The organism is Nonomuraea longicatena, assembly GCF_039525605.1.
GTDB lineage: Bacteria > Actinomycetota > Actinomycetes > Streptosporangiales > Streptosporangiaceae > Nonomuraea > Nonomuraea longicatena.
In genome coordinates this window covers 224,721-323,632 of record NZ_BAAAHQ010000023.1, presented here as the reverse complement: position 1 = coordinate 323,632, position 98,912 = coordinate 224,721, and the positions used below count along the sequence as shown (strand labels likewise).

General features: G+C 72.4%; 89 protein-coding genes, 1 tRNA gene and 4 pseudogenes (1 of these 94 only partly in view). 44 read left to right on the top strand and 50 right to left on the bottom strand.

Features of this window, described 5'->3' with window-relative positions; translation table 11 throughout:
• Together ABD120_RS22680 and ABD120_RS22675 are read right to left on the bottom strand one after the other, a co-directional pair.
• Positions 1 to 282: pseudogene (locus tag ABD120_RS22680) on the bottom strand (sensor histidine kinase); the annotation flags it as partial.
• Between the two features lie 52 nt (positions 283 to 334).
• Positions 335 to 1,144 (bottom strand): hypothetical protein, encoded by an 810-nt coding sequence (locus tag ABD120_RS22675; protein WP_343951985.1) that lies wholly within the window; start codon positions 1,142 to 1,144, stop codon positions 335 to 337.
• 227 nt (positions 1,145 to 1,371) lie between these two features.
• On the opposite strand from ABD120_RS22675, the gene ABD120_RS22670 reads away from it, so the two are divergent.
• Positions 1,372 to 2,010 (top strand): GNAT family N-acetyltransferase, encoded by a 639-nt coding sequence (locus ABD120_RS22670; RefSeq protein WP_343951984.1) that lies wholly within the window; start codon positions 1,372 to 1,374, stop codon positions 2,008 to 2,010.
• A 102-nt stretch (positions 2,011 to 2,112) separates the two neighbouring features.
• Here the strand turns inward: ABD120_RS22670 and ABD120_RS22665 are convergent, their stop codons facing one another.
• Positions 2,113 to 3,294 carry a cytochrome P450 gene (locus ABD120_RS22665; protein ID WP_343951982.1) on the bottom strand — a complete coding sequence of 394 codons (1,182 nt, stop codon included), beginning with the start codon at positions 3,292 to 3,294 and terminating at the stop codon, positions 2,113 to 2,115.
• Between the two features lie 256 nt (positions 3,295 to 3,550).
• Here ABD120_RS22665 and ABD120_RS22660 point away from each other — a divergent pair, with 256 nt between their 5' ends.
• The 3 genes from ABD120_RS22660 (at position 3,551) to ABD120_RS22650 (ending at position 7,587) form a co-directional block, all read left to right on the top strand.
• Positions 3,551 to 4,975 carry a hypothetical protein gene (locus ABD120_RS22660; RefSeq protein WP_343951981.1) on the top strand — a complete coding sequence of 475 codons (1,425 nt, stop codon included), beginning with the start codon at positions 3,551 to 3,553 and terminating at the stop codon, positions 4,973 to 4,975.
• Positions 4,972 to 6,114: an ARPP-2 domain-containing protein gene (locus tag ABD120_RS22655; protein ID WP_343951980.1), complete on the top strand. Its 1,143-nt coding sequence runs from the start codon at positions 4,972 to 4,974 to the stop codon at positions 6,112 to 6,114. The genes ABD120_RS22660 and ABD120_RS22655 overlap by 4 nt, the downstream gene beginning before the upstream one ends.
• A 171-nt stretch (positions 6,115 to 6,285) precedes the next feature.
• Positions 6,286 to 7,587: a DUF5050 domain-containing protein gene (locus tag ABD120_RS22650; RefSeq protein ID WP_343951979.1), complete on the top strand. Its 1,302-nt coding sequence runs from the start codon at positions 6,286 to 6,288 to the stop codon at positions 7,585 to 7,587.
• Between the two features lie 49 nt (positions 7,588 to 7,636).
• Here ABD120_RS22650 and ABD120_RS22645 read toward each other — a convergent pair whose 3' ends face one another.
• Positions 7,637 to 7,957, bottom strand: coding sequence for a rhodanese-like domain-containing protein (locus tag ABD120_RS22645; protein ID WP_343951978.1), 321 nt, complete (start codon positions 7,955 to 7,957; stop codon positions 7,637 to 7,639).
• Between the two features lie 35 nt (positions 7,958 to 7,992).
• Here ABD120_RS22645 and ABD120_RS22640 point away from each other — a divergent pair, with 35 nt between their 5' ends.
• On the top strand, positions 7,993 to 8,643 hold the full coding sequence (locus ABD120_RS22640; protein WP_343951977.1) for a TetR/AcrR family transcriptional regulator: 651 nt from the start codon (positions 7,993 to 7,995) through the stop codon (positions 8,641 to 8,643).
• Here the strand turns inward: ABD120_RS22640 and ABD120_RS22635 are convergent.
• Together ABD120_RS22635 and ABD120_RS22630 are read right to left on the bottom strand one after the other, a co-directional pair.
• The gene (locus tag ABD120_RS22635) at positions 8,595 to 10,412 is read right to left on the bottom strand and encodes a tetratricopeptide repeat protein (RefSeq protein ID WP_343951976.1); all 1,818 of its coding nucleotides are present in this window, start codon (positions 10,410 to 10,412) and stop codon (positions 8,595 to 8,597) included. The genes ABD120_RS22640 and ABD120_RS22635 overlap by 49 nt on opposite strands.
• Positions 10,413 to 10,515: 103 nt before the next feature.
• Positions 10,516 to 10,662 (bottom strand): annotated as a pseudogene (locus ABD120_RS22630) (AraC family transcriptional regulator); the annotation flags it as partial.
• Positions 10,663 to 10,729: 67 nt separating this feature from the next.
• On the opposite strand from ABD120_RS22630, the gene ABD120_RS22625 reads away from it, so the two are divergent.
• The gene (locus tag ABD120_RS22625; protein WP_343951974.1) at positions 10,730 to 11,614 is read left to right on the top strand and encodes an MBL fold metallo-hydrolase; all 885 of its coding nucleotides are present in this window, start codon (positions 10,730 to 10,732) and stop codon (positions 11,612 to 11,614) included.
• Here the strand turns inward: ABD120_RS22625 and ABD120_RS22620 are convergent.
• Together ABD120_RS22620 and ABD120_RS22615 are read right to left on the bottom strand one after the other, a co-directional pair.
• The gene (locus tag ABD120_RS22620) at positions 11,595 to 16,478 is read right to left on the bottom strand and encodes a DUF4132 domain-containing protein (RefSeq protein WP_343951973.1); all 4,884 of its coding nucleotides are present in this window, start codon (positions 16,476 to 16,478) and stop codon (positions 11,595 to 11,597) included. The genes ABD120_RS22625 and ABD120_RS22620 overlap by 20 nt on opposite strands.
• Positions 16,479 to 16,523: 45 nt before the next feature.
• Positions 16,524 to 18,005, bottom strand: coding sequence for an alpha/beta hydrolase (locus tag ABD120_RS22615; RefSeq protein WP_343951972.1), 1,482 nt, complete (start codon positions 18,003 to 18,005; stop codon positions 16,524 to 16,526).
• A gap of 132 nt (positions 18,006 to 18,137) precedes the next feature.
• On the opposite strand from ABD120_RS22615, the gene ABD120_RS22610 reads away from it, so the two are divergent.
• Both ABD120_RS22610 and bla read left to right on the top strand, forming a co-directional pair.
• Entirely contained in the window at positions 18,138 to 19,091 is a 954-nt protein-coding gene (locus tag ABD120_RS22610; protein ID WP_343951971.1) for an amidohydrolase family protein, read from the top strand.
• 134 nt (positions 19,092 to 19,225) lie between these two features.
• On the top strand, positions 19,226 to 20,119 hold the full coding sequence (bla, locus tag ABD120_RS22605; RefSeq protein ID WP_343951970.1) for a class A beta-lactamase: 894 nt from the start codon (positions 19,226 to 19,228) through the stop codon (positions 20,117 to 20,119).
• Here the strand turns inward: bla and ABD120_RS22600 are convergent.
• The 5 genes from ABD120_RS22600 to ABD120_RS22580 all read right to left on the bottom strand — a co-directional run bounded on the left by ABD120_RS22600 (position 20,116) and on the right by ABD120_RS22580 (position 24,895).
• Positions 20,116 to 20,877, bottom strand: coding sequence for a class I SAM-dependent methyltransferase (locus ABD120_RS22600; RefSeq protein ID WP_343951969.1), 762 nt, complete (start codon positions 20,875 to 20,877; stop codon positions 20,116 to 20,118). The two genes, bla and ABD120_RS22600, sit on opposite strands and share 4 nt — an antisense overlap.
• 88 nt (positions 20,878 to 20,965) lie before the next feature.
• Positions 20,966 to 22,243 (bottom strand): 6-phospho-beta-glucosidase, encoded by a 1,278-nt coding sequence (locus ABD120_RS22595; RefSeq protein WP_343951968.1) that lies wholly within the window; start codon positions 22,241 to 22,243, stop codon positions 20,966 to 20,968.
• Positions 22,240 to 23,283 (bottom strand): zinc-dependent alcohol dehydrogenase, encoded by a 1,044-nt coding sequence (locus ABD120_RS22590; RefSeq protein ID WP_343951967.1) that lies wholly within the window; start codon positions 23,281 to 23,283, stop codon positions 22,240 to 22,242. Before ABD120_RS22590 ends, ABD120_RS22595 begins: the two co-directional genes overlap by 4 nt.
• Positions 23,280 to 24,278, bottom strand: coding sequence for a Gfo/Idh/MocA family protein (locus tag ABD120_RS22585; protein ID WP_343951966.1), 999 nt, complete (start codon positions 24,276 to 24,278; stop codon positions 23,280 to 23,282). Before ABD120_RS22585 ends, ABD120_RS22590 begins: the two co-directional genes overlap by 4 nt.
• The gene (locus ABD120_RS22580; RefSeq protein ID WP_343951965.1) at positions 24,275 to 24,895 is read right to left on the bottom strand and encodes a polysaccharide deacetylase family protein; all 621 of its coding nucleotides are present in this window, start codon (positions 24,893 to 24,895) and stop codon (positions 24,275 to 24,277) included. Before ABD120_RS22580 ends, ABD120_RS22585 begins: the two co-directional genes overlap by 4 nt.
• A 147-nt stretch (positions 24,896 to 25,042) precedes the next feature.
• Here ABD120_RS22580 and ABD120_RS22575 point away from each other — a divergent pair, with 147 nt between their 5' ends.
• The 5 genes from ABD120_RS22575 to ABD120_RS22555 are packed head-to-tail and all read left to right on the top strand — an operon-like array spanning position 25,043 to position 30,082.
• Positions 25,043 to 25,786 (top strand): GntR family transcriptional regulator, encoded by a 744-nt coding sequence (locus ABD120_RS22575; RefSeq protein ID WP_343951964.1) that lies wholly within the window; start codon positions 25,043 to 25,045, stop codon positions 25,784 to 25,786.
• A gap of 31 nt (positions 25,787 to 25,817) precedes the next feature.
• On the top strand, positions 25,818 to 27,182 hold the full coding sequence (locus tag ABD120_RS22570) for an ABC transporter substrate-binding protein (protein WP_343951963.1): 1,365 nt from the start codon (positions 25,818 to 25,820) through the stop codon (positions 27,180 to 27,182).
• Positions 27,154 to 28,098 (top strand): carbohydrate ABC transporter permease, encoded by a 945-nt coding sequence (locus tag ABD120_RS22565; protein ID WP_343951962.1) that lies wholly within the window; start codon positions 27,154 to 27,156, stop codon positions 28,096 to 28,098. Before ABD120_RS22570 ends, ABD120_RS22565 begins: the two co-directional genes overlap by 29 nt.
• Before the next feature lie 5 nt (positions 28,099 to 28,103).
• The gene (locus ABD120_RS22560; protein WP_343951961.1) at positions 28,104 to 29,135 is read left to right on the top strand and encodes a carbohydrate ABC transporter permease; all 1,032 of its coding nucleotides are present in this window, start codon (positions 28,104 to 28,106) and stop codon (positions 29,133 to 29,135) included.
• The gene (locus ABD120_RS22555) at positions 29,132 to 30,082 is read left to right on the top strand and encodes an N-acetylglucosamine kinase (protein ID WP_343951960.1); all 951 of its coding nucleotides are present in this window, start codon (positions 29,132 to 29,134) and stop codon (positions 30,080 to 30,082) included. Before ABD120_RS22560 ends, ABD120_RS22555 begins: the two co-directional genes overlap by 4 nt.
• Before the next feature lie 3 nt (positions 30,083 to 30,085).
• Here ABD120_RS22555 and ABD120_RS22550 read toward each other — a convergent pair whose 3' ends face one another.
• Complete coding sequence (locus tag ABD120_RS22550) at positions 30,086 to 31,051, bottom strand: aldo/keto reductase (protein ID WP_343951959.1); 966 nt, start codon at positions 31,049 to 31,051, stop codon at positions 30,086 to 30,088.
• Positions 31,052 to 31,306: 255 nt separating this feature from the next.
• Here ABD120_RS22550 and ABD120_RS22545 point away from each other — a divergent pair, with 255 nt between their 5' ends.
• Positions 31,307 to 34,525: a S8 family peptidase gene (locus ABD120_RS22545; RefSeq protein ID WP_343951958.1), complete on the top strand. Its 3,219-nt coding sequence runs from the start codon at positions 31,307 to 31,309 to the stop codon at positions 34,523 to 34,525.
• A gap of 127 nt (positions 34,526 to 34,652) precedes the next feature.
• On the opposite strand, the gene ABD120_RS22540 is transcribed toward ABD120_RS22545, so the two are convergent.
• Positions 34,653 to 35,648 carry a metallophosphoesterase gene (locus ABD120_RS22540; protein ID WP_343951957.1) on the bottom strand — a complete coding sequence of 332 codons (996 nt, stop codon included), beginning with the start codon at positions 35,646 to 35,648 and terminating at the stop codon, positions 34,653 to 34,655.
• A gap of 81 nt (positions 35,649 to 35,729) precedes the next feature.
• Between ABD120_RS22540 and ABD120_RS22535 the strand changes: the two are divergent.
• The 4 genes and pseudogenes from ABD120_RS22535 to ABD120_RS22520 all read left to right on the top strand — a co-directional run.
• Positions 35,730 to 35,864, top strand: a pseudogene (locus ABD120_RS22535) (serine hydrolase); the annotation flags it as partial.
• Between the two features lie 76 nt (positions 35,865 to 35,940).
• Positions 35,941 to 36,129 carry a hypothetical protein gene (locus tag ABD120_RS22530; RefSeq protein ID WP_343952195.1) on the top strand — a complete coding sequence of 63 codons (189 nt, stop codon included), beginning with the start codon at positions 35,941 to 35,943 and terminating at the stop codon, positions 36,127 to 36,129.
• A gap of 116 nt (positions 36,130 to 36,245) precedes the next feature.
• Positions 36,246 to 38,129, top strand: a complete 1,884-nt coding sequence (locus tag ABD120_RS22525) for an RNA ligase family protein (RefSeq protein WP_343951956.1) — start codon at positions 36,246 to 36,248, stop codon at positions 38,127 to 38,129.
• Positions 38,129 to 40,918, top strand: coding sequence for an RNA repair domain-containing protein (locus ABD120_RS22520; RefSeq protein ID WP_343951955.1), 2,790 nt, complete (start codon positions 38,129 to 38,131; stop codon positions 40,916 to 40,918). The genes ABD120_RS22525 and ABD120_RS22520 overlap by 1 nt, the downstream gene beginning before the upstream one ends.
• 22 nt (positions 40,919 to 40,940) lie before the next feature.
• Here ABD120_RS22520 and ABD120_RS22515 read toward each other — a convergent pair whose 3' ends face one another.
• Together ABD120_RS22515 and ABD120_RS22510 are read right to left on the bottom strand one after the other, a co-directional pair.
• On the bottom strand, positions 40,941 to 41,600 hold the full coding sequence (locus tag ABD120_RS22515; RefSeq protein WP_343951954.1) for a response regulator transcription factor: 660 nt from the start codon (positions 41,598 to 41,600) through the stop codon (positions 40,941 to 40,943).
• Positions 41,591 to 42,766, bottom strand: a complete 1,176-nt coding sequence (locus ABD120_RS22510) for a sensor histidine kinase (RefSeq protein WP_343951953.1) — start codon at positions 42,764 to 42,766, stop codon at positions 41,591 to 41,593. Before ABD120_RS22510 ends, ABD120_RS22515 begins: the two co-directional genes overlap by 10 nt.
• 130 nt (positions 42,767 to 42,896) lie before the next feature.
• Between ABD120_RS22510 and ABD120_RS22505 the strand changes: the two genes are divergently transcribed.
• The 3 genes from ABD120_RS22505 (at position 42,897) to ABD120_RS22495 (ending at position 46,846) form a co-directional block, all read left to right on the top strand.
• A complete protein-coding gene (locus tag ABD120_RS22505; protein ID WP_343951952.1) occupies positions 42,897 to 43,865 on the top strand; it encodes an ABC transporter ATP-binding protein in 969 nt (322 codons plus the stop codon).
• Complete coding sequence (locus tag ABD120_RS22500; RefSeq protein ID WP_343951951.1) at positions 43,862 to 46,111, top strand: alpha/beta fold hydrolase; 2,250 nt, start codon at positions 43,862 to 43,864, stop codon at positions 46,109 to 46,111. The genes ABD120_RS22505 and ABD120_RS22500 overlap by 4 nt, the downstream gene beginning before the upstream one ends.
• Before the next feature lie 240 nt (positions 46,112 to 46,351).
• On the top strand, positions 46,352 to 46,846 hold the full coding sequence (locus tag ABD120_RS22495) for a beta-class carbonic anhydrase (protein ID WP_343951950.1): 495 nt from the start codon (positions 46,352 to 46,354) through the stop codon (positions 46,844 to 46,846).
• A gap of 85 nt (positions 46,847 to 46,931) precedes the next feature.
• Here the strand turns inward: ABD120_RS22495 and ABD120_RS22490 are convergent, their stop codons facing one another.
• From ABD120_RS22490 to ABD120_RS22465, 6 genes are all read right to left on the bottom strand, one after another.
• A complete protein-coding gene (locus tag ABD120_RS22490) occupies positions 46,932 to 47,744 on the bottom strand; it encodes a hypothetical protein (protein WP_343951949.1) in 813 nt (270 codons plus the stop codon).
• A gap of 254 nt (positions 47,745 to 47,998) precedes the next feature.
• Entirely contained in the window at positions 47,999 to 48,883 is an 885-nt protein-coding gene (locus ABD120_RS22485; RefSeq protein WP_343951948.1) for an endonuclease/exonuclease/phosphatase family protein, read from the bottom strand.
• Between the two features lie 31 nt (positions 48,884 to 48,914).
• Positions 48,915 to 49,511: a DinB family protein gene (locus ABD120_RS22480; protein WP_343951947.1), complete on the bottom strand. Its 597-nt coding sequence runs from the start codon at positions 49,509 to 49,511 to the stop codon at positions 48,915 to 48,917.
• Positions 49,512 to 49,543: 32 nt separating this feature from the next.
• Entirely contained in the window at positions 49,544 to 50,044 is a 501-nt protein-coding gene (locus tag ABD120_RS22475; protein WP_343951946.1) for a MarR family winged helix-turn-helix transcriptional regulator, read from the bottom strand.
• 11 nt (positions 50,045 to 50,055) lie between these two features.
• Complete coding sequence (locus ABD120_RS22470) at positions 50,056 to 50,631, bottom strand: amidohydrolase family protein (RefSeq protein WP_343951945.1); 576 nt, start codon at positions 50,629 to 50,631, stop codon at positions 50,056 to 50,058.
• A gap of 95 nt (positions 50,632 to 50,726) precedes the next feature.
• A complete protein-coding gene (locus ABD120_RS22465) occupies positions 50,727 to 51,311 on the bottom strand; it encodes a CGNR zinc finger domain-containing protein (RefSeq protein ID WP_343951944.1) in 585 nt (194 codons plus the stop codon).
• A 155-nt stretch (positions 51,312 to 51,466) separates the two neighbouring features.
• Between ABD120_RS22465 and ABD120_RS22460 the strand changes: the two genes are divergently transcribed.
• Positions 51,467 to 51,982, top strand: coding sequence for an MFS transporter (locus ABD120_RS22460; RefSeq protein WP_343951943.1), 516 nt, complete (start codon positions 51,467 to 51,469; stop codon positions 51,980 to 51,982).
• 44 nt (positions 51,983 to 52,026) lie between these two features.
• The gene (locus ABD120_RS22455; protein ID WP_343951942.1) at positions 52,027 to 52,614 is read left to right on the top strand and encodes a GNAT family N-acetyltransferase; all 588 of its coding nucleotides are present in this window, start codon (positions 52,027 to 52,029) and stop codon (positions 52,612 to 52,614) included.
• A 21-nt stretch (positions 52,615 to 52,635) separates the two neighbouring features.
• Here the strand turns inward: ABD120_RS22455 and ABD120_RS22450 are convergent, their stop codons facing one another.
• From ABD120_RS22450 to selA, 5 genes are all read right to left on the bottom strand, one after another.
• Positions 52,636 to 53,103, bottom strand: coding sequence for an MmpS family transport accessory protein (locus ABD120_RS22450; protein WP_343951941.1), 468 nt, complete (start codon positions 53,101 to 53,103; stop codon positions 52,636 to 52,638).
• 57 nt (positions 53,104 to 53,160) lie between these two features.
• Positions 53,161 to 53,688 carry a hypothetical protein gene (locus tag ABD120_RS22445; RefSeq protein WP_343951940.1) on the bottom strand — a complete coding sequence of 176 codons (528 nt, stop codon included), beginning with the start codon at positions 53,686 to 53,688 and terminating at the stop codon, positions 53,161 to 53,163.
• Between the two features lie 46 nt (positions 53,689 to 53,734).
• Positions 53,735 to 54,436, bottom strand: coding sequence for a hypothetical protein (locus ABD120_RS22440; RefSeq protein ID WP_343951939.1), 702 nt, complete (start codon positions 54,434 to 54,436; stop codon positions 53,735 to 53,737).
• Positions 54,437 to 54,659: 223 nt separating this feature from the next.
• Complete coding sequence (locus tag ABD120_RS22435; RefSeq protein WP_343951938.1) at positions 54,660 to 56,387, bottom strand: SelB domain-containing protein; 1,728 nt, start codon at positions 56,385 to 56,387, stop codon at positions 54,660 to 54,662.
• Positions 56,378 to 57,664: an L-seryl-tRNA(Sec) selenium transferase gene (selA, locus tag ABD120_RS22430; protein ID WP_343951936.1), complete on the bottom strand. Its 1,287-nt coding sequence runs from the start codon at positions 57,662 to 57,664 to the stop codon at positions 56,378 to 56,380. Before selA ends, ABD120_RS22435 begins: the two co-directional genes overlap by 10 nt.
• A gap of 30 nt (positions 57,665 to 57,694) precedes the next feature.
• Between selA and selD the strand changes: the two genes are divergently transcribed.
• The 8 genes from selD (at position 57,695) to ABD120_RS22390 (ending at position 66,526) form a co-directional block, all read left to right on the top strand.
• Positions 57,695 to 58,681, top strand: a complete 987-nt coding sequence (gene selD, locus ABD120_RS22425; protein ID WP_425564016.1) for a selenide, water dikinase SelD — start codon at positions 57,695 to 57,697, stop codon at positions 58,679 to 58,681.
• A 10-nt stretch (positions 58,682 to 58,691) separates the two neighbouring features.
• Positions 58,692 to 58,787, top strand: a tRNA-Sec gene (locus ABD120_RS22420).
• A gap of 486 nt (positions 58,788 to 59,273) precedes the next feature.
• Positions 59,274 to 60,218 (top strand): cucumopine synthase-related protein, encoded by a 945-nt coding sequence (locus ABD120_RS22415; protein WP_343951934.1) that lies wholly within the window; start codon positions 59,274 to 59,276, stop codon positions 60,216 to 60,218.
• Positions 60,215 to 61,309: an NAD(P)/FAD-dependent oxidoreductase gene (locus tag ABD120_RS22410; RefSeq protein WP_343951933.1), complete on the top strand. Its 1,095-nt coding sequence runs from the start codon at positions 60,215 to 60,217 to the stop codon at positions 61,307 to 61,309. Before ABD120_RS22415 ends, ABD120_RS22410 begins: the two co-directional genes overlap by 4 nt.
• Entirely contained in the window at positions 61,306 to 62,712 is a 1,407-nt protein-coding gene (locus ABD120_RS22405; protein WP_343951932.1) for a class I adenylate-forming enzyme family protein, read from the top strand. Before ABD120_RS22410 ends, ABD120_RS22405 begins: the two co-directional genes overlap by 4 nt.
• 105 nt (positions 62,713 to 62,817) lie before the next feature.
• On the top strand, positions 62,818 to 63,372 hold the full coding sequence (locus tag ABD120_RS22400; protein WP_343951931.1) for a putative immunity protein: 555 nt from the start codon (positions 62,818 to 62,820) through the stop codon (positions 63,370 to 63,372).
• A 342-nt stretch (positions 63,373 to 63,714) separates the two neighbouring features.
• Positions 63,715 to 64,656, top strand: a complete 942-nt coding sequence (locus ABD120_RS22395; protein WP_343951930.1) for a hypothetical protein — start codon at positions 63,715 to 63,717, stop codon at positions 64,654 to 64,656.
• 340 nt (positions 64,657 to 64,996) lie between these two features.
• On the top strand, positions 64,997 to 66,526 hold the full coding sequence (locus ABD120_RS22390; protein WP_343951929.1) for a S9 family peptidase: 1,530 nt from the start codon (positions 64,997 to 64,999) through the stop codon (positions 66,524 to 66,526).
• A gap of 110 nt (positions 66,527 to 66,636) precedes the next feature.
• Here ABD120_RS22390 and ABD120_RS22385 read toward each other — a convergent pair whose 3' ends face one another.
• The 3 genes from ABD120_RS22385 to ABD120_RS22375 are packed head-to-tail and all read right to left on the bottom strand — an operon-like array spanning position 66,637 to position 68,913.
• On the bottom strand, positions 66,637 to 67,866 hold the full coding sequence (locus ABD120_RS22385) for an MAB_1171c family putative transporter (protein ID WP_343951928.1): 1,230 nt from the start codon (positions 67,864 to 67,866) through the stop codon (positions 66,637 to 66,639).
• Positions 67,863 to 68,405 (bottom strand): hypothetical protein, encoded by a 543-nt coding sequence (locus tag ABD120_RS22380; protein WP_343951927.1) that lies wholly within the window; start codon positions 68,403 to 68,405, stop codon positions 67,863 to 67,865. The genes ABD120_RS22385 and ABD120_RS22380 overlap by 4 nt, the downstream gene beginning before the upstream one ends.
• A 49-nt stretch (positions 68,406 to 68,454) precedes the next feature.
• Entirely contained in the window at positions 68,455 to 68,913 is a 459-nt protein-coding gene (locus ABD120_RS22375; protein ID WP_343951925.1) for a helix-turn-helix domain-containing protein, read from the bottom strand.
• A 181-nt stretch (positions 68,914 to 69,094) separates the two neighbouring features.
• Here ABD120_RS22375 and ABD120_RS22370 point away from each other — a divergent pair, with 181 nt between their 5' ends.
• On the top strand, positions 69,095 to 69,502 hold the full coding sequence (locus ABD120_RS22370) for a hypothetical protein (protein WP_343951923.1): 408 nt from the start codon (positions 69,095 to 69,097) through the stop codon (positions 69,500 to 69,502).
• 75 nt (positions 69,503 to 69,577) lie between these two features.
• Here the strand turns inward: ABD120_RS22370 and ABD120_RS22365 are convergent, their stop codons facing one another.
• From ABD120_RS22365 to ABD120_RS22350, 4 genes and pseudogenes are all read right to left on the bottom strand, one after another.
• Positions 69,578 to 70,384 carry an ABC transporter ATP-binding protein gene (locus ABD120_RS22365; RefSeq protein WP_343951922.1) on the bottom strand — a complete coding sequence of 269 codons (807 nt, stop codon included), beginning with the start codon at positions 70,382 to 70,384 and terminating at the stop codon, positions 69,578 to 69,580.
• A complete protein-coding gene (locus ABD120_RS22360) occupies positions 70,381 to 71,340 on the bottom strand; it encodes an iron chelate uptake ABC transporter family permease subunit (RefSeq protein WP_343951921.1) in 960 nt (319 codons plus the stop codon). Before ABD120_RS22360 ends, ABD120_RS22365 begins: the two co-directional genes overlap by 4 nt.
• 205 nt (positions 71,341 to 71,545) lie before the next feature.
• Positions 71,546 to 72,295, bottom strand: a pseudogene (locus ABD120_RS39860) (FecCD family ABC transporter permease); the annotation flags it as partial.
• A 56-nt stretch (positions 72,296 to 72,351) separates the two neighbouring features.
• Positions 72,352 to 73,332, bottom strand: coding sequence for an ABC transporter substrate-binding protein (locus tag ABD120_RS22350; protein ID WP_343951919.1), 981 nt, complete (start codon positions 73,330 to 73,332; stop codon positions 72,352 to 72,354).
• Between the two features lie 135 nt (positions 73,333 to 73,467).
• Here ABD120_RS22350 and ABD120_RS22345 point away from each other — a divergent pair, with 135 nt between their 5' ends.
• From ABD120_RS22345 to ABD120_RS22330, 4 genes are all read left to right on the top strand, one after another.
• Positions 73,468 to 75,138, top strand: a complete 1,671-nt coding sequence (locus ABD120_RS22345) for an ABC transporter ATP-binding protein/permease (RefSeq protein WP_343951918.1) — start codon at positions 73,468 to 73,470, stop codon at positions 75,136 to 75,138.
• Entirely contained in the window at positions 75,135 to 76,826 is a 1,692-nt protein-coding gene (locus tag ABD120_RS22340) for an ABC transporter ATP-binding protein (RefSeq protein WP_343951917.1), read from the top strand. The genes ABD120_RS22345 and ABD120_RS22340 overlap by 4 nt, the downstream gene beginning before the upstream one ends.
• An 87-nt stretch (positions 76,827 to 76,913) precedes the next feature.
• Positions 76,914 to 77,201, top strand: a complete 288-nt coding sequence (locus ABD120_RS22335; RefSeq protein ID WP_343951916.1) for a DUF4287 domain-containing protein — start codon at positions 76,914 to 76,916, stop codon at positions 77,199 to 77,201.
• 152 nt (positions 77,202 to 77,353) lie between these two features.
• Positions 77,354 to 77,971 carry a lytic polysaccharide monooxygenase auxiliary activity family 9 protein gene (locus ABD120_RS22330; protein WP_343951915.1) on the top strand — a complete coding sequence of 206 codons (618 nt, stop codon included), beginning with the start codon at positions 77,354 to 77,356 and terminating at the stop codon, positions 77,969 to 77,971.
• 57 nt (positions 77,972 to 78,028) lie between these two features.
• On the opposite strand, the gene ABD120_RS22325 is transcribed toward ABD120_RS22330, so the two are convergent.
• The gene (locus ABD120_RS22325) at positions 78,029 to 78,262 is read right to left on the bottom strand and encodes a hypothetical protein (protein ID WP_343951914.1); all 234 of its coding nucleotides are present in this window, start codon (positions 78,260 to 78,262) and stop codon (positions 78,029 to 78,031) included.
• Positions 78,263 to 78,276: 14 nt separating this feature from the next.
• Between ABD120_RS22325 and ABD120_RS22320 the strand changes: the two genes are divergently transcribed.
• Together ABD120_RS22320 and ABD120_RS22315 are read left to right on the top strand one after the other, a co-directional pair.
• Entirely contained in the window at positions 78,277 to 78,603 is a 327-nt protein-coding gene (locus ABD120_RS22320; protein ID WP_343951913.1) for an MDR/zinc-dependent alcohol dehydrogenase-like family protein, read from the top strand.
• Between the two features lie 41 nt (positions 78,604 to 78,644).
• A complete protein-coding gene (locus ABD120_RS22315) occupies positions 78,645 to 79,526 on the top strand; it encodes a hypothetical protein (protein ID WP_343951912.1) in 882 nt (293 codons plus the stop codon).
• A 304-nt stretch (positions 79,527 to 79,830) separates the two neighbouring features.
• Here the strand turns inward: ABD120_RS22315 and ABD120_RS22310 are convergent, their stop codons facing one another.
• From ABD120_RS22310 to ABD120_RS22285, 6 genes are all read right to left on the bottom strand, one after another.
• Positions 79,831 to 80,478, bottom strand: a complete 648-nt coding sequence (locus ABD120_RS22310) for a fasciclin domain-containing protein (protein WP_343952189.1) — start codon at positions 80,476 to 80,478, stop codon at positions 79,831 to 79,833.
• 133 nt (positions 80,479 to 80,611) lie between these two features.
• A complete protein-coding gene (locus ABD120_RS22305) occupies positions 80,612 to 81,223 on the bottom strand; it encodes a fasciclin domain-containing protein (RefSeq protein ID WP_343951911.1) in 612 nt (203 codons plus the stop codon).
• 44 nt (positions 81,224 to 81,267) lie between these two features.
• The gene (locus ABD120_RS22300) at positions 81,268 to 82,848 is read right to left on the bottom strand and encodes a molybdopterin-dependent oxidoreductase (protein ID WP_343951910.1); all 1,581 of its coding nucleotides are present in this window, start codon (positions 82,846 to 82,848) and stop codon (positions 81,268 to 81,270) included.
• 125 nt (positions 82,849 to 82,973) lie between these two features.
• Complete coding sequence (locus tag ABD120_RS22295) at positions 82,974 to 83,750, bottom strand: anti-sigma factor (RefSeq protein WP_343951909.1); 777 nt, start codon at positions 83,748 to 83,750, stop codon at positions 82,974 to 82,976.
• Positions 83,747 to 84,343, bottom strand: a complete 597-nt coding sequence (gene sigK, locus ABD120_RS22290) for an ECF RNA polymerase sigma factor SigK (protein ID WP_343951908.1) — start codon at positions 84,341 to 84,343, stop codon at positions 83,747 to 83,749. Before sigK ends, ABD120_RS22295 begins: the two co-directional genes overlap by 4 nt.
• A 311-nt stretch (positions 84,344 to 84,654) precedes the next feature.
• A complete protein-coding gene (locus ABD120_RS22285; RefSeq protein ID WP_343951907.1) occupies positions 84,655 to 85,293 on the bottom strand; it encodes a CatB-related O-acetyltransferase in 639 nt (212 codons plus the stop codon).
• 53 nt (positions 85,294 to 85,346) lie between these two features.
• On the opposite strand from ABD120_RS22285, the gene ABD120_RS22280 reads away from it, so the two are divergent.
• On the top strand, positions 85,347 to 85,991 hold the full coding sequence (locus ABD120_RS22280; protein WP_343951905.1) for a TetR/AcrR family transcriptional regulator: 645 nt from the start codon (positions 85,347 to 85,349) through the stop codon (positions 85,989 to 85,991).
• 25 nt (positions 85,992 to 86,016) lie between these two features.
• Here ABD120_RS22280 and ABD120_RS22275 read toward each other — a convergent pair whose 3' ends face one another.
• Positions 86,017 to 86,820, bottom strand: a complete 804-nt coding sequence (locus ABD120_RS22275; RefSeq protein WP_343951903.1) for an endonuclease/exonuclease/phosphatase family protein — start codon at positions 86,818 to 86,820, stop codon at positions 86,017 to 86,019.
• Between the two features lie 65 nt (positions 86,821 to 86,885).
• Between ABD120_RS22275 and ABD120_RS22270 the strand changes: the two genes are divergently transcribed.
• Positions 86,886 to 88,061, top strand: coding sequence for an alpha/beta hydrolase (locus tag ABD120_RS22270; RefSeq protein WP_343951902.1), 1,176 nt, complete (start codon positions 86,886 to 86,888; stop codon positions 88,059 to 88,061).
• 11 nt (positions 88,062 to 88,072) lie between these two features.
• On the opposite strand, the gene ABD120_RS22265 is transcribed toward ABD120_RS22270, so the two are convergent.
• The 3 genes from ABD120_RS22265 to ABD120_RS22255 form a co-directional block, all read right to left on the bottom strand.
• Positions 88,073 to 88,951 (bottom strand): alpha/beta hydrolase, encoded by an 879-nt coding sequence (locus tag ABD120_RS22265; RefSeq protein ID WP_343951901.1) that lies wholly within the window; start codon positions 88,949 to 88,951, stop codon positions 88,073 to 88,075.
• 142 nt (positions 88,952 to 89,093) lie between these two features.
• Positions 89,094 to 89,747: a response regulator gene (locus tag ABD120_RS22260; RefSeq protein ID WP_343951900.1), complete on the bottom strand. Its 654-nt coding sequence runs from the start codon at positions 89,745 to 89,747 to the stop codon at positions 89,094 to 89,096.
• Positions 89,744 to 90,895: a sensor histidine kinase gene (locus ABD120_RS22255; protein ID WP_343951899.1), complete on the bottom strand. Its 1,152-nt coding sequence runs from the start codon at positions 90,893 to 90,895 to the stop codon at positions 89,744 to 89,746. The genes ABD120_RS22260 and ABD120_RS22255 overlap by 4 nt, the downstream gene beginning before the upstream one ends.
• Positions 90,896 to 91,005: 110 nt before the next feature.
• Between ABD120_RS22255 and ABD120_RS22250 the strand changes: the two genes are divergently transcribed.
• Both ABD120_RS22250 and ABD120_RS22245 read left to right on the top strand, forming a co-directional pair.
• A complete protein-coding gene (locus ABD120_RS22250) occupies positions 91,006 to 91,218 on the top strand; it encodes a DUF5957 family protein (protein ID WP_343951898.1) in 213 nt (70 codons plus the stop codon).
• Positions 91,219 to 91,226: 8 nt separating this feature from the next.
• A complete protein-coding gene (locus ABD120_RS22245; RefSeq protein WP_343951897.1) occupies positions 91,227 to 92,714 on the top strand; it encodes a multicopper oxidase family protein in 1,488 nt (495 codons plus the stop codon).
• Between the two features lie 5 nt (positions 92,715 to 92,719).
• Here the strand turns inward: ABD120_RS22245 and ABD120_RS22240 are convergent, their stop codons facing one another.
• Together ABD120_RS22240 and bioB are read right to left on the bottom strand one after the other, a co-directional pair.
• The gene (locus tag ABD120_RS22240) at positions 92,720 to 94,006 is read right to left on the bottom strand and encodes an adenosylmethionine--8-amino-7-oxononanoate transaminase (protein WP_343951896.1); all 1,287 of its coding nucleotides are present in this window, start codon (positions 94,004 to 94,006) and stop codon (positions 92,720 to 92,722) included.
• Positions 93,999 to 95,060 (bottom strand): biotin synthase BioB, encoded by a 1,062-nt coding sequence (gene bioB, locus ABD120_RS22235; protein ID WP_343951895.1) that lies wholly within the window; start codon positions 95,058 to 95,060, stop codon positions 93,999 to 94,001. The genes ABD120_RS22240 and bioB overlap by 8 nt, the downstream gene beginning before the upstream one ends.
• 252 nt (positions 95,061 to 95,312) lie before the next feature.
• Here bioB and ABD120_RS22230 point away from each other — a divergent pair, with 252 nt between their 5' ends.
• Positions 95,313 to 95,801 (top strand): GNAT family N-acetyltransferase, encoded by a 489-nt coding sequence (locus ABD120_RS22230; protein ID WP_343951894.1) that lies wholly within the window; start codon positions 95,313 to 95,315, stop codon positions 95,799 to 95,801.
• A gap of 161 nt (positions 95,802 to 95,962) precedes the next feature.
• Here the strand turns inward: ABD120_RS22230 and ABD120_RS22225 are convergent, their stop codons facing one another.
• Together ABD120_RS22225 and ABD120_RS22220 are read right to left on the bottom strand one after the other, a co-directional pair.
• The gene (locus ABD120_RS22225; protein ID WP_343951893.1) at positions 95,963 to 97,525 is read right to left on the bottom strand and encodes an MFS transporter; all 1,563 of its coding nucleotides are present in this window, start codon (positions 97,523 to 97,525) and stop codon (positions 95,963 to 95,965) included.
• A gap of 13 nt (positions 97,526 to 97,538) precedes the next feature.
• The gene (locus ABD120_RS22220) at positions 97,539 to 98,510 is read right to left on the bottom strand and encodes a zinc-binding dehydrogenase (protein WP_343951892.1); all 972 of its coding nucleotides are present in this window, start codon (positions 98,508 to 98,510) and stop codon (positions 97,539 to 97,541) included.
• Between the two features lie 84 nt (positions 98,511 to 98,594).
• Between ABD120_RS22220 and ABD120_RS22215 the strand changes: the two genes are divergently transcribed.
• Positions 98,595 to 98,912, top strand: the beginning of a protein-coding gene (locus ABD120_RS22215) for a TetR/AcrR family transcriptional regulator (RefSeq protein WP_343951891.1). Its footprint extends 357 nt past the window's final position; the window shows 318 of its 675 coding nt (coding positions 1-318); the start codon lies at positions 98,595 to 98,597; its stop codon lies beyond the right edge, outside the window.

The window sequence follows — 98,912 nt, the reverse complement described above, 5'->3', positions numbered from 1 at the left end:
CCCGAGCGCGGCGGCCGGGCCCGGTTCGGCGGGCAGATGGACGAGCGTGGTGACCAGGACGGCCAGCGCCACCACGATCAGCGCCGCCACGGCGGCCCACAGCCGGTCGCGGCGGCGGATCAGGGCGAGCACACCCACCAGCGCGCCCACGGCGGCGCCGAACGGCCAGTACCGCGCACCCCAGCTCGTGGCGATCTCGTGCGCCTGGAAGGCGACGGCCGCCGCGAGCACGCCGCCGAGCCCGGCCTGGCCTGCGGTCCTCAGTCGATCGGCTGCGCGCACGGCGTCCACGCTAGAAGGGCGGCCCACTGCTGCGTATCGACCGAAAGTACTGTTACAGCCGGTTGATCACATCGTCCGCCACCTGCTGGGCCGATCGGCCGTCGGTGTCGATGCGCAGGTCGCCCGTACCGGTGCGATCCAGGGCCGCGGCCTCCTGCGCCGCCCGGTCGGCCACGCGGCGCAGGCCGTCCGGGTCCAGCCCCTTGATCGCGTCGCCCGGGATCGTCGGCCCGCCGCCTCTCCCGCGCTCGGCGACGCGCTCGCGCAGGGTCTCGGGGGAGGCGTGCAGGCGGCACACCGTCGGCGTGAGGTCGGTGAGCGCGTCGGTGTAGCGGCCGATGGTCTCGCCGGTGTCCGCCTCGCCGGAGACGACCAACCGCCGGGCTCCGGCCGCGCGGAACCCGGCCCACACGGCCGCGAGGTTGGCCGCCTTCAGGCGCCGGTCGGCGGCGGGCAGCGCCGCGATCTGCCTCAGGTCGAGGTACGCGGTCCGCGTCCCCGTTCCGTACAGGTGCCGGAAGACCTGGTAGCCGACGGTCGACTTCCCGACGGCCGTGGCGCCGGTGAACCACAGCAGGGGCAGCTTCTCCTCCGGCACCGGCGGTGCGGTGACGGCGCTCGCCCGGTGGCCGTCCGGACCGGTGGCGAGGCGCAGCCGCCGCCTGATCAGGCGGGCGACCTCGGCGACCGTCAGGCCGTCGGTGTCCACGTACGCCTCGGGGAAGCCACCCCGATCGAGGGCCTCGCCCTCGGCCACCGCATCCTCGACCAGGTCCGGCAGCCAGCCGCGCGCCAGGAACCGCCGCCGGAGCCCGTCGCCCGCGACCCGCAGGCGGCACAGGGAGAACTCGGCGTCCGGCATCAGGCCGGTGTAGTACGCGACCTCCTCCGGAGTCGGCGTCGACGAACGCCGCTTCGACTCCGTCGCGGCCGAGCTGGGTGTACACCTCCCAGCCCACGGTGGACTTCCCCACCCCCGAAGGTCCCGACAGCCAGAGCACGGGCAGGCGATCAGCGGTCATTCGCGCAACCCTAGCGGCCGGATAACGGAGTGCGGTCACGGCCTCAGAGATGCGACGATCGTCCGGTATGCGACACTGGCCACTTCTCGACCTGCGGCTCGTCACTCCTCGGCTGGAACTGCGGCCAGCCACACTCGACGACCTCGACCGCCTCGCCGACCGGAGCCTGGAAGGGGTGCACGCACCCGGCGACATGCCGTTCGGGTTCCCGTGGACGGCGGCGCCCGCCGCCGACCTGCCGCGTAACACGATCCGGTTCCACCTCGGGGCGCTCGCCGCCTGGCGGCCGGATGAATGGCACGCCCCGTTCGCCGTCGTCCACGAGGGCGAGACCGTCGGTGTCCAGTCGCTGCGGGCGAGCGAGTTCGCGACCACCCGCGAGGTCGGCACCGGCTCCTGGCTCGGGCTGGCCTGGCAGGGGAAGGGGATCGGCACCGAGATGCGCGCCGCGGTCCTGCACCTGGCCTTCCGCGGACTGGGCGCCGAGACGGCCACCTCCTCCGCGTTCGTCGACAACCCGGCGTCGCTGGCCGTCTCCCGCAAGCTCGGCTACCGGCCCGACGGCCTCGACGTCTGCGCGATCCAGGGGCGCCGCCGGGTCAACCAGCGCCTGCGGCTCATGCGGGCGGAGTTCGCCTGCCCGGTCGCGGTCGAGGTTCACGGGCTGGAGGCGTGTCTGGCGGACTTCGGGGCCGGGCCAGGCTGAGGCCCTGCCTCGGAGGAGGGCGCCCGGTCGGCCTGCCCTCGGCACCGTGCGCGGCGGCCGGACCGGGCATCGGGTACGGGGCGCCGAGAGGTCGCCGGGTGCCTACCAGGTCACCGGGAGGCGGCGGACGCCGTAGATGTCCATACCGTCGCGCATCGGGACCTCTAGCGGCGCCACGTCCAGCCGTAGTCCGGGGAAGCGGGCGAACAGTGCGGGGAAGGCGGCGCGCATCTCGACGCGGGCCAGTTGCTGACCGAGGCACTGGTGGATGCCGTGTCCGAACGAGACGTGGCCGGCGGCCTCCCGGCGCAGGTCGAGGACGTCGGGGTCCGGGTACTTGGCTGGATCCCGATTGGCGACGTGCATGCCGAGCGTGACGCTCTCCCCCGCCCTGATCAGCTCTCCGCCCAGTTCGACGTCCTCCAGCGCGGATCTGACGCCGAGGGGGACGATGCTGAGGAAGCGCATCAGCTCCTCCACCGCGCCCGGTGCCAGGCCCGGGTCCTCGCGCAGGAGGGAGAGCTGGGCGGGGTGCTCCAGCAGGACGAAGGTGCCGAGCCCGATCATGTTCGTGGTGGTGTCGAGTCCGGCGCCGAGCAGGAAGGCGCCGAGCGCGGCGAGCTCGTCGTCGGACAGTTCCGTGGTGGTGAGGTCGCTCAGCAGGTCGTCGGTCGGGTCCTTGCGCTTGGCGGTCACCAGGGCGGCGATGTACTCCCCGAGCGCGGCGTAGGCGGCGTAGTGCTCCTCCGGGGTGGCCTCCACGGCGCTGAGCCGGGCCGCATTGGACTGGAACTCGGCGCGGTCGGCGTACGGCACGCCGAGCAGTTCGCAGATCGCGGTCGCGGGCACCGGGCGGGCGAAGTGCTCGATCAGGTCGAGGCCGGGGCCGTGTGCCCGCATCGCGTCCAGGTGCTCCTCGGTGATCTCCTGGACGCGGGCGGTCAGCTGGGCCATGCGGCGCACGGTGAACTTGCCGGCGAGCAGTTTGCGGTAGCGGGTGTGGTCGGGGGCGTCCAGGCCGGTCATGTCGCCGAGCGGCGCGGGCGGTAGCGGTCCGACGTCGGCGGTCGGCAGGTGCATCAGTTCGTAGCGGGAGCTGAACCGGGGGTCGGCGAAGACCGTGCGGACCAGCGAATGGCTCAGCGCCAGCCAGCCGAGGTGGCCGTCGGGGAACGTGAGGCGCCACAGCGGGCCGCGTTCGCGCAGTGCGACGAGCTCGGCCGGAGGGTCCCACGGACGGTCTGCGGGCCGGGCGAGCGGCAGTCCGGCAAGGGGCTCGGACATGAGCGGTCTCCTTTGGCTGGAACGACGTTCACTTGATGCGCACACTGTACCCATAGCGATTATTGTGCGCAATATGCATACAGCGTGCGCGACAGGCGGGCTCGTGAAAACACGAGGAAAGCGATGATCTGCCGGTGTTAGCCTTCCGAGACCGGCCGCGGGACTCCGGCGCGACTTCCGGAACCGCCTTGCAACGCGATATTTCGCCGTTCGCGCCCCCATTCCCCGGCCGGTCCTCACCACCACGGAGGCTCCGATGGGAGAGACCCGCGCGGACCTGGTCGCGGCCGAGGACGTCCTGCTGTTCGTCAACGCGGCGATCACCTCCACGGGCCAGCGCGAGTTCCACTCGGTCGCGGACGAGCAGGACTTCTCCCTCGACTTCCTGCACAGCTACCTGCTGGGCAACTACCGCGAGCTCTACGCGTCCGCGCTCGCCCTGGACGTCAACGACCACAACGCCGCCCTCATCGCCCGCAACCTGCTGGCCACCTCGGCACAGGCCGCCCCTGACCGGCGCAGTCTCGAAGGGCGGCTGATCGCCAGGCGGCTGGCCGCGCTGCCGCCGCCCCGGGCGTACCGGCTGTTTCGCGAGCTGCGCCGGACCAGGGTGAACAACCGGCGCACCAGAGCGATCATGCGCGACTGGCTGGCCGCTCGCCCCGACCTCGCCTTCGACGCGGTGAAGTACCGCGACGGCGTCAAGTCCGCCGTCCGCCACGCTCATCTGAAGCCGGAGGGAGAACTGGGGACGTTCCTGTTCGCCCCGTTCCGTCCGGCCGGGTACCGCACCCCGATCCTGGAGAAGTGGCGGCAGGCGCACTACACGCAGGCCGCGATCTTCGAGCTGCCCTACACGGTGGCCGAGGGGTTCGCGGCCAGGCGGGGCCTGTCACGCGCCGACTTCCTGGAGCGGATCGCGCCCCGGCTCACCCAGCTGGAACGGCTGCGCCTGCAAGAATCGGCGCGCGGCCTGAAGACGGTGTCCGTGCGGACAGAGCTGTCGGCCATGCCGCTGACCAGGCTGGCCTCGTACGTGCTGGCCCTGTCCCTGGACGACCGGGCGGCCCGCCGTGCCGAGCTGACCGAGGCGCTGCGCGCGGCCGCCCGCAGAGCCGCGGGCGAGCAGGCCGGGAGCTGGGGCCGGGTGACCGCCGTCCTCGACGACAGCTTCTCCTCCTACGGCTCCGGCCAGAAGCGCCGCCGCCCCCTGGCCGTCGCGCTGGCCTGCCACTTCCTGCTGGAGGCGCTGGCCGGGACGTACACGCCGACGTGGGTGTCCGGCCGCACGGACGCGCTGCTGACCTACCCGTTCGGCGCGACGCCACTGGGCGAGCGTGTCCTCGACGCCCTCGGCACCCGGCCCGAGCGCCTGGTCGTCGTCTCCGACGGGTGGGACAACTCGCCCCCTGGGCTGGCGGGCGAGGTCCTGCGGGTCTGGCAGACCCGGCTCGACCCGGACCGCACATGCGCCGTCGTGCACCTCAACCCGGTGTACGACGCCGCCGGCTTCGACGTGCGGCGACTGGCGCCCACGGTGCCGACCGCCGGGATCAGGGACGCGGAGAACCTGGTCGCCCTGGTGGAGCTGGCCCGGTTCGCCGAGGGCCGCAGCGGCTTCGCCGAACTGCGCGCCCATCTGGCCCGCCGCGTCGAGACGTTCCTCGGGGAGGGACGATGAGGCGCCTCGACCTCACCGGGCTGACGACCCGGCCCGCGCAGGTGTGGGGCGGTATCCGCCTGGTGCCGCTGGTACGGGAGCGGCCCGTCGAAGACCTCCGGCTGGCGGCCGAGCTCTACACCGCCGACCTCGGCGTCGTGCGGGTGAACGCGCGTACCGCCTACGTCTCCTACATCCCACACGGCTTCGTGGCCGACTGGACCAACGACGGCTCGCCCGCCGCCGCGTACGGAACCCACCTGCGTGGCACGGCCGGACCGCACGCGGCACCCGCCCGGGTGCAAATGTCGTCGCATCGCCGCCTGGCCCGCCGCGTCGACCGGAACCGGCTGCGCTTCCTGCCGCTGCACCTGGCGCTGGAGGGCTATCTGGCGCTGCACTTCGGCGGACCGGAGATCGCATGGGCGGAGTGGTCACGCCGCGCGATCGACCGGGGGCTGTCCCCGCGCGCCGAGCAAGCGTACACCGGCACGGCCGTCGAAGGACTGCAGGACGCCCTTCGGATCTTCGAGATCCACGACGGACAGTGCGGCGTGCTCGTCTACGCCTCCGACACACTGGCCGCCGCGTTCGCGGTACCGCACCCCGACGACTACCGCACCCTGCATCCCACCCTCCTCCACGACCTGTACGGCGAGCTGATCTACCACCACGCGAATTACGGCGGCCCGGTGCCCGACTTCCTGGCCCGCATCGCGGACGCGGCGGTGCACTCGCTGGCCGATCTGCGCGAGCAGGCCCGCAGCCAGCAGGAGGAGTGGGCGACCTTCCACGACACGGCCATGGCGGACGGGCTGCTGTCGGCCGACTACACCTTCGAGCACGTCCACCGGCTCGGCGACTACCGGCTGTCGCGGTTTCTTCCGCCGTTCGACCGGCGACGGGACAACCACATCGGCGAGGTCATCACCGGCCCGGACGGCCGGCTCGCCTACCTCAAGACGTTCCGCCTGTCGGACAAGCAGGTCAGGCGCGGCCGCCTCCTGACCGAACTGGCCGCCCATGACTGGAACCTGGCCCGCGCCGCCGCCGCGCTGGGTCTCACGGAGGCCGCCCTCGGCCTGCGTATCGAGGCCGCCGGATTCGGGCACCTGCTGCGCCAGGACGTCCTGGACCGCTACCGCGCCCGGCGGCGCTGACCGCCATCCCGACAGACGTCAAGGGGCGGCGGCTGTCCGGAGGTGGCCATGGTGCGGGCATTGCCGGTGGGGCGTGCGGGGCGCACGCTGTCGTGGGTGGTTGTGGCACGTTCCCGAGATCACGGCCGAACCGCCCACCGGTCCACTGCGAACGGGAAAGGTACCGCGTACATGATCATCGTCCGACGACGTACGAGGAATCACGGCCACCTGTTACGCCGGCCGGTCGGGGCCGCCGCGACGCTGGCCCTGGCCGCCGCCGGCCTGGTCGCGCTGTCCGCCCCGGCGCAGGCCGCCTTCCCCGGCGGCAACGGCCGGATCTACTTCGTCGACCAGTCCACGGACCCCGACAAGGAGATCTACTCGATCAACCCGGACGGCACCGGCCTGACCAAGCTCACCGACAACGCCGACGCCGACAGCAACGCCGCCGTCAACGCCGCCAACACCCGGATCGCCTTCACCCGCTTCTCCGACTCGGCGGTGCAGGTGTGGACGATGAACGTGGACGGCAGCGCCCAGACCAGGCTCACCGACGGCCCGAGCGTCAGGGACGCGGCCATCGACTGGTCCCCCGACGGCACCAAGATCGTCTACACGGCGGGCAACGGCAGGCTCACCGTCGTGGCGGCCGACGGCTCCGGGTCCACCGAGTTCGGGGTCGGCGGCAGCACCCCCGCCTGGTCCCCGGACGGCACGAAGATCGCCTACTCCTCTGCGGGCAACATCTCCACGGTCAACGCCGACGGCACCAACGAGACCCAGTTGACCTCCTTCACCGGAAGCGACCGGGGCAACAAGCCCGACTGGTCGCCCGACGGCAGCCGGATCGTCTTCGGGTTCTCCGGCGCCACGCAGCAGATCCACGTCATGAACGCCGACGGCAGCGGCCAGGCCAATCTGTCGGGCGACTCGACCTCCAGCGGCGCCCCCTACTGGTCGCCGGACGGCACGAAGATCGCCTACACCTCGGACGGCGACCCGTTCACGATGAACGCCGACGGCAGCGGCAAGAGCGCGCTCGCCGTCGTCAGCGGTTTCCAGTTCACCACCGACTGGGCGCCCGTACCGGGACAGGTGCCGACCTCAGCCGACCTCGACGTCGACCTGGCCGCCGTGCCGCAACTCGGCCTGCTGGTGCCCGCGCTGCGCTACACGGTCACCGCGCGCAACGCCGGACCCGGTGCCGTCGTCACCGCCAAGGTGACCGCGACGCTGCCGAACGGCAGGACGGCGACGAACCTGTCCCCCGGCTGCACGACCAGCCCCGGCGTCGTCACCTGCACCTACTCGGGCATCGCCAAGGGCCAGAGCGCGAGTTCGACGTTCCGGCTCCCGATCGGCCTGCTCAACCTGGGCGGTGTCACCGTGACGGCCACCCGCACGGCATCGGCCCCCGCCGACCCGAACCCGGCCAACGACAGCGGCTCGGCCACCTGCACCGTCATCTCGATCGTGCTGGCCGTCTGCTGACGCCGTACCGGTACGGCTCCCCCCCTGCCACGGGGAGCCGTGCCGTCCCTCACTCGGTGGGCAGCCCGGCGGCGACCCAGTCCTCGATGCCCTCCCGGTACTTCCTGACGCGGGTGTAGCCCAGGGCGGTGAGGCGGTCGGCCACCTGCCCGCTGTTCGGGCAGGCCGGGCCGGTGCAGTAGGTGACGATGAGGGCCTCGCGGTCGGGCAGGACGGCGGCGGCCCTGGCGTCGACATCGCCGGGTACCAGCTCCAGCGCGCCGGGCAGGTGCTGCTGCGCGTAGTTCTGCCCGCCGAGGGTGTCGACGACGGTCACGGTACCCGCCTCGACGGCCGTCAGCAGTTCTTCTCTGGTGATGAGCGCGGTCATGGCACTGCCTTTCAGTATCGGACTATAGTCCGGTTGTGGCTCAAGACCGTACCGGACCGCAGTCCGCTTCCGCGATCCCGCTGGAACTGCTCCGCACCCCGCCCCCCAAGGAACGGGCGGACGCGGCGCGCAACCGCGCGGCCGTACTGGAGGCCGCCGCGCGACTGTTCGCGGAGAGGGGCGTCGAAGCGGTCTCCATGGACGAGGTGGCCGCCGCCGCGGGCGTCGGCAAGGGCACGGTCTTCCGCCGCTTCGGCGACAAGTCCGGGCTCGCCGCGGCACTGCTCGACGCCCGCGAGCACGTGCTGCAGGAAGCGATCCTGCACGGCCCCCCGCCCCTCGGTCCCGGCGCCCCGCCGGGCGAACGCCTGGCCGCCTTCCTCGGCGCCTACCTCGACTACCTGCTCGAACAGCTCCCGCTCATCCGCACCTCCGAGACCGCCGCCCCCGGGGCGCGCTATCGCATCGGCGCCTACCGGTTCTGGCACCGGCACGTGACAATCCTGCTCGGCGAGCAGGAGCCGGATCCCGGGTACGCCGCCCACGCCCTGCTGGCCGGGTTGTCGGCGGAACACGTGTCCGCGCTCCTGCCGGAACTCGGCGAGGCGCGTCTGCGGGCCGGTCTGCTCCGGGCGGCTCAGAGGCGTTCCAGCAGCTCCGCCGCCTGCTCGGAGAAGCCCGGGTAGCCGGTGCCGGCCGCCCGCCGCAGGTGCTCGGCCGCCCGCTCGCGGTCGCCGTCGGCCGCCGCGTACTCGCCGAGCCGGTAGCTGCCCTCGGCCACCAGCTCCGGGTCCTCGGTGAGCGGCAGCATGCGTTCGTACCAGGCACGGGCTCCCTCACGGGAGCCCTGCCAGTAGTGGAGCTCCCCCAGGTGCCCCATGATCAGCGCACGGTTGCGACCCTGTTCGCCGCCCAGATCGAGACCCTCCTGGAGCGCGTCGCAGGCCGCCGGGTAGTCGCCGTCGCCGCCGCGTGCTTTCAGCGCGTCCCCCAGAAGCAGTGCCGCGTGCGTCCGGAACTCGCGCTCGGCCCCCGCTTCGGCCAGCCGCCGGGCGGTACGGGCCGCCTCGACTGCGCCATCGTGATCCTGCAATCGCCGCAGCAGCAGGCCGAGCTTGAGCGCGGACCGCATGGCGGTGTCGTCGTTCCCGAGTTCGACGGCGCGCTGGTACGCCTCGGCCGCGCGAGCCCGGTCCCCGTACCCGCCGACGAGCACTTCGGCCTTGCGCCCGCAGAGGCGGGCGGCCACGTGCGGGTCGGGCTCACGGGCGATCAGCCCGTCGAACAGCGCGACCTTCGCCGTCTCGGTGTACAGACCGGCCAGCAACTCCTCCAGCCCCACCGACGCCGCATCCGGTTCCTCCGCCGGGGCGACGGCGGGTCCGGGGCGGTAGATGTGGAAGGCGCCGCCGTACCCGAGTCCGCCGGTGGTCACCGACGCGGCGAACAGGCTGCCGTCCGGCGACCAGCTCGTCGGCCCCACGTAGGCGCCGCCCGACCGGCACCGCATCAGGAGCGCGCCGTCGGCGACGCGCCGCAGTTCGAGCCACTGCTCGTCACCGAATCCCGGCCCGGTGCGGCGGCCCAGTGCGACCGAGTGGCGCCGGTCCGGGTGGATCGCCCGCCGGTTCCCCCCGGACACGGTCGCCGAGGGGTTCGGCCGGTACTCCTGCGGCGGGATCTCGACCTCCTCGCCGGTGTCGACGTCGTAGGCGGCGGTCGGCAGCTCCGTGTCCTCGTTCGGCCGCATGGTGAGCAGATGGGTGCCCGGTACCCACATGACGTCCTGGCCCCACAGCGGGCTGTCCGCGACATGGGCGTGCACGCTCCAGTCGCCGGTACGGAACACGGTCAGCGCGCACGCCTGGCTGGTGACGGCGAGGTAGCGCCCGTCGTCGGAGAAGGCCAGGTCGGACGGTGTGCCGGAGTCGTCGTCGCGATCCGGGAACGGCTTCAACGTCAGGGCCGGGGCGCGCAGGTCGAGCACGGTGGGCGCCTCGTCCTCCGACACCTGGTCGGCGAACCGGTCCATCGACGCGGTCGCCCAGGTACGGCCCGGCCGCAGCCCTTCCAGCCAGCGGGCGTGCGTCACCTCGACGTCGTAATCGGCCTGGACCAGCAGGTCCTCGTCCTTCCACCCGCCGCCGCGCAGGTAGTAGAAGTCGTGCTGGCCGTCCCACCGCTCGACCGGGTGGTTGCGGGTCTCGACGCGTTCGACGCGCCGGACGTAGCGGTGCGCCTCGGCCTTCAACCAGGCGTCGTCACGCACCTGGCCGAGGGTGATCAGCATCATCGGGGAGAATTCCGAGATCTCGCCGTCGTGGGCGTTCTCCCACAGGAGCGACAGGAAGTATCCCGGATCCTCGGGCAGCGGAGCGTGGGACTCGTCGACGACGTCGTAGTAGACGACGAAGACACGAAAGCGCACGCGCAGTTCGCCGGGGTCGACGTCCAAGACGCGGATGCCATACATATCTGTGGACATGGGGCCTTCCGGGGTGGGGTTCGTTCCGAGTCGCCCATGATCACAGAGGCGTCCGACAGATTCACGCCCCCGGCTACGGGAGTTCGGCCCGGTACCGTCCCGGGGTCACGCCGAACTCCCTCTTGAAGGCGTGGGAGAGGGCGTACGGGGTGCCGTACCCGACCAGCGCGGCGAACCGGCGGGCCAGCGTGGGCCGCGAGACGCCCGCCACGGCGGCCAGCCGCTCGTTTTCTCATGAACTTCACATGCATTGAGCGGCTCATCCGGCCACAACTAGGTTCAACGGCATGATCACTGAATTCACGCTGGGCGACGTCGAGGTCGTCAGGATCGTCGAGTACAGCGGCCCCTTCATCCCGGCCCGTGCGCTCGTCCCCGAGTCGGACCCCGAGGTGTGGCGGGACAACGCCCAATGGCTGGCGCCCGACCACTGGGACCCGGACAGCGACCTCGTGACGGCAGCGGTGCAGACCTGGGTGCTGCGCGGCGGCGGGCGAACCGTCGTGGTCGACCCCGGGGTGGGCAACGGGCGTGAGCGGCCCGGACTGCCCCACTTCGACCACTGGCAGGGCGACTTCCCCAGCCTGCTGGCACAGGCCCGCGTCGCCGTGGAGGACGTGGACATAGTCGTCAACACCCACGTCCACGCCGACCACGTCGGCTGGAACACCCGCGACGCGGACGGGACGTGGGTGCCGACGTTCCCGAACGCCGAATACCTCATCCCGGCCGCCGACGACCACTACTTCGGCCCCGACAACGACTACGGGAAAGGGCAGGCCGAGGTCGACCGGTTCGTCTACGAGGACAGCATCGCGCCGATCCACCGGGCCGGGCAGGCCGTGCTGTGGGAGGGCGGCCACCGCGTCGGCGAGGGGCTGACGCTGGAGCCCGCGCCCGGCCACACCCCCGGCTCCGCCGTCCTGCGGGTCGTCTCCGGCGCCGACCGGGCGGTCTTCGTCGGCGACCTGCTGCACAGCCCCGGGCAGATCCTCCAGCCGTCCCGCAGCAGTTGCTTCTGCCTGGATCCGGCGCAGGCCGCGGCCAGCCGCCGCCGGGTCCTGTCGCGGGCGGCGGCTGAGGGGGAACTGGTCGTCCCCGCGCACTTCGCGGGCGCGGGGACGATGAAGGTGCGCCCGCAGGGCGACGGGTTCACCCCGCTCGGAAGGTGAGCCCCTCCAGCGGCTCGGACGAGCGGAGGAAGCGCAGGTCCGCCGTGACCAGGGCGGCGTCGGTGGCGCCGCCTCGGCGGAGGGCCGAGGCCAGCGCGTCCAGATCGGACCAGCGGGACGGGCGGAGGTGGACGCGGTAGCCGTCTCCTGCGGGTTCCAGGGTGAGGGCGTCGCCGATGGCGAGCCTGCTCTCCGGGAGGTGGGTCGCGGTCGCTCCGGCCGCTCGTTCCAGGGCGCCGACCGAGGTCACCCCGGTGGCGATGGGCATGGTCGCGTCCGGGCTGATGACATGTTCATGCAGGTCACGTAGGCGGTCGGCAGCGGTGGTGCGGGCGGGGTGATCCTCGGGCAGGCGGTCGGCCAGCAGCCGCGCAGCGCGGGCGATGTGACCCAGCGGCGGCATGGACGCACGCTCGCCGAGCAGGGCGATCAGCGCCTTCATCGCGTCCTCGGCGCCGGTGGCGAGGGTGGCCCATTGCTCGCTGGTGAGCGGAGTGAGCCTCGGGTGGCGTTCCGTCCAATACGCGACCGCCCGGTCCAGGTCGGGGCCCGTACGCCAGAGGTCGGCGGGGTCGTCGGGCATGAGCAGTTCGACGACTTCGACGGCCTCGTCGGCGGTGGTCAGCGCCTCCAGGGAGAGCGCGGCGGTGCGTAGTTCGCTCTCGGTCAGGCCGAGTTCGCGGGCGCGGGCGGCGTCGCCGTCGCGGAAGGCGGCCACACGGCCCCGTGCCCAGCCGTCCGGCCAGGACATCGTGCGGGCGGAGGTGGACAGCAGGATCAGGCACTGGGCCGATGACAGGCCGGTGGCCTCGGTGAACGCCCGTACGGTCGCCTCCCGGTCCACCTGCGGCGGGCCGTTGTCCGCGATCAGGGCGAGCGCCCGCCGGAGCCGTTCCTGGTCGCCCCAGCCTCGGCAGGTGCGCAGTTCGACGACGCGGTTGCGGGTGAACAGGAGCGGGTCGGGGCCGCCAGGGGTGTGGAGGAGCGCCGTGGCCGCGTACCAGTAGTGCACGTGCTCGTAGTCGGCGACGGCGGCGACCATGATGGGGCCGTAACCCGAGTGGATCTCCCCGAGCTCGTCCCCCATGCGCAGCCGGGCGACATGCCAGGTGCCGTCGGTGCGGAGGAGTTCGGGGACGGCGGCCAGCTTCAGAAGTCGCGCGCGCCCGCCGCCGCCCCACGCGGCCTCCAGGACGGCGGCGCCAAGGCGGCCCAGCGTGTTCTCGACCCCCTTGACGGCGGTGGCGTCGAACGTCGCGATCTTCCTTTCGAATGGCAGATCAACTGCGGCGCGGGCGAAGTGGACGATCCTCTCGTAGGCGGACTCAGGCCCCGGATCATCCGGCTCGGGGATCTTCTCGGTGTGAACGGCGATCGCCGAGGAGGCGGGCGCCGGGCGCAGGTGGGGCGGCGGGGTGAGCTCCAGGCGCTCCAGCAGGGCGAACGCGCGCTCGCGACATTCGACGGCCGTCCACACCAGGGCCATGACACCCTTCCGGAGCGACTCGTCGGTGATCTCCGGCAGGAGTGGGCGCAGCCGTCCCGCCAGTTCGTCTCGGGCGGCGTCCTTCGCCTTGTAGTCGCTCTCGGGGTCCAGCACCCGCATGAGGTCGGCGGCGAGCGCGGCGTCCGCGACGTCGATCAGGGCCTGTGCCTTCCTCTCGTCGACGGCACGCAGCGCCCTGGAGCCTTCGGGGTCGCGCGGCCGCATCGCCGACCATCGGCCGGGCGGCGCGACCAGGCGGGTCCCGGCCGCGTAGCGGTGGAACTCGACCGTGCCGATGTTCGCGGCACCGTCGTGTTCGGGCACTCTGCCCCAGCCTCGGACATAGCGGCCGATGGTCCGCCCGGCCGGGTCCCGCAGCTCGATGATTCGGCCCTGAGCACGCCACACGGTGGCCTCGGCGCCGCCGGGGAAGGCGACCCGTTCGCCGTCGGCCGGTACGACGCGGATGGCGGCGGGGTGCGCACTGCCGTGCGGGCAGTGCGGGCCGCCGTGGTCGAGTACGGTCACCCGGCCGTTCACGACGATCAGGCAGCGGTCGTAGAGGTCGCGTGCCTCGGTCCGTTCGTGGGACTCGCTGGAGATGTCCTCGTACGTGCCGAAGCCGTGGGACGGGCCGACTCGGTCCGATGTGACGACGGAGGCGCGGAACTTGTGCCCCCAGAGGCGGCCGGCCTGGATCAGGAGCAGATCGGTGCCGCTCTCTTCCAGGTAGTCGACGATTGTGCGGACGTGGCCGGGGACGAAGGCGGGCAGCTCCAGTTCGTCGAGGACGCCGCCGCTCAGCGTGACGGCGAGGGCACGAGCCGGGTTCGTCCCGGTCGCAATGGTCCTGAGGCTGTCCAGGAAGGGGCCGGGGACTCCGGCGACGGTGAACCGTTCGGCGTCGGACAGGGCGGCGTGCGCGTCCGGAAGCCCTTGATCCGGAACCCTTCCGGCATGCTCGGCCAGGATCGCGGCGACTATCCGCGCCGTTCCCGGTGTCGTGGTCAGTGCCCGTACGGTCTCGGGGGCGGTCTGCTTCGGGACGGCGGGCTCGGTGAGGTTGAGCTGGTTGGTCACGTTGCCCACGATCGCGTCGCGCAGCAGCGGAGCCCAGTCGGGGTCGGCGGCGACGGCGGCCAGGTCGGTGCCCGTTCCGGAGGCGAGCCGGTTGTACAGCTTGAACGTGTGCAGGAGCCGGGGCCGCGCGAGCGGCACGCCTCGGTCCAGGAGGAGATCGAGGAGCGGGAGGTCGGCGGCGGTCTCCTCCCAGCGGTTGACCTCGTCCTCGTCCACTCCCAGTATCGCCTCGTGGTCGTCGCAGGTCAGGCCCTCGGCGCGCAGCCACGCACCGGCGTCGTGCAGGATGTCGCCGAGACCGGCGACGGGGAGTACGAGCCCCGCGTACCGCTTCAGGAAGCGGCCGAGCCAGCTCTTCGCCGCCGCTCCCGTCAGCCCGGGGGAGGTGGTGAACGGGGCGTTCAGGCCCGCGCCCGCGAGGTTGCCGAGAAGGAGCGACACCGCCGCGCTCTTCGCCTTGGGAGTGTCCTTGGCGGGCAGCGGCAGGGTGTCGAGGAGGGCGCGGCCGACGGCCGGCTCCGCCCGTGTCATCGGGCCGAGCAGCGAAAGGACGAACGTCCAGAGGTTCTGCGGTGCAGATTCCATGCAGCCGCTCGTCAGCAGGGCCCGGACGGCGCGTTCGTCCTCGGGCCCGCCGAGCGGGTGCCCGGCGGCCTTCGCCAGCGTCGCCCAGCCGTGGGCCAGGACCAGCGCGCCGTCCGCGCCGTCCTGGACTTCCTCGCCCCACGCGGTGAGCAGGCTGCGGTGCCAGCGGTACGCGCCGGGGGCGGGGTGGCGGGCGGCCAGCCGCCTGCCGTGCTTGTCGAGTGTGGCCGTTCCGGCGGCGTCCGGTCCTGCGGCGAGGTGTGCCGCGATGAGCGCGGCCTCGTCCACCGGCAGCGCGTGCGTGTCCTCGGCGGCGCGGGCGCTCTCGAAGAAGGCGGCGGCGAAGCGGGCGCTGCCCACGGCGGCCAGGATCCGCGCGCACTCCTCGTAGAACGACGGCAGCAACGCGGGTGCGTGCGTCTCCAGGTCGTCGGCGGTGCGGATGAGCGCGGTGCGCGCGAGGCCGGGCTTCCGGACGGCCAGGCCGCCGGCCGCCCGCAGGTCGGTGTGCGCGGCCAGGATGCGGGCGCGGTGCGCAGGGTGGTGGTGCAGGGCGGAGGCGAGGAAGCCGAGCGGGCCCGCGTGCACGGCGCCGACGCCGATCTCCTTGACCGGGTCCAGGTCGTATGCCGACTTCTCGGCCTTGTCGCCGTCGACGGCCGCGCGCCGGACGAGTTCGACGACCGGCTCGTCCAGCGCGGCGTGCTCGTAGCGGACGGCGACGCAGATGTCCTCGCCGAAGCCGGAGCCGGAGCCGGAGCCGGAGCCGGCGGCCGTGCCCGGAAGCACCGCCCCGGCGCGCAGCAGCACCTCGCGCGTCGGGGCGGTGAGGCCGGAGGGCGTCACGGTGCCGGGCTCGCCTCGGTGGGCGTCGCAGTAGTGGGAGTATGTCTCCGCTGCCTCCACCACCGGCTTCGTCTCGTCCACGGTGCGGTTCGCGTACAGGGCCATGAGAATGCGGACGCCCTCGGACCAGGCGATGTCGCCGATCTCCCGGCCACCGGAGGCGAAGCTCAGCCACCCCAGGTAGGCCGGGCTCATCGGCCCGCTCCATTCCAGGTCGATCTCGATGCCGAGCGGCTCGGGCGTGTAAACGGTGAACTGCGCCGCGTTCCTCTTGACGCGCCCGCCCAGCTCGTGCACCCGGCGCTCGAACGCGGCGCCGCTGTCGTACCAGGCGTCCGTGTACCAGAAGGCGTCGACCACGCCGACCGTACGGTCCATGCTCGCCGGACGTGTCCACACCTCGCGGTGTACCTGCTCGACGACCTGCGTGAGGTTCCGTCCCCGCCAGACGGGCAGCTCGTCGCCGAGCAGCAGCGGGTGCGGGATCGCGAAGGCGTCCGCGCCCGTCCACGCGCCCTCGCGCAGGAGCGCGCAGCGGCCGAGGTCGGGCGCGCCGTCGACGATCGGGGCGATGACCAGGTCGGTGAGCGTCTCGCGCCACACCGGGTCGTCCCACACGGCCGCGAACACCTCGGCCGAAACGGGCAGCGACCGCACCATCCAGGACTCCACCCGGTCGTGCACCGCCCGCGCGTGCTCGCCGAGCCGGTCGCAGAGTGCGGCGAGCCGCAGCGCGGCCGGATCCTTCTTCACGTTGGCAGGCACCTTGGCCAGCACGCGGCCTGCGGCTGTGCGGCAGGCGAGCACCGGCCGCCGCGTTCCCTCGACGGTGAGCTCATGGCCCGTCGCGATCTTGATCCATCCCATGGCGCGCCATTCTGGATCACGCCTACGACATTCCGCGGAAGCGGATCAGTCCGCTCGGCAGGTGAGGTCGGCGGCCGGCAGCGTGCCGTCCGCGAAGTAGGTGTTCACCGCCTTCTGCACGCAGGCGTTGGGCAGCAGGCCGAAGACACCGTGCATCCGGACGTCCTTGAGGGTGACCAGCCGGGAGGCGGACATCGCCCTGCGCAGGGCCTTCCCCTCGGCGTAGGCGGTGCGGGTGTCGTGGGTGGTCTGGACGATGAGGGCGGGCACGTCGTTGCGCACCACCGTCCTCGGCTCCACCGGCTTCGGCCAGAACGCGCAGGCGGTGATGCCGTTGGCGTAACCGCCGAACACGGGCTGGCTCGCCTTGCTACGCCGCATGGCCCGCCAGTACACCTCGGGATCGCGCGGCACGGCGGCGTCGCCGCAGATGACCGCGGCCTGGACGGACCACTCCTCCGGCTTGCCCTTGAGCATGAAGCTCAGCTCGGCCTCCAGTTCCGGGCTCGGGACGACCTGCTTGCCCTCGGCGGCGTCGGCGAGCTGCCGTACCCGCGCCGCCAGTGCGGCGTCGCGGCGGGCGTCGGTGAGCTGCGTGAACAGCAGTATGGGCAGGAAGTGCTCGTCGAGCAGATAGCCGCCGATGCGGATCGGCGTCTTCGCCGCCTGCTCGATCAGGCGCTCGACGCGGGCCCTGACCTGCTTGCGCGTCCTGCCGAGGCGGTATTCGGCGTGCCGTTCCGAGGTCCAGGCGGCCCAGTCGTCGAGGGCGGCCTCGTTCTCGGGCCCCTGGGTCCTGATCGTCTCGGCCATGTACCGGTCGGGGTCGATCGCGCTGTCGAGGACGATCCGGTCGCTGCGGTGTGGGAAGAGCTGGGTGAAGACCGCGCCGAGGTAGGTCCCGTAGGACATGCCGAAGTAGGAGATCCGCTCCTCGCCGAGCGCGGCCCGGATGACGTCCATGTCGCGGGCGGTGTTGCGGGTGGTGAAGTGGGCGATCCGGTCACCCTCCTTGTCCGCGCACCGCCGGGCGAGGTCGGCCTGGGTCCTCACGGCGCGGTCGAAGCCCTCGCGGTCCACGCCGGACGACCAGAGCATGTGCCCGACGGGCCAGCCGCAGTCGATCCGCTCGCTGCGGCCGACGCCTCGGGGGTCCATGCCGATCAGGTCGTACGTGGCGACGACCTCGGGGGTCATCGCCTGTTTGAAGTGGAGGGTCGCGAACAGGCCGGAGCCGCCGGGCCCGCCGGGGTTGGCGAGCATGATCCCGCGCCTGCGCGCGGGGTCGGCGGCCTTCAGCCGCGAGATCGCCACGGTGGTCGTGCGGCCCTGCGGCCGGGCGTAGTCCAGCGGCACCGTGACGGTGGCGCACCGGACTCCTGCGGCGTCGAGCGCGGGGTCGCCGCAGGACTTCCAGGCGACCTCTTGCCCGTGGAAGCGGGCCAGGTCGTCGGCGGCGGCGGCGGTTCCGGTCAGCGATCCTGCCGCCACGGTGAGCGCGGCGAGCAGTGCGGCTATTCGTTTCATCCCTGTTCCTCAAGATCCGGAGGCGAATGCGAGCAACCATAGTTGACTATTTTCGCGGTAGTCAACCTGGGTTGCTCGGTTTCCGGGTCTTCTCGGCCGGGGAGGGACGTTCCGGGGGCAAAGGGGGCCACGATGAGGATCGACGTCCACGCGCACGTCTGGACCGACGACTACCTGGACCTGCTGGAGGAGTACGGCAAGACCGACACCGCCACCCAGCGCGGCCTGGGCGCCGGGCTCGACGACAAGGAACTCGAAGCACGCTTCGCGCTGATGGACTCGGCCGGCGTCACCCACCAGGTCATCTCGGCGCCCCCGCAGTCGCCGCACTTCGCCGACCCCGCGCACGCCCTGCGCGCCGCCCGGTTCGTCAACGACCAGTACGCCGAAGTCCTGCGGCGCCGGCCGGACCGCTTCCTCGCCTTCGCCTCGCTGCCCCTGCCCCACACCGACCTGGCCCTGGAGGAGATGACCCGCGCGCTCGACGACCTCGGCATGTCGGGCGTCTGCCTCACCACGTCCGTGCTCGGCCGCTCGATCGCCGACCCGGACTTCGACCTCCTCTACGGCGAACTCGACCGCCGGGGGACCGTCCTGTACATACACCCGGCGGGCTGCGGAGCGGGCAGCCCGCTGATCTCGCAGCACCGGCTGACCTGGTCGATCGGCGCCCCGATCGAGGACACCGTGGCGATCATGGGGCTGATCCTCGCCGGCGTCCCCAGCCGCTTCCCCCGGATGCGGATCCTCGCCTCACACCTCGGCGGCGCCCTGCCGATGCTGCTCCAGCGCGCCGACAACCAGGTCGGCTGGGAGGCCCCCGACACGCCGGAGAAGCCGTCGCTGGCGGCCCGCCGCCTCTGGTACGACAGCGTCGGCCACGGCCACGTCCCGGCCCTGCGCGCGGCGGTGCAGAGCTTCGGCGCGGACCGGATCGTGCTCGGCACCGACTTTCCGTACGAGGCCGGCGATCTGTTCCGCACCGCCGTCGACTACGTCGGGCAGGCGGGGCTGGAGCCCGGCCAGGCCGAGCTCATCCTTGAGGCCAACGCCCTCGACCTGCTGGGACTCAGCCGTACTGGCTGACGACGACGGCCGGCCGCCGAGCAGGGCGTATAGCCCTTCGGATATCGGAGCGCCACGCATATCGCTATTGGACAGGACCGCCGCCGAGCTGTTTTGCTCCTGCCTTCTGACAACGATCAGCAAGGAACGACGACATGCGATTTCGCCACATCCGCTCCGGACTCGCGCTGGCCGCCGCGCTCCTGATCGGCGGGAGCCTCGGCACCGGGACCGCCGTGGCGGCGCCCGCCGACCGGGTGGGCAAGGAGATGCGGGCGCTGGAGGAGTCCTTCGACGGGCGCATCGGCGCCTACGCGATCGACACCGCCACCGGCAAGTCCGTCGGCCACCGGGCGGGTGAGCTCTTCCCGCTGCTGTCCACGTTCAAGGCCCCGGTCTGCGCCGCCGCGCTGCACCGCGCCCGTACGGCCGAGCCCGGCCTGATGAGCAAGCGCGTCAAGTGGACCGAAGCCGACCTGAAGCCCCACTCCCCCGTGACCGAGAAGCACATGGACGACGGCCTGACCGTCTCCGAGCTGTGCGAGGCCACGATCACGGTCAGCGACAACACCGCGGGCAACATGGTCCTCAAGCAGATCGGCGGCCCGGCCGGGATGACGAGGTACTTCCGCACGCTGAAGGACCCGGTCTCCCGGCTGGACCGCTGGGAGACCGAGCTCAACGACTGGAAGCCGGGCGACAGGCGCGACACCACGTCCCCGGCCGCCATCACCCGCGACCTGCGCGCCCTGAGCGCGGGCGACGCCCTGCACCCGCAGGACCGCCGCCGGTTCAACGACTGGCTGGTGGCCAGCGAGACCGGCGGCGAGCGCATCAGGGCGGGGCTGCCGAAGTCGTGGAAGGTCGGCGACAAGACCGGCACCAACGGGGAGATCGGCGCGGCGAACGACATCGCCGTCATCTGGCCGGGCAAGTCGGCCGAGCCGATCGTCATGGCCGTCTACACCCACCGGGGCCGGCCGCCCGTCGACGACACCGTGCTGGCCAAGGCCGCCACGATCCTGGCGAAGGGACTCGGCAGGCTCTAACCCCCGGCGGGAGCGGGCCGGGCGACGAGGGCGAAGCGGTGGGCGTGCGCCCGCAGCGGGCGCCCGGCCCGCATCTCCTCGTGCAGCGCCCGCAACCGGTCGCCGTACCGTTCGACGTCGAAGCCGGGAACGTGCCAAGGCGTGATGCGCAGGAACAGCACCAGCGCGCCGACATCGTGGAAGACGGTCTCGACGCGGGCCTCGCCCTGCCAGGACACCTCGAACCCGGCCTCGGTCAACTCGGCGGCGGCGCCGGCCAGGTTCCAGTCCGCGTACTCGTGCGGGGCCGCGCCGAGCGCGGCGTTGATCTCCGCGAGGTCCTCGCCGCCCACCTGCTGGGTGATGAACACGCCGCCCGGGGTGAGCACCCGCCGGATCTCGTCGGGGTCGTACGACTCGTGCCGGCTGACGATCAACTCGAACGACCCGTCGGGCAGCGGCAGCCGGTCGTCGTCGCCCACCTCCACGACCTGCACGCCCATGGGTTCGAGACGCTTCCTGGCCACCGGGACGTTCGGCGCCCAGCCCTCGGTGGCGGCGGTGCGCCCGGGCAGCGGGGCGAAAGAGGACAGCAGTTCACCGCCGCCGGTGCCGAGGTCGAGCAGCGAGCCCGCCTGCGCCAGCCGCTCCTTCACCAGGCCGGGATAGTCCCAGGGCAGGGCGGCGGACTCCTCCGTCATGCGGCCCTTGAAGACGCCGAAGTCCCAGCCTTCGAACGGGGTGGTCAACGCTTCCTTGATCAGTTCGTCATAGGTCATGCCCACGATGCTGCCAGCTCACCGCCTCAGGCGCGGCCGCCCCAGCCGAGACGTGTCCTGCCCCCGTGCGACAGGACACCTCTCCGCGTCAGTGGGCGTGGGCGAACCTCGGCAGGTGCGCGGTGTTGGCCGCCAGCAGATCGTCCAGCAGCGGCACCGCGGTGTCGAAGCCGTGCACCAGCGGGTTGGCCATGAGCGCCGCCAGCGCGTCGCCGCGCCCGCCGCTCAGCGCCGCCCTGATCGCCAGCTCCTCGTACGCCTTGGCCTGCTGGACGACGCCGCGCAGCCCGGGGGCCAGCGGCGCCAGCGGCAGCGGCCGCGCGCCCTCCTTGGTGATGCGGGCGGGTACCTCGACCACGGCGTTCGCCGGCAGGTCGGGCAGCGCGCCGTCGTTGCGCACGTTGACGACCTGCACGTCGCCGGCGCCGTCGTACAGCGAGGCCACGAGCTGAGCGGCCGCCTCGCTGTAGTAGGCGCCGCCCCGGTCGGCGAGCAGCGCGGGCTTCTGGGTCATGTCCGGGTCGCGGTACATCTCCAGCAGCCGCCGCTCGATGTCGGAGACCTCCTGGGCGCGGTTGCCCTTGCCGCCGCGCTGCTCGGCGAGGACGGTGCCGAACAGGTAGTAGTAGCGCAGGTACCCCGACGGGACGGCGCCGACCGAGCGGATGAGCTCGGCCGGGATGTCGATGTCCGCCGCGATGTCCTCGCCCCAGGCCGACAGCAGGTCGGGCAGCCGGTCCACGCCGTCCACGCGGACCGCGCGCTCCCAGGTCAGGTGGTTGAGGCCGACGTGTTCGAGCTCCACCCGCTCCGGCTCGACGCCGAAGTACCCGGCGAACTGCCGCTGGAAGGCGATGGCCACGTTGCACAGCCCGATCGCCCGGTGCCCGGCGTCCAGCAGCGCCTGGGTGACGATGCCGACCGGATTGGTGAAGTCGATGATCCAGTGGCCGGGCGCGGCCCGCCGCGCGGCGCGTTCGGCCAGGTCGAGCACCACGGGGACGGTGCGCAGCGCCTTGGCCAGGCCCCCCGCCCCGGTGGTCTCCTGGCCGATCGTGCCCCAGCGCGGCGGGATGGTCTCGTCGAGGTGGCGGGCCGCCTGGCCGCCGACCCGCAGCTGCACGAGGATGAAGTCCGCGCCGTCCAGCGCCTCGTCGAGGTCGCCGGTCAGCGTGAGGCGCCCCGGCCACCCGGCCCGGCGCAGCATGCGCCCGGCCAGGCCGCCGATGACCCGCAGCCGCTCCTCGTCGGTGTCGTGCAGGACGAGTTCCCCCATCGGCAGCCGGCCGTAGCGTCCGGCGAAGCCCTCGATCAGCTCGGGGGTGTAGGTGCTGCCGCCACCGACGACAACGATCTTGACGCTCACCGTTCCTCCAAACGGGCTGGGTGTGAACCGGACGGCAGCGCCGACCAGTCGAAACAGATCGCCCCTGCGGGCGCGCCGCCGTCGCGCAGCCCGGCGTAGACGCGGGCCGCGTCCATGGGCGAGACGCGGCCGGAGATCATCCCGGCGGTCCGGAACGTTCCCGAGGCGAGCCGGCGGAAGTACAGCTCGGTGATCGCGTCCCGGTTGAGCGGTCCCGCCGAGGGGTCGTCGGAGACGATGTCGGCGTGCGCGCCGAGGATCGTCAGCGAGTTGCTGACGACGCCGGGGCCGAGCGTCTGCCGGGACGGGGTCGGGGTGTCGCCGAGCAGGACGATCCGGCCGAGCGTGCGGGCCAGCCGTACCGCCTGGGCGAGGACGGCGGGGCTGCCGGTCACGTCGAACACGACGTCGATCAGGCGCCCGCCGGTCAGTTCGGCGACGGCGGGCACCGCCTCGCCAGCGTTCAGCCGCAGCAGGTCGCTCGCGCCGTGCTCGCGGGCCAGGTCGAGGCGCCGGGCGTCGGTGTCGATCGCCACCACGCGGGAGGCGCCGTGGGCGAGCGCGTACTGGACGACGAGTTGCCCCACCGGGCCGAGGCCCAGCACGGCGACACTCTCCCCCATGGTGATCGCGGCCCTGGCGGCGCCCGCCGCCGCGGTCACGACCAGCGGGACCCACACCGCCTCCTCGTCGGACACGCCGTCGGGCAGGAGGCGGGCCTCCTTCTCGGTCAGCGTGACGAACTCCTGGTGGGGGGCGTAGCTCTGCACCCGGTCACCGGGGCGCAGGCCCGTGACGCCGGGGCCGACCGCCTCGACGACCCCGGCCATGCTGTATCCGGGCCGGAACGGGTACTGCACCCATTCCGCCCAGTTCGTGCCCGGGTCGAAGTCGCCACGCAGGCACGCCAGCTCGGTGCCGGGGCTGATCAGCGACAACGTCGTACGGCACAGCACCTCGCCCGCGCCCGGAGGCGGGACGTCCTCGCTATCCACCCGCACCTCACGCGGCTGCGGGAACTCGACGAACCACGATTTCACTGCTGTCTCCCAAGATGTACGGTCTGCCCGCTCTCGGCGCTGCGGTAGGCGGCGTCGATGACGCGCATCGAGGTGATGCCGTCGGCCGCCCCCGGCGCCGGGGCGGTCCCGGCCAGGGTGTCGAAGAAGGCCCGCATCTGCGCGTCGTACCTGCGCTGCAGCGCCTCCTCGGTGAGTTCGCCGGGCCAGGACGGCCTCGGCTCCGCCCCGGCGCGCACGAACGTGCCGGGGAAGGTCTGCGCGTACGCCTCGGTGCCCGACACGCGTACGCTTCCGGACGGGCCGGGCGCGTACGGATGCCACCATCCCGCCTCCACGGTGGAGGTGACCCCGTTGTCCCAGGCGATCGTGAGGATCGCCGTGTCGTCGACCCGCAGGTCGCGGTAGTGGGTGCCGCAGCGGGCGCTCACGCTGACCGGGCTCGGGTCGCCGAGCACGAACCGGCTGGCGTCGATGGCGTGGACCCCGAGGTCCATGAGGGCGCCGCCGCCGGCGAGGGCGGGGTCGACGAACCAGCCCTCGGGGCCGAATCCGGCGTGGACGGCGTAGGCCGTGGTGTGCACGGGCCGGCCGAGCGCGCCGCCGGCGACCAGGTCGCGCAGCCAGCGGACCTGGTCGTCGAAACGCAGGCAGTGGGCGAGCATCACCCGGGCGGCGGGGCTCTCGGCGGCGACGATGGCCGAGGCTTCGCCGGCCGTCATCGCCATCGGCTTCTCCAGCAGCACGGGCAGGCCCGCGCCCAGCGCCTTGGCGGCCTGTTCGGCGTGCAGCGCGTTGGGCGTGGCGATGACGAGCGCGTCCACGCCGCCGTCGGCCAGGAGGTCGTCGAGGTCGAGGTAGCGGCGGCTGAAGCCGTGCCGGTGGGACAGGGCGGCCAGGGACTCGGGGCGGTGGTTGACGGCGGCGACCAGCGTGCCGCCCTCGGTGGCGATGGCGCGCGCGTGGTAGTCGGCGATGTAGCCGGTGCCCGCGATGGCGATCCGGGGGCCGCTCACAGCTCGTCCATCCGGACGAAGCGGGCACCGGCGGCGCGCAGGCCGTCGATGACCAGCGGCAGCGCGCGGCCGGTGGCGTCGGTCCACGGGTGGAACAGCACCACGGCGCCGTCGCCGTGGGCGGTGGCCTCGGCGATGACGGTGCGGGCGACCTGCGGGCCGGTGGCCTTGGCCCGCCAGTCGAAGGGGTCGATGTGCCAGCTCGTCTCCTGGTAGCCGAGCCGGTCGAGGTGGGACAGCACCAGCGGGTCGTCGGTGCCGTCGCCGAACGGGCAGCGGAACCAGGGCCGGGGGTCCTGGCCGGTGACGCGGCGGATGGCCTGCTCGGCGTGCTTGACGTCCTGGACCAGGCCGTGGGGTGACAGCCAGGTCATCCGGGCGTGGTGGTGGGAGTGGTTGCCGATCAGGTGGCCTCGGGCGGCCAGTTCCCTGGCCAGCGCCGGGTGGGCCTGGGCCCAGCGGCCCTGGACGAAGTGGGTGGCCAGGACGTCGCGCTCGGACAGGGTGTCGAGCACGCGCTGGGTGCCGTCGGGGTGTGCGGGGCGGTCGGCGTGCTCGACGTCGAAGGTGAGTGCGACGCGCCAGGGTGAGGGGGGTTGATGGGGGGACTTCGCCACGTCTTGCCTACTTATGTGTCGAAGGAAAGCGCCTGATGCCGTCTTGACAGGGGTAACGGCCATGGCAATGATTGCTGACAACATTATCATCAAGTAAGCGCTTGGCAAGAGACTCTGTCCTCTGACCAGGAAGGAACCCCACCCCCGATGGCCCGTTATCGGCTCGAGGCCGGTCCGACCCCCCTCCACCACCAGGTGTACCTGGACCTGAGCGCCGCGCTCGACGAGGGGGAATGGCAGATCGGCGACCGCCTCCCACCGGAGCGCGAGCTGGCCCGCCGCTACGGCTGCAGCCTCATCCCGGTACGGCGGGCACTGGACGAACTGGCCCGCGAAGGCCGCCTGGAGCGCACGAGAGGCCGGGGCACCTTCGTCCTCCACCCCCGCCTGGAGGTCGATCTCGCCAACAGCGAGAGCTTCGCCGAACTCATGCACATGCACGGCATGGACCCCGCCACGCGCCTCGTCGCCTCACGCGCCGAGCCGTCGGGCGAGGCCGTGGCCGGCGCGCTCGCGCTCACGGCCGGCACGAACGTCATCTACCTCGAACGGCTGCGCATCGCCAACGGCGAGCCGCTCATCCTGGAGCAGGTCTACCTGCCGGAGGTCCGCTTCGGCGGCCTGCTCGACCACGACCTGGAAAGCAACTCCCTGTACGCCCTGCTCGCCGAGCACTACGGCACCGGCGTCGTACGCACCCGCGAGACCATCGAGCCGATCCGGCTGCGCGCGCACGAGGCCCGCCTGCTCGACCAGCCCGCAGAACGACCCGCCCTGCTCGTCGAGGGGATCGCGTTCGACCCCGACGACGAGCCCATCGAGTACACCCGCAGTTACGTCCGAGGAGACAGGGCCCGCCTGTCCTTCGAAAGACGGATCCTTCGCCCGTAAACGGGCAGCACAACCCCCCGGAGGAGACCACATGAACAGGGTCTGGACCACCCTGGCGGCGACCGCGGCCGCCCTGACCCTCGCCGCCTGCGGCTCGACCGTCGAAAGTCAGGCCAAAGCGGTGGAACTGCGCTGGTTCTGCTGCCTCGGCACCGGCGAGCAGGCCGACCAGGTCAAGGCGCAGCAGAAGGTCATCGACCGCTTCCACGCCAGCCAGCGCCGGATCAGGGTGAAGCTGGAGGTCGTCACCTACAACTCCGCCCGCGACACCCTCTCCACCCAGATCGCCTCCGGCAACGGGCCGGACCTCGCCGGGCCCATGGGCGTCGGCGGCGCCGCCGCCTTCCACGGCCAGTGGCTGGACCTCGGCCCGCTCATCAAGGAGAGCGGCCTCGACCTCAGCTCCTACGCCGAAGGCAGCGCCGACCTGTACCGGATCGGCTCGGTGCAGGAAGGCATCCCGTTCGCGATCTACCCCTCGACCCTGTTCTACAAGGCGGACCTGTTCGAAGAGGCCGGGCTCGCCGAGCCGCCCCACAAGTACGGCGAGAAGTACAAGTGGCCCGACGGCCGCGAAGCCGAGTGGAACTACGAGACCCTCAAGGAAGTCGCCCTCAAACTCACCGTCGACAAGAACGGCAAGGACGCCACCGAGCCCGGCTTCGACGCCAAGAACGTCGTGCAGTACGGCTTCGAGCCCGCCCGCGACGACCTGCGCTACCAGGGCGCGGCCTTCGCCGCGGGCAGCCTCGACTCGGGCGACGGCAAGACCGTGAAGATCCCCGACGCCTGGGGCGACGCCTGGCGCTACTTCTACGACGGCATGTGGAAGGACCGGTTCATCATGACCGGCCCGGTCTTCCAGACCGACCAGTTCAACGGCGACGGCGCCGCCTTCTTCTCCGGCCACGTCGCGATGAGCGTCAACTTCCTGTGGTCGACGTACGGCGTCGCGGGCGCCGGCAAGGACTGGGACCTGGCCGCCATGCCCTCGCACAAGGGCAAGACCACCTCCCCCACCAGCGCCGACACCTTCCGCATCCTCGCCGGCAGCAAGCACCCGAAGGAGGCTTTCGAGTTCCTGTCCTATCTCGTCGGCCCCGCCTCCGCCGAACTGCTGACCGCCTACAGCGCGATGCCCGCCCGCACCGCCGACCAGGACGCCTTCTTCCAGAAGCTCGGCGCCCAGTTCACCAACACCGTCGACTGGCAGGTGGCCAAGGACAGCGTCCAGTTCGCCGACAACCCGCACTCCGAGTCGCACACGCCGAAGTACAACCAGACGCTCACCATCCTCGGCACCTATCGCAGCCGCTGGATGACCAAGGGCGGGCTCGACATGGACACCGAACTGAAGAAACTCCGCGATGAGATCCAGGACGTCTGGAACGGCTAGCGCCGTGGCCGCGCCCATGTCCCGCCTGGCCCGCCGGGAGGCCAGGCAAGGACTGTTGTTCATCCTCCCGTGGCTCATCGGGTTCGCGGTCTTCACCGCGGTCCCGATGGTGGCCACGTTCGTGTTCACCTTCCTGAACATCTCCCTCGCCGAACAGGAACCGCTGCGGTTCGTCGGCCTGGCCAACTACCAGCGGCTCTTCGGCGACGAGCAGGCGTGGGCGTCCCTGTGGGTGACCGCCCGCTTCGCACTGCTGTGGCTGCCCGTCGTCATCGCACTGCCGTTCCTGCTCGCGCTCGCCGTCAACAGCAAGTACGTGCGCGGCAGCGGCCTGCTGCGGGTGCTGCTGTTCATGCCGTACGTCGTGCCGTTCGTGGCCAGCGCCCTGATCTGGGAGAACATGCTGGTCGACAACGGCTGGATCAACTCGGCGCTGCGCTTTTTCGGCGTCGCCGAGCCGCCGAGCTGGCTGAACGACCCCACCTGGGTGATCCCCGGACTGGTCATGATCGGCCTGTGGGGGGTGGGCTCCGGCATCATCATCAACCTGGCCGGGCTGCGCGGCATCCCCACCCAGTTGTACGACGCGGCCCGTCTCGACGGCGCCGGATGGTGGCGGCAACTGCGCCACGTCACGATCCCGATGATGTCGCCGGTGCTCTTCTACACGATGATCCTCGCGGTCGTCGAGGTCATGCAGTACTTCCTGATCCCGCTGGTGCTCTTCGACGGCAGCGGCGACCCCGGCGGCGCGACCCGCTTCTTCAACCTCTACCTGTACCAGACGTTCTTCACCTATCAGGAGATGTCCTATGGCTCGACGCTCGCCTGGCTGCTGTTCGTCATCACCCTCGTCGTGACACTCCTGCTGTTTCGCCTGTCCAGGCGCTGGGTCCACTACACGAGCGAGAGGTGAGCCCGATGGCACCGAACCTCGTGCGGCGCACCCGGGTCGCGCTGATGACGATCGTGATGTTCGGCATCGTGGCGGCGTTCCTGTCGCCGCTGGTGCAGATGACGCTGTCGTCGCTGAAGAGCGAGCAGCAGGTCACCCAGGCGCACTCGCCGCTGCTGCCGTCCGACCCGCGCACCTTCACCTACCAGGGCGAGCGCTACGACGTGTACCGCGTGCCCGTGGACGGCGCCGTCCGCGACCTGGCGCTGGTCGACAAGGGCCGCACGGAGAGCGGCTTCGTCGACCCCGCCCGGCCGGAGCAGGGCCTCATCACCTGGCAGGGCTCCTGGCGCACCCTCGAACCGAGCTGGACGCTCGCGCCGCGCTGGTCGAACTACGCGGACGTGTGGAGTCTGATCGACTTCCCCCGGCTGCTGTTCAACACCGTCGTGCTGGCGGTGGTCGGCACGCTCGGCACCGTCCTTTCGTGCACCCTGGTCGCCTACGGCTTCGCCCGCTTCCGCTTCCCCGGGCGCGGGCCGCTGTTCACGCTGCTCATCGCCACGATCTTCCTGCCGGTGACCGTGACGCTGATCCCGACGTACACGGTGTTCGCGCAGATCGGCTGGGTCGGCACCTGGCTGCCGCTGCTCGTGCCCGCCTTCTTCGCCAACGCCTACAACGTGTTCCTGCTGCGGCAGTACTTCCTGACGATCCCGCGCGAGATGGACGAGGCGGCCTCCATCGACGGCGCGGGCCCGCTACGCACGCTGCTGTCGGTGATCGTGCCGCAGGCGTGGCCCGCGATCACCGCCGTCGTCCTGTTCACCTTCGTCTACACCTGGAACGACTACCTCACCCCCCTGGTGTACCTGTCCGGGCAGCCCGACCTGCAGCCGCTCCAGGTGGGCCTGGCCGCCTTCAACGGCCTCTACACTAAGAATCCCGGCTACATCCAGGCCGGGACGATGATGACGATCGCCATCCCCGTGCTCCTGTTCGTATGCTTCCAGCGCACGTTCGTCCGGGGGATCATGAGCACCGGAGTCGACAAATGACCGGCCGACCCCCCGTCGCGGCCGTCCTCGCTGTGGACGGCGGCAACTCCAAGACCGATGTCGAACTCGTCGCCGCCGACGGGCGGCGGCTGTCGGCCGTCCGCGGCCCGACGGTCTCCCACCAGGCCGTCGGCCTCGACGAGGGCATGCGCCGCCTCGGCGCGCTCATCGCCGAGGCGGCCGAACAGGCGCAGGGCGCGGCCGGCGGCCCGGTCGCGGCGATCGGCGTGTACGCGCTCGCCGGGGCCGACTACCCCGACGACGTCCGCCGGCTCGAAACGGCCATCGCCGAACTGGGGGCCAGCGAGCAGGTCGTGGTCGTCAACGACTGCATGGCCGCGCTGCGCGCCGGGGCCACCAGGGGCTGGGGCGTCGCCCTCATCTGCGGCGAGGGCGTCAACGCCGTCGGCGTCGCCCCCGACGGCCGCAGCGAGGGCTTCCCCTCGCTCGGCGAGATCTCCGGCGACTGGGGCGGCGGCTACGGCGTCGGTCTCACCGGCCACATCGCCGCCGTGCGCGCGCAGGACGGCAGGGGCGGCCCCACGCTCCTCGAAGAGCTGGTGCCCCGGTTCTTCGGCTACGGTTCGCCGGCCGAGCTCGTCGAGGCGCTCTACACCGGCGCGGCCTCGGCCGACCGGTTCGGCGAGCTGTCGCCGGTGGTGTTCGACGCGGCGCGGGCCGGTGACGCGGTCGCGGGCGCGATCGTCGAGCGGCTGGCCGACGAGCTCGCGGCGATGGCGGTCGCCCTGTCGCGGCGGCTCGGCGTCACCGGGCTCGACGTGGACGTCGTCCTCGGCGGCGGCGTCTTCCGCAGCGGCTACGACCCGCTGTTCGAGCGGCTGCTGTCGGGCGTGCGCGCGGTCGTGCCGCAGGCCCGGCTGGTCCGGCTGGAGGTGGCGCCCGTCGTCGGCGCGGGGCTGCTCGGCCTCGACCGCCTGGGCGGCTGACCGTCAGCGTTCGAGGCTGCTCATGTCCGCGTAGCGCAGGCCGTGCACGGCTCCCGCCGGTACGGCCCGCTCCAGCTCGGCCAGTTCCCCGGGCGTGAGCACGACCCCGTCGGCCGCCGCGTTCTCCTCCAGGTAGGCCAGCCGCTTGGTGCCCGGGATCGGCACCACGTCGTCGCCCTGGGCCAGCAGCCACGCCAGCGCGAGCTGCGCCGGGGTGATGCCGGCCGAGTCGGCGATCTCGCGCACCCGCGCGGCCAGGGCGGCGTTGTGCTCGGCGTTCTCACCCTGGTTGCGCGGCGTGTGCTTGCGGAAGTCGTCGTCGGGGAGCCGGTCGGCGGACGGCACGGTGCCGGTCAGCAGGCCCCGGCTGATCGGCGAGTACGCCACCAGGCCGACGCCGAGTTCGCGGGCGGTGGGCAGGATCGCCGCCTCCAGGTCCCTGGTGAACAGCGAGTACTCGCTCTGCAGAGCGGCGATCGGGTGCACGGCGCAGGCCGCGCGCAGGGTCTCGGCGCCGACCTCCGACAGGCCGAGGTGCCTGACCTTGCCCTGCCGTACGAGTTCGGCCATGGCGCCCACGGACTCCTCGATCGGGACGGCGGGGTCGCGGCGGTGCATGTAGTACAGGTCGAGGTGGTCGACGCCGAGGCGGCGCAGCGAGGCGTCCACGGCGGAGCGGATGTAGGCGGGGGTGTTGTCCACCTTGCGCCCGCCGTCGCGCCGGATGCCGAACTTGGTGGCCAGCACGGCCTCGTCGCGGCGGTCCCGGAGGGCGCGGCCGACGAGTTCCTCGTTGTGGCCGGTGCCGTACATGTCGGCGGTGTCGAGGAAGGTCACGCCGAGGTCGAGGGCGCGGTGGATGACGGCGATCGACTCCTTCTCGTCGGCGGGGCCGTAGAACTCGGACATGCCCATGCAGCCGAGGCCGAGCGCCGAGACCTCAAGGCCGCCCAGTGTGCGCTTGTTCATGCCTCTTACCTCCCCCTGGATCGTCAAGCCCGCGTCCGGGCCATGGGCATGCGCACGGCAGCGACCGGGACGCTGTCGCTCATTCGGGTAGATCGGTCATGACCCATCCCACGCGTGACCGCAACGGTCCCCGGATGGCGTGTTTACGACACAACCGAAATTACCTCCGAGATTGCTTGTCTGCACATCGCATCCTTGGTCGAATCTCTCTGTCAGGATGAGAGGAAGACAAGCATGATCCGCAAAACGTTAGCCGTGACAGCCGTTCTCGCGGCTGCACTGGCGGCGATCCCGCCGGCTAGCGCCGAAACACCCCCGGCCGAAACACCCCAGGCCGCCGGTGCCAAGAGCGTCACACTGATCACCGGCGACCGCGTGGGCCTCGACGGTGGCCGCATCACCTTCACGGCCGGTCCCGGCCGGACGAACGTCCGCTACATCACCCAGGGCACCGAGGACGACTGGACCCTCATCCCGCTCGACGTCGCGGGCGACGTGGCCAGAGGGGTGCTCGACCGCAACCTCTTCCGGATCCCGCAGCTCATCAAGGACGGTCTCGGTGACAAGGAGTTGCCGCTGATCGTGCAGTATCGCCAGGGCGCGGCACCGATGACAGCGCTGTCCGGCGCCCGTCCGCTGGCCTCCATCGACTCCCTGGCGACGGCGGGTGCCCGCTGGGCTCAGCTCAGCCAGGACCGCGCGGTGCAGAAAGTGTGGCTCGACGCGCCCGTCAAGGCCACACTCGACCGCAGCGTGCCGCAGGTCGGCGCACCGGAGGCATGGCAGGCCGGTTTCACCGGCGAGGGCGTGAAGGTGGCCGTCCTCGACACCGGTGTCGACGACCGTCACCCCGACCTGGCCGGGCGCGTGGACGCGGCGGCCAACTTCAGCGAGAGCGCGGACGCCGTGGACCGTCAGGGTCACGGCACCCATGTGGCCTCCACCATCGCCGGTCAGGGCGTGGCGGGCACGTCCGCGCGCAAGGGCGTCGCGCCGGGTGTCCGGCTGCTCAACGCCAAGGTGCTCGACGACGGGGGCCGAGGCTACACCTCCGACATCATCGAGGGCATGGAGTGGGCCGCCCAGCAGGGCGCCAAGATCGTCAACATGAGCCTCGGCGCTCCCGACCAGGAGGGCCTGGACCCGCTGGAGCAGGCCGTCGAGCGTCACTCCGCCGAGCGCGACATACTCTTCGTCATCGCGGCGGGCAACGAAGGCCCCCGTGCGGGCAGCCTGGGCAGTCCGGGCAGCGCCGACGCGGCACTCACCGTCGGCGCCGTGGACTCCGCCGACAAGCTCGCGAGCTTCTCCAGCCGTGGTCCCCGAGCCGGCGACCTGGCGGTCAAGCCCGACCTGACCGCGCCCGGCGTCGCCATCGCCGCGGCCGAGGCGGGCACCGGCGAGCACGTGCGGATGTCCGGAACCTCGATGGCCACCCCGCACGTCGCGGGCGCCGCGGCCATCCTCGCCCAGCAGCACCCCCGCTGGACGTCGCGGGAGCTCAAGGCCGCCCTGGTCGGCTCGACCAAGACCGGCGGCAGCGTCTGGGAGTCCGGCACCGGCCGCCTCGACGTGGCCAGGGCGGTACGCCAGAGCGTCACCGCCGACGCCGGCAACCTCGCCTTCGGCCGCCTGCGCTGGCCGTACGAGGACAAGCCCATCGAGCGCACCCTCACCTACCGCAACGTCGGCACCGCGCCCGTCACGCTGAACCTCGCCCTGGAGGCCACCGACCTCGCGGGCAAGGCCGCGCCGCAGGGTGTGTTCACGCTGAGCGCCGCGCAGGTCACCGTCCCGGCGGGCGGCAGCGCCCCGGTCACCGTGACCGCGGCGCCCGCCGCGGCCTCCACCACCGGGTACGGCGGGCGGATCACCGCCTCGGCCGAGGGAGTGACCCTGTCGACGCTGGTCGGCTTCGCCAAGGAGCCGGAGAGCTACGACCTGCACGTCAAGCTGATCGACCAGCTCGGCACCGTCCCCGACGACGCCGAGGACTTCATGCCGATGACCCTGATGCCCGAGAGCGGCGGCCCGCTCATCCAGATGGGCATCAGCCGAGGCGACAGCGAGGGCCCGATCCGCGTGCCGGCCGGCCGGTACCTGGCCTACACCGTCATGCAGACGCGGTTCCCCGACGGGCATGCGGAGCTCAGCGTCGTGCCGATCACCGGCCTCGACGTGAAGGCCGATCGCGAGGTCGTCTTCGACGCCCGGACCGCCAAGACGATGGAGGTCAAGACCGACCGGCCCGACGCCGGGACGGCGGGCGAGGAGTTCGTGCTCTTCCAGAAGCGGGCGGACGGAAAGGAATGGGCGGCGGGCTTCTCCATCGACCGTTTCTCCCTGCCGCGCAACGTCTCACCCGACCCGCTGCGCTTCCGCGTCGCCCCCACCACCGCCAAGACGCCCGGGTTCCGTTTCGAGAAGTTCACCCAGCTCGCCGCCCAGCGCCCGGACGGCACGTTCACCGACAGCCCGTATGTGTACAACCTCCTGCTGCGCGAGGACGGCGTGGTGCCGGGCGAGCTGCGGATACGGGACCGCGAGTTGGGCAGAGTCCGCGCCGACCTCGCCACCCTGCGAGCGGGAGCGACCGGAGCGCCGGGCGCGGGACCTGCTGCGGGCGGGCCCCAGGGCGACGGCTACACGGCCTGGAGCCAGGTGGTCACCGCCCTGCCGCTGACCCAGACGTGGTACTTCACTCCCGGCATCCCTTGGGAGCGTAGCTTCGAGACGATGCCGAACGGGCGGCTGCACCAGACGCTGGAGTACGCCGACGCGCGCACCTACCGTGCCGGGCGGCAGGAACGCGAGCGGTGGAACTCCGCTGTCGTGGGCACGGCCCTGGGTGAGCGCACCCTGGTGAGCAGGACCGACGCCGCGATCGAGGTCGGCCACCTGCCCCTGTGGCACGCGGCCGGGCGCGACCGCGTCACCGGCAGCAGCGAGTACGGCACCGGCACCACCACACTGCTGCGCGACGGCAAGATCGTCGCGACGGCCGACCGGTTGCCCGACTACACCGTGACCCTGCCCGTCGCGCCGGGCTCGGGGCGCTTCCAACTCCGCGTCGAGGGCACGGCCGACCCGAGTGCCACGGAGCTGTCGTCCAAGCTCACGACCGAGTGGTCCTTCACCTCGGCGGGCACGGGCGCGGTACCGCTGTTCGTCCTGCGGGCCGAACCCGAACTCGACCTGAACAACGCCACCCGTCCCGGCCTGGTGGCGCTGCCGCTCAGGCTGGAGCGGATGGAGGGTGCGACCAAGCCCGTCACCAAGGTGACGGTCGAGGTCTCCACCGACGGGAAGTCGTGGCACCGGGCCGCGGTCGTCCCGACGGGCCGTGACACCTGGCGTGCGCTGCCGCTGACCCCGTTGCGTTCCGGCGAGTCGGTCTCCCTGCGGCTCACGGCGCGCGACAGCGCGGGCACCACGGTCAGCCAGACCGTCGAGCGCGCCTTCCTGGTGCGCTGAAATCAGCGGCTGATCCGGCGCGGTTCGCCCCGGATCAGCCGCTTTCGCCCGGACGGCGGCCGCCGTCCCCTGCCGCCCTGAACCCCGGAGTTCCACGCCCGCGTCCGGGTCATGGGCACGCGTTCGCTCATCCGGGGAGGTCGGGCATGACCCGTCCCAGTTTGGCGGCCAGGTCGATCGTCGCGCGGGGGCTCGTGCACCGGGCCGCCGGGTCGAGACGGCCGGCACGGGCCTGGAACAGCTGCGGCGCGGCGGGGTGGCGGCGCATCTCCTCCGCCGGCAGCTCCCGCGCGAGACGGTCGGCCTCCGCCAGCAGGTCGGGGAAGGCGGAGCGGAGTTCCTCCGCCCAGCTCAGGACTGCCCGCAGCCAGGCGTGCGTCTCCTCGTCGGCTCCCCGGGAGAAGCGGGCGGCCTTGGCGGCCAGTTCCTGCCAGGTGAGGTCGGGCCAGGCGGCGGCCTTCAGCACGGGCAGCTGCCATTGGCGTCCCACGATCGACCAGTGGTCGGCGCGCGCGTCGACCGAGTGGAGGGTGAAGCCGGGCACGCACAGCGCGGTGAGTCTCCCGCCGTGGCAGGCGCCGGTGTCGAGTCCGTAGACCCTGCCGTCGCGGGTCATCGGCTCGCGGCCCACCACGTGGTGGCCGAAGGCGACCGGCTTGGCGTCGGTGTAGTGGTCGTGCCAGGCGCCTTCGGGAAACAGCGCGGCCAGCCGCCGCTGGCCGCTGGTCGTGCCGCACAGGAGCTCCTCCCGCTGCTCCGCGAGGGGGAGCCCGGACAGCATGGCGGCGTGGACGACGCGGACGTGCTCGTTCTCGAAGTAGTACGGCAGCGTCCGCATCCAGGCGACGGTCTCGGCGTAGTCGCCCCCGAGTTGCAGGCGGGTGATCTCCTGCGAGTAGGAGAGGATCCCGCGCACGTGCTTGCGCTCGTGGTTGCCCATGACCACGACGGAGTTCGGGCGCTCGCGGAAGAACCGGACCGCCTCGGCGGGCTGAGGGCCCCGGTCGACCAGGTCTCCGACGCTCACCAGCAGGTCCTCGGGCCGCAGTGCGACCAGGTCGAGGAGGTCGAGGAGTTCGTCGAAACACGCGTGGACGTCGCCCACGATCACAGTGCGCCGCATCCGGACGATCCTAGGTTCGCCCGGCGACGCCCGGCAAAGGGTTAAGATCGCGATATACCCGCAGGGGGTATACGGACGGAGGTGCCGCCGATCGCCCGCACCTGGCCCGCGTACGACGTGCGCGGCAAGGCGGGCACCACCCTGCGCGACGTCCTCACCCACCGGGCGGGCCAGCCTCGCTTCCCCGCCGAGGCAGCCGACCTCGACCTGCTGGACGACGCCGCGCTGCGCGACAGCCTGCAGCGGGCGGCGCCCGAATACGCCCCCGGCACGTCCCTGGCACCAGGCTCACGTGGACGCTGGGCCTCGTCCGCGACCACGGCAAGATCGCCAAGGGGGGATCGGCGGATCAGCCGCCTGGTGGTCGATCGGGCACCGGCACGGCGCCGCCTACCTGACGCGACGCCTCGCCGACCACTCCCGCGCCGCCGAGATCGCCGCCGCGCTCGGCGACGACCTCTCCGTGGTCGGCGAGGACTGACCGCGCGGCTCGGCGGCGTTCGGGCACGGCGCCCAGTGGCCCCGGTTCGATAATCCACTGGCGCGTACCGGGGCGGATCCTCTATTCCTGATCTGAGCCGATCAGGGGAGGGAATCATGCGGGTGCACTATCCGCGTACTCCGCACTTGCCGTGGTCGCCCGGCTCGACCCCGGACGACGTGCGCGCCTCGGACCTGTCCGGGCTGCACGGCCGCGAGGTGGTGGTCACCGAGAAGCTCGACGGCGAGAACACCACCCTCTACCGCGACGGGCTGCACGCGCGCTCGCTCGACTCCGGCCACCACCCCTCCAGGGCGTGGGTGAAGGGACTGCACGGGCGGATCGGCCGGCGGATTCCCGACGGCCGGCGCGTGTGCGGGGAGAACGTCTACGCCGTGCACTCCCTCGCCTACCGGGATCTGGAAAGCTGGTTCTACGGCCTGTCGGTCTGGGACGGCGACCGGTGCCTGCCCTGGGACGCCACGCTCGCCTTTCTGCGCGACCTCGGCGTCCCCGCGCCGCCGGTGCTGTGGCGGGGAGTCTTCGACGAGCGGGCGCTGCGCACACTGCGGATCGACCCGGAGCGACAGGAAGGCTACGTGGTGCGGGCCACCGGCGGCTTCACACGGGCGGAGTTCCCGCAGCGGGTGGCCAAATGGGTGCGGCCCAGACACGTGCGGACCGGCACCCACTGGATGCACGCCCCCGTCGTGCCCAACGGCCTGGGCCCGAAGGCGGCACTGTGGTCGGTGCGCTCGGGCGCCGACCCCGACGTGCCCGCGCTGCTCGACGCGGTCGGCCTCACACGCGCCGACCTGTACGACGCCGCGATGGGCGCCGCGCGTGCCGATCCGTACGGCGACGCGGCGGGACTCACGCGGGCGGACCTGTACGAGGGCGCGGCAGGTGTCACGCGGGCCGGCTCGTACGAGGACGCGGCGGGCCTTGCGCGGGCCGGCTTCCACGGGGACACGACGGGCCGCGTCCAGACCGTTCCGGGGGACGAGGCGGCCGCCGAGGTGGGCGGCTGGCTCGACGCCCTCGGCCGCCACGGCGACGCCCGGTTGGCGGGCGTGCTGGCCGCCATGCTGCACGCGCTGCCGCGCCCCTGGCTGATGGCCCACCTGGCGGGCCCGCTCGGCATGCGCCCGGCCCGGCAGGTCGCCGACCTGGTCGGGCTGCACACCGCGCCGCAACGGCCGTACCCGGACGAGGACCGCCGTGCCGGCCTCGCCCGCATGGCGTGCGCCGCCGACCTCGGGGTGTTGCACGCGGTGGCGGCGGTGCACGCCGACGCGCAGGCGCGCGAGCAGGTCGAGTGGTCGGCGCTGCACGCCGAGGACGCCGGGCTGCTCGGCCCGGCGCCGCTGGAGCCGCTGCGCGGCGACCTGCGCGACGCGCTGGCCGACCTGGACGCGGAGGCCGCCGACCGCTGCTGGGCGGAGGCGCGCGACGCCTGGGCCAGGGGGCGGATCCGCACCTCGGCGGAGGCCGTGGCGGCCACCTGGCGGTGGCGGGAGGGCCGCTTCCCCCGGCTGGTGCACCTGGTGGGGCTGCCGGGCAGCGGCAAGAGCACGTTCGCCGCCGGTCTGCGCGGGATCGACGTGTCCGTCTCGCTGGACGATCTGCGCGCGGCCCGGGGCTCCCGCGCCGACCAGCGCGCCAACCCCGAGGTCCTGGGCGAGGGCCTGGACCGGCTCGACGCCGCACTCGCGGCGGGCGGCACGGTGCTGTGGGACGCCACCTCGCTCAACCAGCACCAGCGTTCCCTGGTCCACGCCGTGGCCCGCCGCCGCGACGCGCTCACCACGCACGCGATCGTGCTGGCCGACGAGGAGGAACTGCGGCGGCGCAACGCCACCCGCGCGCATCCGGTGCCGTCGCACGTGCTGCGGGCGCAGACGCGCAGGTTCGTCCCGCCGTACCCGGGGCACGCGCACCGCACCTGGTACGTCGGCCGGTCGGGCGCGGTCGAGGACACCGACACGAGGGAGGGCTGATGCGCACCAGCGAGGAGGTCTACCATCGGGTGCGCTGGGATCCCCGCTTCGATCCGGCCCGGTTCGTGCTGGGGGTCGGTCAGCGGGGCGCCGCCCCGAAGCGGGTGCCCATGCCCGCCTTCACCCCTGGCGGCGACATCCCGTGGCACCGGGTGCTGTTCATCGAGGCCGACGGCGAGCTGGTGTGGGATCGCGGCACCGGGCTCGACCGGCTCGACGACTGCCCCGCCGGGCTGGCGCGGCGGCAGCGCCTGCTGCGCCCGCCGTTCTTCACGCCCGCCACCCCGCACCTGTGGGACGACGGGTGGCGGCCGGCCGTCGAGCACCGGGCGCCGCTCACGGCGAGCCCGCGCGTGCTGACGTGGAACACGCTGTGGGACCGTTACGACGGTGACCGGCTCGACACCGCCGCCCGCCGCCCCCTGCTGCTGAGCGCGCTGCGGGAGGCGGACGCGGACGTCATCGCGCTCCAGGAGGTCGAGCCGGCGTTGCTGGCGATGCTGCTGGCCGCGCCGTGGGTGCGCGCCGCCTACGCCGTCGGCAGCGTCTCGCCCGCGCAGGTCGAGGACACCGGGTTGCTGCTGCTGAGCCGCCTGCCCGTCCGCGAGGCGGCCCGGCACGAGCTCGGCCGCCACAAGGCGCTGGCCGCCGTCGCCGTCGAGACCGCCAACGGCCCCCTGGTCGTCGCGGTCACCCATCTGAGCAGCGACCACTCCAGAGACGGCGCCGCCAGGCGGTCGGCGCAACTGGCCCGCATCGCCGAGGGGCTGGCCGGTGTGGAGGCCGACCTGGTGCTGGCGGGCGACTTCAACGACGGCACCGACCTGCCCGCCTCGGCGCTCGGTCTGCGCGACGCCTGGACGGAGGCGCGCGGCGACGGCCCTGCCGCCACGTTCGACCCGCGCGTCAACCCGCTGGCGGCGATCTCCTCCCGCTCGGGGCTGGCGGCGCGCCTGGACCGGATCCTGCTGCGGGGCGGCCTCCGGGTGGCGTCGGCGGACCTGCACGGCACCGCGCCCACACCCGGCGGGCTGTACATCTCCGACCACTACGGCGTCGAAGCGGTGCTCGGCGCCACCGGCGACGACGTGCTCGACGTACCGCCGAGCGCGCGCACGGCGGTGGCCTGGGTGCCGCCGCGGGAGCTGTGGCCGCGCGTCCAGGACGTCCGCCGCAGGCTCGATCCGCAGGTCGATCGGTGGCCGCCGCACGTCAACCTGCTGTTCGGATTCGTGCCGGAGGCGGACTTCGAGGCGGCGGNNNTGCTGGGCGCGGCCGCCGCCGAGGTGGCGCCGTTCACCGCCCGGCTGGAGGGGGTGCGGGGCTTCCGGCAGCGCGATCACACGACGGTGTGGCTCGACCCGGCCGGCGAGCGCGGCGAGGGCGCGACGGGGGCGGCGCCGTGGGCCCGGTTGCGGCAGGCGCTCCTGCGGCGTTTCCCGCGCTGCGCCGGGCGGCCGTTCACGCCGCATCTGACGCTCGGCCGGGTCGCCACGTCTGAAGGGCGGGCCGCCGCGCCCGAAGGGCGGGTCGCCACGTTCGAAGGGGTCCGCGTCGGCGGGGCGACGGCGGAGGTCGGCGAACTGGTGCTGCTGTCCAGGCGCGGCGAGGAGCCCATGCGGCCCCGCGCGGTGATCACCCTGGGCACCGGCGAGATCCGCTGGATCGCCGAACCCGAGCCCGCCGCCGAGCCCGCGCGGGCCCGCGACGGCGACGACAACAGCGTGGAGTTCCTGCTGGGGGCGGCCCTGCGGCCGGGGGCCGTGCACGTGGCCGGGTCCCGGCGCATGGGCTGCGACCTGCCCGGCGCCGACCTGGACCTGGTGGCCGCGCTGCCCGGCGAACCCGACCTGGACGAGGTCGAGGTCCGGGTACGGGCGGCCCTGCCCGGCGCCGCCCGGGTACGGCGGGTCCTCGGCGCCCGGGTGCCCGGCCTGCGCTTCGGCGTGGCGGGACTGGAGGTGGACCTGAGCGTCGTCCCGACCGGGACGCTCGCCCCCGCCCAGGCGGTGGAGCGGCGGTCCGAGCTGGGGCCGGGCGGCGCCGTCGCCATGAGCGCGGTCAGCGACGCCGACGCCGTCATCGCGGCCGTCGGCCGTGATCACGCCCGCTTCGCCCGCCTGACCAGGCAGGTGAAGGCCTGGGCGCGGGCACGCGGCCTGGACTGCGCCCCGTTCGGCGGGCTGCCCGGCCTCGCGTGGGCGGTCATGGCCGCCTGCTGCGTGCGCCACCCCGACGACGGCGACCCGCTGGCCCGCTTCTTCGGCACCTGGGCCGCCTGGGACTTCCGCGACCCGATCGCCCTCGCACCCGCCCCGGCGGGAGCGGACCCGGTCACCGTGATGACGCCCAGCGCGCCCGCGTTCAACTGCGCCAGGCAGGTCAGCCGGTCCGGCCTCGACCTGCTCACGCACGAGCTCTACCGGGCGTGGGAGCTGGCGGACGGCGGCCGCGCGGCCGAGCTGGCCGCGCCGCCGCCGCTGCACCGCCGCCACGCGGCCTGGGCGGTGGTGACCGTCACCGCCGACGACCCGGAGGTCCTGGACGGGGTGGTCGGCCGGGTCAGGGGGCGGATGCTGGAACTGCTCGGCGCCCTGGAGGAGGCCGGAGCGACCGGCGCGCACGCATGGCCGCGCCCGTTCGAGACCGGTCCCCGGACGGTGCGGTACGCGATCGGTCTGGGCCGCGCCGACCCCGACCTGGAGCGGGCCGCCGGACCGTGGGCGCGCGGCCTGCCCGGTGTGACGGTCGAGCGCGTGGCAGGCGGTGCCGTGCCGACGCTCACGTGAGGAAGCCGCCGTCGCCGGCCGGTCAGGACGGGCGCGGCACCGCCTGCAGGTAGGTGAGCACCGCCATCACCCTGCGGTTGTGGTCGTCGGACGGCGGCAGGCCGAGCTTGGCGAAGATGTTGTTGGTGTGCTTGCCGACCGCCTTGTCGGTGACGCCGAACCGGGCCGCGATGGCCAGGTTCGACAGGCCCTCCGCCATGAGCTCCAGCACCTCCCGCTCCCGCGTGGTCAGCTCGGCCAGCGGCTCGTCGCGGGTGTGGCGGCGCAGCAGCTGGGCCACGACCTCGGGGTCCATGGCCGTGCCGCCCCCGGCCACCTGCCGTACCGACTCGACGAACCGCTCGACGTCGCCGATGCGGTCCTTCAGCAGGTAGCCGACGCCGCCCGAGCGGTCCGACAGCAGCTCTCGGGCATACAGTTGCTCCACGTACTGCGACAGGATCAGCACCGGCAGGCCGGGCACCCGGCGGCGGGCCTCCAGCGCGGCCCGCAGCCCCTCGTCGCTGAAGGACGGCGGCAGCCGCACGTCCACGACGGCCACGTCCGGCCGGTGCTCGGTCAGCGCCCGCAGCAGCATCGGGCCGTTGCCGACCGCCTCGACCACCTCGAAGCCCCCGGCCGACAGCAGCCGGATCAGGCCGTCGCGCAGGAGGGCGAGGTCTTCGGCGATGACTACGCGCAAGGCAACTCCATGGTGAGCTCGGTCGGTCCGCCGGGCGGGCTGGTCACGGTGAGGGTGCCGTCGAGGGCCGACAGCCGGTGTTCGATGCCGCGCAGGCCGGTGCCGCCCGCGCGGCCGGCGCCGCCGCGTCCGTTGTCCCACACGGCCAGCCGCAGGACGCCCTCGGCGTGGCGCAGCCGTACGCGGGCGGCGGTGGCGCCGCTGTGCTTGGCCACGTTCGTGAGCGCCTCGGCGGCGGCGAAGTACATCGCCGACTCCAGCGGCGCCTCCAGTTGTTCCGGCAGGTCCGCCTCGACGTGCACGGGCATCGGGCACAGCAGCGCCGCCGCCTCGACCGCGCCCGCCAGCCCCCGGTCGGCCAGGACCGGCGGGTGGATGCCGCGCACGAGGTCGCGCAGCTCGGCCAGCGCCTGCCCGGCGACCTCGCCCGCCTCGTCGATCAGCGCCCGCGCCTGCTCGGGATCGGGGGCGGAGCGGAGCAGGGCGAGGTTCATCCGGATCGCGATGAGTTTGGCCTGCGCGCCGTCGTGCAGGTCGCGCTCGATCCTGCGCAGTTCGGCCGCCTGTGCGTCGAGGACGGCGGCACGCGAGGCCATGAGTTCCCTGACCCGGCCGGTCAGGCTCGCGTCCGAGCGCATGAGCAGACCCGTCAGGCGGGCCTGCCCGCCCTCCAGCATCGGCAGGACGGCCAGCACCGTCCCGGCGAGCGCGACGACGGCCACGCTGATCGCGAAGGTCGCCTGCGTGCCGGGCTCGACCGCCGACACCCCGCTCCACACCTGGTCGAGCGCCAGCAGCAGCGGCGCCAGGAGCAGGATCGGGGCCGGCCAGGTGAGGCTGTGCGCCGCCAGCCAGCCGAGGTCGCGCCAGGTGGCCGGGTCGCGGACGGCCGTGCCGAGCGGGACCCTCAGCCCCGGGCCGATCCGCCACCGGTAGCGCTGGTCGAGGTCGCGCTCCAGCACGCCGCCCGCCCACCACCGCTGGGCACGGGCCAGCAGCCGGACCAGCGCGAGCACCCGGGGCACCACGAGCAGCCCGACCCCCGCCACCGGGACCAGCAGCACCCCGGCCGCCAGCATGACGAGCAGCCCCAGCGCGGCCAGCCCGGTGGCGGCGTTGAGGAGCAGCCCCCTGAGCGCCTCCGCCACCTGCCTGATGCCTGTCATCCCAGCAGTCTGCCGCATGCCCCCGGGTGCGGGCGGTGGGCCTGGCCCCACCATCGGGGTGGTCGAACGCCACCTGCGGGGTGGGAGCACACCCATGGAGGCGGGCCGCCCCGGGCGGCAGGCTGGCCGCATGATCGAAGTATCCGGCCTGACCATGCGTTACGGCGAGACCGTCGCCGTGGACGATCTGTCCTTCACCGTGCGGCCCGGCAGGGTGACCGGCTTCCTCGGCCCGAACGGCGCGGGCAAGTCCACCACCATGCGCGCCGTCCTGCGGCTGGAGGAGGCCGTCGCGGGGCAGGCGCTGGTGTGCGGGCGGCCCTACCCGTCGCTGCGCAGGCCCATGCGGGTGATGGGCACGCTGCTGGATGCCGGGGCGGTGCACGGCGGCCGGACGGCGCGGGCGCACGTCGGCTGCCTGGCGCGCAGCAACGGCATCGCGGAATCCCGGGCGGCCGCCGTCCTGGCCCAGGTGGGGCTGGAGGAGGCGGCGGGCAAGCGGATCTCCGGCTTCTCGCTGGGCATGAAGCAGCGGCTCGGCATCGCGACCGCGCTGCTCGGCGACCCCGAGGTGCTGATGTTCGACGAGCCGCTCAACGGGCTCGACCCCGAGGGCATCCGCTGGCTGCGCGGCCTGCTCCGCTCGCTGGCCGACGAGGGCCGGACCGTCCTGGTCTCCAGCCACCTCATGAACGAGATGGCGCAGACCGCCGACCACGTCGTCGTCATCGGGCGCGGCCGGCTGATCGCCGACGTGCCGACGCGGGAGCTGGCCGCCCGCTTCGAGCGCGACGTCCTGGTCCGCACGGATCAGCCGCAGCGGCTGGCCGAGGCGCTGCGCGCCGTCGGCGCCGCAGTGACCACCGCAGTGACCACCGCAGTGACCACCACGGGCACCACCGCAGGCACCGTCGCCGCCGACGACGGCCTGTCGGTGCGCGGCCTGACCTCGGCCGGGATCGGGGCGCTGGCGCTGCGCGCCGGGGTGGCGCTGAGTGAGCTGACGCCGCGCGGCGCCTCCCTTGAGGAGGCGTTCATGGAGCTCACCCAGGACAGCGTCGAGTACGCCGGACGCGGGGAAGCGGAGGTCTCCCGATGATCGACGTGATCGCCTCCGAGTGGTACAAGCTCCGCTCGCTGCGCTCCAACATCGCGCTGCTGGCCGCCTCCGTCGCGGCCGTCTTCGCCTGCGGCCTGGTGGCGTACCTGATGGGCGCCGGGTTCGACCGGCAGTCGGCCGACGAACGGCTCGCCTTCGCCGGCAACGGCAACGGGCTGGCCACCGGGCTGCCGATCGCCTACCTCGTGATGGCGGCGCTGGGGGCGCTCGCGATCACCTCGGAGTACAGCACCGGGATGATCCGTACGAGCCTGGCGGCGGTGCCCAGGCGGCAGGTGTTCCTGTTGGCCAAGATCCCGGGTCTGGCGACGGTGTCCCTGGTCGCCGGGCAGGTTCTGGCCTTCGCCATGCACCTCGTCAGCCAGCTGGTGCTCGGCGAGCGGGCCGATCAGGTGCTGATGAGCGGGCAGACGCTCGGCACCCCGCTGTCGGAGCCGGGTGTGCTTGCCGCGACGGTCGTCGCCGGGCTGTCCATGGTGGCGGTGGCGCTGATCGGGCTGGGGCTCGGCGCGGCGATCCGCTCGACTCCCGGGACGCTGCTGGCGCTGGTCCTGCTGCTGTTCGTGCTGCCGGTCGGGACGCGGGTGCTGCCGTCGCCGCTGCGCGACCAGGCCGGATCGATCATGATCGAGAACCTGCCGTCGCAGATCGCGGGGGTCGGCGGCGGGCTGCTCACCCCGCTCGCGGCCGGTGCGCTGCTGGTCGCCTACGTCGTGGCGGCGCTGAGCGCCGGCGCGGTGGTGACCGCGCTCAGGAGCGGCCGGCGGCGGGTGCTGGCCGTGGGGACGGCCGTGACGCTGGTGAGCGGCGCGGTGGTCGCCGCCGCCGCGCCCGGCACCGCCGGCTCCTCCTTGTCGTGGGGGGCGTGCACGCTCAAGCCCGCTCCGCAGGACCTGCGCTGCTCGTCCGTCGAGGTGCCGCTGGACTGGCGGAACCCGGGCGGCCGGAAGATCACCCTCAAGCTCGCGAAGCTGGCCGCCACGGGCGCCGAGCGGCGCATGGGCACCGTGTTCCTCCTTCCCGGCGGGCCCGGCGGGTCCGGCGTCGACGACCTCGCCCACAAGGCGGGCTCGTTCGCGCAGCTCCGCCACCGCTTCGACGTGGTGAGCCTCGCGCCGAGGAACGTGGTCGAGCCGGGCGGCGTGCTGCCCCACGACTGCCTCGGCTCGGGACCGTGGCTCACCCTTCCCGGCACGCGGGCCGAGTTCGCCGCGCTGGCCGAGGCCAACCGCGCCCACGCCCAGCGCTGCCGCGACGCCGATCCCGCGTTCTTCGACACGATGGACTCGGCGTCGGTCGCCAAGGACGTCGAGGCCGTCCGGGTGGCGCTGGGCGAGGATCGGATGAACCTGCTCGGCAACTCCTACGGCGGGGTCGCCGCGGTCGGCTACGCCCGGCAGTTCCCCGGCCGGGTCCGCACGATCGTGCTGGACGGCAGCGTCAACCACGTCGACGCCGACAGCGTCACCGACGCGGAACACTTCAGGGTCAAGGAGCAGTCGATGCGGCGCTTCGCCGCCTGGTGCGAGGGCGCCACCGCCTGCGCGCTGCGCGGACAGGACGTGCCCGCGCTCTGGCGCCGGCTCCTGCGCGAGGCCGACCGCTCGCCCGTCCCGGTCAAGGGTGCGGCGCCCTCGCTGTCCTACAGCGGGTTCGACCTGCTGGTGGCGGCGCTGCCGAGTTTCGGCCAGCCGGGCGACGCGCCGGAGCGTCCGCGCTGGGTCCAGCTCGCCGACGCGATCAAGCGGGCGGCCGAGGGCGATGCCCGGGGCTTCGCCGACTACGTCTACCAGGCGACCAAGAGCATGAAGGTCCCCTCGTGGGTCGGCGTCAACATGACCCACTGTCTGGACGGCCTGGGCTATGCGACCTACGAGGACTATCGGGAGGGGCTGCGCAGAGGCAGGAAGCTGTCGCCTCACTTCGGGGCGATGCGCGCCTGGCACGACCTGGCCTGCCCGGGGTGGCCGGTGCCGGTCGCCAATCCGCGTGCGCCGCTTCCCGCCGACCGGCTGCCGCCGTTGATGGCCGTCGGGAGCTGGACCGACTACGAGGCGACCGCGGCCATCACCCGGAAGGTGCCCGGCTCCGGCGGCGTCGCCTACGACGGGCACGGCCACGGCCTCTACCTGGCGGGCAAGATGTGCCCGATCGCGCACGTCAACCGGTACTTCCTCACCGGCGAGCCGCCGCCACCGGGAACCGTCTGCAAGCCCTCCTCCTGAGCGGGGCCACCCGCGCGAGCCGGTCACGGGTTCGGCCGCGATCGGTCATCTCCGGCGCAAGGATCGCCCGGCAATCATGGCCGAGTCCGGACGGTCGGCCCCCGGCGGCGTTCACCGCGTGGGCGTGTCCGGGCGCCTACGCTCGATGACGATCACCGAGCCGCGATCCCACCAAGGAAACCTATTGACCAAGTAGGAATTCCGGGTAATGGTGGAGGCGCGCCGAGTCGAGGAGAGCCGATGAGCATCACAGACGCACTCGTGGCCAACGCCGAGCGCTACGCCGCCACCTTCGCCAAAGGCCATCTCGGCCTGCCCCCGGTCAAGGAACTGGCCGTCGTCGCCTGCATGGACGCCCGCCTCAACGTCTTCGCCATCCTGGGCCTGCAGGAGGGCGACGCGCACGTCATCCGCAACGCCGGCGGCGTCATCACCGCCGACGAACGCCGCAGCCTGGCCATCAGCCAGCGCCTGCTCCACACCCGCGAGATCATCCTCATCCACCACACGGACTGCGGGATGCTCACCTTCACCGACGACCCCTTCAAGCAGAGCATCTACGAGGAGACCGGCATCCGCCCGGACTGGGCCCCCGAGGCCTTCTCCGACCTGGACCAGGACGTCATCCAGTCGATCGAGCGGATCCGGGCCGACCCGTCGATCCCCCACAAGGACTCCATCAGGGGTTTCGTCTACGAAGTCGAGACCGGCTACCTCAGGGAGGTGAAAGCCTGAGCGACCCCCGGACGTCCATCCGACCCGGCGGCGGACATCGCCCTCACCGAAGACCGCCGCCGGACCGGCCGAGAACGGGCGGCGTCTACGACAGGAGCCGGGCCCGGCGAGCGGGCTCGGCCGGCACCGGCCCCGCGAAGCGGTGGTCCCACCCCGGCCCGCGTCCCGGCCGGGGCGCGCGGTCGTAGCCGTAGGACCAGCTCGTGGGACGCCGCCCCCACACCCAGCCGGCGACCTCGACGGCGGCCGACGCCTTGGGCGCCAGCGAGCCGAGCGCGCACCCGCCCCCACAGCGCACCCGCCGGCCTCCGGCCGTCTGGACGGCGGCGCGCGCGGCGGGGCCGGTGCCGACGTTGGTCAGTGTGAGCCGCACCCGGTCCAGTCCGGCCGGGGCCGCCGACGCGGTCAGGGCGGCGGCCGGGCCGTGGTCGGCGGTGAAGGTGAAGGAGTCCGACAGCGTCAGGCTGCGGCTCCACGGCGCGGAACCGCTCTCGGGGCGGGCGGTGATCGTGACGGTGACCTCCGCCCGGTAGGTGCCGGGCCCCGGGTACGGCGCGACGAAACCCGCCCGGCCCCTGCTGATCACGTGCTCGCCGAACGACACGGAGGCCGTCCCGCCCGGCTCGACCGCGCACGGGTCGAAGTGCTGGCTGAGCAGGAACTTCACCCAGCAGCGGGGCTGCACGACACTCGCGGTGACCTTCGTGCCCTCGGCGGTCAGGCACAGGCGGGCCGACCAGGCCTGGTGGCCTTCGGGGTCCTTGCCGAGCTGGTTGTCGCCGCAGTGGCGCTCGCCCGCCGGAGCGGGGGCCTGCGCGGCGGCGACGGGGGTGAACCAGGGGGCGAGGAGCATGGCCAGGACGGCGGCGACCCGGGCGACGGAACGTGATCGTCTCATGCCTGCGAACGATAGAGACCGGCACGCCGCCACCCACCTGGAGTGACCAATTGATTACCGAACGTCTTGGAAGTCCTGGCAGGACAGCGGCGTCGTGGCCGACCGGCAGGAGATCTCCGGCGGCGAGCGGGCACCGGGGGTGTGAGCCGAACCGCCCCGTCTCGACGACCTCCCGCGACGCCACCCGGGGCGGGCGAGGGCAGCAGCGACCAGAGCGGGCTGTCGAGCGGGTGCGGGTCCACCGGCACTGCGCGCTACCGGCGGGGCAGCGACACCGTGAGATAGACGGCCCGGTGGTCGGACAGCTTCGCCTCCTTGTCCACGCCGCAGCTGCGCACGGCGCCGCGCGGCGCGAACAGGTAGTCGAGCTTCTTGCGCCTGAGGCCGTCCGGGCCCGTGCCGGTGTGCGTCCACCGGCCGGTACGGCGGCCGGAGTCCTGGTCGCACTCCTGGTAGAGCCGGTAGGCGGGGGCGACGGCGCGGCGTCCGGCGGCGGCGCCGTACCCGCTGTCGGGCGGGGAGACGTTGAGGTCTCCGCCGAACACGCTCAGGTGGCCCGGCTTGGCGACGACGCCGAGCAGCCCCTTGATCTGCCGGGTCCGGTACGGCGCCCCCGCCTGCCGGTCGTCGTAGGAGTGACCGACCGACAGGTGGGTGCCGCAGGCGTGCACCCGCTTGGCGGGCAGGGTCGCGCACAACGCGAACCGGCGGACGAACCACGGCGGCGACTCGAGCGCGTGCGTCTGGAACGTCGCGGCCGGGTCGGCGACCGCGACGGTGACGCCCTGCGCGCCGCGCGGGCGTCCGGCCTGGTCGGGATGGCAGGCGTACGGTGTGCCGTCGGCGGCGGTGAGCGCGACCGACCGGACACTCCAGGCGCGCCCGCTGCGCCGTTCGAGCCAGGCTTCGAGCGCCGGCCCGGCCGAGGTGCAGGACTCCTGAAGGAAGACCACCTCGGCCCCGGCCGCGAGCGCGGGCCCGCCGACGCTCTCGGCCAGGTGCTCGGCGGTGCCGCCGTACAGCGGGCAGACGGAGTTGGTCCCCGCGCAGACGTTCCAGGTCATCACGGTCAGCGTCGGCGCGGGGGCGGTGAGGCCCGTCAGGGCGAGCAGCGCCGCCGATGCCGCATGTGTGATCATGTCCGTCCATCCAACCAGATCGGGCGAACGGTCAGGGCGTCATCCCGGCGGCCTCCCGCGCCGCGCGCTCCACCCGCTCGCGGTAGTCCTGCCACCAGGAGTCGTCGCCCGGCGCCAGGTTGCTCCTGCCCGCCCGCAGCCCGGCGCTGCCGTCGATCAGCTCGCGGACGACGTCGGCGTGGCCGGCGTGGCGGTTGTTCTCGGCGATGACGTGCACCAGGATCGCGTGCAAGGTGGTCTGCTGCCTGCCTTCCTCCCACCACGCCACCCGGCCGACCGCATCCAGCGGCAGCGCCTCGATCGTGGCGTCGGCGTGCGCCCGCGCCCGCTCGTAGAGGGCCAGGACGGCGGCGCGGGACTCGCCCGCTTCCGCCCACATGTCGGCGTTGGGCTCGGCGTCGTCCTCCCACCAGGGCAGCGGCTCGGCGGCGGGACGGCCGAAGGTCTGGCCGAAGTAGCCGTACTCGACCATCGCCAGATGCTTGATCAGGCCGAGCAGGTTGGTGCCGGTCGGGGTGAGCGGGCGGCGCACGTCGTATTCGGACAGTCCGTCGAGCTTCCACACGAGGGCGTCGCGGACGGACTGGAGTGAGCGGTGCAGGACGACCTTGGGATCGGTGTCGGTCATGGCGGCCATTGTGCCGACCGGCGCGGGCGCACTCACCCGGCGGTGCCCGCTCCGGCGCCCCGCCGGCCTGCGGGCGCCGGGGCGAGCGCCGCCGGGTCGAGGTAGGCGAGCGCCCTGGTGAGCGCCTGAGTGGTCTTGACCAGGTCCTCTTCGCCGACGGCGGCTTCGAGCCGGTGGTGCAGGTCGGCGAGTACGGCGTGGACCTCCGGTTCCAGCTTCCTGCCCGCATCGGTGAGCGTGATGAGCTGGCGGCGGCCGTCGTCGGGGTCGGCCGACCGTACCAGCAGCCCGGCACGTTCGAGATCGCCGATCAGCAGGGTACCGGTCGGGCGGGTGAGCGCCAGCGAGCTGACGAAGTCGAGCTGGCGCATGCGCCCGCCGGGGGTCCGCCAGAGCCGGACCAGCGCGGCGGCCTGGGCGTAGGTGAGGCCGAGTGGCCGCAGCGCGGCGGTGAGGCGATCCTGGACAAGCCGGGAGGTCAGGGTCAGCAGCCCGGTGAGGTGGTTCTCCGAGCCGAGGAAGGTCCCTGACACATCCTGTCCTTTCAGTTGTTTGTCCACCTAACACGATGATAATGGTCGGATTCCGCTCTCGCAGCCCGTCCGGCCCGCCTTGAACCGGCGCCCCGCCCCGGGCGGCCGTTCAGTAGGTGCAGGAAGTTGACCTGGACCCCGGTGTGCGCGGCCGGCGCCGCGGCCTCGGCGACGGCCACCTGCTCGGTCGGCGGCGGGCGGGCCTGGCTGTAGGCGCGCAGGTTCTGCGGGCCGCCGCCGCGCCGGTCCCGGTCGACGAACACGCGCATCAGCTCCGGCTGCTCGCAGTGCAGCGACAGCCGCAGCCCGGGGTGCTCGCGCCGGGTGCGCGCGAGCCGCTCCATGATCAGGTACAGGTGGCCCAGGTCGTACTCGTCGCCCATCGTGTACGCCCGGGCGCCGCGGCTGTCGGCCGCCAGGTCGAAGCCCTTGTAGAACATGTAGTACTTGAACGAGGTCACCCCGCGCCCGGTGACCAGTCCGGGGATCTCCTCGACCTGCTCGACCGTCATCGGCGCCAGGTGGAAGCCGTAGTCGGTGTGGGCGCGCCCGGCGACCGGCCTGCACCCTTTCCCGTCCTCCGGCACGCGACGGCGCCGGGCCGTGCGCCCTGCCGGGGACCGTCACCTCGCGAACGCGATGGCGCGCGGCCCCTGCGCGCGTGATGTGGCCGGCCCGGCGCTCACGGGGCGTCCGCGGCGAGCCGGCGTTGCCTGTCGCGGTAGCGGCGGGCCTTCACGATGCTGCCGCAGCCGCGCATGCTGCACCAGCGGGCGGTGCGGTTGCGCGACTCGTCGTAGAACAGCCACCGGCACTCGGGGTTGTCGCACGCCTTCAGCCGCGTCCACGTCTGCGTGAGCACGGCCTCGTGCACGGCGGCCGCGAGCGCCGCGACGACGCCCGCGGCGCCGTCCTCGCGCGGCCGGGCCGAGGCGATCATCGAGCCTTGCCGCACGTCGAGGCGGACCGAGGCGGCGTGCGGCGCGGTGAGTGCGTTGAACGCCTCGACGGCCGCGCGCGGCGGCGGCTCGCCCAAGGTGTTGGCCGAGGCCATCTCGCGCAGGGCCGCGCGCAGCTCGCGCAGCGCCGACAACTCGCGTGCGGTCATCGCCCGGCCCTCGACCGGCGGGCCCTCGGCGGCCAGCCACGCGGTGGCGGCTTCCACGTCGGCCAGGGCGTCCCGGCCGTTGTAGACGTCGTGGGTGTCGACGAACCTGCGCACCAGCTCCAGTGTGCCGGGCGCCGCGTTGCCGGGGTCGATGTCCACGCCGAAGCCTCCTCACGTACACGTCCGTCACCATCGTATTCCACTTGACGGTGACGGCCAAACCCTCCTAGCGTCACCACCGTAACTCTTTTGAAGGTGATGAATGACGGGGTGCCGCGAGCACCGGCCGTACACACCCGTGGGGGAAATCCTCGATGACCCACAACACAGACGTGATCGGCGACCCGTCCGAGGCGTCACCCGCCCGGCGCGCACTCGGACTGGCGGTCATCTGCGCCGCCCAGTTCCTGGTCGCCCTGGACCTGTCGATCGCCAACATCGCCATGCCCCACATCGCCGCCGAACTGGGCTTCGAGCCCGGCTCGGCGGGCCTGGTACTGTCCGCCTTCGCGCCGGCCTTCGCTTCGACGCTCCTGCCGGGCGGCCGGATCGCCGACCTGTACGGACGCAAACGGGTCTTCGTCACCGGCCTGCTGGTCCTGGGCGCTGCCTCGGTCGTGGCGGGCGCCGCGTGGAGCCCTGCCGTCCTGCTCGTCGGGCGCGTCCTGCAAGGACTCGCGGCGGCCTTCATCGCCCCCTCGGCCCTGGGACTGCTGACCGCGACCGTCCCCGAAGGGCCACGACGCGAGCGGGCCCTGGCACTGAGCGCCGCCATGGCGTTGTCGGCCGTCCCGATCGCCCTGGCACTGCGCACGAGACTTCGGCGCTGACCTGCGGGTTTCGCAGGTCACGACAGAACGCAAGAACCACCCGCATGACGGATTTCACGACAGCACCCCTCACACCCGACACATGGCAGGACTTCGAGCAGGTCATGGGCCCGAACGGAGGCGCGCGCGGCTGCTGGTGCATGCACTGGCGGCTCTCGTTCGGCGAATGCGCGGCCGGCGCGGGAGACGGCAACCGCGACGCGCTGCATGAACGCGCGACACGGCGGCCGCCGCCCGGGCTGGTGTGCTACCTGGGCGGCGAGCCCGTGGGCTGGGTCGGGATCGGCGAACGCGCGGAGTACCCGCGGCTGCGGCGCTCCCCGGTCACCAAGGCCCTCGACACCGCGCCGGTCTGGGTGATCACCTGCTTGTTCGTCCGGCGCGGCCACCGCAACCGGGGACTGCAGACGAAGATGATCACCGCCGCGTGCGACTTCGCCGCCGACAACGGCCGGCACACCGTCGAAGGCTTCCCCGTCGACCCCGCGCCGGGACGGATCGCGGGCGCCGACAACGCCATGACCGGCATCGCCTCGGCGTTCCGGGAAGCCGGGTTCACCGAGGTCGCGCGCCGCAAGCACGACCGCCCGGCGATGCGCCGTACCGTCGCCCGGACGGCCTCCGGCCGGTGAAGTCCGGGGCCGCCCGTCCCCCTACTTCAAGGTGTACTCACACCGGTTCTTCCCGCCGTCGTTGGTCGCCACCTCCTCACCGTCCACGAGGATCCGGCACTCGGCGGGCTTCAGCCTGCCCGCGGCATCCGGCACCGACCCGGGGATCACCGACACCGGGAAGCCGACCTTCAACTCGGCCTCGGTCAACTCCAGGGTCACCGTGCGCTTCCACGGCAGCTTGGCGTTCGGCTCGCTGCCGTTGGTGTCGGCGAAGTAGGCGATCGGCTGAGCGGTCCTGCCCTTGCCGTTCACCTCCAAGGTGACCTCACGCTTGTGCTTGCCGCCCGACGGCGCGGACGGCGCGGGCGCCTGGCTCGCCGCCCCCGCCCCGGCCGAGGCGGCAGGGGCGGGGGCGGCACTCTCACCGGCTCCTCCGCAACCGGCGACGGCCAGCACCACGGCCGCGAGCAATCCGACAGTTCGTCCGTTCCACAGGGATTCGACCATGGCGGACAACATACCGGCAGGTGGGACGGGCACCGTCCCGGGCCGGACAGCGGCGGGTCAGAGCAGGCAGGCGGCGATCGTCAAGGCCGTGTAGCGCTCACCGCTGTTCCACACGGTCGTGGTCGTGGCGTCCGAGCACCGGTAGGTGCCACCGCCCGCGGTCCACCGCCAGGCGTTGCGCCCGGCGCACGTGGTGACCCGGCTGGAGGTGTAGTTCTCGTCGCCGTACCCGCGCGAGCCCTCGAAGTGGAACTTGGCGCCGTCGCACGGGAAACTGCCCATGCGCCAGCCGCCGAAACAGACCGCCGGCCCGCCCGCCCACCAGGTGTTGGCGCTCTCGGCGTACCCGCTGGGATAGCCGTCGGAGCAGTTGGCGGCCGTCCACTCGGTGCTGGGCCCGGCGTGGGCGGCCCTGCGCGACAGCACCCAGTCGAACGGGACGAGCGCCGCACCCGCCAGAGCGACGATCACGCCCTTCACGACGGTACGGCGCCGCGCGGGCCCCCGCCCGATCGCCGCGCGCACCGTGCTCGGCACCGCGTCGCGCGGCGCCTCCTGCGCGGAGGGGATCCGGTCAAGACGCATACTGCCTCCTGAGACAAGGGGTGAGCGGCTGGGGGTCGGGACGGCCTCAAACCGTCCACGTGGCCCGGATCCCGGCGACCACGGCGTCCACGCGCCGGTGCCCGCCGGCGTCACGGGCCAGCGCCAGCGTCGCGGGGTTCCTCGGGAAGGTCATCTCCACGATCGCGGTGGAGGTGGCGACGATGTAGCGCCACTCGTACGGCGTGCCGCTCAGCGCGTCCGCCTGCTCGGGGTCGAGAGCCAGTTTCTCCTTCCACACCTCCGCCTCACCCTGACCGGCGCCCTGCCAGGACGGCACCTGCTCGCGGGCGGTGCGGGCGTCCTTGACCGTGAGCATCACCTCCTCACCGGCCGCGTACACGAAGGTGCCGAACTGCTGCAGGCCGCGTAACGCGCTCGCCGCCCCCAGCGTGGCACCCTCCGGCGCGTCGGCGAAGACCACCGACGACAGCACACGGTTGAGATAGCCCCGGCGCGGCAGCGGCCCGCCGAACCACGTGGTGGCCTCGTTGTACGGCCCGGCCCACACCAGGCAACTGTCCGAACGATCGGCCGCCTCGTAGACGACCAGGTCGAAGCCCTGCCGCCGGAACGTCTCCGCCCGCCCACCGGGGAAGATCTTCTTCGGGATGACGCGATGCTGGCCGGCCTGCGCGAAATCGAAGGCACGCAGGAACGACGGCCCGCCCAGCCGCGTGTAGGCGTGCCAGGTCAGCGGGGCGATACCGGGCGGGAGGGTGAGCGCCACACGACCCCCGTCAGGCGCGGAGCGGACGGTCTGGGAAAGAGTAGCCGCCATGTGTTCCCTTTTCTCGGAATCCGTCGGGACCTACCAACAATGACCACGACGGGGCCCCCAGTCCAGCTTTCCCCGACCCCTTTCTCCGCGATTTCCCGCCAATTCCCACGGCCGGATTCCTGTTCTTTCCGCCCCGCTTTTGGAACGGTATTATGAACGCCCCTCAATCGACTCAGATATCGTCGCGGCGCACGAATTCCCGATTACCGTCGGGCCATTTCCGGGTGACGCCTCCGGCGTCCAGACGCTCCAGCAGCGGAATCACCACCCGCCGCGAGGTACCGAGCGCCTGCCGGGCCTGCGCCGCGGTGAACACCGGCGGCAGACCCCGCAGCACGACCGCCGCGCGGGCGAGCGCGTCCGGCGCCACCACCACGTTCGGCGCCAGCCGGGTCAGCCGCCCCGCCGCCTCGGCCGCGACCTGCGCCCGCGCATCCAGACCCAGCCCCGCCAGCCGGCCGCTGTCCGGCGCCGAGAACGGCCCGCGCGCCCACTCCCGCTCCAACTCCCGCACCGCCCGCTCCAGCGCCGCGGGCAACCCCGCACCACGCGCCCGCAACCGCCGAGCGCCGCGCCCCCGCCCCGCCGCCTCGGCCAGCGCCTCCGCCAGCGCCCGATCCGGCAGCCCCAACTCCCGCCTGGCCGCCTCCACCGTGAACGGCTCCAGCGCGCCCCGCGCCCGCACCAAGGCGACCAACCGCTCCCCCAGCCCCGACCAGACACCCGGATCGGCCAGCCACTCCCCCACCCGCACCGCGCCCGGCCCATCGGCCGCCACCCCCATCGCCGCCAGATCGGCGACGGCGGCCACACCCCGCCGACGCAACTCCGCGCCCAGATCCGGCCGCCCGTCCATCGCCGCCAACTCGGCCGCCCGCGCCCGCGCCGCACCCCGCCGGCGCAGCCCCGGCGGACGCACGTCCAACGCCGTGACCCCCCACAACCGGCGACCACCGTCACGCAACACCGCCCGCTCACCGATCCGCAACGGCAGCGCCCGCGCCAAAGCCAGCCGGGCGGTGTCACCGCCCAGCGGCCGCACCTCGGCCACCACCGAAGCCGACCCCACATGCAGCACACCCTGACGAGGCAACCGAGGCGCCTGCGCGACCAGCCGCACATCCAGCACATCGGTCGCCACCCAGCGACCGGGAGCCGTCAGCACGTCCCCGCGCCGCAGCCCGTCGGCCCCGCGCACGTTCACCGCCACCCGGGCCGGACCCTCCACCCGCCCGGCCGCCCGCCCCAGACTGTGCAACCCACGCACCCGCACCCGCCCACCCTCCCCCACGCTCAACACGTCGCCGACCGCCAGCGCACCCGCGCCGAGCGTCCCGGTCACGACAGTGCCGTGCCCGGCGACGGTGAACACCCGGTCGATCCACAACCGCACATCCGCACCCGGATCCGGCCCCGGCAGACTCTCCGCCAACGCCGCCAGCGCCGCACGCAACTCCGGCAGCCCCTCACCGGTCCGGGCACTGACGGCCACCGCCGCCACCCCCGCCAGACCGGTCCCGGCCAGCCGCTCACGCGCCTGCGCCAGCGCCGGACCCGGATCGGCCAGATCCGCCCGCGTGATCACCAGCACCCCATGGGCGATCCCCAGCGCCGTGACGGCCGCCAGATGCTCCCCCGACTGCTCCCGCCAACCCTCATCGGCCGCCACCACGAACAACACCGCAGGCACCGCCCCCACCCCCGCCAGCATGTTCGTCAGAAACCGCTCATGACCGGGCACATCCACGAACGCCAGCTCACCCGTCCACGCGAACCCCAGATCGATGCTCAACCCCCGGCGCCGCTCCTCCTCCAGCCGATCCGGCTCCATCCCCGTCAACGCGCGCAACAACGTCGACTTGCCGTGATCGACATGCCCGGCCGTGGCGATCACCCGCATGCCGCCACCACCGCCCCGAACAGCACCTCGTCGTCGCCCGCCGCCACCGCCCGCAGATCCAGCAGATAACGGCCGCGCTCGGCACGGCCCAGCACCGGCGGCTCACCCGCCCGCAACGGCCCCGCCAGCCGCTCCTCCACCGCCACCGCCGCACTCGGCAACTCCACACCCGGCGCCCCACCACCCCCCACCCGCGCCGACGACGGCACCGCCCGCGCCTGCACACCCGCATCGGCCAGCCGATCGGCCAGCACCCGCGCCCGCGCCAGCAACTCCTCCGGATCGGCGTGCAACGCCAACACCGTCGGCGACGGCGGACCCTCCAACGTCGCCTCCAGCGCCGCCAAAGTGAGCTTGTCCACCCGCAACGCCCGCGCCAGCGGATGCCTGCGCAACCGCTCCACCACATCCGCACGCCCCAACAGCAGCCCGCACTGCGGACCCCCGAGCAGCTTGTCCCCACTGGCCGTCACCAGATCCGCGCCCTCAGCCAGCCACGTGGCCGCATCCGGCTCCCGAGGCAACACCGGATCCGGCCGCAAAAGCCCCGAACCCGCATCCGCCACCAGCGGCACCCCCAACCCCGCCAACTCCCGCACCCCCGGCGTGGCCGTGAACCCCTCGATCCGGTAATTCGACGGATGCACCCTCAACACGAACCCCGTCTCCGGACCGACCGCCTCCGCGTAGTCCGCCACCGAAGTCCGGTTCGTCGTCCCCACCTCACGTAACCGCGCCCCCGTCGACACCAGCAGATCAGGCAGCCGGAACCCGTCCCCGATCTCGACCAGCTCACCCCTGCTGACCACGATCTCCCGCCCCCGCGCCAGCACCGTCGCCGCCAGCACCAGCGCCGCCGCGTTGTTGTTCACCACATGCGCCGCCTGCGCCGCCGGCACCGCCCGCGCCAGCGCCGCCAACGCCCCCCTGCCCCGCCGCCCCCTACGGCCCGTACCCAGATCCAACTCCACATCCGTCGTCCCCGACGCCGCCCACACCGCCCCCACCGCCGCCTCCGACAACGGCGCCCGCCCCAGATTCGTGTGCAACAACACACCCGTGGCGTTGACCACCCGGCGCGGCCCCGAACACCGCAACTCCGCCAGCGCACTGTCGGCCACCCGCTCCGGCCCGATCACCCCCTCACGAGCACGCCGCTGCGCCCGCGCGAGCGCCGCCTTCACCCGGACACGGCCCAGCCGCGACAACGGCTCACCGAAACGGGGATCGGCCAGCAGGACATCGGTACGAGGAATGAATCGCCGCGGATCGCTCATGCCGCTCAAGATATTTCCTACAGTCTGATCATGGAGAGATTAACGCAACTAGCCGCAGGCGGCGGCTGCGCCTGCAAGATCCCCGCAGGCGAACTCGAACACGTCCTGGCCGGACTCGGCCTCAACCCCCCCGCAAACCCCCCGGGAGAACTCCTCGTCGGACTCCAGACCGGCGACGACGCCGCCGTCGTCCGCGTCCAAGACGGCCTCGCGATCGTCGCCACCGCCGACTTCTTCACCCCCGTCGTCGACAACCCCTACGACTGGGGCCGCATCGCCGCCGCCAACGCCCTGTCCGACGTGTACGCCATGGGCGGCCGCCCCCTCGTCGCCGTCAACCTGCTGTGCTGGCCCACCGACCTGCCCTACGACATCGCCACCGAAGTCCTGCGCGGCGGCGCCGACATCGCCGCCCAAGCCGGCGCACACCTGGCCGGCGGCCACAGCGTGACCGACACCGAACCCAAATACGGCATGGCCGTCACCGGCCTCGCCGACCCCGACCACCTCCTGCGCAACGACACCGGCCGCCCCGGAACCCCACTGTCACTGACCAAACCCCTCGGACTCGGCGTCCTCAACAACCGGCACAAAGCCACCGGCGAAATCTTCCCCCACGCCGTCCAGACCATGACCGCCCTCAACGCCGAAGCCTCCCGGGCGGCCATCGCCGCCGGAGCCCGCTGCGCCACCGACGTCACCGGCTTCGGACTCCTCGGCCACCTGTACAAACTGGTGCGCGCCTCAGGCGTCGGCGCCGTCCTCGACGCGGCCGCCGTACCCCTGCTCGACGGAGCACGCGAAGCCGCCCGCGACGGCTACGTACCAGGCGGCTCACGCCGCAACCTGGACTGGGTACGACCACACCTCACCGCCACAGGCATCGACGAGCAGACACTCCTCCTGCTCGCCGACGCGCAGACCAGCGGCGGCCTGCTCGTCGCCGGCGAAATACCGGGGGCACCCGTGATCGGGGAACTCGTGGAGGCGGGCGACGCCGCCATCGTCATCCGCTAAGGTGCCGGGTGGAGGCGAACAGGTGCCTGGTGGCCCTCCCGGTCTTCAAAACCGGTGGCGCCGAGCAACTCGGCGCGGCGGGTTCGATTCCCGTCCGTCTCCGCCACCTCCCCCCGCCCGGCCCGCCGCTGCGGGCACCCGCGAACGCGGAACCCCCGGCCGCGCCGTTCGAGCCGCCCACAGCCGCGCGACTCACGCCGCAGACGGCCTGCCCGGACATTTCCATAACCGGCAACCCGACCGGCTTTCGCACACACGCTGAAAAGGCCCGGAGAAATGCCGGAGCTTGTAACCGACGCCCCCGCGAACACGCAACGCCGAACGTGCCCAACAGCCGACTAATTCGCGCTACCCGCCACAAAATCGGCCACCGCGACAACGGGCCCGAAAACCAGCACCTCCCTCCCGAGGAAACGGCGCCCGACCGACCCACCCCACTCCAGCAACGCCACCGACCACCCACCGACAGCGCACCCCACCCCAGCACCCGCGCCCTCCGGGACGCTCACCGACCGCGGACCGCCAGAATTCTCCCCAACACACCGCACCGCTACCACGTCGTAACATTGCGTCAAATCTAAGATCACTCAACGTGAACACCATCGCACGCATCGAGATCGACTGGCCCAGCCTCGGCCTCACCGTCACCGCAGACCTCGACGACCGCAACGCCCAACTCGCCCAAGCCCTGCTCGACGTACTCCCCTACCGCAGCCTCCAAGGCCACGCCCTCGTCGCGGGCTACTACCTCTACCACGTCACCCCCGTCCACTCCGTCTTCCACCTGCCCACACCACACCGCGCCGACCGCCGCACCCTCCCCGACGGCACCCTGTTCTGCTCCCGCCTCCAGCACTTCGGCATCAAATACGGCACCCTCACCGAACCCATGCCCGCCACCCCCATCGGCCAGGTCGACCCCGCAGACCTCGACACCCTGGCCGAAGCCGGCCGCGCCGCCTGGGACTCCGTCTACTCCTCCAAGAAACCCGTCATCGCCGAAGTCCGCCACGCCGGCCGCCCCGGCGGCCACAACCTGCCCCGCCTCACCGCCACCGACCCCATCGCCGACCAGCTCATCGCCGACGTTCACACCGAGACCACCCGCGCCTGGCTCGAACCCCCCACAGAACTCCTCGACCTGCACGACGGCCGCATCCGCTCCGGCGCTGGCAGCTACGGCACCACCATGACCACCATGCTGTTCGTCAACGGCGAATCCCGCCCCCTCGGCTACAGCGTCTACGGCGGCCTCATCAAAGCCGCCTCAGAACAACTGCCCATGGACGCCCTACGCCACATGGCCCGCATCCTGGCCGGCACCCCCGGCGAATTCCTCGCCTACTGCGGCCTGGAAACCCTCGGCCACTTCACCGCCCGCCTCCTCGCCTGCCTCGACCGGCTCGACAACCGCGACGACTTCATCGCCGTCATGGCCCACATGGCCCTCTACGTCCACTGCCTCGGCGGCTGGAACCTCCAACTGTTCCCCTGGCACCTCGGCGAACACCTCCGCACCCAGCCGGAACCCCGATGACCACCGACGTCGTCGTCATCGGCGGCGGCGTCGCCGGACTCTCGGCCGCCTACCACCTGGCCGAGGCCGGCGCCGCCACCGTCCTGCTCGAACGCGGCCCGCTCGGCTCCGGCGCCTCCCGCGCCACCGCCGACGTCCTGCGCACCTACTTCGCCGGACACCCCCTCACCTCCACCCTGGCCGCCCGCAGCCTCCGCACCTACCGGGACTTCGCCGCACTCACCGGAACCGAACTGCCCATGAAGCAGACCGGCTACCTCGTCCTACTGACCGAACCCGAACAAATCACCGCATTCCACGCCGACCTGCCCGCCCAACAAGCAGCAGGCATCCACGTCGAACTCATCGACGAACACCAAGCCCGCCAACACAACCCCCTCATCGGCGACCTCCCCCTCCTCGCCGCCGCCTGGTCACCACACGCCTACATCACCGACACCACCGCCATCGTCACCGGACTCGCCACCGCCGCCCGCCGAGCAGGCGCCGAACTCCGCACCCACTGCCCCGCCACCACCATCGACCCCACCACCGGCCGCGTCGACACACCCCAAGGACCCCTCACCGCCCACGCCATCGTCTGCGCCGCCGGCGCCTGGTCAGCCCCACTCGCCCACACCGCCGGCATCACCCTCCCCCTCACCGGCGCACACACCCAAGAACTCCTCACCACCGACCCACTCCCACCCGGACCCGACCTACCCGTCACCCTCCACGCCGCCACCGGCCTGCTCATCCGCCGCCACCACGACAGACTCCTCGTCGGCATGGGCCACCCCGGCCCCGACCGCCACGCCTGGACCACCCGCCTGACCCACCACCTCACCCACACCTACCCCAGCCTCGAAGGCACCCGCCTGCACACCGCCGTCACCGGCATCCGCGACCTCAGCCCCGACCGCACCGCCTTCATCGGCCGCGCCCCACAACCACCCCACACCCCCATGTTCCTGTACGCCGCCGGATTCTCCGGCCACGGCCTCTGCATCGCACCCGCCGCCGGAGCACTCATCCGCGACCTCTACCTCGGCCACGACCCCCACCTCGACACCCGCCCCCTCGCCGCCACCCCGGACCGCGTGACCACATGAACCACCCCGACCTCACCACCACCGTCCTCAACGGACTCCACACCGCCCACCGCCGCGAAGTACTCATCTCCGGACACCAACGCCTCACCGGCGCCCACGTACTCGCCCTCGTCGCAGGCGCCGCCCAAACCCTCACCGCCGACGGCATCCGACCCGGCGACACCATCGCCTGCCAATACGGCCCCCAACCCGAATCACTCCTCACCTGCCTCACCGCCGCAGTCCTCGGCTGCCCCCTGCTCTACCTCTGGCCCAGCATCACCGACACCCTCGCCCACCAAACCACCCAAGCACTCAACATCACCACAACCCTCACCCCACCACAACAAACCGCACTCCACACCCACCCCGCCACCGAACCACCCACCCCCGCCCACCGCCACCCCGACGACATCACCGCCATCACCTTCACCAGCGGCACCACCGGCCAACGCAAACCCATCACCTACACCGCCCGCGCCCAAGCAGCCCACCTCGCCGTCATGCGAGCCGTCCACGGCCACACACCCGCCCGCCTCCTCGCCCCCACACACCTCGAATACACCCGCGTCCTCCACCAACTCTGGGCCTGGGCCGGCGGCGGCACCGTCCTCATCCCAACAGACCACGACGACCTCGCCGACACCGCCCGCCGCGAACGAGCCACCCACCTCATCGCCGGACGCCCCGCCACCCTCTACCCACTGGCCGAACAACTCGCCACCGCCCCACCCGCACACCTCACCACCATCACCTACGGCGGCGCCGCCCCCACACCCACCCGCACCGCCCAAGCCGTCACCACCCTCGGCACCCGACTCGTCCAAACCTACGGAACCAACGAAGCCGGCTGCCTCACCGCACTCACCCGCCACGACCACCGCACACCCCGCCTACTCGCCTCAGCCGGCCGCGCCGTACCCGGCGTCGAACTACACATCCGCGACCAGGACGGCACCGCCGTCCACCCCGGCGACGTCGGCGAAGTATGGGCACGCTCCCCCCAATCCACACACGGCTACCTCGGCGACCCCCACCGAACCGCCCGACTCACCCACAACGGCTGGATACGCACCGGCGACCTCGGACGCCTCGACCCCGACGGCTACCTCTTCCTCCTCGACCGCGTCGAAGACCGACTGGCCGACGGCATCTACTCCCACCCCATCGAACACCTCCTGTCAGGCGACCCCACCGTCCTCGAAGCAGCCGTCTTCGGAGACGGCTCCCGCCACGCCGGCGCGATCGTCGCCAAACCCGGAGCCGACGTCAACCTCGAAAACCTCCGCGACCTGATCGCACACACCCTCGGCCCCCACCACCGCCCCGAACGCCTCTGGCTCGTCGACCGGCTACCACGCACACCCGGCGGAAAACCCGACAAAGCAGCACTACGAGCCCGCCGCCCCATCACCGACCCTTGAAACCTGACCCACACCCACCAGCCGACAAACCATCAAACCTTATACCGGCGGCTCAACGATACGGTCGAAGCACCCAGCACCCAGCACCTCGGCCGAAGGAACACCATGGCGGACGACCCCACCACCATCGAACTCACCATGACCGAACTCCGCCACATCGTCGCCTACGCGACAGCCTGCGCACAGCCCGCGCCAGCGATCTTCGAACACCACCGACCCCACGACCGACGCCCGCAAGACGCCATCGACACAGCACACGCATTCGCGAGCGGCGCCAAACGCTCCAAAGCCCTCCGCGACCACGCCTGGGCGGCACACAGAGCCGCCCAGGAAGCCCGCGACTCAGGACAGGCCGCAGCCGGCGAAGCCGCCCGCGCCGCCGGCCACGCCTGCGGAGCCGCCTACCTCCACCCCCTGGCGAAGGCCACGCAGGTCATCCACATCCTCGGATCAGCCGCGCACACCGCACGCGCCCTCGAACTGTCCGCAGGAGACGACCCCGCCATCGCCGCCGACCACCTCACACGAGCCCACGCCCTCGCACCCGCCATCGTGATCGACGTCCTGAGACGCTACCCACCCGCCCCACCCGGCTACGGCCGAGTCGGCGAACTCATCCGCCGGTTGGACACCTCACTCCGACGACCACAAGCGGCTTGATTCCGGCCGAGTCCCCCAGCACCGTGACGGCCGCGCTCGCCAGGCGAGCGCCGCCGCAGGGAGACGCACCCCGCAAGCGGCCGGACCGTTCTTGCCTTCTGCTGTGGAGGTTTTGGTTTTGGGAGAGGTTTCATTGCGTTAACCCCCTCGCCTTTACAAAGTAGATTTCTTGGCGGCGCGAGGTCACAGGACTATGGCGATCCGGGCGGGGAGGACTCCCCTGCGGGAGGGGACGGGAACCACACATGATCCGGGTCGCAGGGCAAGGAGAGACGTGTGACACATGGGAGTGAGGAACGCCGAGAACCCGCAGGGCAGGCAGTCCTCGACCTCAACAGCGCGATGACCGACATCTACGGCGAAGCCCTGGCCGCCGCCAAGCACCGCCTTCTGGCCTCGACACCGCTGGTCCTCGCACTGTTCACCGGAGCGGGCGGCCGGATGATGCTGTATCGGCCCGGTCACCCCACCGTGGAAGCGCCTACGGTCCCCATCACGTATCAGTCCCTCAAAGCGGTCTCTCACAGCTGCCTGGCCGTCTTCGAGCTCGCGACGCTCTGTTGCGGGGCGCCCTCGGTCAACGCGACAACGGCGCTGCCGGGTTTAGGCGCGGCCAATCAGCGGGCCCTCGACCTGCTGCCCGAGTCCGGCCTGGATGACGACGAGATCCAGCCGACGCGTCACCTGCTCGGCTTGAATTCTCAGCTGCTCAACCGGCTTTCCTCGTCTTGTCCCGTCACAGCGGACGTCCTGTCAGATTTCGCGAGAGCGTGCGCACCGCACCTGGTCAAGCTGATAGACCGGGCCGCAGCGCTCCAGGTCTCCCACTGGATGGGCGTGCTCGACCACTGGCAGGCGATGCTCGGAGCCACCTGGGAGCGCACCTTTGCGGCCGTGAACACGATGTACGTCACCCGCCAGAAGAACATCCTGTTCACGATTCTCGCCCAGTTCATGGGCGAGACATCGATCGGCGAACGGCTGCTGCTCTTCGAGACCCCGCAGTTCACCACCACACCCGACAACCTGCTCGATCTGCTCGCCAAAACCCTCGCCGACCGCGAGTTGGGCCGCGCCTTCTTCGGACACGGGCGCGTCATGGATGTCGAGATCCTCGGCGACGCGGCCACAGCGGCGATACGGGCAGAGGCGGGCCGCCGCAGGATGGCACCGGTGCTGCCCACATGCGCACCGTACGACTCGAAACAGTGGCCGTGGTGCACCGATCCCGCCAGCGGCACCGCACCCTCCACCCTGCGGACGCTGGTTGGACTCGACCCCTAGATCGGTGCGCGAGCGAACCGCTTCCTGGTCCCCTGACGACCGAGAGGACGCCGAGGTTATGGGTAATGATCGGCTGAAAAATCCCGAAGAAGTAGCATTTGATGCCCAGCTGCCCACCGTTTCGGCGATCTCTCCGGATGGGCGGTGGGTGGCCTACGGCGTGACCCCCGGCAGGACAGTCTGGCTGGCGAAGGTGGACGGGGATACATCACCGAGGAAGCTGGGGGAAGGGAGCAACCCCACGTGGTCGGCCGATTCACGACACATCTACTTCCTGGCGGAAGGTCGGCTGCATCGGGAGCGGGCCGAAGGCGGGGCGGGCAGGTCGTGGAAGGGCGAGGTGAGCACCTGCCTACCGCTCGCCGACCCTGACACCGTGGCCGTCCTCTCGCCGGACCCCAGCGGGAACGACCCGTGGGTCTGGGGCGAAGCCGCGAGGCTCGACCGGCTCCGGCTGCTCGACCTGCGCACCGGGGCGGTCAAGACCCCAGACGTATTCCAGGGGCGGCATGTGGCCGAGTTGGCCGAGCGGCCCGGGGGCGGGATGCTCGCCATACTCACGCAGGAGTCCGCCGTCCCCGATCCGGGCGAGCTGAGACCACGGCTGCACCTGTTCGACACGGCCACCGGCGAAGTGCGGGAGCTGGGCGCGGCGGCGGTGTCGGCGCGCTCGCTCGCCTGGTGGGAGGGACCAGACGGGTGGCATGTCGCCTATGTCGCCAGGACACCGCCTGGCCTCGCGGGCGGGAACGCGGTGATGGACGTCGCGCTGTCGGACGGCGAGCATCGCAATCTCACCGAAGGTCTGCCGGTCTGCCCGCTCAGCCTGGCTCCAGGCGGGCTGGCGCTCGTCGCCGACGGGCTGGACTCCGCGATCTACCGCCTCGACCCGGCCACGCGGAAGTTCTCCGAAATCCTGCCCTTGAAGGGGCTGGCGCTCTGGCTGACCGCCGGCGCGGACGGCGCGACGGTCGCGATGGCCAGAAGCCACGCGCACGAACCACTGTCGGTCTTCGCAGGTCCCGTCCACGGCCCCCTGGTACGGCGCGGCGACACCGCGCCCGAGCTGCGGGCCATCGAGTGGGGCGCCCATGAGCGTCTTTCCTACCGCGCGCAAGACGGGCTGGAGCTGGACGCCCTCCTGATCCTGCCACCCGGCAGGTCCCGGCAGGACGGTCCGTTCTCGCTGGTCACGATCGTGCACAGCGGGCCATACGCGCGCTGGGCCGATCAACTGCTCTTGCAGGCTCATGAGCCGGCCCAGTGGCTTGCAGCCGACGGCCACGCCGTGTTCCTGCCCAATCCACGGCGGGGCATGGGCCACGGGCACGCCTTCGCGACGAACGGCATCATCGGCGGTCAGGAGTGGCACGACGTGCTGACCGGTATCGATCTGCTGGTCGAGCAGGGGGTGGCCGATCCCCTGCGGCTGGGCATCGCGGGCTGGAGCCACGGCGGATACCTGGCCGCCTGGGCGGTCGGACATACCGACCGCTTCAAAAGAGCACTGGTGATCGCGGGAATCAGCGACTGGGGCATGCTCGCCGCGACCGGGGAACTCGGCGCGTTCGAGTCGGCACTCGGCGGGAGCACCGGGTGGGAGGGCGTGGGCCCCCACCCCCATGACGAGCGCAGCCCGATCTCCTATGCCTCCGCCATCCGCACTCCGGTCTTGATCGTCCACGGCGCGGAGGACACCAACGTCCCGCTCAGTCAGGCGCAATTCCTCCATCGGGCGCTCCGCAGGTTCGAGGTCGAGCATGAGTTCGTCGTGTATCCGCGCGAGGGCCACATCATCGCCGAGCGAAACCACCGAATCGACCTGCTCCGCCGTACCAGAGCGTGGTTCAGCCGGTTGAACGGACGGTGAGGGCCGATGCCGCGCTCGCCGGTCGACGGCCCTCGCTGAGCGACCACAGCAGGAGCACGGACCGCTTCCGACGGGCACGCCGACGTCGCCGCAGCGCACAGGGAAGCCGATCACGATTCACCTGGCGGCCGGGGACATGCTCGGGAGCGGGAGGCCGTGCCGGAGTGCCGGCGCATCGCATGCGCGATCCTGGCCAGCCGCTGGACCTGCGCCGCGGCGTTCGCGGGGTCCTCTTCGGCTCCCGGTTCGAGGAAACTCCGGATCGCCGCGGGGTCGCCCGCCGGGGGCCGACCCGCGCGTTTGCGGGAGATGGCGAGCGCGAGCATCTCAGCGGCGATGGCGGCCTCCGGGTCGGACCTCCCCGAGGCATGGTGTTCGGCGCGCCGACGGACCTCCCGCTCGGTGCGCGCGGACATCCACGGGCTGAGCAGGACGTAGCCGTCCAGGATCTCGATGGTCAGCCGGACGCGCCGCAACCTGGGTTCGACCGGGCGGGGCCGCAGTGCGATCTGCGGCACCGCGTCGTGCAGGAGCTGCCACAGCGGTCCGAGGCGCCGGCAGTCACGGCGTGCGAGGAGGCTGTCGAGCAGCCGGTCCAGACCGACCTTCGGACCCCAGGCCGGAACGGTGCCGCCGATGAGCACCGCCAAGATCGCGACGACATACTGAACGAGAACGACCCGGTCGAGCACGACCGTGGACGCTCCCACGCTGGCGGCGACCATCGCCGCCAGTTTGGTCGCGACGTAGGCCAGGCCGATGAGCACACCCACCGCGATCAGCCGGGTGCCGACGGCCGGGAGCGGGCGGGAGACGATGCGGGCGTAGCGGGTGACGACGACCGCGAGGTGCGCCACCCACCAGCCGAGGCAGACCAGATAGAGCACGGTGTGCGGGGCCTCCGCAGGTGTGGCGGTGGCGTTGTAGTAGGCGAGGCTGCGTACGTGGGGATCGGCGAGGTCGTACGGCGCCGGTGCCAGCGGGAACAGGGCCGCGATGGCGGCGACGGAGGCCGCCGACAGCGCCAGGCCGCGGCGGACCTGCCGGAGCGCGGGCTCGTCCTGTGCGGTGAGCAGGATGAACAGAGCGTGTCCCGCCGCGACCGCGAGCAGCGTGAGGCAGTTCCCCAGGGCCCGGCTCAGGCCGAGGATTCCCAGTGCCCGGTCGAGTTGGGGGGCGATCGGCTGGACGGTCAACGCCAGCGTGATCGCCGACTGGGTGAGGCACATGAACCTCAGGGGCAGGTTGAGCGGCCGGCGAACCAGGTGCCCGATCTTGATCGCGGTCATGACCCAGCAGGTGGCCGCCACGCCGAGCTGGGCCACCTGGATCGGCGTCACGGCCGGGGTGCGCCGCCTTCCAGCGTCTCGATCAGCCGGGCGAGCTGCTCGGGGGCGGCCGGTCGACTCCACGACAGCGCCGACCAGGTCTGCGTGCGCTGCACCGCCACGGTGCCGAACAGCTCCGCCCGCAGTTCGGCCGGCTCCGCGTAGCTGTTGCGCTGCTGGATCTTCCGTACCGTCGAGTGGTCCAGTTCCGGGCTCAGCATCGCCAGGAGTTCGCGCGCGTCCGAGGCGGCCGTGTCGTCGTCGAACAGCATGTGGCCGAGCTCGTGGGCGATGATCTGGTACTGCCGGACCGGCCCGATGGAGTTGTCGAAGAAGACGTAGTCGGCGTGCTGGCCGGCGACCCAGAGCCCGTGTGGGGCGCGTACCGGGAGCTCTCTGGCAATGAGGTGGATCGAGCGGTCACGGCGTTCCTCGACCCGTCGGCACAGCTCGGAGATCGTGAACGTTCTCGGCAACCCCAGTGAGTCGAGCAGCGCCTCGGACTGCCGGCACAACGCGCCGATCTGCCGACGCCCTCGAACAGCGAACACGAGCTCCCCCGACGCCACGGCCTCAGTCTCGACCGGAGATCGCGAACGGTCAAGCCTGGCCCGGATCACGCTTGCGGGGCGGCTTCGGCGCGATCGACTCCTCCAATTGGCGCACCTGATCGATCATGGCGGTGATCGCGTCGATGGCGGCAGGGGACAGCTCGGCCTCCATGGCGCGCATGGCCAGGCGTTTGATCCCCGGGTCGTTCAGGGCCTGGACCAGCCTCAGCCGCGCCTCGACGGCGGCGGCGTGCTCCTCGTCGGCCTCCTCGTCGACGAAGTAGCTCGGACGCACCTCGAAGAAGCGCGCCAGGGCTTGGATCGTCTCCACCGACGGGTTGTCCCGGACGCCCTTGCGGAGGTAGCCGATGTAGCTGGCCGAGACGTCCGTCGCGGCCGCGACCTCGCTGTTGGTGTACTCCCTGTGCGCCTCCCGTGGCCGGACCGTCTCGAAGAGAAGGTTCAGCTTGTCGGCGAAGCTCTTACGGCCGTCCGGTGGCGACGCCATTCACTCATCCTTGCTCGACTATTGTGAATCACAATCAAGACAACTTCACAATGGTTGACACTCGTGCGCCAGCGTGATTATGTCCCTTAAGTGCGCGCACAACTATAGTGCAGCGCTGGACGCCAGCGGCAACTCGCCGACGCCACGCGTCCCATCCCCCGTCGACCCAGGAGGTCGCTTCATGGCACGCCGATCGCGCACCAGCATGGTCCTGGCCGGGCTCTCCCTCGCCGGCCTCGGTCTCCTCGCCCCCATGGGCAGCGCCTCCGCCGCGGCGCCACCGTCGTCGCCGCAGCAGGCTGAGAGCATCGTGAGCGGGCAGCAGGCCCCGTCGGCGGCCGTGAACTGCTGGACCACGGTCGAGCAGCCGGGCGGCAACGGCACCACGATCACCGTCTACTACCGCAACTGCGGAAACACCACCGCGCGCGTCACCCCGAACAGCCACGCCATCGCCTTCGACGGCTCCTTCACCTACGTCGCCAGGTGCCAGTCCGTCCCGCCGGGATACGTCGGGATCTGGCCGACCACGCCGTCCCTGTTCCCGCCTGTTGAAACGAACCGGTGGGGCGTCACCATCTGCCTCTGACCACGGACCGAGTGGGGGCACCATCCTCGATGCCGCCCCCACTCGCGACGGCGGGGTCACCTGAACCCTCCCGGGTCACATACGTAGGTTCTGCTTCTCCCCCACCGCGTGATCGATCAGGCAGCGGGGCGTGCCGTGCACCTCGTCGGTCACCACCCGCCCGCTCACCGCGAACACCCGCGTGAGCAGTTCGGGTGTCACCACGCGCGCCGGCGGGCCGTCGGCGTGCACCGTCCCCTCGTGCAGGGCCACGATCCGTTCGGCGAAGCGGGCCGCGTGGTCGAGTTCGTGCAGGACCGCCACGACCGTCAGCCCCTTGGCCGCCCGCAGCTCCCGCACCAGTGTGAGGACCTCCAGCTGGTGCCGGACGTCCAGATGCGCGGTCGGCTCGTCGAGCAGCAGGATCCCGGTCCGCTGGGCGACGGCCAGCGCGAGCCGGGTGCGCTGCCGTTCGCCTCCCGACAGCGTGTCCAGCAGCCGGTCGGCCAGGTGGGTGGCGCCGGTCAGTTCGAGTGCCTCCTCCGTACGGCGGTCGCGGTCGGGGGCCCACAGCATGCCGAGCGGCCCCCGGCTCGGGTAGCGGCCCTGGAGCACGAGTTGCCTGACGGTCAGCCCCGGCACCGGCGGCAGGCTCTGATGGAGGACGGCCACACGCCGCGCGACCGCGCGCCGAGGCAGCTCCGTCAGCGGCCTGCCGTCCAGGAGCACCGTGCCCGAGGCGGGCGCCAGCAGTCCGGCCATGAGTTTGAGCAGGGTGGACTTGCCGGAGCCGTTCATGCCGACGAGCGCGACGAAGTCGCCGGAACCGACCGTGAGGTCCACTCCGGAGAGAATCCGGTCACCGCCGTAGGAAAAGGTGAGGTCGCGTACCTCGATGCTCATGCTTCTATCTCCTTCCTGGCCACCGCGATCAGTACGGCGGCGCCCACCAGCGCGGTCACCACTCCGGTCGGCAGCCCGAGACGGTGGGCGAGGTCGCCTCCGGACACGATCCGGGTCAGGAACTGCGCGACGGCGTCGGCGCCGGTCAGCGCGGCGGCGCCCAGCAGTGCGGCGGCCGGTACGCCGGCGCGCGGCCGTCCCCGTGCCGCCCAGCGCGCCACGTGCGGCACCATCAGGCCGACGAACGCGAGCGCGCCCGCGAGGCTGGCCGACCCGGCGGCCAGGGCGACCGCCGCGACCAGTGCCGTCACCCGGGCTGCGCGCGGCGGCAGCCCGAGCGCGGCCGCGTGCTCGTCGCCTCCGGCCAGGACGCCGAGCGCGGCCGACCCCAGCCAGACCAGGACGATCCAGCCGAGGATCCACCAGGAGGTGAAGGCCAGATGGTCCCAGACCCGGCCCTCCACGGACCCGACCAGCCAGCGCATCGCGTTGCCGAACCGGCTGGGCTGGTAGGCGAGCAACAGTGTGGTCAGCCCCGCCAGTACGGCGGAGCCGAGCAGTCCGGCGACGATCACCTGTCCCGGCCCCCGGCGCGCGGCGAGCACCCAGCCGAGGCCGCCGCCCAGGGCGCCGCCGACGAGCGCGGCGAGCAGGGCTCCGAGGACGGAGTCCGCAGGGACGATCCCGAGGGTCATGCCGCCGAGGATGCCGAGGACCGCGCCGGGGTTGACCCCGGTGAACTCGGGCGCCGCCAGCGGGTTGCGCAGCGCGGACTGCAGCACGAAGCCGGCCACTCCGAGCGCCGCACCGGCGAGCAGCGCGGTGAGCAGCCGGGGCAGGCCGAGTTCCCACAGGATGCGCCCGCTGAGGGCGGCGTCCGCGACCGGGCCCTGATGCGACAGGAGGTGAACGCCCGTGGCCACGGCGGGCGCCAGGCAGACCAGCAGGTTCCTCATGTGTGCCGCTCCCGCAGCAGTACGGCGCCGACGAGCACGGCGACCAGGGCGGTCCAGGCGCCGAGCGGGGTCTCGACCGGGGCGAGCGCCAGCCGGGCGGCCAGGTCGGCCGCCGCCGTGACGGGNNNNGGGCGCCCAGGCCGCCCGCCGCCGTGACGGCCGCGCCGAGCACCGCCGTCCACGGCAGCCAGGTCCGCGCGTCCCCGCGCGGCCGCAGCCTTCTGGCCAGCAGCGGCGCGACGAACCCCACCCAGGCGATCGGGCCGCAGGGCCCGGCGACGCTGCCGATGAGCAGCGCGGCGACGGCCAGGACGCCCAGCCGGGCCGAGGCGACCCGGCCGCCGAGGGCGGCGGCGGCCTCGTCCCCGAGCCGGAGCAGGCCCAGCGCCGGAACGCACAGCAGCACGAACGGCAGGGCGAGGGCGAACCAGGGCAGCGTCTGGCCGACCTGCTCCCAGAGCACGCCGCTCAGGCTGCCGACCAGGTAGCGGAAGAGCAGGTCGTACTGGAGCCGGTCGGCGGCGGACATGACCGCGAACAGCAGCGCCTGGATCGCCGTGGACACCGCGACGCCGATCAGCAGGACGCTCTGGGCGCCGCGCCCGGTGCGGGCGGCGGCCAGGGTGAGCGCGCCGCCGAGCGCGGCGCCGCCGAGGCCGACCAGCGGGTGCAGCCCGCTCGGCACCGGCAGTCCCCACACCACGCAGGCGGCCACGGCCAGCGCGGCCCCCGAGGACACGCCGATCAGTTCGGGTACGGCCAGCGGGTTGCGCAGGGACTCCTGGAGCAGCAGCCCGGCGACGCCGACGGCGGCCCCGCCGAGCAACGCGATCAGCGTTCTCGGCACCCGGAGTTCCCAGAGCACGACGTACTCCAGCGACGCGGGGTCGCCGAACACGGCGGGCAGCCGGTGCGGCGCGACGAACGGGGTGCCCAGGCTCAGCCCGGCGGCCACCAGCCCGAGCAGGGCGAGGGTGAGCGTCAGGACGGGGAGCCGGGTGGGTGCGAGGGTCACCCGGCGGCCTTGGCGAGGGCCTCGTCGAGGATGAGGCCGAAGGCCCTGGTGCCGCGTCCGGAGGCCCACAGCTCGGGCCGTACCTCGAACACCCTGCCCGAGGCGACAGCGGGGATCCGCTTCCACACGGGGTGGTCGCGGTAGGTCTCGCTGACCGGTTCGGCGTCCTTCGAGACGAACGACTGGATGAAGATCGCCTGTGGTGCCCTGGTGAGGATCTCCTCGATGCTGTACGCCTGCGCGGTCTCGAACCCGCCGCCCTTGCTCGGCCACGGGTAGCCGAAGAACCGCGACAGGAAGTCGCCCAGCACGTCGTCGGTGGTGTTGACGCCGACGGTGCCGCCGCCGTACATGGCGAGGACGGGCCGGCCCGCCAGTCCCTTGGCCTGGGCCTGGGCCCGGCCTGCGGCGATCTTGCCGAGGAATCGGGTCTCCGCCGCCGACTGCTGGGCGCCGCGCCCGGTGAGCGCCGCCACGGCGCGCAGGTAGGTGATGGAGTCCTCGTACGTCTTCACCTGTACGACCCACAGCGGGGCGAACTTCTCGACCGCCGCCCTGAGCTGGTCGTGAACCCCGGCCAGGCCGATGACGAGGTCGGGCCGGGCCTGGGCGATCCTGGCCACGTCCTCGCCGCCGAAGCTACCCGGGACCACCGGCACCTTCGTCCCCTCCGCGCCCAGGTAGTCGGGTCGGGACAGCAGTTCGGGCGTGGTGGTGGCGGCGGGCGTCAGTCCGAGTTCGACCAGGATGTCGTCGCACAGGCCGGTCAGGCAGACGATCCGCTCGGGCGCCTTCGTCAGGGTGAGCTTCTTGCCCGCCGGATCGGTGACGGTGAGCGCCGTGGGCACGGCAGGCGCTGTGGGCGCTGTGGTGACGGCCGTCTGCGGGCGCGGCTTCGACTCCGCCGCCGGAGTGGCGGCCTGCCCGCATCCGGCGAGTACGAGCCCCGTTATCGCGAAAAGCGCACTGCGGCGCATCGAAATCCTCCGGTATGAAAATCATTCCCAAGCATGGACATGAAAATCATTACCATCTACGCTGGCTGGACGCCAAGAGCAAACCCGAAATTTCCGGCACACGGCGCAGCCGTCTCCACCCCCGCAAGGACACGAATGATCGTTCACCCACGGCTGCTCCAGCTCTCCGGCAGTGTGAAGGGCCCGATGGCCGCCTGCGCGGCGCTGGGCCTCGCGGTCTCGGCCGCCTACGTCGGGCAGGCGCTGCTGCTGACCGCCGCACTGGCCGCACTGGCCGAAGGCCGCCACGGCGACACCGTGCCGCTGCTCGCCTGGGCCCTCGCGGTGATCGCCGTACGGGCCGCGCTGCTGTGGGCCCGCGCGTGCGTCACCGCCTGGGCGGGAGCGCTCGTCAAGGCCAGACTCCGCGACCGCCTGGTGGAGCGGCTCGGGCGGCTCGGCCCCGCCTACCTCACCGGCACCCGTACCGGCCGCCTGCAGACCACCCTGGTCGACGGCGTGGAGGGCCTGGAGGCCTACTTCAGTCGCTACCTGCCGCAGCTCGCCGTCACGTGCTGCGTGCCGGTGGCGCTGGTCGGCTGGCTGTTCACGGTCCATGCGGGCGCCGCCGCCGTGCTCGCGGCGGCGGTGGCGGGGGTGCTGGTGATCCCCCGGTTCTGGGACGCCACGCTCCTGCGCAGGGGAAGATCCCGCTGGACGGCCTTCGCGGACCTGGCCGCCGACTACCTGGAGGCCACGCAGGGCATGGCAACGCTGCGCGCGTTCGGCGCCGTCCGCAGGCTGGGCGACCGGCTCGCCGAGCGCGCCCACCTCCTGTACGTCACCACGATGCGCCAGCTCAGGGTCTCCCTGGTGGAGAAGGGCGTGAGCACCTTCCTCATCCAGGCGGGCACCGCCGGCGCGGTGCTGGCCGCGGCCCGGCCAGGGGACGCCTGGGGCGTCTTCGCGATCCTGCTGGTCACGGTCGAGTGCTTCCGCCCGGTGCGCGAGTTGTCCGAGCACTGGCACGCGGGCTACCTCGGCATCACCGCCGTGGACGGCCTGCGGGACCTGCTGTCCGCCCGGCCGCCGGTGCGCGACACCGGTACGGGAACGCGCGTCGGAGCCGCGCCGGAGATCGTCTTCGACGACGTCGCCTTCACCTATCCGGGAGCGCGGCGGCCCGCCGTCCACGGGGTGTCCTTCACGGTCGGGCGCGGCCAGACCGTCGCGCTGATCGGCCCGTCCGGCGCGGGCAAGAGCACGCTGGCCGCGCTGCTGCAACGCCACGTCGATCCCGATCGGGGAGCGGTCAGGATCGACGGGGTGGATCTGCGTGAGCTGAGCCTCGACGCGCTGCGCGCGGGGATCGCCGTCGTCGCCCAGGACACCTACCTGTTCCACGGCAGCGTCGCCGACAACCTGCGGCTGGCCCGGTCCGAAGCCTCCGACGAGGACCTCGCCGCCGCCGCCCGGGCCGCCGGAGCGCACGGCTTCGTCTCCGCACTCCCCCAGGGGTACGACACCGTGCTCGGTGAGCGGGGCGCCACCCTGTCGGGCGGGCAGCGCCAGCGGCTGGCCGTCGCCCGCGCGCTGCTCGCCGACGCGCCCGTCCTGCTGCTCGACGAGGCCACCTCCCATGTGGACGTCCAGGGCGAGGAGGCGCTGGCCGGGCTGCGGCGGGGCCGTACGTGCCTGCTGATCGCCCACCGGCTGTCGTCGGTACGGGACGCCGACCGGATCGTCGTCCTGGAGGAGGGGACGGTGGCGGAGAACGGCGCCGACTACTATCGGCGGCTGCGCGCCGCCGATGAGGTGAGCGCGTGAGCGCGCCGATGCGCTGGCTCGCCGGAGCCGTCGCCGGGCATCGGCGCGCTTTCGCCGCCACCCTCGCCGCCAACCTGATCGGCCAGGTCGCCGCGCTGTCCGCCGCCGCGACCGCCGCGCTGCTGCTGGGGCGGGTCATCGCGGGCGAGCAGGTGCCGGGCGGGCCGTTCGCCGCCGTGCTGGGCGCTCTGGTGGTCGTGGTCACGCTGGCCACCTGGTGGGAGACGTACGTCGCGCACGACCTCGCCTACCTGGTGCTCGCCGGGCTGCGCGGCCGGATCTACGACGCCATCGCCAGGATCGCCCCGGCCCGGCTGCTCGGGCGGCGCAGCGGCGACCTGTCGGCCACGGTGCTGTCGGACGTGGAGACCCTGGAGTGGCTGTTCGCGCACACCCTCGCCCAGGTGCTGACCGCCGCGGCGGTCCTCGGCGCGGGCACCGTGGTCGCGGCCGTCCTGAATCCGTGGCTGCTGGTGGTGTCCCTGCCGGTCGCGCTGGCGGTGCTGATGCTGCCGCTGTGGCTGCGCGGACTGTCGCGCCGGCAGGGCGACGAACTGCGCGCCGCCTCCGCGCGGCTGACCGCCGACGTCGTGGACACCGTCCAGGGGATGCGGGAGCTCACCGCCTTCCGGGCGCTCGGCCGCCGCAGGCGGGCGCTGGCCGCGCGGACCCGCGACCTGGCCCGCGTCCAGGCCGGGAGCGCGGCGCGCGGTGGGCTGGAGGCGGCGCTGACCGACCTGCTCGTCGCCGTGGCCGCCGTGGGGACGCTGCTCGTCGTGGCGCTCCTGGTTCGCTCGGGCGGGCTCTCCGTGGCCCACGGACCGCTGGCGATGGTGCTCGCGGCCGGTTCGCTCGGCCCGGCCACCCAGGTGGCGCTGCTGCTGAGGGAGTACGGCACGCTGCGCGCCGCCGCGCACCGCGTGCACACGCTCGTCACGGCGCCCCCGAACGTGCGCGAACCGGCCGATCCGGCCTCCCCGTCGGACGCCCCCGCCGTCGTCTTCGACGACGTTCGTTTCCGGTACGTCCCAGACGGCCCGGAGGTGCTGCGCGGGGTGTCGTTCACCGTCCGCCACGGCCAGACCGTGGCGCTCGTCGGCGCCTCGGGGGCGGGCAAGTCCACCTGCGTGTCCCTGCTGCTGCGGCACTGGGATCCGGACCGGGGCCGCATCCTGCTCGGCGGCGTGCCGCTGGACCGGGTCGCCGACGTACCGGCGCGGGTCACGGTGGTCCCCCAGGACGTGCACCTGTTCGCGGGCAGCGTCGAGGACAACGTCCGGCTCGGCGCCCCGCACGCCGACGCGGCCGCGGCGCTGGCCGCCGCGCGGCTCGCGATCGACCCCGGCACGCCGGTCGGCGAGCGCGGCGTCACCCTGTCCGGCGGGCAGCGGGCCAGGGTCGCCATCGCCCGGGCGCTGGCGGTCGACGCGCCGGTGCTGGTGCTCGACGAGGCGGTGGCCAATCTCGACCCCGACAACGAGGCCCGGCTGGCCGAGACACTGGCGGCGGCGGCCTCGGACCGCGCCACCCTGATCGTCGCCCATCGGCTGTCCACCGTCCGGCGCGCGGACCACGTGGTCGTCCTCGACGCGGGGCGGGTCGCCGAGCAGGGGACCTTCGCCGAGCTCACGGCCGACCCCGGTGGCAGGCTCTCGCGGCTGCTGGGCCTGGACGGCCAGCCCTCGTGACCGGGCGGGAACAGACGCGCGCCCGGCCGTGTTCCGGGCGGCACACGGATACTCTTGGGCCACCATATCTTCACGAAAGGGATTCGGATGTCCTTTCAGGCGTATCTAGACACTATTGAGGACAAAACCGGACTGACTCCCCGGGAGTTCATCGCGCTGGCGAAGGAGCGCGGCTTCGACGCGCCGTCCACCAAGGCGGGGGTGATCATTGACTGGCTGAAGCAGGACTACGAGCTGGGGCGCGGGCACGCGATGGCCCTGGTCCACGTGATCAAGAAGGGGCCGAAAATCGACGCCAAGCACGTCGGGACCACCGGAACCCACCGCGACGACTCCGACACCTTGTGGCTGGACGGGAAGGCCGACCGGCCGTAGCCGAGCCCGGCGGAAACCGGCCTCCAAGACTCGCTGGATGCCGGGACTGTCTTCGGGGTGCACGGAAAACTGCTGTTACGGCTATAGGCGCGGGGATTGTGTGCGGTTAATTATTAGTAAGGTTTCCTGTTCTTCACCCCCCAGGAGAAGCTGTGAACAAGAAAACCGTTGCCGCGCTCACCGTAGGGACGGCCGCGCTCGTCCTCCTGCCCGCCGGCGCCGCGAACGCGCACGGCACGATGTCCAACCCGCCCAGCCGCGTCTACGTGTGCAAGAACGAGAACCCGGAGAACCCCAAGTCGGAGGCGTGCAAGGCCGCCGTCGCCGCCGCCGGGACCCAGGCGTTCTACGACTGGAACGAAGTCTCGCTGCTGGAGGCGGGCGGCCGCCACCGCCAGATCGTCCCCGACGGGAAGCTGTGCAGCGCGGGTCGCGACAAGTACAGGGGGCTCGACCTGCAACGCGCCGACTGGCCCGCCACGTCGGTGCGGCCGGGTAGCTTCACCCTCACCTACCACGCCTCCGCCCCGCACTCGAACAGCAACTTCGAGTTCTACATCACCCGCGACGGCTGGAACCCGACCATGCCGCTGAAGTGGTCGGACCTCGTCCACCTCCGCACGTTCAACGGCCAGAACCCGACGACGTTCACGAACTGGACGATCAACCTGCCGCAGCGCTCGGGACGCCACATCCTGTACTCGATCTGGCAGCGCGTCGTCGGCAGCAACGAGGCCTTCTACACCTGCTCAGACGTCAACTTCGGCTGAGAACCCGACCACCCTCGCCGCACCCGCGCCCCCTCCCGGCGCGGAGCGCGGCGGGGGTCAGCCGCCGAGCAACGCCACGGCCATCCGCTGCACCGAGCGCGTGAACCGGCGCGGGTCGTCGGGCGGCGTCGTGTGGCGGATCAGATCGCCGTCGAAGACGGCGAGCACGGCGTGGGCGAGGAACCCCGCATCGCGGCCAGGGTCTCCGTCGGCGAACAGGGTACTGAGGTGACGGTGCCAGAGCCGGTAGCTGGGGTCGTCGTACTTGTTCGCGGAGCATCGGCTGGGCATCCGGCGAGCGCGCCGTGCTCGATCCGTACTCCCTGTTCTCCATCGGCCCGGCCAAGACGATCAGCTCGTTCGGGGACGTCCGGGAGGTCGGGCCGGACCTCGCCACCTTGCTGGAGTTCGCGGCCGAGGGGCGGCTGTCCCCCGAGGTGGCCTGGCGCGGCTCGTGGGACCGCGTCGCCGAGGCCGCCCGGGCATTGCTGGAGCGGCGCGTCGCCGGCTCGCCTGGAGGCCCGGGCAGGAAGCGACCCGCCGGGCGTCATGGTTTCGCCGGCTCGCGCGACGCGATGGGGAGCGCGTCAGGCTGCGGGGTACCAGAGGCGATCCGGGATCCCAGCCGTTGACCGGTTGACATGGATCGTCCACGTAGGGTGATGATGTTGTCATGGCGCAGACCGGGGGACGCAGAACGTCGTTCGACGAGGTCTACGACCATCCCGACCCGCGGGCCTTCTTCGGGAGTCTCAGCCGGTTCGGCTACCAGACCCCCCGCCACGCACAGCCGCTCTTCCGTCGGCTGGTGGCGGCGCGAACGCGGTCGGGCCCGGTCACGGTGGCGGACCTGTGCTGCTCCTACGGCGTCAACGCCGCGCTGCTCAACCACCACCTGACCCTCGACGACCTCTACACCCGCTACACCTCACCGCAGATCCTCGGCCTGACGACCAGCGAACTGATCAAACGGGACCAGGACTTCTACCGCGCGCATCGCCGCGAGGACGCCGTGCCGGTGGTCGGGCTGGACATCGCCGCCGCCGCGATCGACTACGCGCTGGCCGTCGGCCTGCTCGACGCCGGTTTCGCCGAGAACCTGGAGACCGGCCCCGCATCCGCGGCCCTGCTTCGCGCTGTCGGCCCCGTCAGCCTGATCACCGTCACCGGCGGCGTGAGTTTCCTGACCGCCCGGACCTTCCACCAGGTGTTGCGCGCCGCCGACCGGCCGGTGTGGGTGGCCGCGTTCGTCCTGCGCACCGGCTCCTACCAGCCGATCGCCGACGCCCTCGCCGAGCACGGCCTGGTCACCGAGACAGACCCCGAACACACCGCGGTGCAACGCCGCTTCACCGGCCCGGGCGAACAGCGCTACGCCGTCGCCGCGGTCAAGGCCGCAGGCGCCGACCCCACGGGAAAGGAGAGCACGGGCAGCTACCACACCACTGTGCACCTGTCCCGGCCATCAAAGGACCTGGCCATGCCCTATGCCAGCCTGGTCTCACCGGCTCAGCCCGATTACGCAACCGGTCGAGAGAGCCCCCACCCCGGGTGACAGCCGGCCATGGACACACCGACCCGCCCGGCGAACTCAACGAACTGCCGGGCAGCGTCTACGACCACCGCAACTGCTCGGCCTTGCCCGCCCGCTGCGCCCGCGCCGGCAGATTCGTGGAGATGAGCAGATCCAGCACATCCAACGCCGGTGAGGTCATGGGGTGCTGGTGCGTCGTCCCAGGACGGGTCCGAGGGCGACCGTGACCACTCCGGGCAGGAGGTGCGCGGTGGTCACAAGATGCTCCTTCGGCAGGGTGGCAGGGCTCGCCGCAAGGGGTACGACGAGTGCCCGGCCACGGGGGTCACTTCTCGGGCATGAGCACGGTGTCGATGATGTAGACGGTGGCGTTGCGGGTCGGCACGTTGCCGCACACGATGCCGGCCTCGCCGACCGTGTAGTCCTGGCCGGAGCCGGTGGTGGTGACCTTGCCGCCCTGCAGGGTGGTGAAGGAGCCGCTTTCCAGGTCGGCGGGGGTCTTGCGGCCCGCGACGACGTGGTGGGTGAGGATGTCGGTCAGCGTCTTCTTGTCGGCCAGCACCTTGTCCAGCATCTTCTTGTCGATCTTGGCGAAGGCCTGGTTGGTGGGCGCGAAGACGGTGATGCCGTCGGCGGAGTTGAGGGTGTCGGCCAGGCCGGCCTTCTTCACGGCGGTGACGAGGGTGGACAGGACCGGGTTGTTGGAGGCGGCGGTGGCGACCGGGTCGTCGGCCATGCCGGTGAAGCTGCCTTCGCCGTCGGCGGGAACCGCGGAGCAGCCCGCGCCGAACGGCGCGTCGGAGGCGGGCTCGGTGGCGGGCTCGGAGGCGGAGCCGGTCGCCATCGGCGCTGTGCTGGCGGGGGCCGCGCCCGTGGCGGCGCTGGTGCCGCCGCTGTCGCCAGCGCAGGCGGTCAGGGACAGGGCCAAGGCCAGCAGGGGTAGAGCAGCGGCAAGACGCTTGTTCGTGATCATCATCGGAGAGGTTCCTTGTCTGTTTGCGGGCAGGTGAATCGCGGGCATCAGCGGTTCCCGCTTTCGCTCGTGTGCTGTGCGGTCTGCTCGGTCGGGGCGAGCGGGCCCGCCCGGCGGTGGGCCCGCCGCTCGGCTACATGGCGGGCATGAGCACGGTGTCGATCATGTAGACGGTGGCGTTGCGGGTGGTCACGTCCCCGCAGACCACTCGGGCGTTGTTGATCTTGTAGGTGGTACCGGAGCCGCGAGTGGCGACCTTGCCGCCCTGCAAAGTGGTGAATCTGCCGCGCCGCAGGTCGGCGGGGGTCTTACGGCCCGCGACGACGTGGTGGGTGAGGATGCTGGTCAGCGTCTTCTTGTCGGCCAGGACCTTGGCCAGGGTCTTCTTGTCGATCTTGGCGAAGGCCTGGTTGGTGGGCGCGAAGACGGTGATGCCGTCGGCCCCGTTGAGCGTGTCGACCAGGCCCGCCTTCTTCACGGCGGTGACGAGGGTGGACAGGACCGGGTTGTTGGAGGCGGCGGTGGCGACCGGATCGGCGGCCATGCCGGTGAAGCTGCCCTTGCCCGTGGCGGGCACGGTCGAGCAGGCCGGGCCGAAGGGACGCGGGGCCGCGATCGGCGCGGTCACAGCCCTTGCGGCGGTGCCGGCGTGGTGGGTGGAGGCGAGCGCGCCGGAGCCGATTCCGGTCATCGAGAGGGTCGCGGCCACGATGGGCAGCCCGGCGGCGACATGACGGATGTTCATGACATCTCCTGTGTTGTCGTACGGATTGACGTGCTGAGGGGAGTTCAGGTGACGGTCACCAGGACCGAGTGCCAGCCGGTGGCGCCGTCCGGGATCGGCGGCAGCCGCTCGGCGGGCTGGGTGTGACCGGTGGCGTCCGTGGCGCGGACCTCAAGACGGTGCTGTCCGGGGGCGGCCTGCCAAGTCGTCTGCCATTGCCGCCAGGTGTCGGGCCCGGCGGAGGCGGCCAGGTCGGCCTGCCGCCAGGCGCCGTCGTCGACGCGGACCTCCACGGCGGCGATGCCACGGTGTTGCGCCCATGCGGTCCCGGCCACGGTGACCGGGCCGGCGGGGACCTCGGCAAAGGGTTTGGGCACCTCGATGCGGGAGGCGGTCTTGATGGGGGCGCGTTCGGCCCAGCCGCGCCGGGTCCAGTAGGCGCGCTCGTCGGCGAAGCGGGTGAGTTTGAGGTCGATGACCCATTTGGTGGCCGAGACGTAGCCGTACAGGCCGGGCACGATCATCCGCGCGGGAAAGCCGTGCGCCGGCGGCAGCGCAGCGCCGTTCATCGCGATGGCCAGCAGTGCGTCGCGGCCGTCCAGCACCGATTCCAGGGCTGTGGAGGCGGTCCAGCCGTCGGCCGAGCACGACAGGATCTGATCCGCTCCGGGTCGGATGCCGGCCTCGCGCAGCAGAGCCGCCAGATCCACGCCGAGCCAGCGGGCGTGACCGGCGTAGGGCCCGCCGACCTCGTTGGACACGCACGTCAGGGTGATGTCGCGCTCGCTCAGCGGCCGGGCCAACAAGTCGGCGAAGGACAGCTCGACCGGGCGGTCGACCAGGCCGTGCACGCGCAGGGTCCACTCCTGGTGCGGGACACGCGGGACGATCAGCGCTGTGTCGACGCGGTAGAAGGCGTCATTGGGTGTGGTGAACGGGCTGAGGCCCGGCACGTTCAGGCTCACCGAGGCGGGCAGCGCTCCGGCGGGATCGGCGGGGCGAGGGAGTACGAGGGCGCGGCCGTCGGCGGACGACCGCCGGGCCGAGGTGATCGCCCGCCCGGCCCCACCGCTCAGCACGGCCAGGCCCAGTATGGCGGAACCACGGGTGAGCAGCACCCGCCGCTCGGCACCCGCCATTCGAGCCGGTTGCGCAGTGGAGGGAACGGGCTGGCCGGGTCGCGCGAGGGCTGCCGGCGTGACCTGACCGGCAGGCCGGGGACGGAGTCCGCGCCGCGTATACAGCAGGGCGAGCGTCCCGCCCACCGCCCCCACCGAGGCGGGCAGGACGTCCGCTGGCCGCGCCCCCGGCCGTGACAGCGCTGCGGCCCCGGCGAGCGCCGCGAGCCCTGCCAGGGCGGTGATGGCCAGGCGCGGTCGCCGGAGCGCGGCCGTTCCGATGACCCCGGCCGCGACCGCGATCACCCCGGCCAGCGTCAGGAGCAGGACCAGCTTGTCGGCAGCGCCGAAGGTGCGGATGGCGAAGTCCTTCAGCCACGCCGGGCTCAGGTCGATGAACACCGACCCCACCGCGAGCAGCGGACCCGCCTCGGGCCGACCCACCAGCGCGGCGGCGAGCTCCGCGCCCCCCAGCGCCAGCGCGGCGGCCAGCACGCCGAAGGCCGCCGACACCCGGGGCGCCGGCACGGGGGTCGATGCGGGGGTCGATGCGGGGGCCTCCACCTTGCAGGCCGGTGTCTCAGCAGTCACATCAGGACTTCGGAGTCACCGCCGAAACGGATGGGTGCCACTTGCCCCCGACGGCAGGGAGGTCAGGCGACGGGCATGTCCACCAGCAACAACGGCGTGCTGGACGGCTGCCGCGAACCGCCGGCCGGTTCTACCGTCACCCCCACCTGCTCCGCATCGGCCCTGATGGTGCTGAGTACCGGCACGGTGCCACCGGAGCCGCTGGAGGCGAGCAGGCCGGCTGAGGTGATCCGTCCCGGGGCGAGTTGCCACAGCTGGTAGACGCGGCCTGCGGGCGGATCGCCCAGCCCTGCCGCCCAGAACACCAGCGCGCCCTGTGAGCGCGACAGGACCAGCATGCCGCGCCCCCGCCCGCTCCCGGCGGACGACACAGCCGCCGGGGCGGTGACCGCCCGGGCGTCATCCGCGCTCAGCACCGCAGCGATCTGCTGCCCCACGCGCCGGGCCTGCTCCAATTCCTGACGTGCCTGCACCGTCGTCACGCCGAGCCCGGCCACCACGGCCAGCGCCGCCGTCACGCTCACCGCCGCCAGCCAGGGCCGCCACGTGACCCGCCACACCCGCCTCGCAAGGGGTGCCGGCGGGACCGTCGGCGGCAACTGACGCACCTGCTCGATCTCGGCCAGCACCCGCTCCCGCAGACCGGGCGGCGGCTCGGCCACCACCGCCGCGCCAAGGCGCGCGACCGTCTCGCCGAGCGTCGCCGTCTCCTGAGCGCACTCGGCGCACCCGGCCAGATGCCGCTCGAAACGGCGCCGCTCGCCCTCGTCGTCGATGGCATCCAGCGCGTACGCACCCGCCAAGGTGTGCGGGTCGAACCCGCCCTCTCGTCTCTTCATCGGTCCACCCCCAGGCAGTCGCGCAGCCGGATCAGCCCATCGCGCATCCGTGTCTTGACCGTCCCCAACGGCGCCTTGACCAGCTCGGCGACCTCCCGGTAGGAGTAGCCGCCGTAGTAGGCGAAGGTGACCGACTCGCGCTGCAGCTCGGTGAGATTGTTCAGGCAGCGGCGCAGCCGCTCGCCCTCCAGCCGGCCCACCACCAGCTCCGACACCTCATCGAAGAAGCGGTGCGGCTCCAGCCGTGCGGCCCGCTCCTCCCGGTCGGTGCCCGCCTGCGCCGCACGCACCCGGTCGATCGCCCGCCGGTGCGCGATGGTCAGTACCCACGCCAGCGCCGACCCCTTGTCCGGCTCGAAGCGGGCGGCGCTGCGCCACACCTCCACCAGCACCTCCTGCGCGACCTCCTCACTGTGCGCCCGATCCCGCAGCACCCGCAGAACCAGCCCGAACACCCGCGGCGCCAGTACCTCATAGACCCGTTCGAACGCCCCGCGATCACCCTTGCCGACCGCCTGCAGCGATTCCTCCAAACCCGGCGGCGAACCCCCCGGACGGTCCTCACCCACCGGCGACCGGTCACGCGCTCCCATACAGACCCTCCTGCCCCGACCGGCACAGCGCCAGCCACAACGGCTTCGGAGCCCACCGCGTACCGGATGGGTGACGAACACCCGGCTGCGGCACCCGCGATCTGTCCGGCGAACGACGGGACCCGATGCGGCCGACCATGAGCTGTCCTGCCCGGCCCAGGAAGCGCGGCGGCCGCCCTCCGGCCGGGACGCCACCCGTTGCCCAGCAGCGCAACCGCCGACGGCACAGCCCGTCGGTGCAGGTCCCGCAGATGCTCGCCGATCGGTGGATGCAGCGGCAGCGGCGGGTTGACCGGACCTGGCAGGCTCACTCAGCTCGGGGCGGCGGCTTCGAGGTCGGCGATGCTGCCGGACATGATGGTCCGCACGTGCTCGGTGATGTGCTCCGGGGGCCAGTCCCACCAGGCCACCGCGAGCAGCCGGGCGACGTCCTCGTCGCTGTGGCGGGTACGGATGAGACGGGCCGGGTTGCCGCCGGCGATCCCGTAGTCGGGCACATCCGAGGTGACCACTGCGCCGGAGGCGATGATCGCGCCGTGCCCGATGCGCACGCCCGGCATCACGGTCACGCCGTACCCGAACCAGACGTCGTTGCCGACGACGGTGTCTCCCCGGCCGGGCAGGCCGGTGAGCAGGTCGAAGTGCTCCGACCAGGAGCCGCCCATGGTGGGGAACGGGAAGGTCGAGGGACCGTCCATGCGGTGGTTGGCGCCGTTCATGATGAACCGCACCCCGGTGCCCAGCGCGCAGAACCTGCCGATGACCAGCTTCTCCGGGCCGTAGTGGTAGAGCACGTTGCGGGTCTCGAACGCGGTCGGGTCGTCCGGGTCGTCGTAGTAGGAGTACTCCCCCACCTCGATCAGCGGCGAGGTGACCAGCGGCCGGAGCAGGACCACCCTCGGATGCCCGGTCATGGGGTGCACCACGTTCGGGTCGGCGGGGACGTTCATCGCTCGATTCCTCTCAGGCGGGCCACTAATGCGACAGATGCTACATTAAGCGGATGCCAGACCAGCGACCTGACCCCGTGGAGGCTCGGCGCCGGCCGGGTGGCCGTACCAGCCGCACCCGTACGAAGGTGCTCGAAGCGGTCCGCGCCGAACTCGGGGAACGCGGTTTCGACGCGCTCACCGTCGAGTCGGTCGCGGCCCGCGCGGGCGTGCACCGCGCGACCGTGTACCGCCGATGGCGGGACGTCGGCGGCCTGCTCGCCGACGTCTTCGAGGCGGCGGGCGACGACGACTGGCGGCCGCCGGACACCGGCTCCCTGCTCGGCGACCTGGCGGCGCTCAACCGCGAGAGCCAGGACTCACTGACGGCACAGCCGCCGGTCGTCGCCGCGCTGTTCGCCGCCTCGTTCCGCTCGGAGGAGGCCGCCTGGGGAGTGCGACGGCTGTGGGAGGACCGTTACGCCCGGTGCGAGGCGATCGTCGGCCGGGCCGTCCGGCGCGGCGAACTCCCGCCGGACACCGACGCGCGGCGACTGCTCATCGCCGCCACCGCACCCGTGTACCACCAGTTGGTGCTGCTACGGGTGCCACCCGACCCGGACCTCCCCGAGCGCGCGGCCAGGACCGCCGTCCTCGCGGCGGGCGCGGGCGCCTTCACCTCGGCTCCGTCGGCGACAACCCGAGAAACATCCGGATGAGCGGATCGAAGGGACCCGGTCCGGGTCAGTGCCGCAGGTCGAGTACCAGGGCACGGTGGTCGGACACCTCCGGTGCGGTCATCACCTCGAAGTCCTTCACGGCGGCCGGATCGCTGACCAGGAGGTAGCTCGCGTGCCGCACGGACTTGCGGTACCTGGAGGTTCTGGTGTCGGCCTCCCGCACCAGGTCGGTCAGGCCGAGCTCGGCCAGGATCGGGAAGGTCTCGCTGTCGGGCAGCACGTTGAAGTCGCCGCACACCACGACCAGATCGCCGTCCTCGCGAACGCCCTCGACCAGGGCCGCGAGCCGCTCGGCCTGCGCACGGCGCGCGGGGGTGTCGCCCTTTCCCTGTGCGTCGCGCAGGCCGTGCAGGTTGACGACGGTGACGAAGCGCCGCGCCCGGCGGTCGAGCACGCGCACGGCCAGGGCCGCGCGGGGCCGTCCGTCGCTCGGCCACTCCTCGGGGTACTCGACGTACGCGCCGTGCACGAACCCGGTGCGCGTTCCGGCGACGGGGAGCGTCTCGGCGACGAAGGTGGCGAGCCCGAACTCCTGCTCGTGCACACGCCCCTCCCGGTCGAGGACGGGGCCGGAGTCGCTGGCGGCGAACAGGGCCTGGTGCCGGGGAAGGCGCGAACGGACGTCGTCGAGGAGGTCGGCCCGCTGCGGCAACGACCGCTCCGCGTCGTCGAAGCGCGTCCAGCCTCGCGCACCCGGGGTACGGGTCACCTCCTGCAGGCAGAGGACGTCGGCGTCACAGGTGTCGAGCCAGGGGGCGAGTTCGTCGAACATCGCACCGCCCCAAGCGTTCAGGGAGATGATGCGCACCCCACAGATTAGACCAGACCAGCCCACATTGACCTTGACGCGACGTCGACGTTTTGAATGGCGTCATGAAGATCCGCAGTGACCGGCGTTTCGGAGTCAGGCGCGTCCCACGTGACGACCTCGACCTGGCCTACGTGCGAGAGGGGCGGACGGGGGCGACTCCGCTGCTGGCCATCCCGGGCGGGCCGGGGATGGGCTCGGTCCTGCCGTACCGCAGGCTCCGGAGGATGGCCGCGCGCCGGGGGTTCGATGTCGTCATGGTCGAGCATCGGGGCGTCGGGTTCTCCCGCCGCGACCGGCTCGGCGCCGACCTGCCGCAGGAGCGGCTCACCGTCTCGGCGGCCGTCGAGGACCTCGTGGCGGTGCTCGACGCGTGTGCGATCGATCGGGCGGTGGTCTACGGCACCTCGTACGGCGGGTACCTCGCGCAGATGCTCGGCGCCACCCATCCGGAGCGGGTCAGCGCCATGGTCCTCGACTCCACGTACGCCTCCGTCGGCGACTTCGACCGCAACCGGGACCACATGCGGCGGCTGCTCTGGGAGGGGGACGATCCGGGCAGCCAGGGCGTCGCGGCCGCGCTGCGCGCTCTGGTGGCGGCGGGCAAGGTCACCGACGAGCAGGTGGCGATCGTGGTCCCGCTGGCCTACGAGCTGGGCGGGGTCCCGCTCCTGACCAGACTGCTGGCGGCCGTGGACGGCGGCAGGCGCCGGCTGTGGGATCGGCTGGCGGCCATGGTCGAAGCCGAGCTCAGTGGGGTGCGACCGTACGTCCTGGAGTTCGATCTCGCGGGCGCGATCAACTTCCGTGAGGCGTACGCGCAGCGGCCGGACGGGCTGCCCCTGGATCCGGCCCTGCCGTACGCGCGGGTCGCCGCCCGCTTCCCCGCCTTCGCGGGTGAGCCCGCGGACCTGCCCGCCGCGCTGCCGAACTTCACCTGGCCGGTCGCCGTGGTGTCCGGGGCCAGGGACCTGCGCTCGGTGCGGGCCGTGGCCGAGCGGATCCGGGACCTCACCCCGCACGGCGTGCTGGTGCCGTTCGACGGGATGGCGCACAGTCTCCTCGACTTCCATCCCGCCGCGGCGCTCGTGGTCAGCCGGTACACGGCGCGGGGTGATCTCGAACTGCTGCCCGCGCTGACGGGACGGCTGGAGGCACTGCCCGGCGGTCGCCGGGCAGCTCTCGTCGCCGCGCTGCTCCGGTTGTCGCTCACCGGCTCCCGTCGAAGCTCGCGGCTCTGACGCCCGGCACGTCAGCGCAGGGTTCTGGCGAAGTGGGCGGTCGCGGTGTCCACCGCCAGGCTGACCTGGGGTTCGGCGTCGTAGAAGTCGAACTGGGTGCCCTGGGTCCAGTAGACGTCCTTGGGTCCGGCGAGGGCCGCGTGGAAGCGGTGGGCGCCTTCGGGGATGGCGGCGTCCTCGCTGTGGACGAGGAGGGTGGGCCGGGTGATCTTGGGGGCGAGCACGATGGAGTCGTAGGTGAGCCAGTCGGCCCAGGCCATGACGGCGAAGCGGTTGGGCCAGGCGGGGATGGCGCCCCTGCCGGGGTTGAGGTAGAAGTCGATGCCGAACGGCATGGCGGCGTTCGGGTCGGTGGCGGAGACGACGGGGACGTAGTCGACCTCGCCGGTCTCGTCGTAGCGGGAGCGGGCCGCGCGGCCGATCCTGATCTTCTCGGCGACGGCGTCGGCGCCGCCGTAGGCGTCCTCGCAGACGGCGGCGTCGTGGAGCCAGGGGGCGACGAGGGCGAGCGACTTGACGCGGGCGTCGTGCGCGGTGTTGTCGGCCATGTACATGGCGGCCGCGCAGATGCCGAGGGCGCCGATCCGGTCGGCGTCGACGGCGGCGTGTCCGGCCAGGAAGGTGACCGCGTGGTGGATGTCGCTCACCTTCCTGGCCGGTGACTCCACCTCGCGCGGCAGTCCTTCGGACTCGCCGAAGCCGGTGAAGTCGAAGCTCAGGGCGGCGTAGCCGCGTTCGGCCAGGCGCTGGGCGTAACGGTCGGCCATGAGCTCCTTGACGCTGGTCCAGGTGCCGGCGACCACGATGCCCGGGGCGGGCCCGTCCGTGCCGGGCAGGTACAGGTTGCCGGTGAGGCTCACACCGCCGCCGTCAAAAGTGATCTTGTTCATGCGTACTCCAGCGCCCCCAGCGTCGACGACGTCCCAACGATCCATCCCCACAGCATCCGCCTGCGGCGGAGCGCCCGACAGGCGGACTGGTTGCAGACCCGGCTGCAGCTTCGTGCACGCTCGGAGCCATGAGCGGGCGTGCCTACCCGGGCCGCACCAGCCCGCTCTCGTAGGCGAGGTGGACGAGCTGGGCCCGGTCGCGGGCGCCGAGCTTGGTCAGCAGGCGGCTGACGTACGTGCGGGTGGTCGCGGGGCTGAGGAACAGGCGGCGGGAGATCTCGTCGTTGGAGCGTCCGGCGGCGATCTCGGCGAGCAGTTCCCGCTCGCGGCCGGTGAGCGGGGCGGGCAGCCGTCCCCGCGCCCGTCCCGGGCGGTCGGCGACGGCGGCCAGCACCCGCCGGGTGACCGAGGGCGACAGGAGCGCCTCTCCCCCGGCGACCGTGCGCACCGCCGCGCGCAGGTCGTCGGGGACGGTGTTCTTCAGCAGGAACCCGGACGAGCCCGCGCGGATGGCGTCGAAGAGGTGGTCGTCGGTGTCGAAGGTGGTGAGGACGACGACCCGCACGTGCCGCAGCCGCTCGTCCGCGACGATCCTGCGGGTCGCCTCGATCCCGTCGACTCCGGGCATGCGGATGTCCATGAGCACGACGTCCGGCCGCTCGGCGACGGCGAGCGCGTACCCGGCCAGGCCGTCCGCGGCCTCACCGACGACGGTGAGGTCGTCGGCCCGCTCCAGCAGCGCCCGCAGCCCGGCCCGGATCAGCTCCTGGTCGTCGACCAGCGCGACCCGGATCATCGCGGCGTCTCCAGCGGCAGCGACGCCTCGACGCGGAAGCCCGCGCCGGGCCGGGAGCTCACCGCCAGGTGACCGCCCAGCAGGGCGGCCCGCTCCCGCATCCCGGCCAGTCCGCGCCCGAGGGGCTCGCCGGACAGGTCGGCGCCGCGCCCGTCGTCGGTGACGGTGACGGCGATCCGGTCGGCCGCGTAGCGCAGGCGGACCTCGGCCTTGGTCGCCTGGGCGTGGCGCAGGGAGTTGGTCAGCGACTCCTGGACGATGCGGCAGGCTGTGACGTCCACGACCACCGGCAGGTCCACCGGCTCGCCCTCGACGCCGACGTGCACGGCCAGCCCGCTGCTCTCGGTCGCCGCCACGAGCGCGTCGAGGTGACGCAGGCCGGCGGTGGGCGCGCGGCGCTCGTCGGGGTCGGCGTCCCTCAGCAGTCCCAGCGTGCCACGCAGTTCGCGGATGGCGTCGTCTCCGGCCCGCCGGATGATCGTCAGCGCCGAACGCACGGCGCTCCGGTCGTCGTCGAGGGCCTCCGTCGCCACGTCCGCCTGGATCGAGATCACCGCGATCGTGTGGCCCAGCACGTCGTGCAGGTCCCTGGCGATCCGCAGCCGCTCCGCCTCCACCCGCCGCCGGCCCTCCCGTTCGCGTTCCTGAGCGGCCAGCGCGAGCGTGCGGCGCTGCTCGGCGCGCAGCAGCCGGGTCGCCCGTACGGCCGCGCCCAGCGCGATCGCGGCCACCATCAGCCCGATCGTGGACGACAGCTCGAACCCGAGCAGATACTGCGGATCCTCGCCTTCGAGAAGCCGGAACGTGGTGCTCACCAGCACCAGCAGCCCCGCCACCGATCCGGCGGCCACGACCGCGCCTGCCTCGGCCGCCGAGTAGAGGGCGGCGGCCATCGGCAGCGCCACACCGACCGGCGGGTAGCCGGTGGCGTGGTAGGCGACCAGACCGGCCGCCGTCGCCGTCAGCGCCAGGAGGGGAAAGCGCCTGCGGACGAGCATGAGCGCGCCCAGCCCGGCCGCGAACACGTACGCCACCGCGTCGGGGCCGCGCGGGCCGCCGAGATCCATCGCGACGGCCACGGCCACCACGGCGGACACGATCGCGCCCAGCGCCGCGTCGCCGATCAGCTGACGGTTTTCCACCTGCACGAACGCGAGGATAGCCAGGCCGGCGACCGTGCGCAGTCGCCCGATGTTGACATCTGCTGTCGCCTCCGGCCGATGTCCGCGCGTGCCATGCCGCTCTAGCGTCTCGGCCCATGAGAACACTCGGAGTGGCCATCCTCGGCCTGTTCGCCGGGCTGGCAGCGGGATTCGTCCTGCTCAGCGAGGTGCTGGGCAGACTCGTCGTGGACAACGGCGAGATCGACGCGCCGTGGACGTTCGTCATCGGTTTCGGCCCGATGATCCTGGCCGGCGTGGGCGCCGTGGCCGCGGTGCTGATCGACAACGCGCGGCTGAGCCGATCGTGAGCCCGGTCGTGAACGTGTCACGCCGGAGTCTCCTGCGCACGGCCGCGAGCGGCCTGATCCTCGCCCCGCTCGCGGGCTGCGGCGAGTCCTCCTCGGGCGGGGGCCGCTCGTCGGGGCGCGGCGCCAACGTGGAGACCGAGTCCAGCGCGGGCGACCTGGTCCGCAGTACGGCCCGGCTGCCGGAGCCGTTCACCGTACCGCTGCCGATCCCCCCGGTCCTGCGCCCGTCCGGGTCCGGCGTCCACGAGATCACCCAGCGGGTGGCCCGGGTGGAGATCCTGCCCGGCCTGCGCACCGAGGTGTGGGGGTACAACGGGATCTTCCCCGGCCCCACGATCGTGTCGCGGCGCGGCGGTGAGACCGTCGTACGCCACCGCAACGAGTTGCCCGAGGCGGTGGTGGTGCACCTGCACGGCGGCAGGACGCCGGCGGAGCACGACGGCTACCCCACCGACCTGGTCGACCCGGGCGCCGCGCGCGACTACGTGTACCCGCTCGACCAGCCCGCCGCCACCCTCTGGTACCACGACCACCGCATGGATCACACCGGGCCGCACGTCTACAAGGGCCTGGCCGGATTCCACCTGGTGCACGACGACGAGGAGGACGCGCTGCCCCTTCCGAAGGGCGACAGGGACGTCCCCCTCATGATCGCCGACCGGTCCTTCGCCGAGGACGGTTCACTGATCTACCCGGATGTGCACAGCGACTACATCAGCGGCGTGCTCGGCGACTGCGTGCTGGTGAACGGGGCGCCGTGGCCGGTCATGGAGGTCACCGCCACCCGCTACCGCTTCCGCGTGCTCAACGCCTCCAACGCCCGCCGCTACCGGCTCGCGCTCGACCCGCCGCCGCCGGGCGGGGCGTCGTTCGTCCAGGTCGGCAGCGACCTCGGCCTGCTCGCCGCACCCGTCACCCACACCGAGCTGCAGATCGCCCAGGCCGAGCGGTTCGACGTCGTGATCGACTTCTCCGCCTATCCGGTGGGGCAGAACGTGACGCTCAAGAACCTGTTCGGCCGGGACGGCACCGCCGACGTCATGCGCTTCGTGGTGGCCCGCAAGGCGCCCGACGCCAGCCGGGTTCCGGACAGGCTGGCTGAGATCCGGCCGCTGCGACCGTCCGAGGCGGTGGTGGAGCGGACCTTCACCTTCCAGCGCGGCGGCGCGAAAAAGCACGGCATGACCCTGTGGACGGTCAACGGCCGCGAGTTCACCCCCGACCACATCGCGGCCACCCCCAAGCTGGGCACGGTGGAGCGGTGGAGGTTCCGCGCCCAGAACGTGCCGCATCCCGTCCACATCCACCTCGCGCCCTTCCAGGTGCTGGACCCCGGCCCGTACGCCGGCGGCTGGAAGGACACCGTCGACCTGGGCAGCGGCGACCAGGCCGAGGTGCTGCTGCGCTTCGACGGCTATCGCGGCAAGTACGTCTTCCACTGCCACAACCTCGAACACGAGGACATGATGATGATGGCCAACTTCCGGGTCGTCTGAGGGAGTCAGCCCGCCTTGGCGGCCGCGACGATCGCGGTGGTGATGCGGCCGAGGTCGGCGTCGTCGACGACGTACGGCGGCATGGTGTAGACGAGATCCCGGAACGGGCGGATCCACACTCCGTGCCGCGCGGCGGCGCGGGCGGCGGCGGTGGTGTCCACGTCGTGGTCGAGCTGGACGACGCCGACGGCGCCCAGGACGCGGACGTCGCGCACCCGCTCCAGGTCGCGTGCGGGGGCCAGCCCGGACCGCAGCCCCCTTTCGATGCCTTCGACCTGTTTGGCCCACAACCCGTCGGCCAGCAGGTCGAGCGAGGCGCCCGCGACGGCGGCGGCGAGCGGGTTGCCCATGAACGTGGGGCCGTGGGCGAGCACGGGAAAGTCGCCCCTGCCGATGCCGTGCGCCACCTCCGGCGTGCACAGGGTGGCCGCCATGCTCAGATAGCCGCCGGTCAGCGCCTTGCCCACGCACATCACGTCCGGTGCCACGCCCGCGTGGTCGGCGGCGAACAGCGCGCCGGTCCTGCCGAAGCCGGTGGCGATCTCGTCGAAGACGAGCAGGATCTCGTGCGTGTCGCACAGTTCGCGCAGCACCCTCAGGTAGCCGGGCGACACGAAACGCATCCCGCCCGCGTTCTGCACCACCGGCTCGACGATGACGGCCGCCACCTCGTGCGCGTGCCGTTCGATCACCTCGGCCAGGTGGGCGGTGTAGGCGGGGTCCGGCTCGGCGCCGAAACCCGGGGGCGGGGCCTCGGCGAAGACCTGGCGCGGCAGCACGCCGGTCCACAGCGCGTGCATGCCGCCTTCGGGATCGCACACCGACATCGGCTGGAAGGTGTCGCCGTGGTAGCCACGGCGCCAGGTCAGCAGCCGGTGCTTGCCGGGACGCCCGAGCGAGCGCCAGTACTGCAGGCACATCTTGACCGCCACCTCGACCGAGACCGAGCCCGAGTCCGACAGGAAGACGTGCTCCAGGGGTCCGGGCGCCATCTCGGCCAGGCGCGCGGCCAGGCGGATCGCGGGCTCGTGGGTGAGCCCGCCGAACATCACGTGGCTCATCCGGCCGAGCTGCTCGCGGATCGCCGCGTCCAGCACGGGGTGGCCGTATCCGTGGATGGCGGCCCACCACGACGACATCGCGTCCACCAGCTCGGTGTGGCCCTCGACGGGCTCGGCCAGGCGCAGCCGTACCCCCGACGCGGACTCCACCAGCAGCGGGGCGGTGCGGCCGGGCATCGGCGCGTACGGGTGCCACACGTGGGCCCGATCCAGCGCCAGCAGGTCACGCATTGGGGGCCAGATCGGTTCCGGCGCCCCGGCGGCGCGGCGACACCAGGCCCGCGCGGTGGCCCGGCAGGGTGGCGGTCTCCGCGTCCTCCACCACGAAGCCGGCGTCCTCGATCATCTCAAGGTCGGCCCTGCCCGGCTGGCCCTCACTGGTGAGATAGTCGCCGAGGAAGATCGAGTTGACGATGTGCAGGGCCAGCGGCTGCAGGGTGCGCAGGTGGATCTCCCTGCCGCCCGCGAGGCGGACCTCCACGTCGGGGAAGACGAAGCGTGCCATCGCCAGGATGCGCAGGCAACGCTGGGGGGTGAGCTCCCAGGTCTGCGACAGCGGCGTGCCGGTGAAGGGGATGAGGAAGTTCACCGGCACCGAGTCCACGTCGAGTTCGCGCAGGGCGAAGACCACGTCCACGAGGTCCGCGTCGCTCTCGCCCATTCCGGCGATGAGGCCGGAGCAGGCCGACAGGCCCGCCTCGCGGGCCACCCGGACGGTGTCCACGCGGTCGGTGAACCCGTGTGTGGTGCAGATCTTGCCGTACTCGCTCTCGGCGGTGTTGAGGTTGTGGTTGTAGGCGTGGACCCCGGCGGTGCGCAGCCGGGCGGCCTGCCGCTGCGACAGCAGGCCCAGGCAGGCGCAGATCTCCACGTCCGGACTGCGCTCCTTGATCGCCTCGATGGTGTCGACGACCCGCTCGACGTCGCGGTCGGTGGGGCCGCGCCCGCTGGCCACCAGGCACACGCGCTTGGCGCCGCCCTTGGCCCCGGCCTCGGCCGCCGCAGCCGCCTCGTGGGGCTTGAGCCAGGTATAGGTGAGGATGTCGGCCTTCGAGCCCAGGCGCTGCGAGCAGTACGAGCAGTCTTCCGGGCACAGACCCGACTTCAGGTTGACGAGGTAGTTGAGCTTGACCCGGCGGCCGAACCACTCGCGCCGCACCCTTCCGGCCGCGCTCACCACGTCGAGCAGGTCGTCGTCGGAGGTCTCGAGTACGGCCAGGGCCTCCTCGCGCGTGGGCGCCTGCCCGCGCAGCCCTTTGTCCACCAGTGTGGTCAGCAGCTCCATGGCTCGATCCTCCTTCAGGCCATCCGGCTCACCGATGGCCGATCCGAACAAGGTCATATGGCGGACGTTGTCGGTCGTCCCCACTGCGGGAGCACCGTACCCGTGGGGGATCGTGAGCTGATCGAGGCAGCCTCGGCCTTCTCTGTCTGCCGCCACGCGATCGCGTCGGTGCTTCGCTCGATGATCGACAGGCGCCTCGACGGTTCGAAACCCGGTTGCGGCCCCTGTTCGGGGTGACCCATGCTGGCGGCCATGCTGATCAGAGAGGCGACACCGCACGACTGGCCCAGGATGTGGGCGTTCATGGCGGGCATCGTGCGCGCCGGTGAGACGTTCTCGTGGGATCGCGACACCGCCGAACCCCTGGCCAGGCAGATGTGGTTCCCGCCGCCGCCGGGCCGTACCTTCGTGGCCGCGGAGGCGGACGGGACCGTCCTGGGCACGGCCAACAGCGTGCGCAACCACCGTGGCGGCGCCGCGCACATCTCCAGTGCGAGCTTCATGGTCGATCCGCGCCATTCCGGCCGGGGTGTCGGCCGGGCGCTCGGCGAGCATGTCCTGGAGCAGGCGCGCGAGGACGGTTTCCGGGCGATGCAGTTCAACGCCGTCGTGGAGACGAACACCCGGGCGGTGGCGCTGTGGCGCTCACTCGGGTTCGAGGTGATGACCACGCTCCCGGCGGGTTTCCACCATCCGGTACACGGTTACGTCGGTCTCAACATCATGTACCGGCGGCTTTGAGTCACGGGGAGCCGGACGGGATTCGATACGGAGTCCGGCGTGCGCTTCCCCATTCGCGGTCGACCGGCCGGTGAGCCGTTCGAGGAGGAGCAGGCAGGCGTTGAGCTCGCCTCCTTCGTCGGCGTCATCGACCACGTCGCTGTCGATCTGCCGGCGACCGGTCACGTGCCGGACGCTCCCACGCGCGCCGCGCGCCGCAGGGTCAGGGGCAATACGACGAGCGCGATCAGCAGCGGGACCGTGATGAGCGCGTGCGTGTGAAGGCTGTGGGCGAACGCGTCCCGAGCGGTCTGGGCCAACGGGACGCCGAGGCCCTCAGGCAGCCGCCGGGCTGCCTGGAGTGCTGCGGGCAGCGTCTCGCGGGCGGCTTCGGCGATCTGGGAAGGGATGCCCGGAGGCGTATGGCCGATCATGTAGCTGCCGTAGACGCCGGTGGCGATGCTACCGAACACGGCGATCCCGAGCGCGCCGCCGAGTTCGGCGCCGGTCTCGGAGATCGCCGAGGCGGCCCCGGTGCGTTCGGGCGGTGCCGCGCCGACGACCAGGTTGGTTCCCAGCGCCATGAACGGAGTCAGCCCCGCGAAGAGGATGAAGGAGCCGGACACCAGGATGACAGGGTTTCGGTCCGCCTGAGTGAGCAGGACGGGACCGATGACGGCGAACGCCGCTCCGGCGCTCATGAGGACGACCGGGCGGATTCGTCCGGTGAGGCTGGAGACCACCAGGACCACGACGGTTCCGGCAACCGCGGTGGGCAACTGCCACAGGGCGGCCTGCAACGGAGAGAAGCCGAGCACCAGTTGCAGGTACTGCGAGGTGAGCAGGCTGGTACCGAACAGCACCACGCCGACCAGCACCATGCCGGTGACGGTTACGGCGAAGGAGGGGATGCGGAACAACCCCAGGTCCAGGAGAGGGTGGGGCAGCCGCCGCTGGCGGCGTACGAAAACCGTCCCGAGCACCAGGCCGACGACCAGGACACCGACGGACGACACGGCAGGGCCGTCCACGGTGAGTTCCTTGATGCCGAACACGATCGTCAGCGGAGTCAGCAGCGACAGGATCACGCTGACCGCGTCCAGCCGTCCGGCGGCCGGAGCCCGGGATTCTGCGGCCGACGAAGGGGCCGACGAAGGGGCCGACGAAGGGGCCGGTGAAGGGATCAGCGAAGGGCCGGTGACCAGCAGCAGGACCATGGTCGGCACGGCGAGGAGGAACACCGCCCCCCACCAGAAGAACTGCAGCAACACACCGCCGACCAGCGGGCCGAGCGCACCGCCGCCCATGAAGGCCGTCATCCAGACGGTGATGGCAAGCGTGCGCTGCGCTCCGTCGAGGAACAGCACACGGATCAGCGCCAGCGAGGACGGCGCCAGCGCGGCGGCGGCCACCCCCTGGACCGCCCGTGCCGCGATGAGCAGGCCGACATCAGGGGCATATGCCGCGATAACAGATGCCGCGGTGAAGGCGACGGCGCCGGCCAGCAGGATCCGGCGGTGGCCGAAGCGGTCGCCGAGCGTACCCATCGTGACCAGGGATCCGGCGACCATGAAGCCGTAGATGTCGGTGATCCACAGCAACTGGGGGCCGTCGGGCCCCAGATCGGCGCTCAGGCTCGGCAGTGCCAGATAGAGCACGGACATGTTCATCGTGACCAGTACGGCGGGAACACCCAGGACCGCCAAGGCGATCCACTCCCGCGCTCCGGCTCTGTTGGGGGCCATGGGGGCTCCGATCTCAACCACGGACGATGAGCAGGGTCTTGCCGGTGGTGGTCCGGGATTCGATCGCCAGGTGCGCGGCGGCTGCCGCCTCAAGCGGGAAGGTCTGACCGATGATCGGCCGCAGCTTCCCGTCGGCCGCGAGGTTCAGCGCGTCGGCGACGAGAGCGCGGGCCTCGGCCGGACTCGGTGCGGCGTTGAGCCCGATGACGCTGATGGAGCGTGCCCGGAGCTCGCCCTCGTCGAGTTCGGCGTCGGCGCCGCTGGCCATTCCGTAGACGCTCACGCGTCCGCCGTCGCGCAGCGCCCCGACCGCCTCGGTGCCGATCCGGCCGCCGACCCCGTCGTAGACGAGGTCGGGTCCGGCGCCGCCGGTCACCTCCCGCACCCGGTCCAGCCAGCCGGAACGGGAGTAGTCGACGTAGGAGGCGGCGCCCAGCGAGGTGACCAGTTCCGCTTTGCCCGCGCCTCCGGCGGCGCCGATCACCTGGGCCCCGGCGGAGGCGGCGAGTTGCACCAGCAGGCTGCCGACGCCGCCGCCTGCGGCCTCCACGAGAACCCGTTCGGCCGGTTCGATCCCCGCCTGCCGGTGCAGCAGCAGTGCCGTACGCCCGTCGGCCAGCAGCGCCACCGCGTCCTTGAGCTCCAGACCTGCGGGAACCGGAACCGCGTCCTGTGCCCGAGCCACGGCCAGTTCGGCGTAACCGCCCACGCCCCCGGTGGTGGTGACCACGACCGTGCCCGTCAGGGCCGGGTCCACGTCCGGTCCGACGGCGATGACGCGGCCGCCCACGCCGTTGCCCGGCGTGCGCGGGAGCGCGGGCCGGCCGAACGGCCCGCGACCTGAGCGCACCTGCGTCTCGACGAACGTGATGCTCGCGTACGCCACGGAGACGAGGACCTGCCCCGGTCCCGGCACGGGATCTTCGACCTGCCGTGTCCGCAGCACCTCCGGCCCGCCGAACTCTTCCATCACCACAGCCCGCATGACACTCCTTAAACGGATAATTTCACTTCGTTTGAGAACGGTATAACGGAGCGAAACGCTTCGCAAGGCGGCTACAGTGAGGCCATGGCCCGCAGAGCTCCCCGGCACGCAGAAGCCGCGCGCAACGACCACGCCCTCCTGGAGGCCGCCAAGAAGGTCCTGGCCGTGGACGGGGCGCACGCGTCCGTGGCGACGATCGCCGCCCGCGCCGGAGTCGGCATCGCCAGCCTCTATCGCCGCTACCGATCCAAGGACGAGCTCTTCCAGCACCTGTGCGCGCTGGCCCTCGACCAATGGATCCGGGTCGCCGAACGCGGGCTGGAGCACGACGACCCCTGGGAGGGGCTGGCCCACTACATCGAGGCGTGCGTCGAGTTCAGCGGCGGCGCCCTCGGGCCGCTG

Coding starts and splice junctions, on each gene's coding strand:
- ABD120_RS22675 (WP_343951985.1), bottom strand. CDS start 1,144: ATGCCGGACGCCGAGTTCTCCCTGTGCCGCCTGCGGGTCGCGGGCGAC.
- ABD120_RS22670 (WP_343951984.1), top strand. CDS start 1,372: ATGCGACACTGGCCACTTCTCGACCTGCGGCTCGTCACTCCTCGGCTG.
- ABD120_RS22665 (WP_343951982.1), bottom strand. CDS start 3,294: ATGTCCGAGCCCCTTGCCGGACTGCCGCTCGCCCGGCCCGCAGACCGT.
- ABD120_RS22660 (WP_343951981.1), top strand. CDS start 3,551: ATGGGAGAGACCCGCGCGGACCTGGTCGCGGCCGAGGACGTCCTGCTG.
- ABD120_RS22655 (WP_343951980.1), top strand. CDS start 4,972: ATGAGGCGCCTCGACCTCACCGGGCTGACGACCCGGCCCGCGCAGGTG.
- ABD120_RS22650 (WP_343951979.1), top strand. CDS start 6,286: ATGATCATCGTCCGACGACGTACGAGGAATCACGGCCACCTGTTACGC.
- ABD120_RS22645 (WP_343951978.1), bottom strand. CDS start 7,957: ATGACCGCGCTCATCACCAGAGAAGAACTGCTGACGGCCGTCGAGGCG.
- ABD120_RS22625 (WP_343951974.1), top strand. CDS start 10,730: ATGATCACTGAATTCACGCTGGGCGACGTCGAGGTCGTCAGGATCGTC.
- ABD120_RS22620 (WP_343951973.1), bottom strand. CDS start 16,478: ATGGGATGGATCAAGATCGCGACGGGCCATGAGCTCACCGTCGAGGGA.
- ABD120_RS22615 (WP_343951972.1), bottom strand. CDS start 18,005: ATGAAACGAATAGCCGCACTGCTCGCCGCGCTCACCGTGGCGGCAGGA.
- ABD120_RS22610 (WP_343951971.1), top strand. CDS start 18,138: ATGAGGATCGACGTCCACGCGCACGTCTGGACCGACGACTACCTGGAC.
- bla (WP_343951970.1), top strand. CDS start 19,226: ATGCGATTTCGCCACATCCGCTCCGGACTCGCGCTGGCCGCCGCGCTC.
- ABD120_RS22600 (WP_343951969.1), bottom strand. CDS start 20,877: ATGACCTATGACGAACTGATCAAGGAAGCGTTGACCACCCCGTTCGAA.
- ABD120_RS22575 (WP_343951964.1), top strand. CDS start 25,043: ATGGCCCGTTATCGGCTCGAGGCCGGTCCGACCCCCCTCCACCACCAG.
- ABD120_RS22570 (WP_343951963.1), top strand. CDS start 25,818: ATGAACAGGGTCTGGACCACCCTGGCGGCGACCGCGGCCGCCCTGACC.
- ABD120_RS22565 (WP_343951962.1), top strand. CDS start 27,154: ATGAGATCCAGGACGTCTGGAACGGCTAGCGCCGTGGCCGCGCCCATG.
- ABD120_RS22560 (WP_343951961.1), top strand. CDS start 28,104: ATGGCACCGAACCTCGTGCGGCGCACCCGGGTCGCGCTGATGACGATC.
- ABD120_RS22555 (WP_343951960.1), top strand. CDS start 29,132: ATGACCGGCCGACCCCCCGTCGCGGCCGTCCTCGCTGTGGACGGCGGC.
- ABD120_RS22550 (WP_343951959.1), bottom strand. CDS start 31,051: ATGAACAAGCGCACACTGGGCGGCCTTGAGGTCTCGGCGCTCGGCCTC.
- ABD120_RS22540 (WP_343951957.1), bottom strand. CDS start 35,648: ATGCGGCGCACTGTGATCGTGGGCGACGTCCACGCGTGTTTCGACGAA.
- ABD120_RS22525 (WP_343951956.1), top strand. CDS start 36,246: ATGCGGGTGCACTATCCGCGTACTCCGCACTTGCCGTGGTCGCCCGGC.
- ABD120_RS22510 (WP_343951953.1), bottom strand. CDS start 42,766: ATGACAGGCATCAGGCAGGTGGCGGAGGCGCTCAGGGGGCTGCTCCTC.
- ABD120_RS22505 (WP_343951952.1), top strand. CDS start 42,897: ATGATCGAAGTATCCGGCCTGACCATGCGTTACGGCGAGACCGTCGCC.
- ABD120_RS22500 (WP_343951951.1), top strand. CDS start 43,862: ATGATCGACGTGATCGCCTCCGAGTGGTACAAGCTCCGCTCGCTGCGC.
- ABD120_RS22495 (WP_343951950.1), top strand. CDS start 46,352: ATGAGCATCACAGACGCACTCGTGGCCAACGCCGAGCGCTACGCCGCC.
- ABD120_RS22490 (WP_343951949.1), bottom strand. CDS start 47,744: ATGAGACGATCACGTTCCGTCGCCCGGGTCGCCGCCGTCCTGGCCATG.
- ABD120_RS22485 (WP_343951948.1), bottom strand. CDS start 48,883: ATGATCACACATGCGGCATCGGCGGCGCTGCTCGCCCTGACGGGCCTC.
- ABD120_RS22480 (WP_343951947.1), bottom strand. CDS start 49,511: ATGACCGACACCGATCCCAAGGTCGTCCTGCACCGCTCACTCCAGTCC.
- ABD120_RS22460 (WP_343951943.1), top strand. CDS start 51,467: ATGACCCACAACACAGACGTGATCGGCGACCCGTCCGAGGCGTCACCC.
- ABD120_RS22455 (WP_343951942.1), top strand. CDS start 52,027: ATGACGGATTTCACGACAGCACCCCTCACACCCGACACATGGCAGGAC.
- ABD120_RS22450 (WP_343951941.1), bottom strand. CDS start 53,103: ATGGTCGAATCCCTGTGGAACGGACGAACTGTCGGATTGCTCGCGGCC.
- ABD120_RS22445 (WP_343951940.1), bottom strand. CDS start 53,688: ATGCGTCTTGACCGGATCCCCTCCGCGCAGGAGGCGCCGCGCGACGCG.
- ABD120_RS22435 (WP_343951938.1), bottom strand. CDS start 56,387: ATGCGGGTGATCGCCACGGCCGGGCATGTCGATCACGGCAAGTCGACG.
- selA (WP_343951936.1), bottom strand. CDS start 57,664: ATGAGCGATCCGCGGCGATTCATTCCTCGTACCGATGTCCTGCTGGCC.
- selD (WP_425564016.1), top strand. CDS start 57,695: ATGGAGAGATTAACGCAACTAGCCGCAGGCGGCGGCTGCGCCTGCAAG.
- ABD120_RS22410 (WP_343951933.1), top strand. CDS start 60,215: ATGACCACCGACGTCGTCGTCATCGGCGGCGGCGTCGCCGGACTCTCG.
- ABD120_RS22405 (WP_343951932.1), top strand. CDS start 61,306: ATGAACCACCCCGACCTCACCACCACCGTCCTCAACGGACTCCACACC.
- ABD120_RS22400 (WP_343951931.1), top strand. CDS start 62,818: ATGGCGGACGACCCCACCACCATCGAACTCACCATGACCGAACTCCGC.
- ABD120_RS22395 (WP_343951930.1), top strand. CDS start 63,715: ATGACCGACATCTACGGCGAAGCCCTGGCCGCCGCCAAGCACCGCCTT.
- ABD120_RS22375 (WP_343951925.1), bottom strand. CDS start 68,913: ATGGCGTCGCCACCGGACGGCCGTAAGAGCTTCGCCGACAAGCTGAAC.
- ABD120_RS22370 (WP_343951923.1), top strand. CDS start 69,095: ATGGCACGCCGATCGCGCACCAGCATGGTCCTGGCCGGGCTCTCCCTC.
- ABD120_RS22365 (WP_343951922.1), bottom strand. CDS start 70,384: ATGAGCATCGAGGTACGCGACCTCACCTTTTCCTACGGCGGTGACCGG.
- ABD120_RS22360 (WP_343951921.1), bottom strand. CDS start 71,340: ATGAGGAACCTGCTGGTCTGCCTGGCGCCCGCCGTGGCCACGGGCGTT.
- ABD120_RS22350 (WP_343951919.1), bottom strand. CDS start 73,332: ATGCGCCGCAGTGCGCTTTTCGCGATAACGGGGCTCGTACTCGCCGGA.
- ABD120_RS22345 (WP_343951918.1), top strand. CDS start 73,468: ATGATCGTTCACCCACGGCTGCTCCAGCTCTCCGGCAGTGTGAAGGGC.
- ABD120_RS22335 (WP_343951916.1), top strand. CDS start 76,914: ATGTCCTTTCAGGCGTATCTAGACACTATTGAGGACAAAACCGGACTG.
- ABD120_RS22325 (WP_343951914.1), bottom strand. CDS start 78,262: ATGCCCAGCCGATGCTCCGCGAACAAGTACGACGACCCCAGCTACCGG.
- ABD120_RS22315 (WP_343951912.1), top strand. CDS start 78,645: ATGGCGCAGACCGGGGGACGCAGAACGTCGTTCGACGAGGTCTACGAC.
- ABD120_RS22310 (WP_343952189.1), bottom strand. CDS start 80,478: ATGATCACGAACAAGCGTCTTGCCGCTGCTCTACCCCTGCTGGCCTTG.
- ABD120_RS22305 (WP_343951911.1), bottom strand. CDS start 81,223: ATGAACATCCGTCATGTCGCCGCCGGGCTGCCCATCGTGGCCGCGACC.
- ABD120_RS22295 (WP_343951909.1), bottom strand. CDS start 83,750: ATGAAGAGACGAGAGGGCGGGTTCGACCCGCACACCTTGGCGGGTGCG.
- sigK (WP_343951908.1), bottom strand. CDS start 84,343: ATGGGAGCGCGTGACCGGTCGCCGGTGGGTGAGGACCGTCCGGGGGGT.
- ABD120_RS22285 (WP_343951907.1), bottom strand. CDS start 85,293: ATGAACGTCCCCGCCGACCCGAACGTGGTGCACCCCATGACCGGGCAT.
- ABD120_RS22280 (WP_343951905.1), top strand. CDS start 85,347: ATGCCAGACCAGCGACCTGACCCCGTGGAGGCTCGGCGCCGGCCGGGT.
- ABD120_RS22270 (WP_343951902.1), top strand. CDS start 86,886: ATGAAGATCCGCAGTGACCGGCGTTTCGGAGTCAGGCGCGTCCCACGT.
- ABD120_RS22265 (WP_343951901.1), bottom strand. CDS start 88,951: ATGAACAAGATCACTTTTGACGGCGGCGGTGTGAGCCTCACCGGCAAC.
- ABD120_RS22260 (WP_343951900.1), bottom strand. CDS start 89,747: ATGATCCGGGTCGCGCTGGTCGACGACCAGGAGCTGATCCGGGCCGGG.
- ABD120_RS22250 (WP_343951898.1), top strand. CDS start 91,006: ATGAGAACACTCGGAGTGGCCATCCTCGGCCTGTTCGCCGGGCTGGCA.
- ABD120_RS22240 (WP_343951896.1), bottom strand. CDS start 94,006: ATGCGTGACCTGCTGGCGCTGGATCGGGCCCACGTGTGGCACCCGTAC.
- bioB (WP_343951895.1), bottom strand. CDS start 95,060: ATGGAGCTGCTGACCACACTGGTGGACAAAGGGCTGCGCGGGCAGGCG.
- ABD120_RS22230 (WP_343951894.1), top strand. CDS start 95,313: ATGCTGATCAGAGAGGCGACACCGCACGACTGGCCCAGGATGTGGGCG.
- ABD120_RS22225 (WP_343951893.1), bottom strand. CDS start 97,525: ATGGCCCCCAACAGAGCCGGAGCGCGGGAGTGGATCGCCTTGGCGGTC.
- ABD120_RS22220 (WP_343951892.1), bottom strand. CDS start 98,510: ATGCGGGCTGTGGTGATGGAAGAGTTCGGCGGGCCGGAGGTGCTGCGG.